This is a genomic window from Microbacterium sp. zg.Y1084 (assembly GCF_024623595.1).
In the GTDB taxonomy this organism is placed as follows: Bacteria; Actinomycetota; Actinomycetes; order Actinomycetales; family Microbacteriaceae; genus Microbacterium; species Microbacterium wangruii.
In genome coordinates, this window is record NZ_JANJGV010000003.1 from 115343 (window position 1) to 229119 (window position 113777).

General features: G+C 71.6%; 105 protein-coding genes and 1 tRNA gene (2 of these 106 running past the window's edge). 60 read left to right on the forward strand and 46 right to left on the reverse strand.

The window, feature by feature from the left end; translation table 11 throughout:
* On the forward strand, positions 1-533 hold the 3' portion of the coding sequence (gene hutI / locus NQ165_RS05030; protein ID WP_257526280.1) for an imidazolonepropionase. 628 nt of this gene lie to the left of the window's left edge; the window shows 533 of its 1161 coding nt (coding positions 629-1161); its start codon lies beyond the left edge, outside the window; the stop codon is at positions 531-533.
* On the opposite strand, the gene NQ165_RS05035 is transcribed toward hutI, so the two are convergent.
* The gene (locus tag NQ165_RS05035) at positions 530-874 is read right to left on the reverse strand and encodes a hypothetical protein (RefSeq protein WP_257526279.1); all 345 of its coding nucleotides are present in this window, start codon (positions 872-874) and stop codon (positions 530-532) included. The two genes, hutI and NQ165_RS05035, sit on opposite strands and share 4 nt — an antisense overlap.
* A 166-nt stretch (positions 875-1040) precedes the next feature.
* On the opposite strand from NQ165_RS05035, the gene NQ165_RS05040 reads away from it, so the two are divergent.
* Both NQ165_RS05040 and NQ165_RS05045 read left to right on the forward strand, forming a co-directional pair.
* Positions 1041-1268 (forward strand): hypothetical protein, encoded by a 228-nt coding sequence (locus NQ165_RS05040; RefSeq protein ID WP_257526278.1) that lies wholly within the window; start codon positions 1041-1043, stop codon positions 1266-1268.
* 15 nt (positions 1269-1283) lie between these two features.
* Positions 1284-1820: a MarR family winged helix-turn-helix transcriptional regulator gene (locus tag NQ165_RS05045; RefSeq protein ID WP_257526277.1), complete on the forward strand. Its 537-nt coding sequence runs from the start codon at positions 1284-1286 to the stop codon at positions 1818-1820.
* A 7-nt stretch (positions 1821-1827) separates the two neighbouring features.
* Here NQ165_RS05045 and surE read toward each other — a convergent pair whose 3' ends face one another.
* From surE to NQ165_RS05065, 4 genes are all read right to left on the reverse strand, one after another.
* On the reverse strand, positions 1828-2568 hold the full coding sequence (surE, locus tag NQ165_RS05050) for a 5'/3'-nucleotidase SurE (RefSeq protein ID WP_257526276.1): 741 nt from the start codon (positions 2566-2568) through the stop codon (positions 1828-1830).
* Positions 2565-3572 (reverse strand): PfkB family carbohydrate kinase, encoded by a 1008-nt coding sequence (locus NQ165_RS05055; protein ID WP_257531914.1) that lies wholly within the window; start codon positions 3570-3572, stop codon positions 2565-2567. The genes surE and NQ165_RS05055 overlap by 4 nt, the downstream gene beginning before the upstream one ends.
* 56 nt (positions 3573-3628) lie before the next feature.
* Complete coding sequence (locus tag NQ165_RS05060) at positions 3629-4750, reverse strand: acyl-CoA desaturase (RefSeq protein ID WP_257526274.1); 1122 nt, start codon at positions 4748-4750, stop codon at positions 3629-3631.
* A gap of 166 nt (positions 4751-4916) precedes the next feature.
* The gene (locus tag NQ165_RS05065; RefSeq protein ID WP_191718937.1) at positions 4917-5120 is read right to left on the reverse strand and encodes a cold-shock protein; all 204 of its coding nucleotides are present in this window, start codon (positions 5118-5120) and stop codon (positions 4917-4919) included.
* Positions 5121-5252: 132 nt separating this feature from the next.
* Here NQ165_RS05065 and NQ165_RS05070 point away from each other — a divergent pair, with 132 nt between their 5' ends.
* Positions 5253-5444 carry a hypothetical protein gene (locus NQ165_RS05070; protein WP_257526273.1) on the forward strand — a complete coding sequence of 64 codons (192 nt, stop codon included), beginning with the start codon at positions 5253-5255 and terminating at the stop codon, positions 5442-5444.
* 209 nt (positions 5445-5653) lie between these two features.
* Here NQ165_RS05070 and NQ165_RS05075 read toward each other — a convergent pair whose 3' ends face one another.
* Positions 5654-5854: a multidrug transporter gene (locus NQ165_RS05075; protein ID WP_257526272.1), complete on the reverse strand. Its 201-nt coding sequence runs from the start codon at positions 5852-5854 to the stop codon at positions 5654-5656.
* A gap of 149 nt (positions 5855-6003) precedes the next feature.
* On the opposite strand from NQ165_RS05075, the gene NQ165_RS05080 reads away from it, so the two are divergent.
* Positions 6004-6450 carry a MarR family winged helix-turn-helix transcriptional regulator gene (locus tag NQ165_RS05080; protein ID WP_257526271.1) on the forward strand — a complete coding sequence of 149 codons (447 nt, stop codon included), beginning with the start codon at positions 6004-6006 and terminating at the stop codon, positions 6448-6450.
* On the opposite strand, the gene NQ165_RS05085 is transcribed toward NQ165_RS05080, so the two are convergent.
* Together NQ165_RS05085 and NQ165_RS05090 are read right to left on the reverse strand one after the other, a co-directional pair.
* Positions 6451-6768 carry an ATP-dependent DNA ligase gene (locus NQ165_RS05085; RefSeq protein ID WP_257531916.1) on the reverse strand — a complete coding sequence of 106 codons (318 nt, stop codon included), beginning with the start codon at positions 6766-6768 and terminating at the stop codon, positions 6451-6453. It abuts the gene before it with no gap.
* A gap of 53 nt (positions 6769-6821) precedes the next feature.
* The gene (locus NQ165_RS05090) at positions 6822-7124 is read right to left on the reverse strand and encodes a hypothetical protein (RefSeq protein WP_257526269.1); all 303 of its coding nucleotides are present in this window, start codon (positions 7122-7124) and stop codon (positions 6822-6824) included.
* A 486-nt stretch (positions 7125-7610) separates the two neighbouring features.
* Here NQ165_RS05090 and NQ165_RS05095 point away from each other — a divergent pair, with 486 nt between their 5' ends.
* The 7 genes from NQ165_RS05095 to NQ165_RS05125 are packed head-to-tail and all read left to right on the forward strand — an operon-like array spanning position 7611 to position 15101.
* On the forward strand, positions 7611-9266 hold the full coding sequence (locus NQ165_RS05095) for a TIGR04028 family ABC transporter substrate-binding protein (protein WP_257526268.1): 1656 nt from the start codon (positions 7611-7613) through the stop codon (positions 9264-9266).
* A complete protein-coding gene (locus NQ165_RS05100) occupies positions 9266-10213 on the forward strand; it encodes an ABC transporter permease (protein WP_257526267.1) in 948 nt (315 codons plus the stop codon). The genes NQ165_RS05095 and NQ165_RS05100 overlap by 1 nt, the downstream gene beginning before the upstream one ends.
* Positions 10210-11124, forward strand: coding sequence for an ABC transporter permease (locus NQ165_RS05105; protein WP_257531918.1), 915 nt, complete (start codon positions 10210-10212; stop codon positions 11122-11124). The genes NQ165_RS05100 and NQ165_RS05105 overlap by 4 nt, the downstream gene beginning before the upstream one ends.
* Complete coding sequence (locus NQ165_RS05110) at positions 11124-12815, forward strand: ABC transporter ATP-binding protein (RefSeq protein ID WP_257531921.1); 1692 nt, start codon at positions 11124-11126, stop codon at positions 12813-12815. The genes NQ165_RS05105 and NQ165_RS05110 overlap by 1 nt, the downstream gene beginning before the upstream one ends.
* A complete protein-coding gene (locus tag NQ165_RS05115) occupies positions 12812-13843 on the forward strand; it encodes a putative FMN-dependent luciferase-like monooxygenase (RefSeq protein WP_257526264.1) in 1032 nt (343 codons plus the stop codon). The genes NQ165_RS05110 and NQ165_RS05115 overlap by 4 nt, the downstream gene beginning before the upstream one ends.
* Positions 13840-14442: a CMD domain protein gene (locus NQ165_RS05120; RefSeq protein ID WP_257526263.1), complete on the forward strand. Its 603-nt coding sequence runs from the start codon at positions 13840-13842 to the stop codon at positions 14440-14442. The genes NQ165_RS05115 and NQ165_RS05120 overlap by 4 nt, the downstream gene beginning before the upstream one ends.
* On the forward strand, positions 14439-15101 hold the full coding sequence (locus NQ165_RS05125; RefSeq protein ID WP_257531923.1) for an alkylhydroperoxidase domain protein: 663 nt from the start codon (positions 14439-14441) through the stop codon (positions 15099-15101). Before NQ165_RS05120 ends, NQ165_RS05125 begins: the two co-directional genes overlap by 4 nt.
* A gap of 507 nt (positions 15102-15608) precedes the next feature.
* Here NQ165_RS05125 and NQ165_RS05130 read toward each other — a convergent pair.
* From NQ165_RS05130 to NQ165_RS05140, 3 genes are read right to left on the reverse strand one after another with little or no spacing between them, the layout of a single operon-like run.
* On the reverse strand, positions 15609-17810 hold the full coding sequence (locus NQ165_RS05130) for an LLM class flavin-dependent oxidoreductase (RefSeq protein ID WP_257531925.1): 2202 nt from the start codon (positions 17808-17810) through the stop codon (positions 15609-15611).
* 54 nt (positions 17811-17864) lie between these two features.
* Positions 17865-19541, reverse strand: a complete 1677-nt coding sequence (locus NQ165_RS05135) for a beta-xylosidase (RefSeq protein WP_257526260.1) — start codon at positions 19539-19541, stop codon at positions 17865-17867.
* The gene (locus tag NQ165_RS05140) at positions 19538-20287 is read right to left on the reverse strand and encodes a ThuA domain-containing protein (RefSeq protein ID WP_257526259.1); all 750 of its coding nucleotides are present in this window, start codon (positions 20285-20287) and stop codon (positions 19538-19540) included. The genes NQ165_RS05135 and NQ165_RS05140 overlap by 4 nt, the downstream gene beginning before the upstream one ends.
* Positions 20288-20386: 99 nt before the next feature.
* On the opposite strand from NQ165_RS05140, the gene NQ165_RS05145 reads away from it, so the two are divergent.
* From NQ165_RS05145 to NQ165_RS05160, 4 genes are all read left to right on the forward strand, one after another.
* Positions 20387-21424, forward strand: a complete 1038-nt coding sequence (locus NQ165_RS05145; RefSeq protein WP_257531927.1) for a LacI family DNA-binding transcriptional regulator — start codon at positions 20387-20389, stop codon at positions 21422-21424.
* A gap of 133 nt (positions 21425-21557) precedes the next feature.
* Positions 21558-23918: a glycoside hydrolase family 95 protein gene (locus NQ165_RS05150; RefSeq protein ID WP_257531930.1), complete on the forward strand. Its 2361-nt coding sequence runs from the start codon at positions 21558-21560 to the stop codon at positions 23916-23918.
* Complete coding sequence (locus NQ165_RS05155) at positions 23879-25762, forward strand: glycoside hydrolase family 127 protein (protein WP_257531932.1); 1884 nt, start codon at positions 23879-23881, stop codon at positions 25760-25762. Before NQ165_RS05150 ends, NQ165_RS05155 begins: the two co-directional genes overlap by 40 nt.
* A gap of 18 nt (positions 25763-25780) precedes the next feature.
* On the forward strand, positions 25781-27967 hold the full coding sequence (locus NQ165_RS05160; RefSeq protein ID WP_257531934.1) for an alpha-galactosidase: 2187 nt from the start codon (positions 25781-25783) through the stop codon (positions 27965-27967).
* Position 27968: 1 nt separating this feature from the next.
* Here NQ165_RS05160 and NQ165_RS05165 read toward each other — a convergent pair whose 3' ends face one another.
* The 5 genes from NQ165_RS05165 to NQ165_RS05185 form a co-directional block, all read right to left on the reverse strand.
* Positions 27969-28985, reverse strand: a complete 1017-nt coding sequence (locus tag NQ165_RS05165) for a Gfo/Idh/MocA family protein (protein ID WP_257526252.1) — start codon at positions 28983-28985, stop codon at positions 27969-27971.
* Entirely contained in the window at positions 28982-29755 is a 774-nt protein-coding gene (locus NQ165_RS05170; protein ID WP_257526250.1) for a ThuA domain-containing protein, read from the reverse strand. The genes NQ165_RS05165 and NQ165_RS05170 overlap by 4 nt, the downstream gene beginning before the upstream one ends.
* Positions 29752-30660 (reverse strand): carbohydrate ABC transporter permease, encoded by a 909-nt coding sequence (locus tag NQ165_RS05175; protein ID WP_257531936.1) that lies wholly within the window; start codon positions 30658-30660, stop codon positions 29752-29754. The genes NQ165_RS05170 and NQ165_RS05175 overlap by 4 nt, the downstream gene beginning before the upstream one ends.
* On the reverse strand, positions 30660-31625 hold the full coding sequence (locus NQ165_RS05180) for a carbohydrate ABC transporter permease (RefSeq protein ID WP_257526248.1): 966 nt from the start codon (positions 31623-31625) through the stop codon (positions 30660-30662). Before NQ165_RS05180 ends, NQ165_RS05175 begins: the two co-directional genes overlap by 1 nt.
* A 66-nt stretch (positions 31626-31691) precedes the next feature.
* Positions 31692-32969, reverse strand: coding sequence for an extracellular solute-binding protein (locus NQ165_RS05185; RefSeq protein ID WP_257526246.1), 1278 nt, complete (start codon positions 32967-32969; stop codon positions 31692-31694).
* A 254-nt stretch (positions 32970-33223) separates the two neighbouring features.
* Here NQ165_RS05185 and NQ165_RS05190 point away from each other — a divergent pair, with 254 nt between their 5' ends.
* From NQ165_RS05190 to msuE, 4 genes are all read left to right on the forward strand, one after another.
* Complete coding sequence (locus NQ165_RS05190) at positions 33224-34228, forward strand: LacI family DNA-binding transcriptional regulator (protein WP_257526245.1); 1005 nt, start codon at positions 33224-33226, stop codon at positions 34226-34228.
* Positions 34229-34359: 131 nt separating this feature from the next.
* Positions 34360-35205 carry a sulfurtransferase gene (locus NQ165_RS05195; RefSeq protein ID WP_257531938.1) on the forward strand — a complete coding sequence of 282 codons (846 nt, stop codon included), beginning with the start codon at positions 34360-34362 and terminating at the stop codon, positions 35203-35205.
* Positions 35202-36203, forward strand: coding sequence for a ketopantoate reductase family protein (locus NQ165_RS05200; RefSeq protein ID WP_257526242.1), 1002 nt, complete (start codon positions 35202-35204; stop codon positions 36201-36203). Before NQ165_RS05195 ends, NQ165_RS05200 begins: the two co-directional genes overlap by 4 nt.
* Positions 36200-36799, forward strand: coding sequence for an FMN reductase (msuE, locus tag NQ165_RS05205; protein ID WP_257526241.1), 600 nt, complete (start codon positions 36200-36202; stop codon positions 36797-36799). Before NQ165_RS05200 ends, msuE begins: the two co-directional genes overlap by 4 nt.
* A 27-nt stretch (positions 36800-36826) precedes the next feature.
* Here msuE and NQ165_RS05210 read toward each other — a convergent pair whose 3' ends face one another.
* Positions 36827-37360 carry a ribonuclease H gene (locus NQ165_RS05210; protein ID WP_257526240.1) on the reverse strand — a complete coding sequence of 178 codons (534 nt, stop codon included), beginning with the start codon at positions 37358-37360 and terminating at the stop codon, positions 36827-36829.
* A 12-nt stretch (positions 37361-37372) separates the two neighbouring features.
* Entirely contained in the window at positions 37373-38017 is a 645-nt protein-coding gene (locus tag NQ165_RS05215; protein ID WP_257531940.1) for a DUF1992 domain-containing protein, read from the reverse strand.
* 111 nt (positions 38018-38128) lie between these two features.
* On the opposite strand from NQ165_RS05215, the gene NQ165_RS05220 reads away from it, so the two are divergent.
* From NQ165_RS05220 to NQ165_RS05295, 16 genes are all read left to right on the forward strand, one after another.
* Complete coding sequence (locus NQ165_RS05220) at positions 38129-38740, forward strand: PadR family transcriptional regulator (protein ID WP_257531942.1); 612 nt, start codon at positions 38129-38131, stop codon at positions 38738-38740.
* Positions 38737-39468: an ABC transporter ATP-binding protein gene (locus NQ165_RS05225; RefSeq protein WP_257526237.1), complete on the forward strand. Its 732-nt coding sequence runs from the start codon at positions 38737-38739 to the stop codon at positions 39466-39468. Before NQ165_RS05220 ends, NQ165_RS05225 begins: the two co-directional genes overlap by 4 nt.
* On the forward strand, positions 39465-42329 hold the full coding sequence (locus tag NQ165_RS05230) for an FtsX-like permease family protein (protein WP_257531944.1): 2865 nt from the start codon (positions 39465-39467) through the stop codon (positions 42327-42329). The genes NQ165_RS05225 and NQ165_RS05230 overlap by 4 nt, the downstream gene beginning before the upstream one ends.
* A gap of 197 nt (positions 42330-42526) precedes the next feature.
* Positions 42527-45463 (forward strand): immunoglobulin-like domain-containing protein, encoded by a 2937-nt coding sequence (locus NQ165_RS05235; RefSeq protein WP_257531946.1) that lies wholly within the window; start codon positions 42527-42529, stop codon positions 45461-45463.
* 112 nt (positions 45464-45575) lie between these two features.
* Entirely contained in the window at positions 45576-48059 is a 2484-nt protein-coding gene (locus NQ165_RS05240; RefSeq protein ID WP_257531948.1) for a glycoside hydrolase 43 family protein, read from the forward strand.
* Between the two features lie 96 nt (positions 48060-48155).
* Complete coding sequence (locus NQ165_RS05245) at positions 48156-50522, forward strand: family 43 glycosylhydrolase (RefSeq protein WP_257531951.1); 2367 nt, start codon at positions 48156-48158, stop codon at positions 50520-50522.
* Positions 50523-50716: 194 nt separating this feature from the next.
* Positions 50717-51358: a hypothetical protein gene (locus tag NQ165_RS05250; protein ID WP_257531954.1), complete on the forward strand. Its 642-nt coding sequence runs from the start codon at positions 50717-50719 to the stop codon at positions 51356-51358.
* Between the two features lie 115 nt (positions 51359-51473).
* Entirely contained in the window at positions 51474-52562 is a 1089-nt protein-coding gene (locus NQ165_RS05255) for a DUF916 domain-containing protein (RefSeq protein WP_257526230.1), read from the forward strand.
* A 137-nt stretch (positions 52563-52699) separates the two neighbouring features.
* Entirely contained in the window at positions 52700-53716 is a 1017-nt protein-coding gene (locus NQ165_RS05260) for a LacI family DNA-binding transcriptional regulator (protein WP_257526229.1), read from the forward strand.
* Between the two features lie 173 nt (positions 53717-53889).
* Positions 53890-54894 carry an ABC transporter substrate-binding protein gene (locus NQ165_RS05265; RefSeq protein ID WP_257526228.1) on the forward strand — a complete coding sequence of 335 codons (1005 nt, stop codon included), beginning with the start codon at positions 53890-53892 and terminating at the stop codon, positions 54892-54894.
* Between the two features lie 119 nt (positions 54895-55013).
* Positions 55014-56630 (forward strand): sugar ABC transporter ATP-binding protein, encoded by a 1617-nt coding sequence (locus tag NQ165_RS05270; protein ID WP_257531956.1) that lies wholly within the window; start codon positions 55014-55016, stop codon positions 56628-56630.
* Entirely contained in the window at positions 56627-57709 is a 1083-nt protein-coding gene (locus NQ165_RS05275; protein ID WP_257531958.1) for an ABC transporter permease, read from the forward strand. The genes NQ165_RS05270 and NQ165_RS05275 overlap by 4 nt, the downstream gene beginning before the upstream one ends.
* The gene (locus tag NQ165_RS05280) at positions 57706-58758 is read left to right on the forward strand and encodes an ABC transporter permease (RefSeq protein WP_257526225.1); all 1053 of its coding nucleotides are present in this window, start codon (positions 57706-57708) and stop codon (positions 58756-58758) included. Before NQ165_RS05275 ends, NQ165_RS05280 begins: the two co-directional genes overlap by 4 nt.
* A gap of 94 nt (positions 58759-58852) precedes the next feature.
* On the forward strand, positions 58853-60436 hold the full coding sequence (locus NQ165_RS05285; RefSeq protein ID WP_257531961.1) for a xylulokinase: 1584 nt from the start codon (positions 58853-58855) through the stop codon (positions 60434-60436).
* Positions 60437-60456: 20 nt separating this feature from the next.
* The gene (gene araA / locus NQ165_RS05290; RefSeq protein ID WP_257531963.1) at positions 60457-61959 is read left to right on the forward strand and encodes an L-arabinose isomerase; all 1503 of its coding nucleotides are present in this window, start codon (positions 60457-60459) and stop codon (positions 61957-61959) included.
* A gap of 2 nt (positions 61960-61961) precedes the next feature.
* The gene (locus NQ165_RS05295) at positions 61962-62900 is read left to right on the forward strand and encodes an aldose 1-epimerase family protein (RefSeq protein WP_257531965.1); all 939 of its coding nucleotides are present in this window, start codon (positions 61962-61964) and stop codon (positions 62898-62900) included.
* A gap of 81 nt (positions 62901-62981) precedes the next feature.
* On the opposite strand, the gene NQ165_RS05300 is transcribed toward NQ165_RS05295, so the two are convergent.
* The 3 genes from NQ165_RS05300 to NQ165_RS05310 form a co-directional block, all read right to left on the reverse strand.
* Positions 62982-63182 (reverse strand): hypothetical protein, encoded by a 201-nt coding sequence (locus NQ165_RS05300; RefSeq protein WP_257531967.1) that lies wholly within the window; start codon positions 63180-63182, stop codon positions 62982-62984.
* A 133-nt stretch (positions 63183-63315) separates the two neighbouring features.
* Positions 63316-65076, reverse strand: a complete 1761-nt coding sequence (locus NQ165_RS05305) for a carbohydrate-binding domain-containing protein (RefSeq protein ID WP_257526220.1) — start codon at positions 65074-65076, stop codon at positions 63316-63318.
* 71 nt (positions 65077-65147) lie between these two features.
* Entirely contained in the window at positions 65148-66041 is an 894-nt protein-coding gene (locus tag NQ165_RS05310; protein WP_257526219.1) for an SDR family oxidoreductase, read from the reverse strand.
* Between the two features lie 81 nt (positions 66042-66122).
* On the opposite strand from NQ165_RS05310, the gene NQ165_RS05315 reads away from it, so the two are divergent.
* The 7 genes from NQ165_RS05315 (at position 66123) to NQ165_RS05345 (ending at position 73327) form a co-directional block, all read left to right on the forward strand.
* Positions 66123-66719 (forward strand): asparagine synthase, encoded by a 597-nt coding sequence (locus NQ165_RS05315; RefSeq protein ID WP_257526218.1) that lies wholly within the window; start codon positions 66123-66125, stop codon positions 66717-66719.
* Between the two features lie 84 nt (positions 66720-66803).
* Positions 66804-66876: transfer RNA gene (locus NQ165_RS05320), tRNA-Arg, on the forward strand.
* A 213-nt stretch (positions 66877-67089) separates the two neighbouring features.
* Positions 67090-67530 carry an Hsp20/alpha crystallin family protein gene (locus NQ165_RS05325; RefSeq protein WP_257526217.1) on the forward strand — a complete coding sequence of 147 codons (441 nt, stop codon included), beginning with the start codon at positions 67090-67092 and terminating at the stop codon, positions 67528-67530.
* A gap of 65 nt (positions 67531-67595) precedes the next feature.
* Entirely contained in the window at positions 67596-69101 is a 1506-nt protein-coding gene (locus NQ165_RS05330) for an L-serine ammonia-lyase, iron-sulfur-dependent, subunit alpha (protein WP_257526216.1), read from the forward strand.
* A gap of 64 nt (positions 69102-69165) precedes the next feature.
* Complete coding sequence (locus NQ165_RS05335) at positions 69166-70482, forward strand: MFS transporter (RefSeq protein ID WP_257526215.1); 1317 nt, start codon at positions 69166-69168, stop codon at positions 70480-70482.
* On the forward strand, positions 70479-72326 hold the full coding sequence (locus tag NQ165_RS05340) for a glycoside hydrolase family 2 protein (protein ID WP_257526214.1): 1848 nt from the start codon (positions 70479-70481) through the stop codon (positions 72324-72326). Before NQ165_RS05335 ends, NQ165_RS05340 begins: the two co-directional genes overlap by 4 nt.
* Positions 72323-73327, forward strand: coding sequence for a DUF2804 domain-containing protein (locus NQ165_RS05345; RefSeq protein ID WP_257526213.1), 1005 nt, complete (start codon positions 72323-72325; stop codon positions 73325-73327). The genes NQ165_RS05340 and NQ165_RS05345 overlap by 4 nt, the downstream gene beginning before the upstream one ends.
* A 12-nt stretch (positions 73328-73339) precedes the next feature.
* Here NQ165_RS05345 and NQ165_RS05350 read toward each other — a convergent pair whose 3' ends face one another.
* Positions 73340-73768: a MarR family winged helix-turn-helix transcriptional regulator gene (locus tag NQ165_RS05350; protein WP_257526212.1), complete on the reverse strand. Its 429-nt coding sequence runs from the start codon at positions 73766-73768 to the stop codon at positions 73340-73342.
* An 82-nt stretch (positions 73769-73850) separates the two neighbouring features.
* On the opposite strand from NQ165_RS05350, the gene NQ165_RS05355 reads away from it, so the two are divergent.
* Positions 73851-75644, forward strand: coding sequence for a DUF2207 domain-containing protein (locus tag NQ165_RS05355; protein ID WP_257531970.1), 1794 nt, complete (start codon positions 73851-73853; stop codon positions 75642-75644).
* Positions 75645-75676: 32 nt separating this feature from the next.
* Here NQ165_RS05355 and NQ165_RS05360 read toward each other — a convergent pair whose 3' ends face one another.
* Both NQ165_RS05360 and NQ165_RS05365 read right to left on the reverse strand, forming a co-directional pair.
* Positions 75677-76480: an ABC transporter permease gene (locus NQ165_RS05360; RefSeq protein WP_257526210.1), complete on the reverse strand. Its 804-nt coding sequence runs from the start codon at positions 76478-76480 to the stop codon at positions 75677-75679.
* A complete protein-coding gene (locus tag NQ165_RS05365) occupies positions 76477-77520 on the reverse strand; it encodes an ATP-binding cassette domain-containing protein (RefSeq protein WP_257526209.1) in 1044 nt (347 codons plus the stop codon). The genes NQ165_RS05360 and NQ165_RS05365 overlap by 4 nt, the downstream gene beginning before the upstream one ends.
* A 62-nt stretch (positions 77521-77582) precedes the next feature.
* Here NQ165_RS05365 and NQ165_RS05370 point away from each other — a divergent pair, with 62 nt between their 5' ends.
* Positions 77583-78566: a YafY family protein gene (locus tag NQ165_RS05370; protein WP_257526208.1), complete on the forward strand. Its 984-nt coding sequence runs from the start codon at positions 77583-77585 to the stop codon at positions 78564-78566.
* Positions 78567-78616: 50 nt separating this feature from the next.
* On the opposite strand, the gene NQ165_RS05375 is transcribed toward NQ165_RS05370, so the two are convergent.
* Complete coding sequence (locus tag NQ165_RS05375; protein ID WP_257531972.1) at positions 78617-79939, reverse strand: HNH endonuclease signature motif containing protein; 1323 nt, start codon at positions 79937-79939, stop codon at positions 78617-78619.
* A 387-nt stretch (positions 79940-80326) separates the two neighbouring features.
* Between NQ165_RS05375 and NQ165_RS05380 the strand changes: the two genes are divergently transcribed.
* The 5 genes from NQ165_RS05380 to NQ165_RS05400 all read left to right on the forward strand — a co-directional run bounded on the left by NQ165_RS05380 (position 80327) and on the right by NQ165_RS05400 (position 83617).
* Complete coding sequence (locus NQ165_RS05380) at positions 80327-80536, forward strand: hypothetical protein (RefSeq protein WP_257526206.1); 210 nt, start codon at positions 80327-80329, stop codon at positions 80534-80536.
* A 223-nt stretch (positions 80537-80759) separates the two neighbouring features.
* Complete coding sequence (locus NQ165_RS05385; RefSeq protein WP_285181718.1) at positions 80760-81224, forward strand: MarR family winged helix-turn-helix transcriptional regulator; 465 nt, start codon at positions 80760-80762, stop codon at positions 81222-81224.
* A 46-nt stretch (positions 81225-81270) separates the two neighbouring features.
* Positions 81271-81693 carry an organic hydroperoxide resistance protein gene (locus NQ165_RS05390; RefSeq protein WP_257526205.1) on the forward strand — a complete coding sequence of 141 codons (423 nt, stop codon included), beginning with the start codon at positions 81271-81273 and terminating at the stop codon, positions 81691-81693.
* A gap of 180 nt (positions 81694-81873) precedes the next feature.
* Positions 81874-82155 carry a GlsB/YeaQ/YmgE family stress response membrane protein gene (locus tag NQ165_RS05395; protein WP_257526204.1) on the forward strand — a complete coding sequence of 94 codons (282 nt, stop codon included), beginning with the start codon at positions 81874-81876 and terminating at the stop codon, positions 82153-82155.
* Between the two features lie 223 nt (positions 82156-82378).
* A complete protein-coding gene (locus NQ165_RS05400) occupies positions 82379-83617 on the forward strand; it encodes a sugar MFS transporter (RefSeq protein WP_257526203.1) in 1239 nt (412 codons plus the stop codon).
* Positions 83618-83720: 103 nt separating this feature from the next.
* On the opposite strand, the gene NQ165_RS05405 is transcribed toward NQ165_RS05400, so the two are convergent.
* The 4 genes from NQ165_RS05405 to NQ165_RS05420 all read right to left on the reverse strand — a co-directional run bounded on the left by NQ165_RS05405 (position 83721) and on the right by NQ165_RS05420 (position 87234).
* Positions 83721-84815, reverse strand: a complete 1095-nt coding sequence (locus tag NQ165_RS05405) for an ABC transporter ATP-binding protein (RefSeq protein ID WP_257531975.1) — start codon at positions 84813-84815, stop codon at positions 83721-83723.
* 66 nt (positions 84816-84881) lie between these two features.
* Positions 84882-85463, reverse strand: coding sequence for an NADPH-dependent FMN reductase (locus NQ165_RS05410; RefSeq protein ID WP_257526201.1), 582 nt, complete (start codon positions 85461-85463; stop codon positions 84882-84884).
* A complete protein-coding gene (locus NQ165_RS05415) occupies positions 85460-86158 on the reverse strand; it encodes an NADPH-dependent F420 reductase (RefSeq protein ID WP_257526200.1) in 699 nt (232 codons plus the stop codon). The genes NQ165_RS05410 and NQ165_RS05415 overlap by 4 nt, the downstream gene beginning before the upstream one ends.
* Entirely contained in the window at positions 86155-87234 is a 1080-nt protein-coding gene (locus tag NQ165_RS05420; protein WP_257526199.1) for an LLM class flavin-dependent oxidoreductase, read from the reverse strand. Before NQ165_RS05420 ends, NQ165_RS05415 begins: the two co-directional genes overlap by 4 nt.
* Before the next feature lie 110 nt (positions 87235-87344).
* Between NQ165_RS05420 and NQ165_RS05425 the strand changes: the two genes are divergently transcribed.
* Entirely contained in the window at positions 87345-87818 is a 474-nt protein-coding gene (locus NQ165_RS05425) for a MarR family winged helix-turn-helix transcriptional regulator (protein WP_257526198.1), read from the forward strand.
* A 46-nt stretch (positions 87819-87864) separates the two neighbouring features.
* Here the strand turns inward: NQ165_RS05425 and NQ165_RS05430 are convergent, their stop codons facing one another.
* Together NQ165_RS05430 and NQ165_RS05435 are read right to left on the reverse strand one after the other, a co-directional pair.
* Positions 87865-89592, reverse strand: a complete 1728-nt coding sequence (locus NQ165_RS05430) for an acyl-CoA dehydrogenase (protein ID WP_257526196.1) — start codon at positions 89590-89592, stop codon at positions 87865-87867.
* Between the two features lie 104 nt (positions 89593-89696).
* Positions 89697-90368 (reverse strand): response regulator transcription factor, encoded by a 672-nt coding sequence (locus NQ165_RS05435; RefSeq protein ID WP_257526195.1) that lies wholly within the window; start codon positions 90366-90368, stop codon positions 89697-89699.
* A 144-nt stretch (positions 90369-90512) separates the two neighbouring features.
* Between NQ165_RS05435 and NQ165_RS05440 the strand changes: the two genes are divergently transcribed.
* Together NQ165_RS05440 and glsA are read left to right on the forward strand one after the other, a co-directional pair.
* Positions 90513-90797 carry a GlsB/YeaQ/YmgE family stress response membrane protein gene (locus NQ165_RS05440; protein WP_257526194.1) on the forward strand — a complete coding sequence of 95 codons (285 nt, stop codon included), beginning with the start codon at positions 90513-90515 and terminating at the stop codon, positions 90795-90797.
* A gap of 101 nt (positions 90798-90898) precedes the next feature.
* A complete protein-coding gene (gene glsA, locus NQ165_RS05445) occupies positions 90899-91843 on the forward strand; it encodes a glutaminase A (protein ID WP_257531977.1) in 945 nt (314 codons plus the stop codon).
* A 36-nt stretch (positions 91844-91879) separates the two neighbouring features.
* On the opposite strand, the gene chrA is transcribed toward glsA, so the two are convergent.
* Positions 91880-93124 (reverse strand): chromate efflux transporter, encoded by a 1245-nt coding sequence (chrA, locus tag NQ165_RS05450; RefSeq protein WP_257531980.1) that lies wholly within the window; start codon positions 93122-93124, stop codon positions 91880-91882.
* Between the two features lie 120 nt (positions 93125-93244).
* On the opposite strand from chrA, the gene NQ165_RS05455 reads away from it, so the two are divergent.
* On the forward strand, positions 93245-94099 hold the full coding sequence (locus NQ165_RS05455) for a DUF72 domain-containing protein (RefSeq protein ID WP_257526190.1): 855 nt from the start codon (positions 93245-93247) through the stop codon (positions 94097-94099).
* 24 nt (positions 94100-94123) lie between these two features.
* Here NQ165_RS05455 and NQ165_RS05460 read toward each other — a convergent pair whose 3' ends face one another.
* From NQ165_RS05460 to NQ165_RS05475, 4 genes are all read right to left on the reverse strand, one after another.
* Positions 94124-95605 carry a lipase maturation factor family protein gene (locus NQ165_RS05460; RefSeq protein ID WP_257526189.1) on the reverse strand — a complete coding sequence of 494 codons (1482 nt, stop codon included), beginning with the start codon at positions 95603-95605 and terminating at the stop codon, positions 94124-94126.
* Between the two features lie 71 nt (positions 95606-95676).
* Positions 95677-96078 carry an arsenate reductase ArsC gene (locus NQ165_RS05465; RefSeq protein ID WP_257531981.1) on the reverse strand — a complete coding sequence of 134 codons (402 nt, stop codon included), beginning with the start codon at positions 96076-96078 and terminating at the stop codon, positions 95677-95679.
* Positions 96075-97175: an ACR3 family arsenite efflux transporter gene (gene arsB, locus NQ165_RS05470; RefSeq protein ID WP_257526187.1), complete on the reverse strand. Its 1101-nt coding sequence runs from the start codon at positions 97173-97175 to the stop codon at positions 96075-96077. Before arsB ends, NQ165_RS05465 begins: the two co-directional genes overlap by 4 nt.
* The gene (locus NQ165_RS05475) at positions 97172-97516 is read right to left on the reverse strand and encodes a helix-turn-helix transcriptional regulator (protein WP_257526186.1); all 345 of its coding nucleotides are present in this window, start codon (positions 97514-97516) and stop codon (positions 97172-97174) included. Before NQ165_RS05475 ends, arsB begins: the two co-directional genes overlap by 4 nt.
* A 193-nt stretch (positions 97517-97709) precedes the next feature.
* Here NQ165_RS05475 and NQ165_RS05480 point away from each other — a divergent pair, with 193 nt between their 5' ends.
* The gene (locus tag NQ165_RS05480) at positions 97710-98060 is read left to right on the forward strand and encodes a hypothetical protein (RefSeq protein WP_257526185.1); all 351 of its coding nucleotides are present in this window, start codon (positions 97710-97712) and stop codon (positions 98058-98060) included.
* An 84-nt stretch (positions 98061-98144) separates the two neighbouring features.
* On the opposite strand, the gene NQ165_RS05485 is transcribed toward NQ165_RS05480, so the two are convergent.
* The 4 genes from NQ165_RS05485 to NQ165_RS05500 all read right to left on the reverse strand — a co-directional run bounded on the left by NQ165_RS05485 (position 98145) and on the right by NQ165_RS05500 (position 102010).
* Positions 98145-98456 (reverse strand): hypothetical protein, encoded by a 312-nt coding sequence (locus NQ165_RS05485; RefSeq protein ID WP_257526184.1) that lies wholly within the window; start codon positions 98454-98456, stop codon positions 98145-98147.
* 30 nt (positions 98457-98486) lie between these two features.
* Complete coding sequence (locus NQ165_RS05490; RefSeq protein WP_257531983.1) at positions 98487-99869, reverse strand: FtsX-like permease family protein; 1383 nt, start codon at positions 99867-99869, stop codon at positions 98487-98489.
* Positions 99866-100606: an ABC transporter ATP-binding protein gene (locus NQ165_RS05495; protein ID WP_257526182.1), complete on the reverse strand. Its 741-nt coding sequence runs from the start codon at positions 100604-100606 to the stop codon at positions 99866-99868. Before NQ165_RS05495 ends, NQ165_RS05490 begins: the two co-directional genes overlap by 4 nt.
* 102 nt (positions 100607-100708) lie before the next feature.
* Entirely contained in the window at positions 100709-102010 is a 1302-nt protein-coding gene (locus tag NQ165_RS05500; RefSeq protein ID WP_257531985.1) for an MFS transporter, read from the reverse strand.
* An 84-nt stretch (positions 102011-102094) separates the two neighbouring features.
* Between NQ165_RS05500 and NQ165_RS05505 the strand changes: the two genes are divergently transcribed.
* Positions 102095-102676, forward strand: a complete 582-nt coding sequence (locus NQ165_RS05505) for a helix-turn-helix transcriptional regulator (protein WP_257531987.1) — start codon at positions 102095-102097, stop codon at positions 102674-102676.
* A 24-nt stretch (positions 102677-102700) separates the two neighbouring features.
* On the opposite strand, the gene NQ165_RS05510 is transcribed toward NQ165_RS05505, so the two are convergent.
* A complete protein-coding gene (locus NQ165_RS05510) occupies positions 102701-103399 on the reverse strand; it encodes a DsbA family protein (RefSeq protein WP_257531989.1) in 699 nt (232 codons plus the stop codon).
* Between the two features lie 140 nt (positions 103400-103539).
* Between NQ165_RS05510 and NQ165_RS05515 the strand changes: the two genes are divergently transcribed.
* Positions 103540-105645 (forward strand): S9 family peptidase, encoded by a 2106-nt coding sequence (locus NQ165_RS05515; protein ID WP_257531991.1) that lies wholly within the window; start codon positions 103540-103542, stop codon positions 105643-105645.
* 30 nt (positions 105646-105675) lie between these two features.
* Here NQ165_RS05515 and pgi read toward each other — a convergent pair whose 3' ends face one another.
* From pgi to NQ165_RS05535, 4 genes are all read right to left on the reverse strand, one after another.
* Positions 105676-107358 carry a glucose-6-phosphate isomerase gene (gene pgi, locus NQ165_RS05520; RefSeq protein WP_257526177.1) on the reverse strand — a complete coding sequence of 561 codons (1683 nt, stop codon included), beginning with the start codon at positions 107356-107358 and terminating at the stop codon, positions 105676-105678.
* 120 nt (positions 107359-107478) lie between these two features.
* Positions 107479-108369, reverse strand: coding sequence for a DUF4097 domain-containing protein (locus tag NQ165_RS05525; protein WP_257531994.1), 891 nt, complete (start codon positions 108367-108369; stop codon positions 107479-107481).
* Positions 108366-109043 (reverse strand): response regulator transcription factor, encoded by a 678-nt coding sequence (locus NQ165_RS05530; RefSeq protein WP_257526175.1) that lies wholly within the window; start codon positions 109041-109043, stop codon positions 108366-108368. The genes NQ165_RS05525 and NQ165_RS05530 overlap by 4 nt, the downstream gene beginning before the upstream one ends.
* Positions 109031-110305 carry a histidine kinase gene (locus NQ165_RS05535; RefSeq protein WP_257531996.1) on the reverse strand — a complete coding sequence of 425 codons (1275 nt, stop codon included), beginning with the start codon at positions 110303-110305 and terminating at the stop codon, positions 109031-109033. The genes NQ165_RS05530 and NQ165_RS05535 overlap by 13 nt, the downstream gene beginning before the upstream one ends.
* 138 nt (positions 110306-110443) lie before the next feature.
* On the opposite strand from NQ165_RS05535, the gene NQ165_RS05540 reads away from it, so the two are divergent.
* Positions 110444-111253, forward strand: a complete 810-nt coding sequence (locus NQ165_RS05540; RefSeq protein ID WP_257526173.1) for a Cof-type HAD-IIB family hydrolase — start codon at positions 110444-110446, stop codon at positions 111251-111253.
* A 62-nt stretch (positions 111254-111315) separates the two neighbouring features.
* Positions 111316-112146: an aldo/keto reductase gene (locus NQ165_RS05545; RefSeq protein WP_257526172.1), complete on the forward strand. Its 831-nt coding sequence runs from the start codon at positions 111316-111318 to the stop codon at positions 112144-112146.
* Positions 112147-112176: 30 nt separating this feature from the next.
* Here the strand turns inward: NQ165_RS05545 and NQ165_RS05550 are convergent, their stop codons facing one another.
* Positions 112177-112587, reverse strand: coding sequence for an SDR family oxidoreductase (locus NQ165_RS05550; RefSeq protein ID WP_257526171.1), 411 nt, complete (start codon positions 112585-112587; stop codon positions 112177-112179).
* Between the two features lie 340 nt (positions 112588-112927).
* On the opposite strand from NQ165_RS05550, the gene NQ165_RS05555 reads away from it, so the two are divergent.
* Positions 112928-113777 carry the 5' portion of a phospholipase gene (locus tag NQ165_RS05555; protein WP_257526170.1) on the forward strand. Its footprint extends 14 nt past the window's final position, so only the first 850 of its 864 coding nucleotides appear in the window; its start codon is at positions 112928-112930; its stop codon lies off the right edge, out of view.

Sequence of the window (113777 nt, forward strand, 5' to 3'; positions counted from 1 at the left end):
TGCGGGCGGGGCTCGGCCTGCGCGTGCACGGAAACCAACTCGGTCACGGCGGGGGCGTGGCGCTCGCGGTGGAGATGGGGGCTGCCAGCGTCGACCACTGCAACGCACTCACCGACCACGACATCGATCTGCTGGCCGGGTCCGACACCGTCGCCACGGTGCTGCCCGCATGCGACCTCTCCACCCGCCAGCCGCTCGCGCCGGCGCGCCGGCTGTGGGATGCCGGAGCCACGGTGGCCATCGCGACCAACGCCAACCCGGGCACCTCGTACACGACGTCGATGCCGTACTGCGTCGCGACCGCCGTGCTGCAGATGGGCCTCTCCATCGAGGAGGCGGTGTGGTCGGCCACCCGCGGCGGAGCCGTGGCGCTCTCGCTGGTGGACCACCCCGATGCGGTGGGGATGATCGCCGTCGGCGGCCGCGCGGATCTCCAGGCGCTCGACGCGCCCTCCGTGTCGCACCTGGCCTACCGGCCCGGCGTCCCGCTGACGGCCGCCGTCTGGCGCGCGGGGGAGCGGGTCGCCCTCTAAGCGGCGAGGGGCTGCCGCGCCGCCGGCGCGATGGTCGCGAGGGGCTCATCGGCCCACGCCAGGGAGAGCCCGGCGGAGGAGTTGGCCATGGCGGCGAGGTCGCGCAGCAGCTCGGGGTCGAGAGTCTCGGGCTCGGGGCTTTCGAAGACGAAGCGCAGCGGGATCGACGGCTGCATCCACAGGGTCGTGCGGCCTCGCTCGTCGCCGTCGGGGTGACGCCACGAGAGGGTGAAACTCTCGCTGCGCCGCAGCTTGGTGGCGGTGACCACCTTCACGTGCGCGAGGAGCCGGTCCGGGATCTCGGCCGGGGTCTTGTCCGCTCCGTAGTAGAGAAGTCCCACTTCTGTCCCTTTCGCTTGCGGTGCGCTCGTGGCGTCGCCGTGTGTCGGCTGACTACTTCTCTACCGGAGATCTTCACTCGATGTCAATCACACTGAGTATGTAATACAGATGGTGTGTAATCGGATGGACCGGATCCCGGTTTTCGCTTTACACTGAGGAGACGACATGACCGTGATGCTCGACGCAGCGCCCACTCTCGAGGAACGCCAGGCCGCCGCCTGGTTCCCCGTGGAGACGGGTTTCTGGGTCGCCAACACGGGAGGTCGCTACTTGGGGGCGGTCGAACGACTGCGCTCGGGTGAGTTCAGTGCCCGCGACGCCACCGGCGCCGAGGTGGGGTGCTTCGGCACTCTCGCCGAGGCACGGGACGCGGTCACAAGCGAAGCCTGGTAGGAAGCGGGAGAAGACATGCCCCAGACGGTCGTGCGCCACGAGAACGAGCACCTGTACGCCGACCCGCCCGAGCGCGAGGCAGGCCGTGCACTCAGTGACGCCATCCTGCGGCTGCGCCGCGCCGAGCGCGGCCAGGAGCGCCGCGCCACGGCCCGCTCCACGCTCTCCGGCCTCGACCTCACGGCGCTGCGCTATCTCGTGCAGGGTGCCCGCGACGAGCGCGATCTCAGCCCCAAGGACCTGCTGACGATGCTCTCCACCTCCAGCGCCACCATCACGAACGTCGTCGAGCGACTCGTCTGCCGCGGTCTCGTCGAGCGCGTCCAGCACCCCCGCGACCGCCGTGCGCACTATCTCGTCCCCACCCCTGCTGCCTTCCGCCTCGTCGACGAGGCCTACGCCTCGCATCACAGCGCGATCGTCGAGGTGATCGACGGGCTGACGGATCAGCAGGCCGACGCCGCCGCCCTCGTCATCGCTCGTCTGGCCGAGCGGCTCGACCTGCTGGAGCGCGAGGAGCGGATCGCGGACGCCGAGGCCGGGCTGCGCTGAAGCCCGGTCAGTCCCACCCCAGGGGGACCGCGGTGATCGAATCCAGCCCGGTCACCGTGATCCAGCCCTCGGCGAGGTGCGCGGCATCCGTTCCCGGTTCGGGGACGTTCGGCAGGTCCTCGACAGCCAGACGGATGTGATGCTCCTCCCGCTCGCTGAGCGTGGTCTGGACGATGCCGAACGGTGCCAGGCTCGCCTCGCGCACGCCGCGCGGCTCGGCGGTGTTGGGCGCATTGACGTTGAGGACGGTCCCCGGGCTGCGCGCGAGCAGATCCGGCAGCAGGCGCAGCACCGCCTGAGCCGCAGCCTCCCAGTGGAACTCGGTCGGCCGCATGCCGACGTCGAGCGATACCGCCAGAGCGCGCGCACCGTTGAGGCCGGCCGTCAGAGCGGCTCCCACCGTGCCGGAGTGCAGGATCGCCCTCCCCACGTTGGCGCCGTGATTCACCCCCGACAGCACGAGCTCCGGGGGCGGGCCGAACGCGCCGTGCGTCGCGATCATGGCGATCAGACCGGGGCCGCCGTGCACCGCGAACGCCGGGATCTCCTCGAGCCCGCCGATGTCCCGGCGCTCCACGGCGATGCGGCCATCGTGGTCCTCCGCCATGATCGACGCGCTCGCGCCGCTGGACTGCGACGCCGGAGCCGCGATCACCACATCGAGCCCGGCCGACAGCGCCGCCGCCGCGAGGGCATGAAGGCCGGGCGCGTCGATGCCGTCATCGTTGGTGACGAGCGTGCGGGTCATGTCCGCCGCTCCTCCGGTTCGGCCAGGGCGGCCAGCCCGTCGCGGCTCACCCGCCCCGTGACCGGCTGATCCGGCAGGGCGGCGTCGCCGGCGGCGTCGCGCACGACCACCGCTCTGCGCAGCGCCGCGATCGCCGCGGCATCCCCTGTTCCGAGGCCGTGGCGTGTGACGTTGAGGGCACCTGCCGCAGCCCCCAGGGTCACCGCCGTCCGCGCCGTCTCGCCCGCGGCGATGGCCGCTGCGACCCCGGCCGTGAGCGAGTCGCCGGCGCCGGCGGTGTCGACCACCTGCATCCGGGGGGAGGCCACCTCGAGGAAGCCGCGCTCATCCAGCAGCAGCAGCGGCTCGGCGGCGCGGGAGACGATGACGGTGCACGCGCCGTGCTCGTGCAGCCGCCGCATCGCGGCGCGGATGGCACCCACCGAGCGGTCGCGGATGAGCATGTCGGCGTGCAGTTCCTCGTCGCTCACCTTCAGTACCGCGACCCCACCCGCCACCGCGGCCGCAAGGCGACGGCCGGCGAGGTCCACCAGCACCGGGATGCCGCTCGCGCGCAGGTCGGCCGCCAGTCGGCGGTAGGTGTCCGGCGGCAGGGTGTCGTCGCCCGCCGGACCGCTGAGGATCACCAGCCGGGACTGCAGTCCTGCCGCGAGGGTGCCGCTGTACAGCTCGTCGAGGTCGTGGCGCCCGATCGGGTCGCCGCGGTGCTCGGCGACGATCGTGCGCCGTCCGTCGCGACGGTCGTGCACGTACGCGGACCCGTGGCCCTGACGCAGCACGGGCACGACGGTGATGCCCTCGTCCTGCAGGAGGCGGTGCACGACGCGCCCGGTCTCGCCGGTCAGCGCGCAGCACATCGTGACGCTTCGGCCCAGACGCAGCAGCATGCGGGCCTGCCAGACGCCCTGCCCGCCGGCATGCACATGGATCTCGTTGTCGGAGGGGTGGTCCTCGACGGTGATGGTCAGGGTCGGGGACGGCGCGAAGATCGTCACATCGCTCATGGCCGTGACCCTACGGCCGCCGGCCCCCCGGCGCACCCCCTCGAGTGGGGGAGGTGTCAGCCCTGGAGGCCGAGTCCGCGGCGCGCGGTCGTCGCCATGGGGCAGTCGAACGGATCGCGGGCGGCGAGTCCGACCCGGTTGAGGTACTCGATCACGATCGCGTAGGAGGTGATGAGGCTGGTCTCCGTGTAGGGCACATTCAGCTCTCGGCACGCTTCCATGACGATCGGGCGCGCCTTGGCCAGGTGCGGCCGGGGCATGTTCGGGAACAGGTGGTGCTCGATCTGGTAGTTGAGCCCACCCATCAGCCACGTCGCCCACCATCCGCCGCGGATGTTGCGGGAGGTGCGCACCTGCTTGCTGAAGAAGTCGAGCTTGGCGTCCTTGTCGATGACGGGCATGCCCTTGTGGTTCGGCGCGAACGAGGCGCCCATGTACACGCCGAAGACGGCGACCTGCACGGCGAAGAACGCGAACGCCATGCCGAGCGGCAGGAAGAGGAAGATGGGGACGAAGACCGCCGTGTGGCGCACGGCCAGCAGAACGAGTTCGTAGGCGCGGCCCTTGACCGGCTGGCGGCTGAAAAGGTGACGCAGCGCGATGGCGTACAGGTTCAGGCCCTCGAGCGTGAGGAGGGGGAAGAACAGCCAGCCCTGACGCTTGGTGATGGCGCGCCGGATTCCGCGGGCGGAGGCGGCATCCTCGTCGAGGAACGAGATGGTGTCGATCTCGATGTCGGGGTCCTTGCCGACCCGGTTCGGGTTGGCGTGGTGACGCGTGTGCTTCGTCGTCCACCAGGACACGCTCATCCCGACGATGGCGGGGCCGATGAACCGGGCCAGGCGATCGTTGGCGGGGCCGGATGCGAAGATCTGGCGGTGGGCGGCCTCGTGCGCGAGGAAGGCCACCTGCGTGAAGAGGATGCCGGAGACGGCAGCGACGATCAGCTGCAGCCAGCTGTCGCCCAGCATGAAGAATGCGACGATGCAGGCGGCGAAGCCGACGAGGATCGCGGCTCCGACGGCGGCGTAGAACCCGGGGGTGCGGGTGAGCAGCCCCTTCTCCTTCACCGCGGCGGACACATCGGTGTACGCGCGCGTGATGGGAGGGAATTCCTTGGTGCTCGCGTAGGTCTGACGGATCGGACCGAGCGTGGCTTCCATAACAGTGGCAGACATAGCCTCACCTGTTTCCTCGGGGACCTTGAGGCCCGTGGGCTGACGGCGGGTGCCACCTGCTGTCTTCGACAGTACGCGTCCGTCTATGCGGCTTGCGGAATGCGATACGGAGTGTGCAATGCACTAGGGCCGGCACGCGAGTCGCGTGCCGGCCTTCGTGGGAAACTCAGAGTGCGCGGATGTTCGCAGCCTGCATGCCCTTGGGGCCCTGCTCTGCGTCGTACTCCACCTTCTGCGTCTCGCGCAGTTCCTTGAAGCCGTTGCCGGCGATCGCGCTGTAGTGCGCGAACAGGTCGGCAGAGCCGTCATCCGGCGCGATGAAGCCGTAGCCCTTTTCGGAGTTGAACCATTTCACGGTGCCAGTGGCCATCGTGTCTTTCCTTCTACTTTTCGGGCCGCGAGTGCGACCGATGGTGCCGAGCCGACGAATGCGACGCGGACGGATGGACCGCGAGGGACTCGCGGAGATCGAGGGGGCGCCGTTTCGCGGGACGAGGACGGCGTGCTGCGCGTCCTCGAGCGTGGCGTGGACGCCGAGGTGCTGGCCCTGGGGGCCATGAGCGGTGAAGCCGACGAGTGCACGTGCGGCATGCCCGGCGTAGTCGCCGTCACGGGTGGCGACGAAGACGTCGGCATCGGCCTGACGCCAATCGAGCGGGCGCTGCACGACAGTGTCGCAGCAGAGAACAGGTGACAAAAACAAACTTTCAGATGGTGTGCCGGGCGTCTGGTGTGACGCGGACCTGGCACGCGGTGACAAGGCTGCGAATCTGCAGCCGGTCCGGCCGTGAAACGCCCTCCAACTCTGGAGAACGTCGATACAGCGGACCTTCCCCGAACTGGGGTTCCCCCACTGTAGCACGTTCTGAGCGGGACGCCGTCATCGGCAACAGCGATGCCCACTCACGGCCGATCTGCGGGCCTGCTGTCGTCGAGCACATCGCCGCCGGGGCGCACGGGGGCGTCGTCGCGCACATCGATGCGGGTGACCCCGTCGCGCTTGGTGACATCGATGCGTGCAGCCGCATCCGCTTCGACAGCCCCCGGTGCGGCCAGGAGCTGATCGCGGCGCTTCTCCTCATCGGTCATCTCGTGGTCTTCCATCCCTCCACGGTAGGGATCCGCTGCCCGCGGCGGGCGGGGTTTACAGGGCGGCCGCGCTGCGCTACCACACGCGCGGCCGCCCAGGGTGTCTGCAGGGGCGCGCTCCTACACTGGGGCAACCGACGTCGCAGATCTGCAGAGAGGAAACCATGTCCGAGCAGACGACCGCGCTGCGCGCCGCACGGAGTGTGGAGATGCTGCGGCTGGCCGAGGCACGTCTGGCCCGCCGGCGGCAGACGGACTGCGGGCCGAGCGAGACCGCCCGCGCGGCGATGCGCTACATCCTGGAGTGCGACGACGCCGGGCAGCAGGTGACACCGACGGCCATCGCCGAGCACCTCGGAGTGTCGACCGCGTCGGTGACCGGCATGCTCAACAGCTTGCGGGCCGGAGGGCTGATCGGCTTCCGGGCCAACCCCGACGACGGCCGCAGCAAGTTCGTCGTGCCCATCGACCGCACGTCGGAGGTGGCGGACGTCGATCCGCTCACCGCTCACATCCGCGATATGGCCGAGCAGCTGACGGAGAACGAAGCGCGGCACATCGCCGACTTCCTCGAGCTGGTGCGGGCGGCCGTCGACCGCGAGTGCGCCTGATCAGCCGAGCGCGTCGGCCGTCACCGTTCCTGGAGCAGGCTCGGGAAGCATCCGCAGCCCGTTGGCGCTGCTGGCCTCCTGCATGAGCACCTCGATCCACTCGCGGTTCATCGACGGCGGACGGCTGCCGTGGAACTGGAAGACGATCGGCACGGCGGGATGGATCCAGATGCTGCAGCTGACGTGGGGCTCGGCATGGTGGAACATGAACGGCTCGCCTCGGCGAAGCTTGTTCATGAACACGACGCGCAGGTGCGCAAGAGCGCGGTCTTCGATGTCGAAGGACCTGTTGCCGCTGCCGTAAACCAGTTTTCCCACGATTCGACCGTATCGGCTGTGGCGCGCGCAGCCAATCCGGCGAGGCTGCCTAATCAGTTGACGGACTGTTGCGACGGACTCAGCGGGGGATGGTGCGCGATGGGGATGGGCTTGGTGCGCCGCGACACCGCAGGCGGGGAGAACAGGTCGTGCGCCACGCGGACGACTTCCTCCAGCGTCTCATGACGGCTGGTGCCGGTGCGGGCCGCGACCCACACCGCCTCGTACGGCCCTTCGACGGTGAGCTCCACGTACGCGAGGAGAGCCTGCGCCGCGTTGTCGGCCGCCTTGTCCAGCAGCCGCCATGCGTTGTGGCCCATCGGCTCCACCCGGACGCGTCTGGTCGAGTGGTCCATCGCGTTACTCGAATCGTGCGGCGGGGCGCACACGGTCCCGCGTGAGGCGGTGGCCGGGGCGGGCGCGCCGGGGGTCCGTGCCCGGCGGTGCCTCGGCTGCGCGAGAGGAGAGGATGCCGTCCCGTCCTCGAATCTGCTGGCGGGGACTGTGGGGTCGTGCGGGGGAATCCATGGTCGAACCTCCACCCTCGAGGGTGCCCACGGCTCCTGTCGGTGGGGAGGGGATTGACAGTGCCGCCGGCCTCGGTTAGCCGGGTGCAGACCACCCGGGCGCCCGCGTCGGGCGCGTCGTGAGACACGTCACATTTCGCCATACGGCGGCCAGGTCGCCACCCCCTCCGCGCCGCGGTAGCGCAGCCGGCGACACAGGCCGACACATTCGGCATCCCGCCGCGACGGCCGGTGCTCGAGCCTGCCTACGCTGACCCCACCCGCCGGGCCGGCTCCCGGTCAGGGCTGCACAGCACTGAGAGAAAGCGGCACACCATGTCCTCGTATCTTCCGCTCCGTCCGGCCGCGGCCACCCTCGCGGCCCTGGCGCTGATCACCCTCACCGCCTGCGCCGCCCCCGCTGCCGGGCCCGGCGGCTCCTCCTCCGGTGAGCCGGTCGAGGGCGGCACGCTGGTGTACCTCGAGCACCAGGCGCACACGACGCTCTACCCGCCGTCGGCCGGGTTCTACCCGAACGGGGGCATCGTCAACAACGTGCTGGACCGCCTGGTCTGGCAGGACCCCGAGACGCGCGAGCTGAAGCCGTGGATCGCCACCGACTGGGAGGTGAACGCCGACGCCACCCAATACACCTTCAACCTGCGCGACGACGTCACCTTCTCCGACGGCACAGCGCTGGACGCGGCGGTCGTGGCGAAGAACTTCGACCTGTATGGACTGGGCGATCCCGACCGCGGGCTGACCGTCTCGGAGGCCATCAACAACTACGAGCGCAGCGAGGTCATCGACGACGACACCGTCGTGTTCCACTTCTCCGCCCCGTCGCCGGGGTTCCTGCAGGCGACGTCGACCAACAACTCCGGGCTGCTGTCTGCGGAGACCCTCGACTTCACCCTCGAGCAGTTCGCCCCGGGCAACTCGGCCGAGGTGATCGGCTCCGGCCCCTTCACCATCACCGAGGAGACCATCGGCTCGACCCTGACGCTCACCGCGCGCGACGACTACGACTGGGCGCCGCCGGACCGCGCGCACCAGGGCCGGGCCCACCTGGAGGCCGTGAAGATCACGGTGACGCCAGAGGACAGCGTGCGCGTGGGCGCCCTGCTCTCGGGCCAGGCCGACTACGTGCGCTACGTCGAGGCGCAGGACGAGGCGCAGGTCGAGGCGGCGGGCTTCACCGTGTACGCACCGCAGACCGGCGGCGTCACCAACCACCTGAGCCTGCGCCCGCGCGGCGAGATCCTCTCCGACATCCGCGTGCGCCAGGCGATCATCGCGGGGGTGGACCGCGCCGAGGTCGTGGACACGATCTACACCGAGAAGTACCCGCTGGCCACCTCCATCCTCGCCCGCACCGCGCCGGGCTACGTCGATACCGACGAGGCGTTCGGCTACGACCCGCAGCGCGCCGCCACGCTGCTCGACGAGGCGGGCTGGGCGGAGGGCTCCGACGGCATCCGCCAGAAGAACGGACGGCCGCTGACCCTCGTCGTGAACGAAGCCGCCCCGCAGCCGCGCTCGTTCGAGGCGCTGACGCTCATCAGTCAGCAGCTGAAGAAGATCGGCGTGGACCTGAAGATCCTGAAGGCGGACGCCGGTTCGGCCGCCGAGGCCGTGCGCGACGTGGACCAGGTGCAGATCTACCACTCGATGGTGGCCCGCGCCGACCTCGACGTCATCAAGAGCCAGTTCCACTCGCAGAACCGCAACGCCCTGCTCAACCTCGACTACGGCGACGGCTCGATCGGCGACCCGCAGCTGGAGGACCTGCTGCAGGCGGTGGCCTCCGAGGCGGACCCGCAGGCGCGTCTGGCGGACAGTGCCGAGGCGCAGCGCTACCTCGCCGACGAGGCCTACGTGCTGCCGCTGTTCGAGGAGCCGCAGGTCTACGGCGCCTCCGACCGCGTGCACGGCGTCACGTTCGAGTCCGTCGCCCGCCCGAGCTTCTACGAGATCTGGCTGGACGACTGATGCGCTATCTCGCCCGGCGCACCGGCCAGGCGGTCATCGTTCTGCTGGCCGCGTTCACGGGGGCGTTCCTGCTGCTGCAGGCCCTCCCCGGCGACGCGATCATGATCAGATACGAGAACCCGGAACTGGGACTGTCGCCCCAGCAGATCGCCGAGGTGCGCGAGAGATTCGGCGTGGACACCCCGCTGCCGGTGCAGTACGTGCACACCCTGCTCGGGTTCTTCGCCGGCGACTTCGGCTACTCGCTGCAGACCGGCACCCCGGTGCGGCAGCTGCTGGGCGAGGCGCTGCCGCACACCCTCACCCTGGGGGGCATCGCCCTGGTCGTGGCGGTGCTGCTCGCCGGACTGATCGCGTTCGGATCGAGCCTGCCGCGCCTGCGGTGGCTGCGCGATGTGCTGCGCTCGCTGCCGCCGCTGGTCGTCTCGATTCCCACCTTCTGGCTCGGCATCATGCTCGTGCAGGTGGTGAGCTTCCAACTCGGGTGGGTCTCGGTGATCGCCCCCGGCCCGGTCGAAGGGCTCATCCTCCCCGTGATCACGCTCGCGGTGCCGCTGTCGGCGCCGCTCGCGCAGATCCTGGTGCGCAGCATCGACGATGTGTCGGCGCAGCCGTTCGTCGCCGTCGTGCGCGCTCGGGGCGCATCGCCGGCCTGGATCCTCGGCCGCAACGTCGCCAAGAACGCGATCCTGCCCACCCTCACCATGGCCGGACTGCTGCTGGGCGACCTCATCGGCGGCGCGGTGCTGACCGAGACCGTCTTCGGCCGCCCCGGCATCGGGCGCATCACCGAGCAGGCGGTGGGGCTGCAGGACATCCCGGTGCTGCTGGCGGTCGTCGTGCTGGCGGCGGCGTCCTTCGTCGTGGTGAACCTCATCGTCGACCTGCTGTACCCGGTGCTCGACCCGCGATTGGCCGCGCGCACCCGAGAAGGAGTCCCCGCATGAGCACGCAGACCCTCGCCGCGCTCGGTGATCTCGTCGACGACGCGGCATCCACCCACGCCCGCCCCGCCACCTCGGCCCCGCCCTCGCGCCGCGCCCGCGGTCGCGCCCGGCTGCGGCGACTCCGCCCCGGCGTCATCCTGGCGTGGGGCGTGCTGGCGGTGGTGGCGGCGTGGGCGGTCGCCCCCGGGCTCTTCACCCCGCTCGACCCGATCGCGGGCGACGCCGCCGCGGCGCTGCAGGCGCCCAGCGCGCTGCATCCCTTCGGGACGGATGCCACCGGGCGCGACATGTTCGCCCGGGTCGTGCACGGCGCCGTGCAGACGCTCTCCGGAGCGCTGGTGGCCGTCGCCGTCGGGCTGGTCGGCGGCACCCTGCTCGGAGTGGTGGCCGGTTCCGTGGGCGGGTTCCTCGACGACGTGCTCATGCGGGTCGTCGACGTGCTGCTGGCCATCCCGGGACTGCTGCTGGCCCTGAGCTTCATCATCATCCTGGGCTTCGGCACGGTGCAGGCCGCGATCGCGGTGGGCATCGGCTCGATCGCCAGCTTCGCCCGACTCAGCCGATCGGAGGTGCTGCGGGTGCGCGGCACCGACTACGTCGAGGCCGCGTTCGCCAGCGGCGGCGGATTCTGGACCGTGCTGCGCCGCCACATCCTCCCGAACTCACTCACCCCTGTGCTGGCGCTCGCCGCCCTGAACTTCGGCGCGGCGATCCTGGCGATCTCGGCGCTGGGCTTCCTCGGGTACGGCGCGCCGCCGCCCACGCCGGAATGGGGGCTGATGATCGCGGAAGGACGCAACTACATCGCCACCGCGTGGTGGTTGACGACCCTCCCCGGCCTCGTCGTGGTGATCGTCGTGCTCAGCGCCAACCGGCTCAGCGCCGCGGCGGCCGAACGGGGGAGGCGGTGATGACCCGCGAGGTGCTGCAGGTGTCGGGGCTCGACGTCTCCTACGACGTGGCCGGTGACGCGGTCACCGTGCTGCGGGGCGTCGACGTCGCACTCGGCCCCGGCGAGGTGCTGGCCGTGGTCGGCGAATCCGGTTCGGGCAAGACGACGCTGGCGCAGGCGGCGACCGGCCTCCTCGCCGCCAACGGGCGCGTCACCGCGGGACGGGTCACCCTCGGCGACCTCGACGTCACGGGATGGACCGACCGGCAGTTCCGCAGCGTGCGCGGCACCCGCATCGGCTGGATCCCGCAGGACCCGCACAGTTCACTCAACCCGGTCGCGCGCATCGGCGACAGTGTCGCGGAGGTGCTGCGCGTGCACCGCTGGAAGGACGAAGCGGCCCGCCGCCGTCGTGTCGTGGAGCTGCTCGACCGCGTCGGCATCCCCGAGCCCGACCTGCGGGCGCGGCAGTACCCGCATGAGCTGTCGGGGGGGATGAAGCAGCGCGCCCTCATCGCCGCAGCCATCGCGCTGCAGCCGGCGCTGCTCATCGCCGACGAAGCCACCAGCGCGCTCGACGTGACGGTGCAGAAGACGATCCTCGACCTCATCGACGACCTGCGGCGCGAGCACGGCACCGCGGTGCTCATGGTGACGCATGATCTCGCCGTCGCCGCCGACCGCTCGCACCGCATCGCGGTGCTGCAGGGCGGGCGGCTGCAGGAGGCCGGGGACACCGCCCGGGTGCTGCAGGATCCGCAGAGCGCGTACACCCGGCGTCTGCTCGCCGACGCGCCGTCGTTCGACACCGCGGTGCGACCGGCGCGCGAGCGGGTGGACGGCGCGGTCGGCGCGGTGGGCGCAGCGGAGGCCCGGATGGAGACCGAAGCGCCGGCGATCACCGTCACCGGCCTCTCGCAGCACTTCCCCCGCGGGCGGCGGCGCGAGCCGCTGCGAGCCGTGGACGACGTGTCGTTCACGGTGGCGCGGGGCACCACCCACGCGATCGTGGGGGAATCCGGCTCGGGCAAGACCACCCTGGCGCGCATCGTGATGGGCTTCCAGCGGCCGACCGCCGGCAGCGCCGTCGTCGCCGGGCACGAGGTGGCGCGGCTGCGCCGGGCGGATGCCGCAGCGTTCCGCCGCGACGTGCAGATGGTGTACCAGAACCCCTTCGCCTCGCTCGACCCACGCCAGAGCGTCGGTGCGATCGTCGCCGAACCGCTGCGGAACTACGGCGTCGGCGACCGCGCCGAGCGCGCGCGTCGCGTCGCCGACATGCTCGAGCGCGTGGCGCTCCCGCCCGACCTGGCCGCCCGCCGCCCGCGGGAGCTCTCCGGCGGCCAGCGGCAGCGCGTGGCGATCGCCCGCGCCCTGGTGCTCGAGCCCCGGGTGGTCGTGCTCGACGAAGCCGTGTCGGCGCTGGACGTGACGGTGCAGGCGCAGATCCTGCGGCTGCTCGACGAACTGCAGCAGGACCTGGGCGTCACCTACCTGTTCATCTCGCACGACCTGGCCGTCGTCCGCCGCATCAGCGACACCGTCTCGGTGCTGCGCGCCGGCCGGATCGTGGAGAGCGGCACCACCGAGCGGATCTTCACCGATCCGCAGACCGAAGACACCGCACGGCTGCTGGCCGCCATCCCCGGCGGCATCCGGCAGCCCGCGCCGCCACCGGCGGCCGTGCCCAGAGAAGGAGTACCGGCATGACCCTGCGTCTGGCCCTGTTCACCCGTCTGCTCGACGACGCCGGCCCCGGCGAACGATTCCGTCTCGCTCTGGAGCAGATCCAGCAGGCGGAGCGGTTCGGCATCGGCCGCGCCTGGGTGGCGCAGCACCACTTCCGCGGCGCGGAAGGCGGCCTGCCGTCACCCTTCGTCTTCCTCTCCCACGTCGCCGCGCGCACCGAGGCGATCCGCCTCGCCACCGGTGTGGTGACGCTGCCGCTGGAAGACCCGGTGCGCGTCGCCGAGGATGCCGTGGTCGCCGACCTGCTCTCGCAGGGCCGCATCGACATCGGACTCGGCAGCGGCGGCACCCCGTCGTCGTTCACGCCGTTCGGCCTCGATGCGAAGGACAAGGCCGCGCTGTTCGATGACAAGCTGGCGACGCTCCAGACGGCCCTCGACGGCGGCGACCTCGCCGGTGGCGCGCGGCTGTACCCGCCGGCGGGCACGCTCGCCCGCCGCATCTGGCAGGCCACCTTCTCCGCTGCCGGCGGCACGCGCGCCGGCGTCAGCGGGCACGGATTGATGCTCTCGCGCACCCAGCCGCGTCCGGCCGATCGGCTGGATGCCGCGCTCGCCGAGGTGCAGCTGCCGATCATCGACGCCTACCTCGCGGCGCTGCCCGCCGGTCACCCTCCCCGCATCACCGCGTCGCGCACCGTGTTCGTCGCCGACGACCGTGACGAGGCCCGTCGCCACGCCGAGGTGGGGCTGCGCCGCGGCGCCGAGGGACTGCGCCGCAGCGGGCAGGTGATCCCCGACGGCGACCTCGATGAGCTCATCCGGGCGACCGACACCCACATCGGGACGCCCGACGAGGTCGCGGCGTCGCTGGCAGCCGACCCGGTGCTCGGCCAGGTCGACGAGGTCGCGTTCCAGGTGCACTCCGTCGACGCGCCGCACGAGCTGGTGCTGCGCTCGATCGAACTGTTCGCCACCGAGGTCGCGCCCGCCCTGGGCTGGACGGCCCCGGCATCCGCCCCCGCCCGTCACGAATGGAGCACCGTATGACCGCCTTCCCGATCGACGTGATCGACGAACTCGCCGGCGTCGCGCCCGGCTCCGCGCTCGACACACTGCGCCGGCGGCGCCCCGTCACCCGGGACCAGGCGCAGGAGAGCTTCGCCGCGCTGTTCGTCCCGCGCGATGACAGCGAGCTGCCGCTGGCCGACCGCCTGCTGATCGCCGCGTTCGCCACGCGCCTCACCGGCGACGACGCCACCGCCGCGTTCTACGCCGCGCACGCCGCGCAGGCCGACCCCGAACGTGCGGAGGTCGTGGCGGACGCCGCCGCGCAGGCGATCGCCCCCGGCCCGTTCGGCCGGTACCGCGAGCCGGGGCTGCAGGCCGAGAGCACCGAGGGGCTGCGGTGGCGGGCATCCGCGGAGCAGCGCGCGGCCGTCGGAGACAGGCTGACCGCCGCCCTCGAGCACGCGCACCTTCTGGTGCTGCGCCCGCGCGAAGCGGATGCCGCGGCGCTGGCCGCGCTGACGGATGCCGACTGGTCGGTCGACGCCGTCGTCACCCTGTCGCAGCTGGTGGCGTTCCTCGCCTTCCAGCAGCGGGTCGTCACCGGCCTGCAGACCATCGCCGAGGAGGCCGCAGCATGAGCATCGACACCCCCATCGACACGGCCGACGAGGCCGTCGACACCGCCGTGCCCGCCGTGACCGCCGTGACCGCCGTGACCGCCGTGCCCGCCGTGCCGGATCGCTTCACGCGCGACCAGGTCGGCTGGACCCCGCACCTCGAGCCGAAGCCCCTCGCCGACCTCGACGAGCGCGATCACGCGGGTCTGGTCGATCGCGGCCGGGCGTCGAGCGACTACTTCCGGCTGCTGGTGCGCGATCCGGAGATCCTCGGCGCCCGCACCCGCGTCGACAAGGACATCTTCTACAACACAGCCGGCGGCCTGCCGCGTGCCGAGCGGGAACTCGCCGCCACGGCGGCATCCCGCCTCAACGGCTGCGTCTTCTGCGCGTCGGTGCACTCCCGCTTCGCCGCGCACCACTCCGGTCGCCCCGACGACGTCGACCGCCTGCTCCGCGAGGGCGTCGACGCCGACCTCGGCGAGCGGTGGAACGCGATCGCCGCCGCCGCCGTCGCCCTGACCCGCACGCCGTCGGCGCTGACCGTCGACCACGTGCGCCGGCTGCGGGACGCCGGCCTCGACGACCTCGCGATCGCCGACGTCGTCCACGGCGCCGCCTTCTTCAACTGGGCGAACCGGCTGATGCTGTCGCTCGGCGACCCCGTCGCCCCTGCCTGACCCCCGCCCGCCTCGCCCCGCCGCCCCGCCGCCCCGCTGGGCGGGGCGGGCCGAGCAGCTCGAGTGTCGCTTCCGCACGGTGGCGCGGGGCGGCATCCGCCATTCGTGACACTCGAGCGGCGCTCTGCGGGCGGCGGCGCTGCGAGCGCTCCTCGGGTGTCGCGTCCGCACGATGGCGCGGGGCGGCGCCCACCATTCGTGACACTCGAGCGGCGGCGCACCGCAGGGCGGCGCGGGCGCGCGGCAGCGCGCTGCGGCGCGGGCGGATGCTCGAGTGTCGCTTCCGCGCGGTGGGGCGTGGTGGCACCCGCCATTCGTGACACTCGAGCAGCGCCCGCGGTGCGCACGGGGCGGGCGGGACGTTCCAGTGTCGCTTCCGCACGGTGGGGCGTGGTGGCACCCGCCATTCGTGACACTCGAGCAGCCCCAGCCCTCGCCCCAGCCCCAGCCCAGCCCGCCCCAGCCGCGGGCCCGGCGGCCCCGCGACCGCGCGGGCGGACGCGGCGGTCAGGCGACGGGGAAGTTGTCGCGGAAGAGGGGCTCGGGGTCGTAGCGGCGCTTCACCTCGCGCAGGCGCGCCAGGGTGGCGGGTGGGAAGGCCTGGGCGACGAGCGCCGGATCGGTGCGCGACTCGAAGCTGAGGTAGAGGCCGTCGAAGTGCGTCGCGAGGGCATCCCACAGCTGGTCGAAGACCGGGCCGCGGCCGATCGCGGTGACGGAGAACCCGGCATCCCGATGCGCGTACGCGGTCGCGTCGGGGGCGACGTCGGCCACCGCGCCGCCGACTGAGCGGATCTGGAACCACGGGGTGGCCCCCGAGGCGATCAGCGCCGCGATCGCGTCGGCGGCGTCGTCGAGAGTGCGCAGCAGCCCGGAGCGGAACCGCGGCTCGCCCTGCCCGTCGTGCGTGGCGTCCGTCGCATTCGCCATGACCGCAGCGTAGGTGGACAGCTGCACCGACTGCCCGACCAGCGGGGCCAGCTGCGCGAACGGCTGGAGCCGCTCGATGATCGTGTCGGGGTCGGGCTGGTCGACGACGCCGTACACCTGGGCGAGGGGCGGCTGCCCGCCGCGGCCGGCGGCGAGGATCGCGAACAGGGTGACGTCGCGCGGGGACGCCTGCATCGTCGCGCCGAACCCGCGCACGAAGTCCGCCATGTCGGTGGCGTCGAAGGCCAGCTGCACCCAGCCGAGCTCGCCCACCGGCATCGCCTCGAACTCGAACGCCGTGACGACCCCGATATTGGCGCCGGCGCCGCGCACCGCCCAGAACAGGTCGGGGTTCTCTTCCGCGCTGGCACGCACGACGGTGCCGTCGGCGAGCAGCACGTCGGCGGCGACCATGCGGTCGATCGTGAGGCCGTGCTCGCGAGTGAGGAACCCGATGCCGCCCGCCGTGGCGAGGCCGCCCACGCCGACGCCGCCGTAGTCGCCGCTGGAGATCACCCAGCCGTGGGGCTCGAGGGCGCGGGCGACCTCGCCCCAGCGCGCACCGGGCTCGATGCGCACCCGCCGGGTCGCCTCGTCGAGCACCTCGATCCGCGACAGCGCGCCGAGGTCGATCACGATGCCGCCGTCGTTGGTGCTGCGGCCGCTGATGCCGTGACCGGCGCTGCGGATGCCGAGGGGGAGGTGCCGATGCCGGCGGGCGAAGGCGAGGGCCTCTGCCACCTCGCCGACATCTCGCGGGCGCAGCACGAGGCCCGGGGCGCCGCCGCGCATATAGGTGGAGCGCACCGTGCGGTAGCCGAAGTCGCCCGGTTCGACCGCGGTCTCCCGCAGCGACGCGGGCAGGTCGTCGTAGGCGATGCCGTCGCGTCGCTGCGCCAGCGCGCGGGCGCTGCGGCCGGGTGCGGTGTGGCCCGTGCGGGTGCGCTCGGCGGCCACGGCCTCGCGGACGACCGGGATCGTCTCCGCCGCGAACCGCTCCAGCATCGCGGGATCGTCGCTGCTGACGATGAACGCCGACATCCCGTCGCCGAGAGCCAGTTCCACGAGCTGCTCGGCGGACTCCCCGCCGGAGATGTTCAGCAGGCGCCGCACCTCGCCGGGGTGACGCCCGGCGGCAGCGGCCGCGTCGTCGATGCGGGCGTTGCCGACGGCGAGGTCGCCGGGCTGCATGTACGACAGCGACGGCAGCCAGCCGTCGGCCTTGCGACCGGTGAGGCGCAGCATGCGCGGCTTGTAGGCGCCGAGCCAGATGGGCACCTCGTGCGCGGGGGCGGGGCCGCGCTTGGCGCCGTGCACGGGGTAGTGGTCGCCGCCGTGCACCGCACCGCGCTCGCCGACCGCCCAGAGCTCCCGGATGAGGTCGATGGCTTCGCTCAGGGCTTCGACGGACTCGCCCGCGGTCAGCCGCGGCACGCCCATCGCTTCGATCGCATCCCAGAACGCCCCCGCTCCCAGCCCCAGATTGAGCCGTCCGCCGGAGAGGAGATCGAGGGATGCCGCGGCGCGCGCCAGCACCGGCGCCGGGCGCAGCGGCAGGTTCGTGACGTTGGGGGCGAGCTGGATCGTCGAGGTGGCGGCGGCCGCGTACGACATCAGGGTCCACGTGTCGAGGAACCGCGGCTGGTACGGATGGTCTTGGAAGGTGGCCAGGTCGTACCCGAGCTGCTCGCTCAGCTGGGTCAGCTGCACCACCTGCCGCGGGTTCGCCGCGGAGGGGGTCAGGAAGGTGCCGAAGAGCAGGTCATGTCCGTAGTCCACACCCGCCGCAACACCTGAGCGCCGCGATTGCTTCCCGCGCCCGCGCGCGGGCGGCTAAGCCTGGCGCAGCGATGCCACCGCCCACGGCTGCAGGTGCAGGTCGAGGTCGAGGGCGCCGTCGGCGTCCGCCGTGAGGGTGAAGCGCCGCAGACCCTCCGCGACCTCGCGCAGCGACGCCGTCTGGGCGGGGGAGAGGTTGAGCGGCTCTCCCATGCGGTGCCACGCCTCGGCCACGTCGCCGTGGTCGAGGTCGACCACCTCCACGAGGAACGCCGTGCCCGGGACCAGACCGCGGACGCGGTGGCGGATGCGGCGGGACGGACCCCGCTCCCGCAGCTCCCGCGTCGCCGCGTAGGACGTGCGCGACCCCACGGACTGCAGCCCCATCTCGTCCGGGTAGTTGAAGAACACCCCCGACACCGCCCCGGAGCTGCTGTCGCCGGTGAGCACGCCGTGCTCGGTCGACAGCAGCCGGCGGTCGCCCAGGCGCGCGAGCGCGGCGAACGCGTGGAAGGTGGGTTTGCGGATGCCCTGCTCGTTGACGACGCCGAACCCGCCGTGGAACGGCCCGATGCCCGCACCGCCCTCCTCGAACACATCGGTGAAGGTCCAGTAGGAGATGGACTCGGCCAGGTCGGTGCACTGCAGGTAGGCGCGGGTGATGTAGGTGGCCGCGAACACCGTGTCGTGGATGCTGTCGCGGCTCGACGGTGTGGTGGACCACTCGGTGATGTGCACCTCGGCATGCGGATACGGCCCCGCCGCGACCAGCCGTCGCAGCAGTGCGAGGTCGTCGCGCGTGGCGTCGGCGTACCGGCTGATGAGCGTGGCCTTGCCGCTCACGGCGTACGCGTAGTCGGTGGGATAGACGTGCGTGGTGACGAAGTCCACCGGCAGGTCGCGCGCGGCGCACCACTCCAGGAACTCCTCGATCCACACCGGCCGCCACTCCAGCGCGTCGACGTCCGTCGCGGCCGCGGTGGCGTGCTGCACGTCGCGGTCCTCGGTCTCGCCGTCGTAGCGGGAATCGGGCACGAACACGCTCGTCGACGGGCCGCCGACCTGCAGGTCGGGGTGGATGGCCTTGATCGCGCGGGCGGTCGCGGCGTAGAGCTCGAAGTACTGCGTCTTGGTGCCCGTCCAGAAGTGGGGGACGAGGTTCGGCTCGTTCCACACCTCGAATTTCCACCGGCGCACCTCGTCGAGTCCGTAGCGCCCGATCCAGTGCTCGACGGTGGCGGCCACCAGGCGCACCCACGCAGCCATGTCGTTCGGCGGACTCGCGTGGGCGCCCCACCAGAACACCGTGGCGTGGTCGGTCGCGAGCTCGCGTGGCATGAATCCGAGCTCGACGAACGGGCGGGCGCCGGAGGCGAGGATGAAGTCGAAGACCTTGTCGACGTAGCTGAAGGTGTGGCGCTCGCGTTCGAGGGCGCTGTCGGGGCCGAAGCCGCCGCCGTCGCGCACGCGGTACACGAACATGTCGTCGTGGAAGAGCCCGTGGAAGCGCACCGACCGCATCCCGAGGGTCTGCACCGCCTCGGTGAAGTGCTCCCGCCAATCGGCACGCAGCGCCTCATTTGCCCGCCCCGCGCCGACGCACTCGTTCCACACGTGCGTCAGGGCGCGGTCCTCTGCGGCGTGACCGTCGATCTCGATCGCGGCGAGCGGGCGGTGCCGGCGAGCGGAGTCGACGTCGAGGTCGATGATCGCGCGGGCGGTCGAGGTCACCGGCTGCTCCAGAGGGTCGGGACGAGGGTGGCGTCGGTGTGCAGCTCCTGCCGCCCGGGGGCGCTGCGCGCGGCCCAGAGGAGGCCGCGCTCGATGATCGTGCGCACGCTGGCGTCGCGCAGCACCGCGAGGCTGTGGCCGGCGGTGGTGACGAAGACCCGTCCGCGGTCCCACCGCCGCGTCCACACCGCGGGTGACGGCGCCGACCAGCGCGCCGGCCCCTCGAGCAGACCGGGCTGGCCGGTCGTGGCGAGGACCTCGCCCGGATCGTCGGCGACCAGGCGCGGACGGTCGGTGCGCAGGGTGAAGTCTTCGAGCCCCGCGGTGATCGCATGGCGTCGCCCCGCGGAGGTGAGATCGACCGTGTGGCACCGCAGGGCGTCGCCGTCCGCCGTCGCCGCCACGACGGCTGGGGAGACGAACGCCCCGCCCACCAGCTCCCGATAGGCGCGTGACCCGGGACAGGTGTCCAGGATGCCGGCGTGCCATCCCGCCAGCCCGGTGCCCCGCTGCACGGCGCGGCGCAGCCCGGATACGGCGTCATCCGAGACGGGCGAATCCGTCAGGCATTGCAGCACCAGGTCGGTGGCCGACATGGCGTCGTCGTCGGTGTAGACGTCGGCGGATGCCTCGATGCGAACCGTGAAGCCGGCGGCTTCGAGGAAGGGCAGGAACATCTCGGTCGCGTCGACCGGACGGTATCCCGCCCCACCGCCTCGGACGATCAGCGCATGGCGTGCGGTCATGGTGGGCCTCCTCCGCGTCGGTGGGGAATGGGCAACAGCCCGCTCACGATGGCACCGGGGCATTGCGCCGCGCCCGCTTTTTGCGCAAAAATGCCCGGCATGACATCGACGCCCCGGGCCACGCTCGCCGATGTGGCGGCGGAGGCCGGGGTGAGCGTGTCGACCGCGTCCCGTGCGCTGCGCGGTCGCGGGGAGATGGCGCCCGAGACGCGCATGCGCGTGCGCGACGTCGCCGCGGCGCTGGGGTACGCGCGCGCCGCCGAGCCCCGGGGGAGGCCGCGCAGTGGGACCTCGCGCGTGTTCGACCTCGTGCTCGGGCACTTCCACGACCCGTACACCGACGAGGTCACCGCCGGGGCGCGCACGGCGGCGGCGCGGCTGGGCTATGACCTCGTGCTCACCGCCGAACGTGACGACCCGGCCGACGACTGGCCGGTGCGCGTGCGGTCGCGGGGCTCGGCGGGCGTCATCCTCGGCCTGATCCTGCCGACGGCGGGACAGGTGGCGACGCTGCGTGCCGCCGGCATCCCCATCGTGCTGCTGGAGCCCCCGGGCGAAGGTGCGGAGTCCTTGCCTCGCGTGCGCACCACCGATCGCGCCGGGGGAGGCGCCGCGGCCGAGCATCTGGTCGCCCGGGGAGCGCGGCGGTTCCTCGTGATCGGGGGATCGCCGTCCTACCGCTACGGACGGGCGCGCGTGGAGGGATTCGTCGCCGCGCTGGGGCGGGCGGCGCCTGGAGTGGTCTGCGTGCGGACCCGCGCCGACTGGAGCGCGTGGGATGCCCGGAGGGCATGCGCCACCGGGCTCGCCGAGCTGGGCGGCGACGGCCCCATCGGCGTCTTCGCCTGCTCGGACGAGATGGCCGCCGGCGCCTACCGTGCCATCGCCGACGCCGGGCTGAGCGTGCCGCGGGACGTCCTCGTCGTCGGGTTCGACGACGTGCGCGGCGCCCGCTGGCTGCACCCGCCGCTGACCACGGTCCGCCAGCCCATCCGCGAGATGGCCGCCGCCGCGGTGCAGACGCTGGCCGAGACGGTGGCGGGACGCCCGACGGGGCATCGCGTGGTGGAGTTCGCGACCGAACTCGTCGCGCGCGGCTCCACTGCTGTGGTGGCCCCTTCCGTGTCAGAGCTCTGACGCGGCACCGTTTTCGATCTTTTCGTCGCCGACGGCGGCGAAGTCTGTACCATTCGTGGGATCTTGCCAGGACGGGCCCATGGCCCGCCGGTGCCGCGTTGCGAAGGAGCAGTCGCCGATCATGCCGCCGTTGATGACCCGCACCACCGCCCCCAGCTGGGAGGACGGGATGATCGTCGGCAGCGGCCGAGTGGGCGCCGTGGTCTACGGCGAGGCGGGCACGCAGACGGTCTCGCTCGCCCACGAGCACTTCTTCATCCCCGCCCACCCGCGACCCGGCGCCCCCGAGCTGGCCGCGTCGCTGCAGACGCTGCGGGAGGCGGTGCTCGCGGGCAGGAGCGCCGATGCCGGGGCGGCGATGATGGCGGCCGCCGTCGCCGCCGGATCGCCGGAGGATCTCGTCTGGACCGACCCGCTCGGCATCTGCGCCACCCTGACGCTGTCGGTCGGCGGCGCGGGACCCACGTCGCGACGCACGATGGACCCCGTGCACGGCGAGGTCGCTGTGCACTGGGATGTGCCGGCTGTCACGCTGCACGCCGGCGCGCCGCGGGGCGGGCAGCAGGTGTGGCTGGTCGTGCGGGCTCGCGCGGCGACGACGGTCGACCTCGAGCTGCGCCTCGGGGCCGGCGCGCGGCCGGAGACCGGCGCCACCGGGTACGCGCGCTTCCTGCGCCCTGTGGTGACGGCCGGCGACACCGGGTCGCTCGTGGCATCCACCGGCGATCCCGACCGATCCGCGACGGTCGTCGTGCGCACGGGCACGCCCTGGACCGCGTCGGAGTCGGGTGGGGCGGTGCGCACGCGCCTCCATGTGCCCCCCGCGGGGGAGGCGCTCATCCGCATCGACGTGTGGGTCGGTGCCGCGGCCGACGGGCCGGGGGTGGATGACGGCGCCCCCGATGGCGGGGAGGCGCTCCGGGCGCGCACCGCGGCGCACGCCGCGCTGGTGCGGCGGTCCGCGTTGCGGCTCGGAGGCGTGGGCGGCGAGGAAGAGGTGCGCCGCGACGAGTCGACCGACGAGGAATCGACCGAGGACCTGTGGCGCCGCGCTCGGGCCGGTGATGCGGCCGCCCGCCGTCGGGTGGTGGCGACGGCCTACCTGGCCGGTCGCGCGCACGCGATCGCGGGGACGGGCGAGCTGCCGCCGACGCTGCAGGGGGTGTGGCAGGGCAGCTGGGCGCCGGCCTGGTCGGCCGACTACACGCTGAACGGCAACGTGCAGAACGGCGCCATGGCGGGGCTCATCCCGACCGGCACTCCCGAGCTCGCGCGGTCGCTGCTGAACCTCGTGCTGCCGCACCTGCAGGATTACCGTCGCAATGCCCGCCGCATCCTCGGGACCGAGGGCATGCTGCTGCCCGCCCGCATGTCGACCCATGGCGAGGCCAGCCACTTCTCGGCGGAGTTCCCCCACGTGTTCTGGACGGGGTGCGGCGGGTGGGTGCTGCGGACGGCGGCGGACATCGTGGCCACCACCGGCGACCGGTCCATCGTCGACGACCGGCTGTGGGAGCTCGTCGAGGGCGTGCTGGTGCTGGCAGAGCAGGCGACGGTCGGCGCGGACGGGCGGCGGCATCTCGTGCCGAGCTATTCGCCGGAGAACAGCCCTCCCGGCGGCGCGCCCCTCGTCGCCGACGCGACGATGGACATCGCCATCCTGCGCGACGCGGCCCGCGCGGCCGCCGTCCTCGCGCGGGCGCGCGGCGACCACAGCCTCGACGAGCGCTGGCAGCGGCTGGTCGAGAGCCTTCCGCCGTACCGCGTCGCCGCGGACGGCACGCTGGCGGAGTGGATCGCCGACCTCTGGCCGGAGAACCACGCCCACCGTCACACGTCGCAGCTGTACCCGCTCTGGTACGAGGCGGACGAGGCGTTCCTGGGTGACAGCCACGGGGCCGACGCGCTGCGCCGGGCCGCGGAGGCGACGATCGACGCGCGCATCGCGTGGCGGGCGGGCGACCCCACCGCGCCACCCGGGCGCATGGAGATGGCTTTCGGGCTCGTGCAGCTGGGTCTGGCTGCGGCGGCCCTCGGGCGCGCCGACGCCGCGTTGACGTGCGTGGAATGGCTGGCGCTGGAGCACTGGACGCCCGCCCTGACCACCACCCACGACGCCGGCCGCCTGTTCAACCTGGATGCCGCAGGCGGGCTGCCCGCCGTGGTGGCGGCGATGCTCGTCGCGTCGACGCAGGACGAGATCATGCTGCTGCCTGCCTTGCCGGCGGAGTGGCCGTCGGGCTCGGTGACGGGACTGCGTGCCCGCGGCGGCATCGTCGTCGACCACCTCGCCTGGGATGCCGATGCCTGCACCGTCACGCTGCGCCGTCTGCCGGAGGCAGCGTGGCTGCGGGCGGACGGACGCGCCGGCCTGCGCGTGGGGCGGGCGCCGGTGCTCGCCGGAGCCGTCGGCGACGCGCGGCACGAGGTCACCATCGGTGTGGAGCCGACGACGTGGCGCTTCGCGCGCGCGACGGCGGGGGCCGCGGCATGAGGGCGTCGGCGGCCCGGGCGCTGCCGCTCGGGAGCGTGCAGCTGACAGGCGGCGAGTTCGACCGTCGCCGCGCGGTGAACCGCGACTACCTGCTGTCGCTGACGACGGCGAACCTGCTGCAGAACCACGATCTCGAGGCGGGGTTCTGGGATCGCTCCTGGCAGCTGCAGCCCTCGTCGGACGACCCTGCAACGCGCGGGGTGGGACGTCACGCCGGCTGGGAGTTCCCCACCGGCCAGCTGCGGGGCCACTTCGTGGGGCACTGGCTCTCGGCCGCCGCCCGCGAGGCGGCGGTCACCGGCGACGCCGTGCTGTCGGCACGGGTCGGGGAGGTGCTCGACGGCCTCGAGCGCTGCCAGGCGGCCAACGGCGGGGAGTGGGTCTTCGGCATCCCGCCGCGCTACCTCGACCTGCTGGCGGCGGGCCGAGAGGTCTGGGCGCCGCAGTACACGATGCACAAGACCTTCATGGGACTGGTCGACGTCGCCCGTGACCTCGGCGACCCCCGGGCCGTGCGCATCGCGCAGCGCGCCGCGCAGTGGGTCGCCCGGTGGTCCGCGACGTTCGCCCCCGAGCAGTGGGACGACATCCTCGACGTCGAGACCGGCGGGATGCTGGAGGTGTGGGCCGACCTGCTCGACCTGACCGGCGATGGGATGTTCGCGGACCTGCTGCACCGGTACGACCACCGGCGCCTGTTCGATCCGCTCCTGGCCGGCGAGGACGTTCTGACCAACCGGCACGCCAACACCACCATCCCGGAGGTGCTGGGCGCCGCCCGCGCCTACGAGGTGACCGGTGAGGAGCGGTGGGCCGAGATCGTGCGGGCGTACTGGCGGTGCGCGGTCACCGATCGCGGCACGTTCTGCACGGGCGGTCAGACATCGGGGGAGATCTGGACCCCGCCGCACGCCTTCGCCGCCCGCCGCGGCGACAAGACGCAGGAGCACTGCACCGTCTACAACATGATCCGTCTCGCCGACGTGCTCTACCGCTGGGACGGCGACTCGGCGTACCTCGACTACATCGAGCGGAACCTGCACAACGGCATCCTCGCCCAGCAGCATCCGGGCACCGGGATGGTCACCTACTTCCTGCCGCTGCACCCCGGCGCCCGCAAGGCCTGGGGATCGCCGCTGGAGGACTTCTGGTGCTGTCACGGCACCCTGGTGCAGGCCCACACGCGGCACAGCGCCCTGGCCTTCTACGCGCAGGACGACGCGCTCGTGCTGGCGCAGTACCTCCCGGCGCGGGTCGAGGTGCCGCACGCCGGCGGCACGCTGCGAGTGCAGCTGGCCGGCAGCGAGACGGCCGCGCGCGTCGGACCCGACGCCAACGGCGGCGACGCCGGAGCCCGCCACCGTCCGGATTCGTGGGGCTTCTCGCTGACGGTCGAGTCGCCCCCCGGAGCCGTCGCGACCGTGCGGCTGCGCCGCCCCGACTGGTGCGACGGCGACCCGGTGGTCGTCGGCGAAGACGGGCGGGATGCCGACGTCGTCACCGGCCCCGGCGGGCACCTCGAGCTGACGCACCGGGGCGGGCGCGCCGTGTACGAGATCACCCTGCCGATGCGGCTGCACACCCTCGCCATCCCGGACGAGCCGGGAACCGTCGCGTTCGCGCGGGGCCCCGTGGTGCTCGCCGGCCTCGTCGACCACGACGTGCGGCTGCACGGCGATGCGCAGCGCCCCGACACGCTGCTGGCCGCCGACAACGAGCGCCAGTGGACGCAATGGCTGAGCGGCTACCGCACCGTCGGCCAGGAGCGTTCCATCCGCTTCCTGCCGCTGTCCGAGATCGTGGACCAGCCCTACACCGTGTACTTCCCGCTTCACCCCGACTGACCGAGCACGAGGATGCCGATGCCCACCTCCCCTCTGATCCATCTCTCCGCCGCCGGCGTCTCGCTGGTCGTGGCCGCGGAGCGCGACCGCCTGCCGGCGATCCTGCACTGGGGGGCTGCGATCGTCGCCGCCGACGCCGATCTGCAGGCGTTCGCGCTCGCTGAGCGCCGCCGCGGGATCGACGACGTCTCCGACGTGCCGTACCGGCCGAGCATCCTCCCGGAGCACGCCGCCGGGTGGTTCGGGCGACCGGGACTGAGCGTGCACACGGCGGGCGCCGGCTGGGCGCCGCAGCTGCGCGTGCGGAGGGTGCGCGTCGATGAGCGGGAGCCGGACAGCGAGGTCACGCAGACCGGAGCGGGGCGCATCACCGTCGACGCCGGCGACCCGGGCGCCGGGATCGACGTGCGGATCGAGCTGGAGCTGGCCCCGGCCGGGCTGGTGCGCACGCGGGTGAGGGTGCGCAACGCCGCGGCGGACGGCGAGCCGCTCGAGGTGCAGTCCGTCGCGCCGGCACTGCCGGTGCCCACGCGCGCGACCGACGTGCTCGACTTCGCCGGGCGGTGGGCGCACGAGCGCATCCCGCAGCGGCATGCCGTCGTCCGTGGCACGCACGCCCGCACCTCGCGGCGCGGTCGCACCGGGCTGGATGCCACGACCGTTCTCGCCGCCGGCGTGCCGGGGTTCTCCTCCGACGCCGGCGAAGTGTGGCTGTCGCACGTGGGGTTCAGTGGCGACCACGAGCACGCGCTGGACCGCGACGATGCGAGTCTGGCCTTCCGCGGCAGCGAGGTGCTGCTGCCCGGCGAGGTGCGGCTGCGGGGCGGTGAGGAGTACGAGACGCCGTGGATCCACGGCAGCTACGGCGTCGGCCTGGATGCCGCCGCTGCGCGGTTCCACGCGCACCTGCGGGGGATCTCGCGGTCATCGCGCCGCGACCGGCCGGTGACCCTCAACGTCTGGGAGGCGGTCTACTTCGACCACGACCCGGCGGTGCTCGCCGACCTCGCCGTGCAGGCCGCGGCACTGGGCGTCGAACGCTTCGTGCTCGACGACGGCTGGTTCCGCGGCCGCCGCGACGACCGTGCGGGCCTCGGGGACTGGGAGCCGGACCCCACGGTCTGGCCCGACGGGCTGCGTCCTCTCGCCGATGAGGTGCGACGACAGGGGATGGAGTTCGGGCTGTGGGTGGAGCCGGAGATGATCAACGAGGACTCCGACCTCGCCCGCGCCCACCCCGACTGGATGCTGCGCGCCGGCCCGGAGCTGCCCGCCCGCTACCGGTTCCAGCAGGTGCTGGACCTCACGAACCCCGACGCGTTCGCCCACATCCTCGGCACGCTCGACGGACTGATCACCGACATCGGCGTCGCCTACCTCAAGTGGGATCACAACCGGGACCTCGTCGCGGCCGGCCACCCGGCCACCGGCGCCCCCGCGGTGCACGATCAGACCCTCGCGCTGTACCGGATGCTCGACGAGCTGCGCGCCCGGCACCCGCAGCTCGAGATCGAGAGCTGCGCCTCGGGCGGGGGCCGCGTCGACCTCGGCATCCTCGCGCGCACCGACCGCGTGCACCCCTCGGACAGCCACGACCCGATCGACCGCTTCCACATCCTGCGCTGGACCGGCCTGCTCGTGCCGCCGGAGATGATGGGGTCGCACGTGGCCTCGCCGGTGTCGAGCGTGACGGGCCGCACCCACGATCTGCACTACCGCTGCGCGGTGGCCTTCCTCGGGCACTTCGGCATCGAATGGGACATCCGGGAGCTGGCAGCGGACGACCGTGCCGCGCTGCAGCGGTGGATCGCGGACTACCGCCGCTTCCGCGGGCTCATCCAGACGGGCGCCGCCGTCGGTGGTGGCGAGCTCGACCCCGCCGGTCCGGCGCTGCGGGGCGTGGTCGCCCCCGACCGGGGCGAGGGTCTCTTCACGATCGTGACGCCCGCCACCACGCCCGACACGCTCTCCCGCGTGCGGCTGCCGGGCTTGGCCGACGAGCGACGCTACCGGGTCACCTCGACCGCGCCGGAGTCGCTCGGCCCGCCGTGGCAGGTGCCCGACTGGCTGCGGCTGACCCCGGGGCTGGGTCGCGCGGGAGACGCCCCGGTGCTCTCGGGCTCGATGCTGCGCACGGTGGGACTCGAATTCCCCACGTTCCACCCCGAGCGCGCCGCGGTCGTGCACGTCGCGGCGGTGGACTGACCTAGCGCGCCGCGCCCACCTGCGCCCTGGCCGCGCCGAACACCGCGGCCAGGCTCACCGGCGTGCCCATGGTCGACGACGCGACCGCCGCCTCGACCATCGCCAGACTCCACACGTTCGCCGCGATCTCACCCGAGGGTGCGGGTCCGCCGTCGAGGGCGCCGACGAACTCCGCCAGTGCGGCATCCAGGCCTTCGGCGGCCTCGTCGAGCGGCTGCACGGTCGGCGGGGCGTCGCCGGACTGCGCGACCACGTGGTCTTCGCCGTCCCACTCGGCTGCACCCCCTGCCGCGTCGCCGCGCCAGTGGCCGTTCCACGATGTCGTCAGGCCGTCGGCGCACCAGCTGCCGGAGTAGGCGAAGCGGGCGCCGTCGTTGAAGCGGAACACCGCGTGCGCGGCGGCCGCGCCCCGGTACCAGCTCCACGACGGGGAGTACTCCTCGCACCAGACCGTCACGGGCTCGCTGCCCAGCAGGTACCGCGCCTGGTCGAAGGTGTGCACGGCCATGTCGAGGAGCAGAGGCGATGCCATCCGGTCGCGGAAGCCGCCGAAACGCGGGTTCTGACGGAACCGGGCGTCGAGCTGCTCCGCGCCGCCCAGCGTGTCGAGGGCGTCGCGCAGGGCACGGATGCCGCGGGCATGCCGGCGCGACTGGCTGGTCGCCAGCAGCGTGCCGGTGTCGTCGCTGATCGCGGCGAGATGCAGCGCGCCGGCCAGGGTGGGGGCGACGGGCTTCTCGCTGAGCACGGGCACCCCGGCGCGCAGGGCCGCGCTGCTGACCTCGACATGCGCCTCGGGCACCGTGACGTTGAGCAGCATCCCGGCATCCACCGCCCGCAGGGCCTCGGAGACCGTCGCCGTGCAGGGGATGTCCCAGCCGCGTTCCCGCACCGCCGCCTGCGCCGCGTCGGGAACGATGTCGACGACGGCCGCCACCCACAGGTCGTCCCGACGGGCCACCGCGTCCATCCATGCCCGGCCCATGCCGCCGGCACCCACGATGACGACCTGTCTCATGCGCCGCCTGCCTCCGTCGGGGCCGGCGCCGCCGCGAACTCGTCGAGCGGGCGCATCGTCAGCCGGGGCGCCTCTCGGGGACGGTCCTGAGCGGCCCAGAGCGCCGCATTGCAGAGCACCCGCCGGATGCCGGGGTGGTGGTACACGGGGTAGTCCTGGTCGCCGGGCGAGAAGTAGAACACGCGGCCGTGGCCGCGGGCGAACGTCATCCCCGAGCGGAACACCTCACCCCCGCTGAAGCCCGAGACGAAGACGAGATCGTCCGGCTGCGGCACGTCGAAGAACTCGCCGTACATCTCCTGGCGGGGGATGACGATGGGCTGCGGCACGCCGTGCGCCAGCGGATGCGTGGGGGCGACCGTCCACACCAGTTCGCGGTCGTCGGCCTGCCGCCAGCGCAGCGTGCAGGTGGTGCCCATCAGGCGCGTGAAGATCTTCGACAGATGCGCCGAGTGCAGGGCGACCAGCCCCATGCCGGCGAGCACGTGGTGGTGCACGCGCTCGACGACCTCGTCCGCGACGGCGTCGTGCCGCACGTGACCCCACCAGTACAGGACGTCGGTGGCGGCCAGGCGCTCCTCGGACAGCCCGTGCGCGTCGTCGTCGAGCGTCGCGGTGTCGACGACGACCTCGTGGCCGAGACCGTCGCGCAGCGCGGCGGCGATGGTGCCGTGGATGGTGTCCGGGTAGAGGCGCCGGGTGAGGGCGTCGTTCTTCTCGTGGTGGTTCTCGCCCCACACCAGAGCGCGGACGGTTCGTGTGCGCGTCACCCCTTGAAAGCCCCGTCCATGATGCCGGCGACCATGCGGCGTCCGACGAAGAAGAAGACGATGAGCAGGGGGAGCGTCGCCATGAACGATCCGCCCATCGTGAGGGCGAGGTCGATGGTGCGGTTCGCCTGCAGCTGCTTCAGCACGATCTGCACGGTGAACAGCTCCGGCGACTTCAGCACGATGAACGGCCACATGAAGTCGTTCCACACCGACGTGAACGTGATGAGGCCCAGCACGAAGGCGGCGGGCCGCACGACGGGGAAGCCGATGCGCCAGAAGATCTGCCAGCTGTTGGCTCCGTCGATGCGCGCGGCCTGCATCAGCTCGTCGTTGAGGGTCGTGGACATGTGCTGACGCATCCAGAAGATGCCGAACGCGCTCGCGAGCCCCGGCACGATGATCGCCTGCAGGGTGTCGACCCAGTCCAGCCAGGAGATGATCAGGTACTGCGGGATCACGCTCAGCTGCGCCGGAACGGTCATCGTCAGCAGGACGATGAGGAACAGCGCATTGCGGCCGGGGAACTGCAGCTTCGCGAACGCGAAGCCGGCGAGGGCGCACAGGATCGCGGTGATGACCGCGACCGTCAGCGACACGATGACGCTGTTGAGCAGCGACTGGAAGAACGGCACCGTCTCGAAGACCTTCGCGGCGATGTCGGCGAAGTTGAAACCCGGGTACAGCCGCGGCGGGATCGACGTGACCGCGCTCGCTCCCACCGAGGCGATGACGAACATGTAATAGAGCGGGAAGACGCTGATGAAGACCGCGCCGATGAGCAGCGCGTAGACGGGCCAGCCCACCTTGCCCGCCCGCCCGCCGTGGCGGCGCCGGTTCAGCTGGGGGCGGACCAGGGCTTCCTGCGGTGATTGCGGGACCGCCTGATCGATCACGTCGGACATCAGCGCGCCTTCCGGGTGCGGGTGGTGAGGAAGAAGTTGATGAGGGAGACCACGACGACGATGACGAAGAGTGCGACGCCGACCGCAGAGCCGTAGCCGAACTCGAACTGGCCGAAGCCCTGCTCGTAGAGGAACAGCGCGAGCGTCTGGCACTGCCGGCCACCGCCGCAGGTGAGCCCTGATTCCGGGGCGACCAGCAACGGCTCGGTGAAGATCTGCAGTCCGCCGATCGTCGACATGATCACGGTGAAGATGATGATGGGCCGCAGCGACGGGATGGTCAGGTGGATGAACTGCTGCCACCCCGACGCCCCGTCGACGGAGGCGGCTTCGTACATCTCGCGGGGCAGGGCCTGCAGGCCCGCCAGGTACAGCAGGGTGTTGTAGCCGAACCACCGCCACATCACCATCGACGAGATCACGATCCACGAGCCGACCTGCGACGACAGGAAGTTCACGGCCGGGATGCCGAAGATGTCGAGCATCCAGTTGATGAGGCCGAAGTTCTTGTCGAAGATCTGGGCGAACACCAGGGCGGTCGCGGCGACCGACGTGATGTAGGGGACCAGCAGCGCCATGCGGAAGAAGTTGGCCATCTTGAGCGTCGCGTGGTTCAGCAGGTGCGCGAGTCCCAGGGCGAGCATCAGCTGCGGGATGGTCGAGATGAGGAAGATGCCGAAGGTGTTGACGAAGGCGTTCCAGAAACGCTGGTCTGCGAAGAGCCGCTCGAAGTTGGCCAGCCCCACGAAGGTCTGCTCGCCGATCGGGTTCCAATCGAACAGGGCGACGTAGAACGTGAACAGCAGCGGGAAGAGGCCGAAGATCGCGAAGATCACGAAGAACGGCGCGATGTAGAGGTACGGCGCCACGCGCTCGGCCAGCGGCTGGCGGATCACCTGGCGGGGCGGCCGATCGCTGCGACGGGCCTTCTTCTGGACGGGGATGGCGGTCGCCGTCGCGGTCATGATTGCTCCCTCGATCGTCGGGGGTGGGGCCCGGCCGCACGCCGGGCCCCACCGATGGGTGACGGCTCAGCCGCCGAGCGCGGCCTTGGCGCTCGAGACGCCGGTCGACCAGGCCTCGCGCGGCGCGACGTTGCCGGCTTCCATGTCGACCAGGGTGTTCAGCAGCGCGGCGCCGATGGCGCTGGTGTCCGGCCCGTTGAGGAAGGAGTTGAACTGCAGCACGGACTCGCTGATGACCTCGCCGATCTGGGAGTCCCCGTAGAACGGGTCGGTGTAGCTGAGCACCTCCTCGCTCTCGAGTGCGGACTTGGCGGCAGGGAACGTGCCCGTCTCGGCGAAGTGCTCGGTCTGCGCCTCGGGGGTCAGCATGGTCTGGATGTACTGCCAGGCCGCTTCGGGGTTCTTCGCCCGGGCGGGGATGGCGATGACGCTGCCGCCCCAGTTGCCGCCGACGCCCGGGACCGCGGCGACGCGCCACAGGCCCTCGGTGTCGGGGGCGTCGGTCTTGTAGCCCGAGAGCATCCACGACGGCGCCGTCGACACGGCGAACGCCGCGTTGGCGCGACCCGGCGCCCAGCCCGACGACCAGGCGGCGATCCCCGCGCTGATGCCGGCTTCGTAGGCGCGGACGGCGACGTCGAACGCTTCCTCCACCTCGCCGTTGGTGTCGAAGGTGACCTCGCCCTCGGGCGAGTAGTACTTCTCGCTCACCTGGTTCACGGCGGCGAAGAACACCGTCGTCTCGACGTTGTCGACGAAGGGCTGCCCGGTGGCGGCGGTGTACTTCTCGCCCATCTCGATGAACGAATCCCAGTCCGACCACATGGCGGCGACCTCGTCCGGGTCGCTGGGGAGCCCCGCGGCCTCGAAGAGGTCGGCGCGGTAGGCGAAGCCCAGACCGCCGACGTCGGTGGGGATGCCGATGATGGATCCGTCCTCGGCGGTGGCCTCGCCGATCGCCCAGTCGAGGTAGTCCTCGCCCAGGTCGTCGCCGCCGAGCGTGCGCAGGTCGATGAAGTTGCTCGGGTTCTCGATGAACTTCGGCAGCTCGTCGTTCTGGATCATGACGAGGTCCGGCACGCGGCCGCCGGCCAGCGCCGCGGTCAGCGCGGTGGCGGTCTCGGCGGTGCTTCCCACCTCCGACAGCTTCACCTTGGCGTCGGGGTTCTTCTCGAGGTAGCGCTCGACCGAGTCCTTCTGGCCGATGCCGGTGAAGGACCAGAACTCGAACTCGGCGTTCGGGTCGCCCGAACTCTCGCCCGAACCTCCCGAGGTGCATCCGGACATCAGCAGTGCGAGAGTGCCGACCGCTGCGATGGGCAGGGCCAGTTTGCGACGGTTCACAACAGCTCCTCTTCTTCGGGGACATGTGTCTGCGGAGGCCGCCATGGCCTCGGGCGAGAGATCGATCTCTCGTTCGGGACACAGTAGGCCCGGCCGACGGATGCTGGCAAGACATCTGCCGAGAAATCCCTCCAACGATGTAAGAGCCGCTGCGCTGCGACGATTCGTTCCGATGAGATGAATGCCGGTGGGTCGACGTGCAATGATCGGGGACCAGAGAACGATCTCACCGCTGCGGCCGCTCAGGAGGAGCCATGTCACGCCCCACGCTCGTCGACGTCGCCCATGCGGCGGGTGTCTCCCGGGCCACGGCCGCCCGCGTCCTCGCCGGCGCGACCAACGTCGACCCGGCGATGTCGGTCGCCGTCGAGCGGGAGGCGCGGCGGCTGGGGTACGAGACCAACTTCGCCGCACGGGTGCTGCGGGGCGGCCGCTCGGGGGCGATCGGCATCGTCATCGCCCTCAACGAGCTCGACAGCGTCGGGGGGTCCTTCTTCACCGCGGTGCTGAAGGGGGCGGCCAAAGGGCTGTCCGCCGGTGAGGCGCAGCCCGTGCTGCTGCCGGCAGAGGATGAGGACCGGGATCGCATTCCCCGGTTCCTGCGCTCCGGCGCCCTCGACGGCGTCATCGTGATCCTGCAGCACGAGATCACCCACCTGGTGGCACAGCTGGCCCAGTCGCCCGTTCCCATCGCCTGGGTGGGTCGCCCTGCGGAGGACGTCGGCAGCGACGCCGTCGTCATCGACTGCGACAACTACGGCGGTGGGGTGCTCGCTGCCCAGGCGCTCGTGGATGCCGGCCGGCGCACGATCGGCATCATCGCCGGCCCGCCCGACATGGCGCAGGCGCAGGAGCGCCTGCAGGGATGCAAGGACGAGCTCGCTCGCCACGGCGTGGTCGCGGGCCCGGTCGTGCACGGTGACTTCACTGCCGACAGCGGGTCCGCCGCGATGGCTCGTCTCCTGCAGCGCGCGCCCGGGTTGGACGGGGTGTTCGCGTGCTCGGATCTCATGGCATCCGGTGGGCTGCGCGTGCTGCAGGCGGCCGGCCGCCGCGTGCCCGACGAGGTGTCGCTGGTGGGGTTCGACGATGTCGTCGTCGCCGTGACATCGGACCCGCCGCTGACGACCGTGCGTCAGCCCCTGGAGGAGATGGGGCGCGCAGCGGCCGAGGCGCTGCTGGCGCGTATCGAGGGCAGAGCCGAGGGGGGAAGCATCGTGCTGCCCACGACGCTGGTGCGCCGCGAGACGCTCATCTGACCGACACGCAGCGTCACACGGCGAAAGCCATCGACACACATCGGCGTGACGCGTGACGGGAGGCCGGGACTTTCCTAATCTGGGCGCACCGCCCCCTCGCGCTCGCCGTGGGCCGCCCCTCCGGGAGAACCATGTCCCTCATCACCCCCGAAGCGCTCGCCGCGCTCATCGCCGGCCCTCACCCCGTGCGCGTGCTCGACGTGCGGTGGCGTCTGGACCGACCCGACGGCCGGGCGGAGTACCTCGCCGGGCACGTGCCCGGCGCCGTCTACGTCGACCTCGAGCGCGAGCTGTCTGCGCACGGCGCACCGACCGAGGGGCGGCACCCGCTGCCCTCCACGGCGCAGCTGGGGGAGGCGGCGCGGCGGTGGGGGCTCGACGACGGCGACACCGTCGTCGTCTACGACGACCTGTCGTCGCTCGCCGCCGCGCGCGCCTGGTGGCTGCTCGTCGATGCGGGGGTGGCGGACGTGCGCATCCTCGACGGCGCCCTGCGCGGGTGGATCGCCGCCGGGCTGCCGCTGGAACAGGGCGCGGTGGTTCCCAGCCCCGGCTCGGTCACGCTCGGTCGCGGACTCCTCCCGCGGCTGACGATGGGAGCAGCGGCGGCGCTGGCGCAGACCGGCGTGCTGCTGGACGTGCGCGCCGAGGAGCGCTATCGCGGCGAGACGGAGCCGATCGACCCGCGCGCCGGTCACATCCCGGGCGCCCTCAGCGCCCCGACCACCGCCAACGTGGATGCCGACGGTCGCTTCCTCGATCCCGCCGCGCTGCGCGAGCGGTTCACTGCTCTGGGGGTGACCGAGGGCGAGCCCGTCGGGGTGTACTGCGGGTCGGGCATCACGGCATCCCACGCGGCCTTCGCCCTCACCCTCGCCGGCTTCGCCCCGCGGCTGTACCCGGGCTCATGGAGCCAGTGGTCGCAGCACCCCGACCGCCCGGTGGCCACCGGCGCCGAGCCCGGGGGTGGCGGGTGAGCCGCTACCTCGTCATCGGCGCCGGCGCAGTGGGAGGGCTGCTGGCCGCGCAGTGGGCCGCTGCGCAGGTGCCGGTGGTGCTGATCGCACGCGAGCCGACGCGCGCCGCCATCGCACGCGACGGGGTGAGGGTGCGCCGGCCGGGCGGCGACGACGTCGTGGCGGTGGAGGTCGCCGGCTCGCTGGCGGTCGCCCGCCCGACGGCGGCCGACACCGTCGTGCTGGCGGTCAAGGCGCCGGATGTCGAAGAAGCGGTCGCCGCGATCGCGTGGACTCCGCTGGCCGACGGCCGCGGGGTCGTCGCCGACCTTCCGATCCTCACGCTGCAGGGTGGACTGGCGGCCGAGCGCATCGCGCTGCGCCGGTTCGCGACGGTGATCGGGGTGTCGCTGGGGGCGCCCGTCGGCCTGATCGCGCCCGGCGTGATCGCCGCGGCGGCGCACCCGATCGTGGGCGCGGCGTGGTTGGGGGGCTACCCCCACTCCCTTCCCGCGGAGGAGGAGCGCCACCGCCTGGCGCTGGCCGCGGCGGGCTTCGCCGCCTCGGTCGAGCCCGACATCGCCGCCGCCAAGAGACGCAAGCTCATCGCCAGCCTCGCCGGTGCGGTCGAGGTCTTCGATGCGCCGCAGGAGCAGCTCGAGCGCGCCGCCGACGCGGTCGAGGCCGAGGCGCGCGCCGTCTTCGCCGCTGCCGGGTTGGCCGTCGCCCCGCCACGGCCGGGCGCGCGGCTGGAGGTCGGCGAGGTGCCCGGATTCGCGACGGGTCGCGGGTCGGTGTGGCAGGGGTTCGCGCGAGGGGCCGCGAGCGAGGCCGACCACCTCAGCGGCGAGGTCGCGCTCGTCGCCCGGCAGACCGGTGTCGACGCTCCGCTGAACACGGCGGTCGCGCGCGCGCTGGGAGCACTCGCCCACCGCCGGGGGCGGCCGGGTGAGCTGCCGCTGCCCGCCGAGTTCGGCTCCGCCCTCTTCGGCGGAGTATCCGCGCGGACGCGACGGTGAGCGTCGACGTCGGCGTGGGCGCTGCCGCGCCGCTGCGGGTGGTCGGCGTGTCCGGCTCGCTGCACGCCCCGAGCAAGACCACGGTGCTCGTCGAGGCCATCGTCTCCGCCCTCGCCGCCCGGGTGCCCGTGGCATCCACGATCATCGACATCGCCGACCTCGGCGGCTCGTTCGCCGGGGCGCTGACCCGGGCGGAGCTCGGTGCGCCGGCCCGGCAGGCGCTGCACGACATCGAGACGGCCGACCTGCTCGTGGTGGCGAGCCCGGTCTACCGTGCGTCGTTCACGGGCCTGTTCAAGCACCTGTTCGACTTCGTCGAGCAGTACGCACTGGTGGGCACGCCCGTGATCGTCGCGGCGACCGGCGGCGGTGATCGGCACGCGCTCATCCTCGAGCACCAGCTGCGCCCGCTGTTCGGGTTCTTCCAGGCGCTCACGCTGCCGGTGGGGGTATACGCCAGCGCCGCCGACTTCGACGGCTACGCGCTGACGTCGCCCGCGGTGCGGGCGCGCATCGACCAGGCCGTCGACGGCGGTCTGCCGCTCATCCGCAAGGCGGTCGCGCAGGAGGTGTCGCGGTACGTGTCGACCTGGTGAGGCGGATGCCGCGGCATCCGCCCGCGCTCAGCGCTTCTTCGCGGGGGCGGCGGCGACGTCGAGCTTGTCGTGGCCGCCGAGCGACGACCAGGCGCTGGCGACGCCCTTCGCGGCGTGCTCCGCCGCGCGCACGGCGCGTTCGTCGGCCCATTCGTTGAGCACGTGGCCGCGGTGGCCGCGCACGTGCTCGAGCACGACGTCGGGAAGGCCCGCCGCCCGGCGGGCGTCGCGGGCGACGATGAGCTGCTCGAGCAGGTCGCGGTTCTTGGTGGGGGAGCCCGTGGAGGTCTTCCAGCCGCGACGGCGGTGGCCGTCCATCCACGACTGGTAGGTGTCGATGGCGTACTTCGAGTCGGCCTGGATGTGCAGGTTCGCCACGTCCGGGTGGTCGGTGATCGCCTTCAGCAGCCCCATCAGCTCGCCGATGTTGTTCGTGCCCTGCGGAATGGCGCCCGCGGCCCAGTGTCCGTCCGCCGCGACCCACGCCCATCCGGTCGGTCCCGGGTTGCCCTTGCAGGCGCCGTCGGTGGCCACGATGTAGGGGGATTCGGGGGAGGTCATCACCACAGAACGCTACCCGCCCGTGGCGGGTGCACCGTCATCGCGGTGCCCGCGGCGGCGCCACCGCGGGCGTCTGGGCGGGTGCGCCGAGGCGGCAGCGGACGCGGCGGCCTGCCGGTCGCGACGACGCTCGTGCCAGGCGGCGACCTCGTCGTCGACGTCGTGGAGCGGGGTGACGACGGGCGGTCCTCCCTGCAGCTGCCGGCGCGCTTCGATCACCCGCCGGTTGAAGTCCGTCACATATTCCCGCACGTCCTCCTCGCGGGAGAGTGCGTCGGCGCGCGCAGCGAACTCCGCATGCTCCGTCCGCAGCATGAGTGAGGGCGGTCCGAGGCCGGTGAGCTTCTCGGTCTGGATCTTGCGGCGGATCCACCAGTCCGGGTCGTGCGCGACGCCCAGCCCCTCGATGGGCTTGCCGGCGCCGGGCAGGTCGTCGAACTCGCCGGCGCGGATCGCCTGCTGGATCGCCGTCTCGATGTAGGCGGCGCGATCGGTCGACATCGAGCTGCCGGGGCTGGAGCGCACGTGGTCTGCGTCGGGTTCGCGTGCAGGCTCGGTGCCGGGCTCCTGGGACTCCGCCGGGGCGTCGTCGTCCCACTCGCGCTGCAGCTTCTCGACGCGGTACCGCGCCGCGTGCAGCCGGGGATCCTCGGTCATCGCGCACCTCCCTGGCTTTCCACGGTAACGCCGCACTGGCACGGCGAGGCGATACTGCGTATGTATATACTCAGAAATCACATACGCGGTATGCATTGATGGGAGACACGGATGTCTGTGCGACAGAGCCTGCTGGCGATCCTCGACCAGGGGCCGTGCTACGGCTACCAGCTGCGGGCGGAGTTCGACCGCCGCACCGGGTCGACCTGGCCGCTGAATGTGGGCCAGATCTACAACACCCTCGACCGCCTCGAGCGCGACGGCCTCGTCGAGAAGGGCGACGTCGACGAGCAGGGGCACGTGTACTGGCAGATCACGGATGCCGGTCGGGCCGAGGTGCGCGCCTGGCTCGCCGCCCCGGTGGAACGCGGCCAGGGCACCCGAGACGAGCTGGCGATCAAGCTCGCCGTCGCCGCGACCCTCCCCGGCGTCGACGTCGGTGAGGTGATCCAGACGCAGCGCCGCGCGTCGCTCCTGCAGCTGCAGGAGCTGCAGCGCGCGAAGTACGCCGGTGCCGATCCGAACGGGCCGGAGGAATTGGCCTGGTCGCTCGTGGTCGACGCGATGATCTTCACCGCCGAGGCCGAGGTGCGCTGGCTCGACCACACCGAGCAGCGCCTGGCGTTGCATCCGCGCCACGCGATGGCGCTGGAGCTGTCGACCGAGAAGCCCAAGCGGGGTCGCCCCGCCAAGGCCGCCACCACGGCGGAGACGGCGCGATGACCGCCGCGACGGCCGGGCCGGTGCTGCGCCTGGTCGGCGTCACGCAGCAGTACGGCGTGGGGGAGACCGCGATCAGCGCGCTGGCGGGTGTCGACCTCGAGGTCGCCCGCGGCGAGCTGGTCGCCGTGATGGGCGCATCGGGCTCGGGCAAGTCGACGCTGCTGTCGATCGCCGGCGGCCTGCAGCGCCCGACGACGGGCGAGGTGATCGTCGAGGGCACCTACCTGTCCACGGCATCCGCACGCGAACTCGCGCGGCTGCGACGGCAGTCGCTCGGCTTCGTCTTCCAGGACTTCAATCTGATCCCGACCCTCACCGCCATGGAGAACGTCACGCTGCCGCTCGAGCTTGATGGCTTCCGGGCCCGGGTGGCACGCCGGGCCGGCAAGGATGCGCTGCAGTCGGTGGGCCTGGACGACAAGCTCGATGCCTACCCCGACGACCTCTCCGGTGGGCAGCAGCAGCGCGTCGCCATCGCCCGCGCCGTGGTCGGCGGACGCCGGCTGATCCTCGCCGACGAGCCCACCGGCGCCCTGGATTCGGTGACGGGCGAGGCGGTGATGCGGATGCTGCGCACACGAGTGGATGCCGGTGCCGTCGGCATCCTCGTCACGCACGAGCCCCGCCACGCGGCGTGGGCCGACCGCATCGTGTTCCTGCGCGATGGCCGGGTCGTCGACGAATCGCGCCGCACCGGCGCCGAGTCGCTGCTGAGTGACGCGCGATGACCGTCACCGCCCCGGCCCCCGATCTCGCGGGGCCGCCGTCCGACGATCCCACCGATCGTCCGCCCGCCGAGCGCCGCTCGATCTGGCCCCGCCTGCGCGCCGACCTGCGACTCGCCTCGCGCCAGGTGCGTCGCGGCTGGGCGTCGAGCCTGCTCGTGGTGACCCTTGTCGCTCTGCCGATGACGCTCGTGGCCGGCGGCATCGTGTTCGCCGTGAGCCATGTGCCCACGACCGAGGAGACGCTCACCGCGGAGCTGGGCCAGGCCGACAGCTGGGTCGCCGTCGTGTATGGTCCCGACCCATCGCTGCGGCAGTACCTCGACGACCCGTCGTGGTGGGAGATCGACCGCGACGACATGACCGGCATCCCGGCGAACGCGGAGCAGCCGATGCCGGAGAGCGCCGCGCCGCTGCTGCCGGCGGGGCTCGACCTGATGGAGATCGGCTTCGCCGCCGTCACCGCTGAGACCGCGGGCGGCACCGGCTCGCTCGCCGCCGTCATCGGCGAGGCCTGGGACCCCGCGCTCGACGGGCGCTTCGAACTGCACGACGGCCGCGCGCCGCGGGGCTCTGGCGAGGCGATGGTCTCGCCCGGTGCCCTCGAACGCCTCGGCGCGACGATCGGCGACGACCTGGTGCTCACCGAGCCCGCGGCATCTTTCACGATCACGGGAGTCATGACGCAGGCCGAGGACCCGGATGCCGCCGAGGTCGTCTTCCTGCCGGCGACCGCGTCACTCCGGGCCCTGCAGGTGGACGTGACGTCCACGCGCTGGTTCCTCCCGGAGTGGAGTCCCACCGCCGACGACATGGCAGAGCTCAACAGCGAAGGCCTCGTCGTGCTCGACCGGCAGCTGTACGCCAACCCGGGGGCCGGTGCGGCGCCGGGCTCGTCCGCCGCCTCGGTCTGGTCGATCGTGGCGATCGTGGCTGCTGCCGCAGCGTTCAGCGGCTACCTCGTGGTGCTGCTGGCGGGTGCCGCGTTCTCCGTCAGCGCCCGGCGACAGCAGCGCGCGCTCGCTGTCGCCGCGAGCGTCGGCGCCGGTCGCGGAGACGTGTTCCGTATCGTGCTGCTGCAGGGCACAGTGCTGGGTCTGGTCGGCGGCGTCATCGGCTCCGGACTCGGCATCGGGCTCGGCATCCTGTTCCTGCACCTGCTCGACGACGGTTCGGCTGCCGCGTTCTGGGGGCTGCACGTCCCGTGGCCGGCGCTCGTCGGTGTCGTCGCGTTCGCCGCGATCGTCGGCACGCTCGCCGCGCTGATGCCGGCGCGCGCCGCCACCCGCGGCGAGGTCATCGCTGCGCTGCGCGGCGCGCGGCGCCCGGTGCGCGTGCGCACCGACCGGCCGCTGTGGGGCTCGCTGCTGCTGGCGATCGGCATCGGCGTCACCGCGGCATCGGGGACCGTGCTCGCCACGGTCGAACCGATCGAAGGGGGCTCCCCGCATCCGCTGTGGGTCGCCGGCATCATCGGGATCATCGCCGGCCCGCTGCTGCTGCAGGTGGGCGTCATCTTCGCCGGTCACTGGCTGCTGACATTGCTTGCCCTCGTGTTGTCGCGGCTGGGCCTGGCCCCGCGCATTGCGGCCCGCGACGCCGCGGCCAATCCGGGCCGCATCGTTCCGGCCTTCGCCGCCATCGCCGCCGTTGCGTTCCTGTCGTCGGCTGCGCTCGGTGGGGTCGCTGTGGGCTTCGGTGCCGCGGAGCGTGGCTGGTTCTACCAGGCGCCGCTGGGCAGCGTCGCCCTCATGGCATCGCTCGGGGAGGCGGACGACCGGGGAGCGCAGCTCACGGCCGGCGAGGAGCGAGCGCGGGCGTTGCTCGCCCGCACCGACCCCGCCGCGGTGGCGCTCGTGCGTACCCAAGGCTGGCCCGGAACCTACGACGAGTCCGGGCTGCTGCGCAATCCCGACGTCACCGTGATCTCCCCGGCGCTGCAGGACTACGTCGACTGCGCGGATGCAGCGGTGGGAAACGCGAACTGCGTCCCCGCCGGCGCTGCGGCCGCCGGATACCACCACGCCCTTGCCGTGGTCGACGACGCCGACCTCGCTGCCGCGCTCGGGGTCGCCGTGCCCAGCTCCGCCCGCGCCGCCTTCCGCGACGGGGCGGCCATCGTCACCGACACCCGGTTCCTCACCGACGACGGGCTCGTGGAGGTGGCCACCGTGACCGCCGAGCAGGTAGACGGGTCTTGGGACGCGGCCACGGTACAGACGCGCGGCGACCGTTCGCTCGAGGTCGTCGATCTGCAGACGCCCGTGGCCTTGCCCTGGGGCGTGATCGTCTCGCCGCAGACAGCAGAGCGCCTCGGCGTAGGCTACGGCGGCTTCACCCTCGTCGCCGCCTACGACCAGCCGCTGTCCGTCACCGCACTGGACCGGCTGCGCGCCGAGGCCGAGGCCGCGTCGCGAATGAACCCCGACGTCTACATATGGCCCCAGCTCGAGAGCGGCCCGTCGGCCCCGGCCGGCTGGCTGTGGCTCATCCTCGGCGCGACGAGTGTCCTCGTGGTCGCCGCCAGCGCCGTCGCGCTCGGCCTGGCGCGGGTCGAGCGCCGTCCCGACGACGCGACGCTCGCCGCCGTGGGTGGCAGCAGGCGCCTGCGCCGCGGCATCGCGCTGTGGCAGGCGCTGGTGATCACCGGGCTGGGCACCGTGACGGGCGCCGTCGCCGGCATCCTGCCGGTGTGGGGCGTCGTGCTCGCCAGCGGGAACAGCTACAACCCGCCGCAGCTCACCGACCTGCCGTGGGCCTGGCTCGCACTGCTGGCCGTCGGCCTGCCGCTGGCGATCGCGATCGTGTCGTGGCTCGTGCCCCCGCGGCATCCGGATCTCACGCGCCGCACCGCCATCGCCTGATCAGTCGCGTCGCCGGGTCGACTCCCGCACGACCAGATGGGTCGGCAGCGGGGTCGACTCGGTGACGGCGTCGGGCTCCTCGACCGCCAGCAGCACCTTCTGCGCGCGGAGGGGCTTGCGGCCCTCGCTGTTAACGGTAACACTGTGCGCAAGGTCGCGACCGGCGGCCGATGAGAGATACGAAGGGGTATCTGATCATGGATCAATCGCGACCTTCCGCCGTGCCTCACCGACGGCGCCTGGCCGGTCTGCTCACCGTCGCCGCCCTGTGTCTCGGCGGCGCCGTGGCGACGCCCGCGCTCGCGGCAGCGCCCGAGGGCGACATCACCGACGGGCTCGTGCACCGCTTCGTGCTGGATGAGACGTCGGGCACCGTGCTCGCCAACACCGGGTCGGCGGGAGCGGCCGCGAACGCCACGCTCGTGAACCCCGAACGCGTGGCGCTCACCGGCTCGGGCGTGCGGTTCAACCCCGACGACTACGCCTACTCCCTCGAGGGCGGCTACGCGCAGCTGCCGGCTGATCTCACCGCCGGCATGTCCTCGGTCACCGTCGACTACGACATCTGGATCGACCCTGCCAACGTGGGCGAGCATCAGATCTGGGGCATCGGCGCGAAGGCGTCGTGCGACGACGCCGCGGGCCAGCAGGGCCAGCTCTTGTCCTCCAACACCCAGCGGCTGCGGGTGGCTGTCGGCACGGTCAACGTGCAGCAGAACCGCGTGCGCCTGGCCGAAGGAGTCTGGAAGCACGTCACCTACACGCAGGCACAGAATCCCGACGGCGCCACGTGGACGGGCACGCTCTACGTCGACGGAGTGCAGCACGCGCAGGCCGCCGACATCACCACCTCCCCGGCGGTGAACGCTGCGGGGACGAACTGCAACTACCTCGCCCGGTCGCAGAACCCGGGTCACTACGCATTCCGCGGAACCCTGTCGGACTTCCGTGTCTACGATCGGGCGCTCAGCGCCGACGAGGCCGCCACGCGGGCGCACGCCGGAAACGAGGACGGCGTCGCGGCCGATGCCGACGCGATCGATCTCGGCCTGACGTCCGCGGTCGTGACCGACCTCGAGCTCCCGCGCCTCGGCGACGTCGCGGGGTCGACGATCTCCTGGGAATCCTCCGACGACACCGTCATCGACGTCGTCACCCCGCCCGCGGTCAACAGCGCGCGCAAGGTCCCGATCCGCGGGGTGATCACCCGTCCGCCGCTCGGCGCTCCCGACGCGCAGGCGGTGCTCACGGCGACTGTGCGCAAGGGGCCCGACTCCGTCACGCAGCGGGAGATCCCCATCACGGTCAAGGCCGAGTTCGACAGCGCCCAGTCCGTCGAGCGGGACACCCTCGAGCTCGAGCTGTACGCGACCGATGACGTCCGTGGCCACATCGATCTGCCTGCCGAGGGCGACTGGGGTTCCGTCATCACCTGGGAGTCCAGCGACGCGGCGATCTCCCCCACCGGCGAGGTGACGCGGCCCGCCTACGGTCAACCGGAGCATCGGGCGACCCTGATCGCCACCGTCTCGGGGGACGGTGTCTCCCAGCAGAAGAGCTTCGACGTCGTCGTGAAGCCCCTGCCCCGAGACGAGGAGTACGAGCGGTACTTCCTCGGGTACTTCAAGGGCGAAGGTCAGGCCGACGGGGAGCAGATCATGTTCGCCACCTCGAACGGCAACACCGCCCTCGACTGGACGGGGCTGACCGGGGGGATGCCGTCGCTCGTGTCCCAGCTGGGCGATCAGGGACTGCGCGACCCGCACATCGTGCGCTCGCCCGACGGCGACACGTTCTACATGATCGCGACCGACCTAAACTGGTACGACCAGGGCGGCTATGCGATCAACGACACGCAGTACATCGAGGTGTTCGAGTCGAACGACCTCGTCAACTGGACGCCGCAGCGCCACGTGAAGGTCGCCCCGGACGATGCGGGCAATGCCTTCGCACCGGAGTCGCTGTGGGTGGACGAGATCGGCGCCTACGCGGTCTTCTGGGCCCAGTCCCTGTGGAGCGACCCCGTCAACCGCACCGGACAGGGGAACGCGCAGATGTGGTACAACACCACCCGCGACTTCCAGACCTTCTCGGAGCCGCAGGTCTGGCAGAACCCCGCTCCCCAGTCGCGTATCGACACGACCGCCATCAAGGTCGATGACACCTACTATCGGGTGACCAAGAACGAGGCGGGCAACGCCGGGTCGGACATCTTCTCGGAGAAGAACGCGGACTTCCTCGACAGCGACATCTCCGCGTGGGAGCTGGTGGCCCCCGCGCTGGGACGCACGACCTGGCAGCCGGACGCCGGCTACGAGGGTCCGGTGATCTTCGAGGCGAACCCCGGTGACACGGCGTGCCCCGGCCAGTTCTACCTGTGGGGTGACCGCTACACCAACGGCGGCGGATACCAGGCGGCGTGCGAGGCGGACATCGAGGCGCAGACCTGGAACCCCAAGACCATCACGATGACCAACGCGGGCGTGCCGCGGCCGCGGCACGGGACGGTCATCCCGCTGACGCTGCGCGAGTGGAACAACATCCGAGGCATCGCGAACGAAGACGTCGACACGACGACGGAACTGGTCGTGGCGGATGCCGTCGAGGGGGAGGCCGCGGTCGCCACCGCGACGGTCACCGCGTCGGACGGCTTCCAGACCGGAGGTCAGGTGCGGTTCTCGGTGGGCGACTGGTCCGCAGAGGCGTACCTCGAGGACGGCAGCGCGTCGGTGACGCTCCCGGCCGACCTCGCCGCCGGCGCCTCCGAGGTGACGGCGCAGTTCCTCGGCCATGAGATCCTGCGTGCGTCACAGGCGCAGGTGGACTTCGAGGTCACTCCGGCGGTGCCGGCGGCGGTGACCGTCAGCGAGCGCTGCGCGGCGGGGAAGCTGCTGCTCACCGTTCGCGTCGAGAACGCCGGGGAGCAGGAGATGTCGGCGCGTGTCGAATCCGACTTCGGCGCGAAGACCTTCGCGTCGGTGGCGGCAGGCGCGGGCGCGACGCACGCCTTCACCACGCGGCAGGCTGCGGTGCCGGCGGGCGCGGTCACGGTGACCGTCACCGCGGAGACCTCGGGCGGGCCGCGGGAGTCGGTGTACGAGACCGAATACGGGGCACTGTCCTGCGGGCGGTGATGCCCACGGGTGGGGGCTGTCCTCCGGCCCCCACCCGCTCGGCCCGTCCGACCGGACGAGCCCCCCGAACGTCTCGCGGTGATCGACCGCTCGACACGGCGAAGGAGCCGACATGTCCCACGACGCAGCCGCCGATGCGCGCGGCGCAGCCTCCCGGCGCACGGGGGTCCGCAACGGGAGGACCGCTCTCACGGCGCTGCTCACGGTGTGCGCCGTGATCGGCGTGGTCCTCGCTCCGTCGGGGGAGAAGGCCCAGGCCGCCCCCGAGTGGGAGCCGGATCCCTCCTACACCTCCACGGACGACGGCGACGGCACCTACCGCGTGCCCCTGCTCAACTCCGACGTCCCCGACGTGTCGGTCGAGCGCCTCCCCGCCGATCAGAACGCGGAGGGGCGTGACATCTACTACATGATCAGCACCACGATGCACCTGAGCCCCGGCGCACCCATCATGAAGTCGTACGACCTGGTGAACTGGGAGATCGTCAACTACGTCTTCGACCGCGCCGACATCAGCGACTCCTTCTCGCTGCGCAACGGCGAGACCTCGTACGGCCAGGGTCAGTGGGCGTCGTCGCTGCGCCACCACGACGGCAAATGGTACGTCGCGTTCAACACGAACAACCTCGGCGGGTCGTATCTCTACGTCACCGAGGACATCGACGCGGGGCGGTGGGAGCGCATTCCGCTCGGCCGCTCGTACCACGACCCGTCGCTGTTCTTCGATGTGGACGGCACGCCGTACATCTTCTACGGCTCGGGGTCGACCAGCGCGGTCAAGCTCAGCGCGGACTTCTCCGAGGTGCTCGGCGAGTATCCGCAGATCATCCGGCCCGGCGACTACCCCGGTGCCCCCGTCGGCGGGCTGTTCGAAGGGGCGCAGGTCACCTTCATCGACGGGCAGTACTACATCGTGATCATCACCTGGCCGCCCGGGCAGGGCCGGCAGGTGGTGCTGTTCCGCTCCGACGAGCTGCTGGGCCGCTACGCGACCGAGGACGGCAGCAACCCGTACGAGGCGCGCGGCGTCCTCAACTCCAACGGCTTCGCGCAGGGCAGCCTCGTCCCCATCGAGCAGGACGGCGACCTGACCTACTGGGGCATGTTCTTCCGTGACACCTTCCCCATCGGCCGCATCCCGGCGCTCATCCCGGCCACCTGGGGTGCGGACGGATGGCCGACCTTCGGCAACGCCGGCAGCGTCCCGGTGAACGGGTCGTTCGCCAAGCCCATCCGGTTGAGCGAGGCGGAGGAGCGGCTGGAGCGGCAGAAGAGCATCGTGGCATCCGACGACTTCGCCAACGACGCCCCGCACCGCGCATACATGGACGAGGAATGGGCCATCCCGCCCGAGGCGGGCTCCGCGCCCGATCGCGAGTATCCGCACCCGGACGAGGTCGCATCGAACGGGTCGCGACTGGCGATGCAGTGGCAGTGGAACCACGCCCCCGACAACCGGTACTGGTCGCTCACCGAACGCGAGGGCTGGCTCACGCTCACCAACGGCCGAGTCGTCACGGGGGAGTTCCGGCACACCAAGCTCGCCGCAGACGACGAGCTGGCCTGGCTCGAGGAGGCGCGCAACACCCTGACCCAGCGCACGTTCGGACCGAGCCAGTCGGCCGAGACGAAGCTCGACATCTCCGGGATGAAGGACGGCGACGTGGCGGGTCTCGCCGCCTTCGGCCGCAACTTCTCCTACGTGGGCGTCAAGCGTGAAAGCGGCGCGACCACGGTCGGAGTGGTCAACCGCGTCGCCCCTTTCACCGCCGACATCGACCAGCGCGCGGTGGAGGAGTTCCTGCCCGGTACCACGGTGGACCTCGGCGACGCCACGGAGATCCACCTCAAGGCGGACCTCGACTTCGCCGCCCCCGCCGGTCAGCTCTGGACGAGCTTCCTCTACAGCTTCGACGGCGTGGAGTGGAACGAGCTCGGCGGTCGCGTCGGCCCCCAGACGCTCGACGGAACGCTCACGCACTTCATGGGTCACCGGATCGGCCTGTTCACCTACGCGACGCAGCAAGCGGGCGGCCGGGTCGACGTCGACCACTTCCTGCTCAGCGACGTGCGGACCGCCCAGAACCTCCCCCTCGACACCGGCCAGCTCGACGCGGCGATCAGCCACGCGCGCACGCTCTCCGAGGCGGCCTACCCCGCGGATGCCTGGACTGCCATGCAGGCGGCGCTGGCATCGGCCGAAGCCGCTCGAGCTGGGAGCCTCGGCACCCAGAACCAGATCGACGCCCCCGCTCGCGCACTCGGTCTCGAGCTTGCGCGGCTGGGTGTGATCGAGGCCGGGCAGCCGCAACTCGCCGTCACGGTCTCGGCGTCGTGGCGGTGCCTGGCAGGAAAGGCCCTGCTGACGGTGCGCGTCGACAACCGCGAGGACGTCCCCGTGACCGTCGCGCTGTCGTCGGACTACGCGGACAAGACGCTCACCGTGGCACCCGGCGGCTCCGCCGCGCACGCCTTCTCGACGCGTGAGGCATCGCCCCCGGCGGGCTCCCTCATCGCGAACACGACCGCGATCGTCGACGGAGAGGAGGTGTCGACGCGGGCCGTCACACCCTACGCCGGCCATTCGTGCCGGTGAGCAGCCCGCCGCGCGGGCATCGGATCAACACGACAGACAAAGGAGAGGTCTTTGCGTACACGCAGTGACAGGCGATCACCGATGAGGGTGATCGCGATGACAGCGGCCGGAGTGCTGCTGGCAGCCGGACTCGCCGTCGGCAGCCCGGTGCACGCCGCCGACGAGGAGCTCATCGTCAACGGTGGCTTCGAGGACGGTCTGCAGGGGTGGTTCGCGAACAACGGCAATGCCGCCGACGGGGCCACGCTCACCCTCACCGACGATGCATCCACCGGCGCACAGGCCGTTCGGGTCACCGACAGGACGACGACGGGCTCGGGTCCCATGCAGGATCTGTCCGGCAAGCTGCAGGCCGGGGAGACCTACACCGTCACGGCGCGGGTGAAGTACGACGATCCCGCCAGCCCCGCGACGAAGCAGTTCTTCATCACGATGCACTACGGCGGCGGCAGCTACACCAACCTCGGCACCACCACCCCCGCACGGGGCGAGTGGGGCTCGATCAACGCCACCTTCACGATCCCCGCAGATCAGAACGCCTCGACGGCACGGATCTTCGTGGAGACCCCCTGGACGCAGGACCCGCAGTCGGCGCCCGATGTGCACCTCATGGACTTCACCGTCGACGACGTCTCGCTGGTCGGCAGCGCGCCGCCCCCGCCGGCATCCAAGACGATCGAGGTCGTCGGCAAGCTTCCCGGCGACCACAACCCGCTGATCGGCCACAAGTTCGGCGCCGACGGCTACGGGTTCGCCCACGACGGGCGTGTGTACATGTACATGACCAACGACACGCAGGGGTACGCCCCCGACCCCGTGACGGGGGTGTCGCGTCAGATCAACTACGGCGACATCAACCAGATCACGCTGATCTCGACCACCGACATGGTCAACTGGGTCGACCACGGTGAGATCCCCGTCGCCGGCCCCAACGGCGTGGCGCCCTATACGGGCAACTCCTGGGCTCCCGGCATGGCGAGCAACGTCGTCGACGGCGAGGAGAAGTTCTTCCTTTACTACGCCAACGGCGGCGGGTCGAGCAACGTGATCGTGGGCGACTCGCCTTTCGGCCCGTGGTCCAACGAGCGCACGAGCCCGCTGATCACCTCGGCGACGCCGGGTGCGGCCGGCGTGAGCTGGCTCTTCGACCCGGCTCCGCTGGTGGACGACGACGGGCGATCGTATCTGTACTTCGGCGGCGGCCCGGCTTCGACGGCCTTCCCGCCCGCAGAGCGGTACAACAACCCGAAGAACCTGCGCGTCATCGAGCTGGGCGACGACATGGTCTCCACCCAGGGCACCGCCGCAGTGGTGGATGCCCCGGTGGCGTTCGAGGCTGCCCAGGTGTTCAAGCGCGGGGACACCTACTACCTGTCCTACTCGTCGCACTTCGGCGGCAACGACTTCGGCGGCAACCAGACGCCGCTCCCGGGCTACCCGGGTGGCGGACAGATCGGCTACATGATGTCGGACGACCCGATGTCGTGGCCGAAGGAGACGTACGCCGGGGTCATGTTCCCGAACCAGTCCCAGTTCTTCGGCGCCGGCACCGGTGGCAACAACCACCAGTCGGTCTTCGAATACGAGGGCAAGTTCTACTTCACCTATCACGCGCCGACCCTCAACAAGCGGATCACCGGCGACACCACCCAGGGCTACCGCAGCCCTCACATCCAGGAGCTCACCTTCCGTGAGGACGGCACCGTGAACCAGGTCGTCGGCACCTATGCCGGCGCCGAGCAGGTGCGCGACTTCGATCCGTACCGCACGTTCGAGGCCGAGACGCTGGGGTGGAGCAAGGGCATCGCCACCGCGAAGATCGCGGACGGATCGAGCGAGTTCGGCGAGACGGCCCCCAACCTGGCCGTCACCGACATCGACGACGGTGACTGGACGGCGCTGTCTTCGGTGGCGTTCGGTGACGAGGGAGCCCGGTCGGTCACGGTCGGCGTCAAGCCGCTGCAGGACGGCGGCCGGATCGACGTGCGCGCCGGCGGTGCGGACGGCGAGATCCTCGGCACCATCCCGGTCGACGGGCCTCTGGGCGAGTGGACGCAGCTGACCGCGGAGCTCGACGCGGCGGTGGGAACGCATGACGTGTTCTTCACGTATGCCGGCCCCGAGGGTGACCTGTTCGAACTGGACTCCTGGTCGTTCGAACAGGCAGGGGCTGCCCCCGCGCTCGACGTGACGGCCGTCGCCTCGGTCCGCTGCGTCGCCGGCAAGGCCGCGGTGACGGTGCAGGTGGTGAACGAAGACGAGGTCCCGGTGGCCGTGCGTCTGGACTCGGACTTCGCGTCGAAGTCCTTCGCTGCGGTCGCCCCGGGCGCCTCGGTGGCCCACACGTTCACCACCCGCCAGGGTTCGGTGCCCGACGGGGAGGTGACCGCCACGGCGACGGTCGATGGGGAGGCGGTGGCCGCCGACCTCCGCGTGCCTTACTCCGCTCGCTCCTGCCAGTGAGCACGTGGCCCCCGGGGAGCGCTTCCCCGGGGGCCCGCCGACTCCGGAATCTTCCTTGTCAGCGATCTGCGTCATCGGTAACGTCGCAACGCATCCACCGCGAGGATTCCGAAGTCTCTGAGAACGACAACCGGAACGCCCGGGTGTTTTTGGGGCCGGCCGACGTGGACGTCGACCGGAGAATGGAGAAAGCAATGAAGTTTTCCACAGGAATGACCGCGCGGCTCGCGGTCGCCGCCCTCGGCGGTCTCGTGCTCGCCGGCACCGCCGGCGCCGCGTTCGCGGTCGACGCGTACGGTGATGAAGAGGTCGAGGTCAGTGTCTCGATCGCGCCCGCGACGGGATCGGGCTCACTCAGCCTGTCGGTGGCCGGCACGTCGTCCTCCCTCACCGAAGTGGCCTCGGGTGAGCCGGAGGTGCGTCGGTTCGACGGCGGGCTGCCAGAAGTCACCGTCACGGACACGCGCGAGGCGGCGGAGATCGGAGCCGATCGCTGGTGGTACGTCGTCGGTCAAGCCACCGACTTCGCCGGCGACAGCGGCCAGCCCGCCATCAGCGCCGGCAACCTCGGCTGGGCACCCGACGTCATCGACGAGGGAGACGGCCTGGTCATGGAGGGCGACCAGGTGGACACGATCGTCGATGACGGGCCGGATGCGGTGGGGCTGGTCGGCCAGGAGCTGCTGTACGCAGCCTTCGATTCGGCCACCCTGGCCGAGTCGGGGGAGACGTCGTGGTCCGCCACGGCCGCGCTCTTCCTGAAGACCGGCGCGGACGTCGCCCCGGGCGACTACTCGTCCACGGTGACGCTGTCGCTGTTCGAGGACGTGCTCTGACGAGGAGGGTCCGCCGTCGCCTCGGATGAGGCGTATCCGGATCGAAGGCGCCATCGGGGGAATCGGGGCTGTCCTGGCCACGATTCCCCCGATGATCGCGCGAAGGGGGAGGGTCATGAGCACCAGTGTGAAGACCGGCGCCGGGTTGCTGGGACGGGCGGCGCTTGTCCTCGGCGTCGTCGCGGCGCTGTGCGTGGCGGCTCCCGTCGCGCATGCCGACGACGGGACGATCACGTGGGCGGTGACCCCGGCCACCGAGTCCGGCCCCGACGGCCGCGGCATCATCGAGCAGGAACTCGATCCGGGCGCTTCTACCCAGGATCACTTCGCGGTGCGAAACCTCAGCACCGTCACCGTCACGTTCCGACTGACCGCGGCGGACGGCTACTACACCGCGAACGGTCGCTTCGACATGCTGCCCTCCTCGGAGGAGTCGGTGGATGCCGGCACCTGGATCGACCTGCCCCCGAGCGTGACGGTCGAACCGAACGCGACGGCAGTTGTGCCGTTCACCACGACCGTTCCCGATGACGCGATGCCGGGAGATCACGCCGCGGGCATCGCGGCCTCGGTGCTCTCCGCCGGCACGGATGCCGCGGGATCCGAGGTCGGCGTGGAGAGCCGCATCGGGTTCCGGCTCATGACCCGCGTCACGGGAGAGATCACGCCGGCCGTCGAGATCACCGAAGCCGGGGGCGCGTACGACCTCTCCTGGAATCCGTTCCGGCCGGGGTCCGCCACGGTCGACTTCACGGTGCGCAACACCGGGAACACGAGCGTGGCGCTGGCCGGGGCGGTGACCGCCGGCACCGGCTCGACCGCGTTCCCCGCGGCCGGCCAGCCGCAGTACCCGCTGCTCCCCGGCGCCGAGCGCTCCTTCTCGCTGCCCGTGAGCGACGTCTGGCCGCTGCTGCTGGTGCCCACGGCCATCTCGCTCACCCCCTCCGCCTACGACTTCGGCGGCGACTCCGTCCCGATCTCCGCGGTGACCGCCGACCTCGCGCTCTGGGCGATCCCCGCACCCCAGCTCGGCCTCGTCATCGGCGTCGCGCTGATCCTCACGGCTCTGTTCTGGGGGAGGCGCCGGTCCGCCCGCAATCTGGCCTCGGCCCTGGCGGCCGCGCGGGAAGAGGGCCGTGCCGCCGCGGCCGGGCAGGCGGCATCCGCTGATCGGCCCCGTTCAGACGGTCTCCCCACGCCCTGAGGGGCGAGCCGTCGATGAGATCGCCCGGTCGCACCGCCGCCGACGACGCCGAGGCGGTGGTCGCACGGGAACTCGGGTCGGCCGCGAAGTGGCGGTCGACTCCAGCACCCACCATGCTTGTGCTGCTGGAGGCATAAGTGAACGACCCGAATCGCGGCTGGCAGCGGCCGAGCATCTACGACGTGGCCAAGCAGGCAGGCGTCTCGCACATGACCGTCTCGCGCGTCCTGAACGGCCACCCCAACATCCGCGAGTCGACGCGCCTGCGCGTGCTGCAGGCCATCGATGAGATGAACTACACGCGCAGCTCGATCGCGCGGGCGCTGGCCACCCGCCGTGCGATGCGCATCGGCGTGCTCGTGGACGGACCGCTGCAGTACGGGCCGAATAGCACGCTGCGGGCGCTCGAGAGTGCCGCGCGACGCGTCGGGTACGCCATCAGCGCCTTCTCCATCTCCGAAGACGAGCAGTCCCAGATCAACGACGGCGTCGTCGAATTGGTCACGCAGGGCGTGGATGCGCTGTGCGTCATCGCCCCGCGCGCGTCGTCGCTGGACATCCTCCGGCAGCAGAGCACCGGGCTTCCCACCATCGTGGTGAAGGCCGAGCAGGACGACGTCTGGCACTCGGTGGCCGTGGATCAGCGCGGGGGCGCAACGCTGGCCGTGACCCACCTCATCGAGCGGGGTCATCGCTCGATCCTCCATCTGTCCGGACCGCTGGACTGGTATGACGCCCGCGAACGCGACGGCGGGTGGCGAGATGCGCTCGCGCTCGCCGGGTTGCCGATCCCGAAGTCGATCTCGGGTGACTGGACCTCCGATTTCGGCTACGCGATCGGGCGCGACTTCGAGCCCGACGGCGTGACCGCCGTCTTCGCGGCCAACGACCAGATGGCGCTGGGCTTCGTGCACGGCCTGTGGGAGCAGGGATTGCGCGTTCCGCACGACATCAGCGTCGTGGGGTTCGACGACCTGCCGGACGCTCGTCATTTCCTGCCGCCCCTGACGACGGTGCGACAGGATTTCGCCGCGCTCGGCGAGCTGGCGCTGCAGCAGATCATCGCCGCCATCGGCGGAGAGGCCCGCGTGCAGCACGACATGATCGAGCCGAAGCTGATCGTGCGGGGCTCGACGGGGCGTCCGCCTGCGTGAGACCGACCCGGGCGGGCGCCTCGGGGCAGCGGTAACGAGAGGGTAACGAATCGGAATCGCACGCTTGCCATTTGGGATGTTAGCGCGCACAGTTGACTCGCACATACCCGAGCGTGCTGGCAAGCACGCCTTTCACTTCGACGAATGAACGCCGAAGTTCTCAAGGAGGAGAAATGGCACAGAAGAAGCGGATGCGCGGCCTGCTGGGGTTCATCGGGGCGGGAGCCCTCGCCCTGGGGTTGGCCGGCTGCGCGAGCGGCGGCGGCGGCGGGGGAGACTCCGACGCCGGCGGTGACGGCGACCTGATCACCGTCGGCTTCGTGGCGGTCGGCCCCGAGGGTGCCTGGCGTGAAGCCAACGAGAAGAACATCCAGTCGACCTTCACCGAGGACGCCGGGTACGAGCTCAAGTACGCACCGGCGACGAACCTCGACCAGAAGTCCCAGATCGACGCGTTCACGTCGTTCGTGGATGAAGGCGTCGACGTCATTCTGCTCTCGGCAACGGAGGCATCAGGCTGGGAGGACTCGCTCAAGCGCGCTCAGGAGGCCGAGATCCCGGTCGTGCTGCTGGACCGGGGCATCGAGCCCGACGACACGAGCCTGTACGTGACCCGCATCGCCCCGGACAACATCGTCGTCGCAGAGGCGGTCGGCGACTGGGCGGTGTCGCAGTTCCCCGACGGCGGCAACTACATCGTGCTGGAAGGCCCGGCCGGCGTCGGCGTCGTCAACGAGCGCAACGAGGGCTGGGATGCCGCCGTCGACGGCTCCGCGCTCGTGAAGGTCGCGGCGCAGACCGCCAACTGGTCGGCTGAGGAGGGCAAGAGCGTCACCGAGACCCTTCTGAAGGCCAACGGCAACGACATCCAGCTGATCTTCGCCCAGAACGACGAGATGGGACTCGGTGCGGCGCAGGCCGTCGAAGAGGCCGGCCTGACGCCGGGTGTCGACGTGAAGATCGCCACCATCGACGGCACGCGCGCAGCGATGGAAGCGCTCGCCGAAGGCCAGTTGAGCTTCGTGCACGAGTACAACCCGCTGTTCGGCGAGACCGCGATGGAGGTCGTCGAGAAGGCGCTCAACGGTGACGAGGTGGAGTCGTACATCATCGTCCCCAGCACCGCCTTCGACTCGCCTGAGGCAGCCGACAGCGTCCTCGCCGACCGCCAGTACTGAGGGTCGGGCGCTCCAGCGCCCGCCTCGGAGTCATCGACCAGCGGTGCGGGGTCCGACGCGGCCCCGCACCGCGGTCGACAGCCTGGTCGTCACTGCGGCCGATCACAGGATGCGAAGCAATGAGCGAAGAACTGCCGGTCGTGCAGATGCGCGACATCTCCATCGCGTTCCCTGGCGTGAAAGCGCTGGACGGGGTGGACTTCCGCCTCTTCCCCGGTGAAGTCCACGCGCTGATGGGGGAGAACGGCGCCGGGAAGTCGACCCTCATCAAGGCGCTGACGGGCGTCTACCGGATCGACTCGGGGTCGATCATGGTCAGCGGGCAGGAACGACAGCTCCACGGCACCAGCGATGCTCAGGCGGCCGGCATCTCCACGGTCTACCAGGAGGTCAATCTCGTGACCAACCTGTCGATCGGGGAGAACGTGATGCTGGGGCACGAAGTGCGCGGGCCGTTCGGAATCAACTGGCGGGCCACGCACCGTGCGGCGACCGAGGCGCTGGAGAAGCTCGGACTGGGTGACCTCGACACGCACCGGCCGCTGTCCACCCTCTCCATCGCGGTGCAGCAGCTCGTCGCCATCAGCCGGGCCATGGCCATCAAGGCGAAGGTCCTCATCCTGGACGAACCGACGTCGAGCCTGGATGCCGCAGAGGTCGAGAGCCTGTTCCGGGTGATCCGGGCGCTGCGGGACCAGGGCGTGGCCATCCTGTTCGTCTCCCACTTCCTCGACCAGGTCTACGCGATCAGCGACCGCATGACGATCCTGCGCAACGGGCGGTACGAGGGGGAGTACGCGACCCGCGAACTCGACCGCCGCTCACTGATCTCGAAGATGATCGGCAAAGACCTCGACACGCTCAACTCCCTCGGCGGAAACCGGCGCGTCGAACTGCGCGATCATGCCGCGGAGGAGCCGGTGCTGAGCGCGCGAGGCCTCGGCAGGCGCGGGGCGATCGAGCCCACCGACCTGACCGTCCATCGCGGCGAGGTCGTCGGATTCGCCGGCCTGCTCGGCTCGGGGCGCACGGAGCTCGCACGACTGCTCTTCGGGGCCGATCGAGCCGATCAGGGCGAGATCACCGTGCATGGTCGTCGCGTCGATCTGAAGAACCCGGCGGACGGACTGGCGAACCACATCGCCTTCTCGACCGAGAACCGTCGCGACGAGGGCATCATCGCCGAACTGACCGTGCGGGAGAACATCATCCTGGCGGTGCAGGCGGAGCGGGGATGGGCCCGACCGCTGTCGCGACGCGAGAAGGACGAGATCGTCCAGAAGTACATCACCGCCCTGAACGTGCGGCCGGCCGACCCGAACCGGCTCATCAGGAATCTGTCGGGCGGCAACCAGCAGAAGGTGCTGCTGGGCCGCTGGCTGGCCACGAACCCCGAGGTGCTGATCCTCGACGAGCCCACACGCGGCATCGACGTCGGCGCGAAGGCGGAGATCCAGGAGGCGGTGGCCGAGCTCGCCGAGAGCGGCGTCTCGGTGGTGTTCATCTCCTCCGAGCTCGAAGAAGTCGTGCGTCTGAGCGAGAGGATCGTGGTGCTCAAGGACCATCAGAAGATCGGCGAGATCGCCAACGGGCCGGAGGTGACCGCCGAACGCGTCGTGGACGTCATCGCTGCACACGGCGTCGCGGCGGCCGCCGATCGTGGCCTGGTCGACGCCGAGCCGGGGCTCGACGCCGTGAATCCGGGCGATGCGTCCGAGCCGGGAGTCCGGTCATGACCGCCGCCGTCCGCTCCGCGGCGCTCCGCGACATCCTGCGCAAGCCCTTCGTCTGGGGCATCGTCGCCATCCTCGCCCTGCTGCTGCTGAACGTTCTGAAGGACCCGGGCTACCTCGCCCTGTCGATCAACCCCACCAACGGCAACCTGGTGGGCAACGTCATCGACATCCTGCGCTCCGCAGCGCCGATCCTCATGATCGCCGTCGGGATGTCCCTCGTCATCGCCACAGGCGGCATCGACCTCTCCGTCGGCTCCGTCATGGCCGTCGCGGGCGCCGTGTCGATGGAGTTCATGAAAGCGGCGGACGACTCGGGATCGGTCGGCGTCGCCCTGGCGGCGGTCGGTCTGGCGCTCCTGGTGAGCGCCGTGCTCGGAGCCGTGAACGGGGTGCTCGTGGCGTACGTGGGCCTGCAGCCGTTCATCAGCACCCTCATCCTCATGCTCGCGGGCCGAGGGCTGGCGAAGGTGATCACGTCGGGGCAGAACACATCGGCATCCAGCGCGCCCTTCCGGTGGATCGCCAACGGCTACCTCATCGGGCTGCCCGTCGTCTTCTTCCTCGCGGTCGCCCTCGTCGTCGTGGTCGCCCTCATCGTTCGGCGCAGTGCACTCGGACTCATGATCGAGGCGATCGGCATCAACCCGAGGGCGAGCCGGATGGCGGGGATCAAGCCCAGAGGGCTGCTGCTCACGGTCTACGTCTCCAGCGGCGTGCTGGCGGGAATCGCCGGCGTCATGTCCGTGGGAACGGTCATGACGGTGGACGTCAGCCGCACCGGCTATCAGCTGGAGCTCGATGCCATCCTCGCGGTCGTCATCGGCGGCACCTCGCTGGCGGGGGGCAAGTTCTCGATCGGCGGCGCCGCGGTGGGCGCGCTGCTGATCGCGACACTGGACAAGACCGTGCTGTTCCTCGGGATCTCGTCCTCGGCGACGCCGGCGTTCAAGGCGATCGTGATCGTGGTGCTCTGCCTCCTGCAGTCCGAGCGCGTGCGCGGCTGGTTCGTGCAGCGCAGACGCCCGCCCACGGCTGCCTCGCCGAGCGCGGCGCGCACCGAGCAGGAGGTGGCGGCATGACCGCCCTGGACACCCGCCCGGCCGGCACGCCGCCCGGATCCTCGGGCGTCGCCCGGTTCGCCGCAGCGGTCCGCCGTGTCGTCACCTCGAACCCCTCGGTGCTGCCGACCGTGGCCGCGATCACGATCTTCCTCGGCATGGTCGTCTTCGGAGAGCTCTCCTACGGACGCATCGTGCAGTACAGCACGCTGTCGAACCTGCTGATCAACAACGCCCACCTGATCATCATCGCCGTGGGCATGACGTTCGTGATCCTCACCGGAGGCATCGACCTGTCGGTCGGCGCCGTCATCGCGCTGTCCAGCGTGGCCGGCGTGATGCTGTCCAATGCGGGATGGAACCCCGCGATGGTCATCCTGCTGATGGTGCTCATCGGCACGCTGTCGGGCCTCGTCAGCGGCACCCTGGTGCAGTACTTCAACGTGCAGCCGTTCATCGCGACGCTCGCGATGATGTTCCTCGGCCGCGGCCTCGCGTCGCTGCTGAGCACCGTTCCCGAGCGACTCGCCGACGATTCGCCCATCCGCGCACTCGGAACCCAGATCAAGGTGATCGACGGACCCAAGGTCAACGACCTCGTCATCTCCCCCGGAGTGATCGTCGCGCTCGTCGTCGTGCTCGCCGCCTTCTTCGTGCTGCACCGCACCCGCACCGGACGCACCGTCTACGCGATCGGAGGATCCGAGAACTCTTCGACCCTCATGGGCCTGCCCGTGCCCAGGACCAAGCTGCTCGTGTACGTCATCAGCGGCTCGCTGTCGGGGGTGGCGGCCGTGGTGTACACGTCGCGCCTCGGCATCGCGCAGAACATCACCGGCATCGGCTGGGAGCTCGACGCGATCGCGGCCACCGTGATCGGCGGCACCCTGCTGACGGGCGGCTTCGGCTATGTCCTCGGTTCGGTGGTGGGCGCACTCGTCCTGGGGCTCATGAACGTGCTGATCACCCGCGACGGCAGCATCCGGCCCGAGATGACGACCATCATCACCGGCGGCATCCTGCTCGTCTTCGTGCTGCTGCAGCGGGCGGTGAGCAAGAAGCGCGAGTAGGCCCCACCCGGTTGCGCGGGCGTCGCAGCGGCGCCTTTACCGGTAACATCGCGGCGGGGGATTGTCCGTAGAAGAGGGTGGAGACCAGACGCTCATGAGCGAGCCGACCATCGCCGACGCCATCCGCGCCGGCCGAACGTCCCTGGGGATCGAGCTCGGCTCGACACGCATCAAGGCCTGCCTCGTCGGGGAGAATCCGGCCGACGTGCTCGCGGTCGGCAGTCACGACTGGGAGAACCGCTTCGAGGGGCGGCTGTGGACATACTCCCTGGACGACGTCTGGTCGGGGCTGCAGGCGGCCTACGCCGACCTCGTCGCCGACGTGAAGATGCGCTACGGCGTCGTGCCCGACACCTTCGGTGCGATCGGCGTCTCGGCGATGATGCACGGCTACCTGGCCTTCGACGCCGCCGGTGAGCTGCTGGTGCCGTTCCGCACCTGGCGCAACACGAACACCGGCCCGGCCGTGGCAGCGCTGACCGAGCTGTTCGAGGTCAACATCCCGCACCGCTGGTCGATCGCGCATCTCTACCAGGCTGTGCTCGACGACGAGCCCCACGTGCCGCGCATCGACTTCTTCACGACGCTGGCCGGCTACGTGCACTGGCGTCTCACCGGCCGCCGCGTGCTGGGCGTCGGCGATGCCTCGGGCATGTTCCCCATCGCCGCGGCGACGCGCGGATACGACCCCGAGCTGCTCGCACGCTTCGCCGGTCTCGGCACCGGCCTCGACCTGGCGGCGCTCCTTCCCGAGGTGCTCATGGCGGGCACGCGCGCCGGGGACCTCACCGCCGAGGGGGCGGCCCTGCTCGATCCCACGGGCGCCCTGCGTCCCGGCATCCCCCTCTGCCCGCCCGAGGGCGACGCCGGCACCGGGATGGTCGCCACCAACGCCGTCGCGCCGCGCACCGGCAACGTCAGCGCCGGCACGAGCATCTTCGCGATGGTCGTGCTCGAGCGGCCGCTGGCGCGCGCGCACCACGAGCTGGACCTCGTCACGACGCCCGCCGGCGACCCCGTCGCCATGGTGCACTGCAACAACGGCGCGAGCGAGCTGGCGGCGTGGGCGGCGATGTTCGCCCGCTTCGCCGAAGCGTCAGGCTCGCCGCTCGACGCGGATGCCGTGTACGAGACGCTCTTCCGCGAGGCGCTGACCGGCGACCCGGACGCCGGTGGCCTCCTGGCCTACAACCACCTCGCGGGCGAGCCGATCGCGGGGCTCGACGAGGGCCGCCCGCTGTTCGTCCGCACCCCCGACAGCACGTTCACCCTCGCCAACGCGATGCGGGCCCAGCTCTACGGCGTCTTCGGCACGCTGGCCCTCGGCATGCGGGTGCTCGACGAGGAGGGCGTGGCGCTGGATCGCATGTTCGCCCACGGGGGCATGTTCCGCACCGCCGGGGTCGCCCAGCGCTTCCTCGCCGGCGCCCTGGGCGCGCCCGTCGCCGTCGGCGACACGGCGGCCGAAGGCGGCGCGTGGGGCATCGCCGTGCTGGCGTCGTACCTCTCCCACGCCGCCGACACCGACCTCTCCGCCTACCTCGACCGCGCGGTCTTCGCCGGCGCCGACGTCACCGTCGCCGACCCCGACCCCGCCGATGTCGCGGGTTTCGCCGCCTACCTCGATCGTTACCGCGCGGGCCTCGCCATCGAGGCCGCCGCCGTCGCCGCCCTCTGACCCGACACCGAAGGAACACCATGGCCCTCTCCACCTCCCTCGACGCCTACGAGGTCTGGTTCGTCACCGGCAGCCAGAACCTGTACGGCGAAGAGACGCTCCGCCAGGTCGCCGACCAGTCGCAGGCCGTCGTCGCCGGACTCTCGGATCTCCCGGTCCGCGTGGTCTGGAAGCCCGTGCTGAAGGACTCCGACAGCATCCGCCGCCTGGCCCTCGAGGTCAACGGACGCGACGACGTCATCGGCGTCATCGCGTGGATGCACACCTTCAGCCCCGCCAAGATGTGGATCGCCGGCCTCGATGCCCTGCAGAAGCCGCTGCTGCACCTGCACACGCAGGCCAACGTCGAGCTGCCGTGGGCCGACATCGACTTCGACTTCATGAACCTCAACCAGGCCGCCCACGGCGACCGCGAGTTCGGGTACATCCAGACGCGGCTGAACGTCGCGCGCAAGACGGTCGTCGGGCACGTGTCGAACCCCGTCGTGCGCGAGCAGATCGAGCAGTGGCAGCGCGCCGCCGCCGGCTGGCAGGCCGCCCGCACCCTCAAGCTCGCCCGCTTCGGCGACAACATGCGCTACGTCGCGGTCACCGAAGGGGACAAGACCGAGGCGGAGCTGCGCTTCGGCGTTCAGGTGAACACGTGGGGCGTGAACGAACTGGCGGATGCCGTCGCCGCGGCATCCGACGAGCAGGTCGACGCCCTCGTGGCCGAGTACCTCGAGCTCTACGACGTCGCCGACGAACTGCGGCCCGGCGCCGAGCGTCACCAGTCGCTGCGCGACGGCGCGGCCATCGAGGTCGGGTTGCGGACGTTCCTCGAAGCGGGGGGCTTCGGCGCGTTCACCACGTCGTTCGAGGACCTGGGCGCGCTGAAGCAGCTCCCCGGTCTCGCCGTGCAGCGCCTCATGGCCGAGGGCTACGGCTTCGGCGCCGAGGGCGACTGGAAGACGGCCATCCTGGTGCGGGTCGCCAACGTGATGGGTGCGGGCCTGCCCGGCGGGGCGAGCCTGATGGAGGACTACACCTACGACCTCGTGGCGGGCGACGAGAAGATCCTCGGCGCGCACATGCTCGAGGTCTCGCCGTCGCTGACGAGCGCCAAGCCGCGGCTCGAGGTGCACGCGCTCGGCATCGGCGGCAAGGACGACCCGGTGCGCCTGGTCTTCACCGCCGACCCCGGTCCTGCCGTGGTCGTGGCGATGAGTGACATGCGTGACCGGTTCCGCCTGGTGGCGAACGTGGTCGAGAACGTGGAGGCGCCCGACCTGCCGAACCTCCCCGTGGGACGCGCGGTCTGGAAGCCGGCGCCCGACTTCGCCACGAGCGCGGGCTGCTGGCTGGCCGCGGGCGCCGCCCACCACACCGTGATGAGCACGGCCGTGGGCATCGAGGTGTTCCGCGACTTCGCCGAGATCGCCGGCACCGAGCTGCTGGTCATCGACGAGGACACCACGGTGCGCGGCTTCCAGAAGGAGCTGCGCTGGAACGCGGCGTACTACCGCCTGGCGCAGGGGATCTGATCATGGCGCACCTTCCCGCCAGTGGCACGCAGCACACCCTCCGCCGCGGCGCGTGCGAGGTCGTCGTCGCGAGCGTCGGCGCCTCGCTGCGCTCGTTCACGCACAGCGGCCGCGACCTCGTGGTCCCCTTCGACGCCGACGAGGTGCGCCCGGCGTACCGCGGGGCCACCCTCGCCCCCTGGCCGAACCGCGTCGTCGACGGCCGGTACGCGTTCGGCGGCACCGAGCAGCAGCTGCCCCTCACCGAGCCGGAGCGCGGGCACGCGCTGCACGGCCTGGCGGCCTGGCTCGACTTCGAGCCGGTCGACAAGGGACCCGATCACGTCACCCTCGCCGCGACCGTCGAGCCGCAGACGGGGTACCCCTGGCGCGTGCGCGTGCAGACCACCTTCGCCCTCGGCGACGACGGCCTGACGCAGACGGTGCGCGCGCAGAACCTCTCGGCCGGACCCGTCCCGTTCGGCACGGGTCCGCACCCCTACCTCGTCGCGGGGGAGGGCACGGTCGACGACTGGACCCTCGAGCTGCCGGCATCCGAGGTGCTCTCGGTCACGCCCGACCGGCTGGTGCCCACGACCCTCGGTCCCGTCGATGAGGCCTTCGACTTCCGTGCGCCGCGGGCGATCGGCGCGACCGAGATGGACCACGCCTTCACCGGACTCGCCCCCGGTGACGACGGTGTCACGACCGTGCGCGTCACGGCCGCCGACGGCCGCGGCGCGGGGATCGCGTGGGATGCCGCCTGCTCCTGGGTGCAGGTGCACACCGCCGATCGGCCCGATGGCGCGGCCGATCCCAGTCACCGCATCGGGCTGGCGGTCGAGCCGATGACCTGCGCCCCCGACGCGTTCAACGCGCCGCGCTACGGCTTCGACACCGGCCTGCTCGTCATCGAGCCGGGCGCGACAGCCGAGGCGAGCTGGCGGATCTTCGCCATCTGACCTCGGTTCCGCCGTCGGACAGGCGGAAGGCCCCCGGCATCGCTTCCGGGGGCCTTCCGCTGAGGTTGCTCAGCCTGTCGCTCAGTCGTCGCCGCGGAGCTTCTCCTTGACCTCGTTGCGCGTCTGCACGGAGTCGCGCTCCGCTTCGGCCTTCTTCACGTCGGATTCGGCCTTGCGCTCGTCGACCTTGTCCTTGATGCGGTCGGCGGTGTCTTCGAACGCTTCCTTGGCCTTGCGGCCTGCCGTCTCAGCGGCGTTCTTCGCGTCGTCCAGAAAACCCATCTCTCGCTCCTCTCCTGAGGCGGGCCGGGGTCACCCGTCGGTCCGTCGTGGCCCCGACCCTAGCCCTGCAACGACGCCCTTGCGAGAGGTTGAGCCGGCGCGACGGGAGTGATCCCGGCGGGGCACCGCGTCGTCAGGGGCGGGTTCCGCCCGGCCCCACCATCCCGTCGCCGGGGCCGCCCATGCCGCCCGCACGCTGCTGACCCGCGACAGCGGTCGACAGCGTCCGGCCATCGGAGGTCAGGGTGTAGGTCTCGCCGTTGACGAGTTCGGGCGCGGAGAAGACGACGTTCTGCACCTGCTTGGCAGAGATGACCGTGCCCAGCTGCTCGCCCTCGGCAGAGACCACGGTCAGCTCGGTGCCCTCGGGAACTCCGGTGACGGTGAACTGCACGCTGGCCTGCGCGGAGTCGGCCGAGGGGGCCTGGGCCATGCCGGCGGAGCCCAGCGCGAACAGCGTGCCCGCCTCGATGGTGATGCCGGCGTCCGCGTCGAGCGCGCCCTCGCCGCCGCTGGTCGGCCCCTGCACGATCGTCGACCCGCCCGTGATCACGATCGACCCGTTGGCGTCCAATCCGTCGCCGTCGGCGTCGACGCGCAGGTCGCCTCCCGAGATGACGAGGGTGAGCTCGGCGGTGCCGGCATCCGGCTCCGAGACATTGATGCCGTCATCGCCGGCGGTGATCTCGATCGACCCGTCGGTGATGGTGATCTGGCCGGCCTCGAGGCCTTCGACCGAGCGGGGGACGGTGACCTCGCCCCCCGACACGACCAGCTGAAGCTCGGCGTGCGCGCCGTCGTCGCCCGAGGCGAGGGTCGCGACGGTGCCCGCAAGGTGCACGTACGCGTCGGTGTCGACGGCGTCGTCGGCTGCATCGATCGTCAGTGTGCCGCCCTCGAGCACGGCGATCGTGCCGGCGACCACCCCCTTGGCGCCCGACTCGGGGTCGCCGGCCGCTCCGCCTCCGGCGGTGATGTCGACGCTCCCGCCGGTGAGCACCACATCGGTGGACGCGTCGATGCCGTCGTCGCCCGACGACACCGTGACGGTGCCGCCGGCGATGTCGACGTACCCGCGCTCGGCGTGCTCCTCGTCGTCGGACGTGAGCCCGTCGTCCCCGGCGGTGATGTCGAGCACCCCGTCGCGGACGACGAGGTGGTCGGTCCCGCGGATGCCGTCGCCCACGGCGTCGACCGTGATCTCGCCGGAGCGGATGACCAGGCCGCCGGCCGAGGCGATGCCGTCGCCGCCGTTCCCCGCGACGGCGAGGGAACCCTCGCCCGTGATCGTGAGGTCGGCCGCGCTGTGCAGGGCGGCGTGCGCGTCGGCGTCGTCCGGATAGGTGCGCGCATCGCTCAGCACGTTCGAGGATCCGCCCGCGAGCACGACGGCCGCCTGGCCGGCCGAGCGGATGTCGATGGCCGCGCCGTCGGAGTTGGCCACGTCGACGTCGTCGAGCACGAGGGTCACCGCGGCGTCTTCCGCGGCGGCCACGACGATCTGCCCGTCGAGCTCGCCGGAGAGGCGGTAGGTGCCTGCGGCGGAGATCGTCACGGTGGAGCCGTCGATCGTGACGGCGCCGGACGGCGAGGCGGTCGCCGTCGAGCCGGCGAGGTCGATGGTGACGGCATCCGCGAGGGCCACGTCCGCCGAGTCGGCGGAGTCGTCGGGCTGCTCGTTGCCGGCGCGCACATCGGCGGCGGTGGAGAAGCCGTCGAGGGTGGCGTCCACGGCGGGCGCGGACGACTCAGGCTGAGGCGTCGCGGCGCCGGCGCCGGTGCCGGCCGTCGAAGCATCGGTGGCGCACCCGGCGAGGGTCAGCGCCAGGGCGGTGGGGGCGGCCACCAGCCAGCGCCGGCGGCGGGAGGGGCGGGCGTCGTCGCGCGGTGTCATGGATGCTCCTTTCCAGCGGAGAAGTGGCGCACCCGGGCACGGTGCGACACCATCCATTGAGCTCCTCACTGCTATGGGGAACCTATGGCGCTCCCATGTCCTGGGTGCGAATCCGGGGTGCCACTCGTGGTGGGCGGAGTCGTCGTGTCGACGGCGTCGCGCAGCGGCCGGCGCATGACGCTCCAGTAGTGGGCCGGGGTGGCGCGGGTCAGCAGGTCGACGACCCGGGCCTGGCCGCCGATGAAGGTGCGGGCACGGCGCTGCACGGTGGCGGCCACAATCCGCCGGGCGGCATCCTCAGGCTCGGTCCGGTACATGGCCGCCTGCGCGGCGGCGGCGCGCCGGGCGACGGCGGGATCCAGTGCTGCGGCATACCGGCCGCGCAGCACGATCCCCGTCTTCACCCCCGCCGGGTACACCGCCCCGACCGTGACGGGGGAGCCGGCGAGCTCATGGCGCAGAGCCTCGCTGAACCCGCGCACGGCGAACTTGCTCATGGCATAGGGGACGCGCCCGGCGGGGGCGGCGAGGGCGTAGACCGAGGCGAGGTGGGTGATGTGGGCGGCGGGGGCGCGCCGCAGCGCCGGGAGCAGCGCCTGGGTGATGTTCACCGTGCCCCACAGGTTCACGTCCATGAGCCACCGCATCTCGGCCATCGTGAGCTGCTCGATCGAGCCGAGCATGGATGACCCGGCGCACGTGATGAGCGTCTGCAGCTGCGGGTGGGATGCCGCGATCGCCGCGGCCGCCGCGGTGACGGCATCGTCGTCGGTGAGGTCCACGACGTGGACGGTGTGACCCGTGCCGGGAAGCGACGCCCGCACGGCATCCATCCCCACCTCGTCGCGGTCGACCAGGGCGATGCGGGCGCCGGCCGCGGCCAGCTGCCTGGCCGTCTCCGCGCCCATCCCGGCCGCTGCCCCCGTGATGACGCTCGTGGCTCCGTGCACCCGCAGTGGTCGCATCGCCCGCCCCCTTCGCCGCCGGCTCCCGTGGGTTCGATTCTGGCGCACCCCCCGCCGTAGGATCGATCAAGGGGGGATGCCGTGACCCAGCGCAAGAAGCCGAAGCAGGACGACATCGTCGCCGAGGGGCTCTACATCGCGTCCGCCGCGACCCGGCTGACGCTGAAGAACCGCATTCTGGTGGACCTCCTCACCGGCGCCGAGGGGTTCGAGGTCGCCCGGTTCCTCCCCGATGCCCGCGAGACGCTGCTGAACCTCGCGGCCGAGGCGCAGGCCGACGCGGAGCGCGCCGAGCGGGACCGCAAGGCCGCCCGAGGCCGCCACACCGACTCCGACGGCACGCACGACTACCGCAGTCGCGACGTGCGCAACCTCCGCAAACGCCGCAAGCAGTCGGAGAAGATCGCGAAGGAACTGCGCGAGCGCGCGGAGGATCCCGAGGAGCTCACCAGGCTCGTCGACGACGCCCGCGACGCGGCGTGGGCGGAAGTGGCCAAGAACATCGACCGCAACCTGCGCATCGAGGCAGCCCGCCCCGACCTGGACCCGGATTACCAGACCATGCGTCAGGCGCGCATGCAGGCGCTGCGCATGGTGGACCTGCCCAGGCTGCGCGCCCACCGCCGCGCGGTGGACCAGGCGGCGGCGGAGCGCGCGGACGCCGCCGAGACCCGCTGACACGCCCGGCTCGCGCAGCCCGATTCGCGCACTGCGCCCGCGTCGGGTAGGCTTTACGACGGCCCGCACGACAGTTCGGACCATGCGCCCGTAGCTCAATGGATAGAGCATCTGACTACGGATCAGAAGGTTAGGGGTTCGAGTCCCTTCGGGCGCACACTGTGTTGAGACAGTAACGAAAGGCCCCGGTTCGCCGGGGCCTTTCGTGTTTCTCAGGCGCCCCGCCACGGCAGGCCGGCGCCGCTCCTGCGCACCCCTTGCAGTCTCCGCGACGAGTGCTAGTCTATTCGCGCAGTTGAGTCGAGACGACTCAACTTTTGAGACTGCACAAGGATGCCGGGCGTCCGGCACTGCTCAAGAGGAGACGAGAATGGCGAACTACGACCCGCTCCGTGACCTGGAGCGTTTCGCGAACACCCTGATGGACCCCGCCCGCCGCGGCCCGCGGCAGATGCCGATGGACCTCTACCGGGAGGGTGACCACTACGTGCTCGAGGCCGATCTGCCCGGCATCGACCCGGGGTCGGTCGACATCGACGTCGACGGTCAGCTGCTGACCATCCGCGCGGAGCGCACGATCAACGTGGGTGAGGGCGTGAAGTGGATCACCCGCGAGCGCGAAGCCGGCAGTTTCCTGCGCCAGCTGAGCCTCGGGCAGGGCCTCGACACCGAGCGCATCGCCGCGACCTACCGCAACGGTGTGCTGAGTGTGAAGATCCCCGTCAGCGAGAAGGCCAAGCCCCGCAAGGTCGAGGTGACGACCGAGGACTCGAACCCTTCGATGCAGGTGAGCGAGTCGCCGCAGGCGTGACCATCGCCTGATCGGCGGAAGCCCCGGACCGGCCAGGTCCGGGGCTTCTGTCGTAGGCTCGAGGTGTGAGCGCGTACGTTTCGGCGTTCGAGCTGTTCTCCATCGGCGTTGGACCCTCGAGCTCCCATACCGTCGGTCCCATGCGGGCCGGCCGTGACTTCGCCGACCGCCTGCGCGCGTCGGGGCGGCTCTCCCACGTCGCCCGCGTCACCTGCGCGCTCTACGGATCGCTCGGCGCGACCGGCATCGGCCACGGCACGCCCGACGCCGTCGTGGCGGGGCTGCAGGGCGCCGCCCCCGAGACGGTCGACCCCGAGGACGTCCGCCACGCCTGGACCCACTGGCCCGAGGGCGCGCCGCTGCAGCTCGCCGGCACCCACCCCGTTCCCTTCGCCAAGGCCGACGTGGTCTTCGCTCCGCGTACCCGGCTGCCCGGCCACCCCAACGCCATGACGGTGACGGCGACGGATGCCGACGGCGCCACGGTCGCCGAGGAGACGTACTACTCCGTCGGGGGCGGGTTCATCCGCCGCGACGGCGAACCCGCGCGGGTCGCCGCCCACCCCTTCCCGCTCGCCTATGAGAGCGCCGACCAGCTGCTGGCGCTGTGTGACGAGCGCGGCATCACCATCGCCGAGGCGGCCCGCCTCAACGAGCAGGCGCTACGCAGCGAGGAGGAGGTCGCCGCCGGGCTCGACGCGATCTGGGACGCGATGGCCGCCTGCGTCGAGGCAGGGCTCGCCGCCGACGGCGTGCTGCCGGGCATGCTGAAGGTCAAGCGCCGCGCCGGGGTGATCCGCGGCCAGCTCGAGGAGGCCGAGGCCGACGGCCGGCGCGAGCTGCCGGGCGAGTGGCTCGGCGCCTTCGCCCTCGCCGTGAACGAGGAGAACGCCTCCGGCGGCCGGGTCGTGACGGCTCCCACGAACGGGGCGGCCGGCATCCTCCCCGCCGTCGGCATGTACTGGTGGCGCTTCCTCGCCGACTCCGGGCTCGGGTCGGGCAATGCCGTCACCCCGTACGGCGAGCTCGTCGGCAGTGCGCTGCTCGGGTTCCATCCGGCGTCTCCGGCCCTCGGCGGAGAGGCCGACGCTCCCGACCCCGACGCCCCGGCGCTCGCCGACGCGAACCGCCGCCGCGGCATCCGCCGTTTCCTGCTGACCGCGACGGCCCTCGGGTCGCTGTTCAAGGCGAACGCGTCGATCTCCGGCGCCGAAGGCGGATGCCAGGCCGAGGTCGGCTCGGCGTGCGCCATGGCCGCCGCCGGGCTCACCGCGGTGATGGGCGGCACCAACCGGCAGATCGAGAATGCCGCCGAGATCGCGATGGAGCACCACCTCGGGCTCACGTGCGACCCGGTCGGCGGGCTCGTGCAGATCCCCTGCATCGAGCGCAACGCGATCGCGGCCTCCACGGCGGTGACCGCGTCACGTCTCGCACTGCGGGGGGACGGCACGCACTACGTGTCGCTCGACGCGGTCGTCGAGACGATGCGGCAGACCGGCATCGACATGTCGACGAAGTACAAGGAGACCAGCGAGGGCGGGCTCGCCGTCAACGTCATCGAGTGCTGACCTCGCGCCGCTCTGCCGAGTAGGATCGAGCCACCCGAATCCCGGTCCGTCAGCAAGGATGCCGATGTCCGCCACTCCTGCCACCGCTCCCACCCGCGCCCGCCTGCCGCGCGTCGCCGGACGCACGTGGTGGGTCGTCGTGCTCGTCGGCTTCGTGGGGCAGCTGGCGTGGACCGTCGAGAACATGTACCTCAACGTGTTCGTCTACGACACGATCACCACCGACCCCACCGTCATCGCGGTTCTGGTGGCCGCATCCGCCGTCGCGGCGACGCTGTCGACCATGGTCGTGGGCGCCTGGTCCGACCGGGTGCGCCGGCGTCGGCCGTTCATCGCGATCGGCTACATCCTGTGGGGACTGACCACGGCGACCTTCGGCTTCGTGCAGCCGTCGGCCGGCGCCCAGGCCGCTCAGGTCGTGGGCACCGCCGTGGTCGCCATCATCCTGCTGGACTGCGTGATGTCGGTGTTCGGCTCGGGGGCGAATGACGCCGCGTTCAACGCGTGGGTGACCGACGCCACGAAGCCCGCCGACCGTGGCCGGGTGGACTCGGTGCTCTCGGTGCTGCCGCTGATGTCGATGCTGCTGGTGTTCGGCCTGCTCGACGGGCTCACCCAGGCGGGCGAATGGAAGCTGTTCTTCGGCATCATCGGCCTCGCCACGGCGGCGGTGGGCGTGCTGGCCTGGTTCCTGGTGCGCGATGCCCCCGGCATCCGCGCGACGCCGGACGGCTACCGCCGCGCCGTCGTGCACGGCCTGCGGCTCGCGACGATGCGCGCCCATCCGCGGCTCTACACGCTGCTGGTGGCCTGGGCGATCATCGGCATCAGCTCGCAGGTGTTCTTCCCGTACCTCATCATCTACATCCAGCGGTATCTGCGGATCGACGGCTACCCGATCGTGCTGGCGAGCGTGCTGACCCTCGCCGCCGTCATCAGCGTGGTGGGCGGGCGGCTGGTGGACCGCGTCGGCAAGACCCGGGCGATCCTGCCGGCCGTGCTGTTCATGATCGTCGGGCTCGTCGGCATGTTCGTGGTGCGGGACATGCTCAGTGTGATCGTCTTCGGCACCGTCATGATGGGCGGGTTCCTGCTGTCCACCGCGTCGCTGTCGGCGAGCGTGCGCGACGCGACGCCGTCCGACCGCATCGGCATGGTGCAGGGGCTGCGCATGATCTTCGTCGTGCTCATCCCCATGGTCATCGGCCCCTTCATCGGGTCGGCGGTCATCATCGGGGCGAATGAGACCTACGTCGACCTGGGCGTGGTCAAGCAGGTCCCCACGCCGTGGATCTTCCCCGCCGCCGCCGTCGTGGCCCTCTTCGTCGTGGTGCCGCTCATGGCGCTGCGCCGCCTGCCGCAGCCGGTGGATGCCGCATGAGTGCTCCCATGCTGACCCCCTGGGGGGAAGGGCTCGACCGCGAAGCCCCGCTGCCGGAGTACCCGCGCCCGCAGTTGGTGCGGGAGGGCTGGACCAATCTCAACGGCGTCTGGGCCTATGCCATCACCCCGTTCGCGGCGTCCGACGCGGCTGCGGCATCCGACCCGCTCGCGGTCGCCGACCCGCTGGCGGCACCGGCCGCCTGGGACGGCGAGATCGTGGTTCCCTTCTCGCCCGAGACCCCGCTGTCGGGCGTCGGCCGAGCGGTCGGGGCGGGCGAGACCCTCTGGTACCGGCGCACCTTCACGCTGCCCAGGGCGGTGCACGCCGATGAGCGCGTGCTGCTGCACTTCGGCGCGGTCGACCAGTCGTGCCGCGTCGCGGTGGACGGCGTCGAGGTGGGCGGCCACACCGGCGGCTACCTGCCCTTCACGCTCGACGTGACCGGTGCCCTGGGCGACGGCGCCGCGCACGAGGTCACGGTGTCGGTGCGCGATGTGACGGATGCCGCGTGGCTCGCCCGCGGCAAGCAATCCAGTCGGCGCGGGGGCATCTGGTACACGCCGCAGTCGGGCATCTGGCAGACGGTGTGGCTCGAGATCGTGCCGCGCAGGGCGGTGGACCGGCTGGTGCTGACCCCCGACCTCGCCGGTGCCGCGGTCGAGGTCACGGTCGAGAGCAGCCACGGCGCGGGCGCCGAGGCCGACGTCGAGATCCGCGCGGCCGGCCAGGTGGTGGCCGCCGCCACCGTGCCCGTGGGCGAGGCCACGCGCATCGACCTCCCCGCCCCGGTGCGGCCCTGGTCGCCCGAGGATCCCTTTCTCTACGACGTGACCGTCGCCCTGGGCGAGGACCGCGTCGACAGCTACGTCGGGATGCGCTCGTTCGGCGTCGGTGTGGACGACCGCGGCCACGCGCGACTGCTGCTCAACGGAAAGCCGCATCTGCCGGTGGGACTCCTCGACCAGGGGTACTGGCCCGACGGCGGGTACACCGCCCCGAGCGACGCCGCGCTGCGGTACGACATCCGCCTCGCGAAGCGCCTCGGCTACACGATGCTGCGCAAGCACATCAAGGTCGAGCCGCTGCGCTGGTACCACCACTGCGACCGGCTCGGCATGCTGGTGTGGCAGGACGCCGTGAACGGCGGCGGGCGCTACCGCCCCGCCGTGATCACCGCTCCCGTCCTCGGCGCACCCGCCCTCGACGACACCCGCTACGGCCGGTTCGCCCGGTCGGATGCCACAGGCCGGGAGCGCTTCGAGGCGGAGCTGGTGGAGATGATCGAGCACCTGCGCAGCGTCGTCTCGCTGTCGCTGTGGGTGCCGTTCAACGAGGGGTGGGGCCAGTTCGACGCGGCGCGGATCGCGGGTGCCGTCGCCGCCCTCGATCCCACCCGTCCCGTTGACCACGCCAGCGGGTGGCACGACCAGGGGGCCGGCGACCTGCGCAGCAGGCACGTCTACTTCCGGCCGGTGCGCCTGCCGCGGCGACGTGATGCGCACGGTCGCGTGGAGGCGGTGACCGAGTACGGCGGCTACAGCCTGGCGGTGCCGCAGCACACCTGGGCTGCAGAGGTCTTCGGGTACCGGCGCTACCGCTCGCGGGCGACGCTGCAACGGGCCCTGGAGCGGCTGCACGACCGCGAGATCGTCCCGGCCATCGAGCGCGGCCTCGCGGCGACCGTCTACACCCAACTGTCCGATGTCGAAGACGAGGTCAACGGCATGGTGACCTACGACCGGCGCTTCGTGAAGGTGGACGAAGTCGCCGTGCGAGAGATGAATGAACGGCTGCAGCAGGCGGCATCCCGCCTGGGCGGCCCTCGAGAGGAGCATGCGTGACGCTGCGCGAACTGACAGAGAACATCTCCCTCACCGCCGGCGACGGCCGGGTGCTCAACGCCGACGCCGTCGGCTGGGCGCGGCAGCCCGTGGTTGACGCGTCGCGCGTGCACTCCCGTTCGTGGGGCCGCAACAAGCGCTGGGAGTACTGGAACGTCATCACGCCCTCGCACATCCTGGCGCTGACGGTGTCGTCCATCGACTACGCCGCGGTGCTGGGCGTCTGGATCTTCGACAGGGCGACCGAGCGCACGTGGCAGGCCGACGCGACGGTGATCCCGCCGCGCGGGGTGGAGCTCGCCTCGCGGCTGGAACACGGCTCGTCCCGGGCTCGGGCGAAGGGGCTCGAGATCGATATCGACGAGGTCGCCGAGGGGACGCGCCTGCGGGCACGGATCGCCGATGCCTCGTTCGACGTGGTGGCGCAGCTGCCACCGGGGCATGAGCGGCTCGCCGTCGTCGTCCCGTGGAGCCCGCACCTGTTCCAGTACACCGTCAAGGACGTCGCGCGGCCGGCGGTCGGCAGCGTCACCGTCGACGGCGTGCGGTCGGACGTCACCCCGGGCGAGTCATGGGCGGTGCTCGACCACGGCCGGGGCCGGTGGCCGTACGACGTGCAGTGGAACTGGGGCGCCGGATCGGGGCGGGATGCCGCCGGGCGGGTGTTCGGCATCCAGGTCGGCGCCCGGTGGACCGACGGCACCGGGTCGACCGAGAACGCGATGCTCGTCGACGGGCGGCTGCACAAGATCCACGAGGAGCTCGCCTGGGATTACGACATCGCGATGTGGCGGCGACCGTGGCGGGTCACCGGCGGTGGGCTGGATGCCACCTTCGCCCCGTTCTACGACAAGGTGAGCCGCACGAACCTCGGCGTGCTCTCCTCCCGCACCGACCAGTGCTTCGGCCATTGGTCGGGCACGTTCACCACCGAGGACGGGGAGCGGGTCGAGTTCCGCGACATCCTGGGCTTCGCCGAAGAGGTGCACAACCGCTGGTGACGAGGCCCGGCGTCAGTTCTGGCGCAGCTTGCCCGCGAGATCGCGCAGCAGGCGCAGCTCGTCGTCGTCGAGCACCGACATGCGGCGGGCGATCGACTGCCCGTGGCGACCGGCGAGGCGGCGGAACACCTCCGCCCCCTCGGTGGTGGCCTGCAGGATCGAGCCGCGACCGTCGGAAGGGTCGGCGCACTTCGTGAGCAGTCCGCGGGTGACCATGCGGTCGACCAGGCGCGACACGCTCGGCTGACTGATCAGCATGTTGGCGGTCACGTCGCGCAGGCGTGCGGTGTGGTCGGGCAAGCGGGTGACCGTCAGCAGCACGTCGTACTCGGCCTGGGTCAGCTCGGCCCCGTCGAAGTCGCCGCGGATCTCCTCGAACACCTCGTGCTGTGCCCGGAACAGCGCCTCCCAGGCATCCACGGCGAGGCGGCGGTCGGTCATGGGGACAACTGTAGACCCGGGGCGGCCACGGCCGGGCAGCGCCGGACAGCGCGGGGGGCGTGCACGCCCCTAGGCTGAGCGCATGGTGCAGGTGCTCAGAAGGATCGCTCTGACGTTCGCCCTGATGCTTCTCGGACTCGCCGCGTCCGCGGGCGCGCTCGGCCCGGTCGCGACCGATGTGGACGACTTCACGTTCGACAGCCTCGACGCCGACTACACCCTCACGCGCGCCGAGGACGGCACGAGCCGGCTGCGCGTGGTCGAGACGTTCGTTGCGGTCTTCCCCGACGCCGACCAGAACCGCGGCATCCGCCGGCTGCTGCCGACGTCGTACAACGGGCAGCCCCTGCACCCGCAGCTGGTGTCGGTCACCGATGAGAACGGCGCCGCGCGTCCGGTGGAGACCGAGGACGACGGCGACGCGTTCTCGATCACCTCGCGGTCGGACTCGTACCTGCGGGGGGAACAGACCTTCGTGATCACCTACGACCTCGAGAACGTCACCTGGACGTTCGAGGGCGGCGGGCAGGAGTTCTACTGGGACGTCAACGGCGTCGACTGGGCGCAGCCCTTCGGCGAGGTGACGGCGCGGGTGCACATCGACGCCGCGCTCGCCGCCGACCTCACGGGGCGGCAGGCCTGCTACGCCGGGGAGCAGGACACGACCGACCCCTGCCCGATCACCGCGACCGAGGAGCCCGACGGCGCGGTGACCGTGGCGGCGGAGGCAGTGGGCCTCGGGCCGCACGAGACGATGACGATCGCCGTCGGGTTCGCGCCCGACACGTTCGTGCTGTTCGACTCGTCGTACCTGGCGTCGGGATGGGGCTGGGCGCAGTCGGCGTCGGCTCTCGTGCTGGCAGGGGCCGTGGGCGGCGCGGTGTGGACGCGGCGCCGGTTCCTGCGCGACGCCCCCGGCCGGTCGACGATCATCGCGGAGTACACGCCGCCGCCGGGGGTGGATGCGCTCGAGAGCGCAGTCATGCTCGGCAAGACCTCGAAGGCGATCCCGGCGGAGGTGCTCGAGCAGGCCATCGTGGGGTCGATCCGCATTCTGGAGGGGTCGAAGCGGGTCTTCGGCGGCACACGGCTGCAGGTGGAACTGATCGACCCGTCGCGGGCCGACCGCGATGGCCGCATGCTGCTCGACGGGCTCTTCGGCAAGGGCGCGCAACCGGGGGCGATCTACGAGTTCGGCAAGCAGGACACACGGCTGTCGCGCGTGGCGTCGAAGATCCTCAAGGAGGCCGGCGAGGAGCTCGAGAGCCGCGGCGTGCGCCGCTCGGTTCCGGCGCGCGTGCGCACCTGGCCCGCGGTCGCTCTGTTCGTCGCGACCGTGCTGGTGATCGTGTTCGGTGGCCTGGCCCTGTCGGCATCCGTCAACGAGGCGGTGCCGCTGGTGCTGATGGTGGCGGCGGGCATCGCGCTGGCCGTCGGCCTCGGGATGGTGTTCCACCGGCCGCTGACGGATGCCGGCGCTGAACTGCGCGACCACCTGGCGGGGCTGAAGGTCTTCATCGATTGGGCGGAGAAGGACCGCATCCGCATGCTGCAGTCGCCGCAGGGCGCCGAGCGGCGGCCGGTGGACGTGAACGACCCGCGGCAGATGATCCACCTGTACGAGACGCTGCTGCCGTACGCGGTCGTCTTCGGCCAGGAGAAGAAGTGGGCCGACGAGCTCATGGTCTACTACGGCGACGCGGGGTACACCCCGAGCTGGTACTACGGCGCCGCCGCGTTCAACGCCGCCGCGTTCTCCTCGAGCATCGCGTCGCTGTCGAGCGCGGCGATGTCGTCGTCGTCGACCACCGGCGGATCCACGGGTGGCGGATCCGCCGGCGGTGGCGGCGGTGGCGGAGGCGGCGGCGGGGTCTGACGCTCACCGCGGCCGCGGTGGGCGTGTGGCAGTCAGCTGCTGCGGCGCATCGCGCGGATGCCGACGGCGAGCCCGACCGCCGCGAGCGCCAGGGCGGCGACCCACCCCCACATCACCGGGGTGCTGCCGATGTCACCCGCGAGCAGTGCCCGCTCGGCCTGCACGACCCCGCTGATCGGGTTCACGGCGGCGACGGCGCGCATCCATCCCGGCGCTGCCTCGAGGGGCAGCAGCATGCCCGACAGGATCAGCAGCGGGAAGATGAGCGTCTGCTGCACGCCCCAGAAGAGCCATTCGCGGTCGCGCGTCGCGAGCGCCAGCGCATACGACAGCGACCCCAGCCCGACGCCGAACACCGCGAGCAGCGCGAGCCCGACCATGAGCCCGAGCGGGTGGATCGAGAAGCCGAACGGCCAGGCGATCAGCACGATGAGAAGGGCCTGCACGAGGATCGGCACGACCTCTTTGAGGGCGCGGCCGACGAGCAGCGACGAGCGCACCAGCGGGGCGACGAGCGTGCGCTCGTGCGAGCCGGTCATCATCTCGTACTGCAGGTTCGAGCCCGTGGCGCCCGTGCCGAACAGCACGATCATCACCAGCACCCCGGGCACGAACCACTGGAGCGTCTCGGATGCCGGCGCGCCGGACGTGCCGATCAGCAGCGGCGCGAACAGCCCGAGGAAGACCAGCGGCTGCACGAGGCTGAAGATGAGGGTGAACGGGTCGCGCACCACAGGGCGCATTTCGCGCGTGAGCACGTGCCAGGTGTCGCGCGCGGCGTGAGGGCGCACGGACGTGTCGCGGCGGGCGACGTCGGGGCGGGCGGTGGCGGTCATCGGGCGACTCCTGTCGGCTGGGCAGCGGCGGGTGCCGCGTCGGTCGTGTCGATCTCGGCTGCTGCCGCGCCCTCGCCGGCGTCGCGCAGGGTGCGTCCGGTCAGCGCCAGGAACACGTCGTCGAGGGTGGGCGGCACGCCGGTGGCACGGGTGACGGCGATGCCGGCCTCGTCCAGCGCGCGGATCGCGGCCGGCAGCAGCCGGTCGCCGTCGGGCACGGTGAGGGTGAGGGATGCCGCGTCCTCGCGCCGGACATCGCTCTCGGTGAGGCGGCGGACCACGGGAAGTGCGGCATCCGCGTCTGCCGGATGATCGAAGCCGAGCGTGAGCAGGTCGCCGGCGAGTTCCGCTTTCATGCGGGCGGCGGTGTCGTCGGCGATCACGCGGCCGCGGTCCATCACCATCACCCGCTCGGCGTACCGATCGGCTTCCTCGAGGTAGTGCGTGGTGAGGAACACCGTCGTGCCGTGCGTGGCACGCAGATCGAGGATGTGCTGCCACAGGTTCGCCCGGCTCTGGGGGTCGAGGCCGGTGGAGGGTTCGTCGAGGAACAGCAGCGGCGGTGCGTGCATGAGGCCGAGCGCGATGTCGAGGCGCCGCTTCTGGCCGCCCGACAGCTGCTGGACCGCCCGTGTCGCGAACGGCGCGAGGTCGAGCGATTCGATGAGCTCGTCGGCGCGCGTGACGGAGGCGGCGCGCGAGAGCCCGTAGAAGGCGCCCTGGCTCAGCAGCTCGTCGCGCACACGCTGCGAGAAGCTGCCGCTGGTGAGCTGCCCGACGTAGCCGATGCGGGCGCGCACGCCCGCAGGGTCGCGCAGCACGTCGTGCCCGACGACGCGCGCCGTGCCGTCGGTGGGAGGCAGCAGAGTCGTGAGCATGCGCAGGCTCGTGGACTTGCCGGCGCCGTTGGGACCGAGGAAGGCGACCAGCTCGCCGGCGGCGACCTGGAAGGTGAGATCGGTGACCGCTTCGACGGTCTTCTTCTTGACGGTGAAGCGCTTGGTGAGTCCCCGCGCTTCGAGGATGGGTTCGTTCGACATGCGCCGACCGTACGCACTATCGCGGACACATCAGGTCCGCAACGTGCGGCAGACTCTCGATCATGTCCGACACCACCTCTCGTGCTCTGACACTGCTGAACCTGCTCCAGACCCATCGGCACTGGCCCGGGTCGGAACTCGCCCAGCGCCTCGGCGTGACCGAGCGGACGGTGCGCCGCGATGTCGAGCGGCTGCGGGAGCTCGGCTACCGCATCGAGTCGTCGCCGGGCGCGGCCGGCGGATACCGGCTCGAGGCGGGGAGCGCGGTGCCGCCGCTGCTGCTCAACGATGACGAGGCCGTCGCGATGGCGATCGGCCTGCGCATCGCCGCGACGCAGCGCTTGATCGGTGGTGCCGAGACGGCGCTGACAGCGCTGGCCAAGCTCGAGCAGGTGCTCCCTGCGGCGCTGCGGCGGCGGGTCATGGCGCTCGCGGACACCGTGCATCCCGTCCGCGTCGGCGGGGGAGAGGCGGCCTCGACGGCGGTGCTCGGTGAGCTCGCGCTCGCGTGCCGCGACTCCGAGCGGGTGCGCTTCAGCTACACGTCGGCGGCGGGGGAGATGACGCGCCGTCGGGTCGAGCCGCACTACCTGGCTCCCGCCGACCGGCACTGGTACCTGCTGTGCTGGGATCTGGAGCGCGACGACTGGCGCACCTTCCGTGTGGACCGGCTGTCGGATGTGGAGCACACGCGCGTGCTGTTCGAGCCGCGCCCGCTCACCCCGGAGGAGGTCGACGAGTTCATCACGGTCGCCCGATCGTGGGTGCGTCAGCCGGTGGAGACGGACGTCGTGATGGACCTGCCGCTGGACACCATGCGCGCGTCGTTCGGGCAGTGGGGTCAGGGGGCGACCGCGGAGGATGCCGACCGCACGCGGTGGCCCGTCGGCGGCGCGGACTGGCGCGAGACGATGTATGGCATGTCGTGGATCCCCGACGGCGTGCCGTTCACCACAGATCTCGCCGAACCCCACCGCGCCGAGATGCGTGAGGCCCTCGTACGGATGCTGGCTGCCCTCGACGCCCCACCGCCGCCGCGCGCCTGACCGGCGTCATCGCGGGTTGGTCGTCGGGCCGAGCGAGGAGGGGTCACGGTTCAGAACGGTGGCGGTGCGCCGCTCTGCGTCGCGGCGTGGAACTCAAGAGCGCGCTGCGGGACGTCCGAATACACGCGGCCCGTCGGACTGGTCCACATGAGAACCCCATCGGGCCTCTGGCGCACGGACCACGCGGTGTGGTGCTTGAGGGTGTGATGCCGTTTGCAGAGATGGGCGAGGTTGCACGCCTGGGTGGGTCCGCCGTGGGCGAAGTCGATCGTGTGATCGATGTCGCAGACCCACACGGCCGCACGGCACCCGGGGAAGCGGCAGTGCTCGTCGCGGCCGCGCAGCAGCAGCCGCTGGGCGCGGGACGGCCGGTACCGGTCGGCATCCTGAACATTGCCGGTCGCGGGGTCGATGAACAGCCGGTCCCACCCCGCAGCGGTGGAGGCATAGTGTCGGGCGGAACGTGCGTCGATGGGGCCATGGCTCTGGAGGGCCGCGGGGGCATCCGCTCCGGTGAGGGCCGCAACCGGTACGGTCACCTGGATGCGTGCCACGATCGCGTCGGTCTCGCAGATCGCGCCGTCGGATTCCGCGGCACTGGCGTGGCCGGTCAGCAGCAGGTCGCTGAAGGCGTCTGCGCGACGCTGGTCCATCGTGCGGGCCGGCAGCGCGCCCGAGTCATGCTCGTCGGCGTCGGCGTCGCCGTCGCCGTCGCCGACGTTCGACTGATCGACGAGAATGCGCGCGTACTGCGTGAGGCGATCCCGGATGCCGTGCGCCAGCGGCGCCGGGAGCAGCGCCACCACTTCTGCCATGCCGTCCTCGAGGTCCCGCACCCAGACGCGCCGTCCGGCGGCCGCCGTCGCGTGGCGCTCAGTGGAGGGAACGGGGTCGATGCGATGGGCGAGCATCGTGATGATCGGCTTGGCGCGCCCGGCGGTCTCCCGCTCCGCGACCGCGAGCGCCGCCTGCTCGAAGAGCGCTCGTGCGTCCGGGTCGGCGATGCGAGTTCCCACGTCACCGATCACCCGCAGATGCGCGATGTCGATGCGGCCATCCTGCAGCGACTGCACGGTGCTCGGGAACTGCCGCAGCATGGTGGTCGCCTCGTGGATGCGGTTCTGCATGCCGCGGTCCGATCGCCGCAGCGCCGCAGCGAGCTCCGCGGCGATCGATCGCAAGGGCATCTCCCGCTCGCGCTGAGCGCTGATCGGGATGCGGGCGGTCTGCTCGGCCGCGATCGCGCCGGCTCGTCCGAGCAGCGACAGCTGTCGGGCCTGCAAAGCCGCGATCTGCCGGTCGGTGTCGAGCATCTCCGCCACGACGTCGGACGCCGCGAGCGCGGCATCCGATGCGACGGGGGAGGTGTTCATGCCGCTATTCTCGCGCCAACCTCCGACATTGATCCCGGGGAAAGCCCAGGTCACACAAGGTTGTGAAAAGTCGGCATCCGCTCTCGTTGGGGAGGAGACGCATCGCCGTGGGCAAAAGTAAGGGCCGATCGGAGAGGCGTCCGACCGGCCCTTGTCCCTTTGCACCAAGAGTGTCCTGCAATCACATGCCGGTAGCTGCCACAGCAAAACAACTACCGTGCGAGCACTCTATAACGGAAAGATAACGAGGCACAAGCGTTTTCCGTTACCTTTTCGTGACCGCCTTTGGGGGCCGTTTTTCGACGGCCGGTCGCAACGTCGCCGGCTCGGATCAGGCTCGTCCGACCGGGGGCAGCGTCTCGCGCCGGGATGCGGCATGCTCGACGGATGGCAGGCGCACCGAACGGCTTCGAGTTCACGGTGAGGGGCGACCGTGTGGAGATCCGCCACCATGGACGGCTGGCGGCGACGCTGCGCAAGGCCTCTGCGATGAAGTTCCTCGACGATGTCGAGCGGGACGATCCGCAGCAGGTGATGGCGCGCATCACGGGGAACTACAAGCGCGGGAACGAACGGGCCGGCACGCACCGGCCGTGACGCCCGGTGGCGAGCGGAAGAGGGCGTGGACTGAGCCCTGAGTTCTGCGAGGTGTTCGACGACGGGCAACTCAGGCGGCAACGCGTTGCGTTGATCCGGTGAGCGCCGCGAAAAACCCCGGCTGGGTGCGAAAGTGGGCCGGCAGAGCCGATGGCGTCGCACGTCGTGCGTCGATTCTGCGAGATGCATTGCGCACAACTCAATCCCGTGCGATGCTTCCCCGATGACCGAGCCGCAGCACACGGACGAGCGCGCCATCGACGGGATGCTGTGCTTCTCGCTGTATGCCGCCAGCCGTGCGACGACGCAGGTGTACCGCCGGCTGCTGAAGCCGTCGGGGCTGACCTACCCGCAGTACCTCGTGCTGCTCGAGCTCTGGGAGCATGAGCCGCTCACCGTCAGCGACCTCGGTCGCGACCTGGCGCTGGATTCCGGCACGCTGTCGCCGCTGCTGTCCCGCCTCGAGAACCTCGGCCACGTCGCCCGCACCCGGTCGACGGCCGATGCGCGGGTGGTCACGATCGCCCTCACCGCATCCGGCCGCGCGCTGCGCGCAGAGCTCGCCCACGTGCCGGGCGAGGTCTTCCGCTGCATGGCGGTGTCGCCGGCCACCGCGCGGGCCATGCTCGCAAACCTCCGTGCCTATACCGACGCCGTGGAGGCGTCGAACATCGCGGCATCCGTCTGACCGACCCCATTTCCGCCACCGGAACACACACCCAGGAAGGTTCACCATGGAAACCATCTACACCGCCGAGGCCCTCGCCACGGGAGAAGGCCGCAACGGCCACGTGGTCACGGCCGACGGGATGCTCGACGTCGACGTGCGCGTGCCGAAGGAGATGGGCGGCGCGGGAGGCGCCCTCAACCCGGAGCTGCTGTTCGCCGCGGGCTACGCGGCGTGCTTCCACAGTGCCCTGCTGAGCGTCGCCCGCCGCGAGAAGGTCGCCCTGCACGACACGAGCGTCGGTGCGCGCGTGGGTATCGGCTCGAACGGCGAGGGTGGCTTCGGTCTGGCCGTCGAGCTCGAGGTCGTCATCCCCGACCTGCCCGCCGAGCAGGCTCAGGCGCTGGCGGATGCCGCGCATCTGGTCTGCCCCTACTCCAACGCCACGCGGGGGAACATCGACGTCGTCGTGCGGGTCGTCGAGGACTGAGCCGGCGGTTCTCTCGGTCGTGACCGGCCCTGTCGGGGCGGAAAGGTAGTCCCTGATGCGCCCGAGGGGCAAGGGGAACCACGGTATTGGTCACGAAAGCTCAGGTGCCGCTTAGCTGTACCGGTCACTACAGGCGCCGCGCACACCGGCCGGCGCCCTCCCGACGAAAGAGAGAAACCCATGCTCTGGACCATCCTCGGACTCCTGCTCGTCGGCCTCATCGCCGGCTTCATCGCTCGCGCCATCATCCCCGGCAAGCAGAGCATGAGCATCGTGATGACCATCGTCCTCGGTGTCGTGGGCTCCTTCGTGGGAGGCTTCCTCGGCTTCCTGCTCTTCGGAGCCGACCCCGAAGGCGGCTTCCTGCAGCCCGCCGGCATCATCGGCTCCATCCTCGGCGCGATCCTCGTGCTCGCGATCTACGTCTTCGCCACGCGCCGCAGCGGCGTTCGCACCCGCTGATCGGCTGAGGGCTGCGGAGAGTCGTACTCGACCGCTGAGACTGCCCGACGGGGGCTGCGCGACATGGCGCAGCCCCCGTCGTCGTTCTCGCCGCCCGGCCGGTGAGCCCGCGCCCCGCCGTCGCCGCGCAACCGTTCCGGTGCGTGTGTACTCTCGGAGCGTGCGCCGCGGTCACCCGAACCGCCGCGCTTTCTGCTCCCCGTGAAAGGCCCATCGGCACGCCGTGTACTCCCTGCTCCTCACGATCATCTACGTCGCCTTCGTCAGCCTCGGCCTGCCCGACTCGCTCATCGGCGCCGGCTGGCCGGTGATGCACCGGGACCTCGGTGTGCCGCTGTCCCTCGCCGGCATCATCACGATGGTGATCGCGGGCGGCACGATCCTGTCGAGCCTGGCCTCCGAGCGGGTCACGCGACGCTTCGGCGCCGGACTCGTCACGGCCGTCAGCGTGGGGATGACCGCCGCCGCCCTCGTCGGCTTCTCCTTCTCGGACTCGTTCTGGATGCTGTGCCTCTGGGCCATCCCCTACGGGCTCGGCGCCGGTGCGGTGGATGCAGCGCTCAACAACTACGTGGCGCTGCACTACGCGGCGCGGCACATGAACTGGCTGCACAGCTTCTGGGGCCTCGGCGCCTCGATCAGCCCGTTCATCATGAGCTTCGCGCTCACCTCGGGCATGGGCTGGTCCAGCGCCTATCTCATCGTCGGCCTCATCCAGGTGGCGCTCACCTTCGTACTGCTGGTGAGCCTGCCGCTGTGGGGCAGGGTGAACGCGGTCGTGCCGCCGGGGAGCAGCACCGAACGCGACGACGTTCACCCGGATGCCGTTGACGCGCCCGGCCACGGACGCACCCACGTCCCGCTCGCCCAGGCCCTGCGCATCCCCGGCGTCGCGCTGATCCTGACGGCGTTCTTCGCCTACTGCGCGCTGGAGTCGACCGCGCTCCTGTGGGCGTCCACGTGGCTCGTCACCGACCGCGACGTCCCCGAGGCCACCGCCGCGGCCTTCGCCTCACTGTTCCTCCTCGGCATCACCGGCGGACGCTTCCTCGCGGGATTCTTCGCCGACCGTCTGGGGGACCGGGCGCTCATCCGAGGCGGATTCGCCACGGTCGGTCTCGGCGCCGTGCTGCTCGCGCTGCCTCTCGAGACCGACGCGGTCGCCCTCGCCGGCCTCGTGCTCACCGGCCTCGGCGCCGCGCCGATCTATCCCGCCATCATCCACTCGACCCCGGTCAACTTCGGACGGCGCAACTCGCAGGCCATCATCGGCATCCAGATGGCGGCCGCCTACACCGGCTCGACCTTCGCACCGCCGCTGTTCGGCCTGCTCTCGGCGTGGTTCGGCCTGTGGCTGTTCCCGCTGTTCATCGGCATCCTCGCGATCATGGGCGTCGTCATGTCGGAGCGACTCAACCGGCTCATCGACCGACGCAGGCGCGTCGGGCGGCCCGCGGGCTGATCCCCGGTCCGTCCGCTGCGCAGGACCCGCGCCGTGCGGCGTGTGACTTCCCGTTCACCTGATCCCCGCCGTCGCACCGCGCGCACGCCCGCGACGCAGCGGCTCACTCCGCGACGCCGGCGTTCAGCCGCTCTCCGCTGTCGACGTCGAAGACGTGGATGCGCCCGGGCTTCGGGGTGGCCGAGACCGTGTCCCCGACGGCCGGGTGGACCCGGCCATCGACCCGGGCGATGATCGGGATGCGCTCGCCGTCGATGTCGGCGTGTCCGTAGAGGTATCCGTCGGCGCCGAGTTCTTCGACGAGGTCCACGGTGATGGCCAACCCTGCGTCGGAAGCGCTCCCGATGGCGATGTCCTCCGGTCGGACGCCGATGGTGACGCGAGGTCCGGCGGACGCGGCGACGTCGCGCTCGATCGGAACGGTGGCGCTGCCGAACCGCATGCCGTCCGCGGTCACGTGCGTGGAGAACAGGTTCATCGCGGGGGAGCCGATGAAGCCGGCGACGAACACGTTGACGGGGTGCTCGTACAGATCGCGCGGTGTGCCCAGCTGCTGCAGTGCACCGTCGGCCAGCACGGCGATGCGGTCGCCCATGGTCAGCGCTTCCACCTGATCGTGCGTGACATAGACGGTGGTGACGCCCAGGCGTCGCTGCAGTGAGGAGATCTGCGTACGGGTCTGCACGCGGAGCTTGGCGTCGAGGTTCGACAGCGGCTCGTCCATGAGGAAGACCTGGGGCTGGCGCACGATGGCACGACCCATCGCGACACGCTGACGCTGCCCGCCCGAGAGGGCCTTCGGCTTGCGGGTCAGGTACTCCTCGAGGTCGAGCAGCTTGGCGGCCTCGAGCACGCGGGCGGCGCGCTCTTGCGTGCCGACGCCGGCGATCTTCAGGGCGAAGCCCATGTTCTCGGCGACGGTCATGTGCGGGTACAGCGCGTAGTTCTGGAACACCATCGCGATGTCGCGGTCCTTCGGCGGGACGTCGGTGACGTCGCGGTCGCCGATCAGGATGCGGCCCGCGTTCACCTCTTCGAGGCCGGCCAGCATGCGCAGCGAGGTGGACTTGCCGGAGCCCGACGGCCCGACCAGCACCAGGAACTCGCCGTCGGCGATGTCGAGATCCAGCTTGTCGACCGCGGGGCGACGCACGCCGGAATACGCGCGCGTCGCCTGGTCGAAGGTCACTGTCGCCATTGTCTCTTTCCTTTCGCCGGCGGTACGCGCCGGTAGATCCGTGGTGAGGGAGTTGCGGGGCCGAGGTCAGGCGGCCGCGTCGGCACGTTGCGGCTGCCGCACGTCGTGGAGGGCTTCGGACCAGGCGACGAGCTGGTCGAACAGGATGCCGAGGTGGGCGGACTGCTGGGGCCCGGGGGTGAAAGTGGCGAAGTTCTCGAACTCGGTCATGAGGGAGAGGGTCAGGGTCTGGCGCACGGTGGCGACTTGGAGCTCGGCGAGCACGAGCCGCAGGTGCTCGATCGCGCGTGCTCCGCCGACCCCGCCGTATCCCACGAGCGCGGCCGCCTTGTTGTTCCACTCGCTGTACAGGTAGTCGATCGCGTTCTTGAGCACGCCGGATGTGGAGTGGTTGTACTCGGGCGTGACGAAGATGTACCCATCGAACTGGGCGATCTTCTCGGACCACCGCCGCGTGTGGTCGTTGCTGTACTGACCCGACATCGCCGACATCGGCTCATCGAGGTGGGGGAGCACGTAGTCGGCGAGGTCGACGAGCTCGAAGTCGGCGTCGTCGCGCGGGGCGGCCTGCGCGAGCACCCAGTCCGCGACCTGCTTTCCGTTGCGGCCGGGACGGGTGCTTCCGAGGATGATGGCGATCTTGGTCATTGCTGCACTGCTCCTTCTGTGTGTCGTTCGTGTTCATCGATCAGCAGACGCAGGTCCGCCGCCGGGAGATGGGCGCCGAAGGCCGGATGGCCCGGCTGCAGCACGACGCCCGCAGCGAGGGGACCGACGATGACGGGGTCGAACCCGAGGGCGTCGACGAAGTCCGCCACGCGCGCGAGGTCGGTGGCGCGGTCTCCCGCGATCGCGATCGCTTTGCGGCCCATCGCGCCGGTGGGTCGTGCCTCTTCCTCGAGGTCGTGGTAGCCCATGTGGTTCAGCGCCTTCACGACGCGCGAGTCCGCAAGGAAGCCCTGGACGATCTCGCTCGTGGAAGTGCGCGGGTCGTCCAGGTCGTCGCGGATGCCGTCGGTCTCCCACCAGTAGTTCATCGCGTCGACGACGAGCTTGCCGTCCAGTTGCGTGAGGGGGAGGCGGCGGTGCTGGCCCAGAGGCAGGGCGAGCACGACGATGTCCGCCTCGCCCGCCGCCTGTTCTGCACGCACAGCGGTCGCCCCGGGTGCGAGCACGTCGATCGTGAGAGCGATCCGCTCGCGATCCCCGGAACCGGCGACCAGGACGCGGTAGCCAGCGGCCAGGGCGAGGCGCGCGAGAACCGTGCCCACTTTGCCGGCACCGAGGATGCCGACGGTCGTCGTGCTGCGGCTGGTGATGTCCATGTGGTCGTTCTCCTTCACCGCCGGAACGCTGCACCGGTCATCGCCCGACGGCCAGGGGCCTCGGCGAGCATCTCGCGGACCATCGGGATCACCTTCGTGCCGTACAGCTCGACGGCACGGAGGCGGGCACTCGCGGCGAGGGCCCCGCCGGCGGCGTAGGTGAGATCGAACCGACCGACGTCGAGCGTCGAGATGGCATCCGCCATCTTGCGGGCGACGGTCTCGGGCGAACCGACGTACAGCGAGCCCCGCCCGACGTCGGCCTCGAACTGCGACCGCTGCACGGGCGCCCAGCCGCGCAGCGCCCCGATGCGGTCGTGCATGACCTTGTAGCCCGGGTAGAAGAGCTCCTTGGCTTCGGCATCCGTCTCGGCGATGAATCCGGGGGAGTGCATGCCCACGGGGTAGGCGGTCGTACCGAGCTGCTCCGTCGCCCGTCGATACAGGTCGACATACGGCGCGAAGCGAACGGGTGGGCCGCCGATGATGCCGAGCATGAGCCGGAATCCGTAGTGAGCCGTGCGCAGCACCGACTGAGGGGTGCCGCCGACCCCGACCCACGTGCGCAGCCGGCCGGAGTCGGTCTTCGGGAAGACGTCGGCTTCGTGCAGGGGCGCGCGCGTCGTTCCTTCCCACGTGACCGGCTTCTCGTCGAGGAGCGCATGGAAGAGGTTGATCTTCTCGTCGAACAGCACCTCGTAATCCGAGAGGTCGTAGCCGAAGAGCGGGAAGGACTCGGTGAAGGATCCGCGGCCCAGGATGACCTCGGCGCGCCCGTTCGAGAGAGCGTCGACGGTGGCGAAGCGCTGGAACACCCTCACCGGGTCATCGGAGGACAAGACGGTGACGCCGGAACCCAGTCGGATCCGTTCGGTCGCGGTGGCGATGCCCGCCAGCACGGTCTCGGGCGACGAGATCGCGTACTCGGGCCGGTGGTGCTCGCCGACGGTCATGGCATCGATGCCGATGTCGTCGGCGAGCACGGCCTCGGCCAGGGTGGCGCGGATCGCTTCCGCGTAGGAGACGACGGCACCACGGTCGTTGCGTGGCAGATCGCCGAAGGTGTCGATGCCGAACTCCAGCTCGGTCGTCATGGTCCCATCCCTCCCGTCGCCGGTCCCTCCGGATTGACGTGTCAATGCCCCAACCGTAGGATTGACGTATCAATTCCCGGGGAGGCGGAATGGGCGAGAAGCACCGGTCGATGCCCACACCGGAGCAGCTGCGCATATGGCGGGAGTACATCGAGACGGCAGAGGCGCTGCGCACGCGCCTCGCGAACCGACTGCAGACCGACTCGGGCCTGTCAGCGGGCGACTACCAGGTGCTGATCGCTCTCACGGAGGCCCCGGAACACACGCTCCGCTCGTCGGAGCTCGCGACGGTGATCGGGTGGGAGCGCAGTCGCCTGTCGCATCATCTGGGACGGATGGAGAAGCGGCAGCTCATCGGCAGGGCGCCCTGCGCCGACGACGTGCACGGGGTGGACGTGACGGCGACGACGCACGGCCGCGAGGCGTTCCGCGCGGCATCCGTCCCGCACCTTCGCGCCGTGCGGGAGCTGTTCCTCGACGCGCTCACCCCCGAGATGCTCGCCCATGTCGACGAGATCGCCACCGCTCTGAGCCGGCACCTCGCGCCGGGTGCGGTGTCAGGGGTTCCCGTGGCGAGCCGATGATCCCCCTCATCAGAGGGTGATGAGCAGCCCGCCGAGCGCGTCGCGGTCAGCCGATCTCGCCGCCGGCGACCGTTTCGGCGAGCGCGTGCACGCGGGGGAGGTGGTGGGCGCCGTAGAAGTCCGCCGACGTCAGGCGAGCGGCATCCGCTTCGGACGGGACCCCGCGCCCGAGCACCGCGACGGCGGCGAGGGCGTGCATCCAGCCGCCCGAAAGCGTGCCCAGCAGCATCAGGTAGGGCACGCTGACGGCGTACGCGTCGCGCGGCGACCCGGCGAACCCGAGCAGGTCGTCGGTCGCGCGGCGGGATGCCGCGAGAGCCCGTTCGAGCCGGTCGGCGGTGCGGGCGGCGACGGGGTGGTCGAAGCCGCGCAGGCGTGCCACGGTCTCGTCGATCCGGCCGAACAGCTCCGACACGGTCGCGCCGCCGTCGCGCAGCACCTTGCGGCCGACGAGGTCGTTGGACTGGATCGCCGTGGTGCCCTCGTAGATCGTGGTGATGCGCACGTCGCGGTAGTGCTGCGCCGCGCCGGTCTCCTCGATGAAGCCCATGCCGCCCTGCACCTGGATGGCATCGCTCGTGACGGTGATGGCATCCTCGGTCGTCCAGCCCTTGAGGATCGGCACGAAGAACTCGGCCAGCTTCACCAGGGAGCCGTCGGTGTCGGCACGATCGAGCAGGTCGCCGACATAGACGCCGAGCGCGCGCATCGCGAAGATCTTGCTCGACATCGACAGCAGCAGGCGGCGCACATCGGGGTGCTCGGCGATCGGCGTGCCGGCCGGGCGCTCCAGCACGCCGCCCTGCAGGCGGTCCGCCGCATACGCCGCGGCCTGCTGATAGGCACGGTCGGCGATGCCCGTCGCCTGGAAGCCCATGCCCGCGCGGGCGGAGTTCATCATGACGAACATGCCCGCCAGGCCCCCGCCGACCTCGCCGACGAGGTAGCCGGTGGCGTCCTCATAGGCGAGCACGCAGGTCGGGCTGCCGTGGATGCCGAGCTTGTGCTCGATCGCGACGGTGGTGATGGTGTTGCGGTCGCCGAGCGACCCGTCGTCGTTCACGAGCACCTTGGGGGCGACGAACAGCGAGAGTCCCTTCGCGCCGTCGGGGGCGCCGGGGGTGCGGGCGAGCACCAGGTGCACGATGTTCTCCGCGACGTCGTGGTCGCCCCAGGTGATGAAGATCTTCTGGCCGCGGATCGCCCAGCTGCCGTCGCCCTGCGGCGTGGCCATCGTGCGGATCGCGCCGAGGTCCGTGCCGGCATCGGGCTCGGTGAGGTTCATCGTGCCGGTCCACTCGCCCGAGACGAGCTTCGACAGGTACGTCTCGCGGATCTCATCGGATGCCGCAGCGTCGAGGGCGTGCACCTGGCCTGCCGTCAGCAGCCAGCAGAGGGCGAACGCCGCGTTCGAGGCGTTCCAGATCTCGCCGAGTCCTGCGCGCACGGCGCCGGGGAGGCCGTCGCCGCCGGCGGAGACGGGAGCCTCGGCCGTGACCCAGCCCGCCTCGACGAACGCGCGGTACGCCGCGGCGAACCCGTCGGGCAGACGCACCTGGCCGTCTTCGAGGCGCGCGCCGACGCGGTCGCCGATGGCCTCGAGCGGCGCGATGACCGAGGCGGCGAACTCGCCTGCGCCCGCGATGATGTCCGTCGCGTCTTCCGCGGTGAGCTCACCGGCTGTGGCGCGCGCGACGAGGTCCTGACCGAAGGCGTCGGTGAAGAGGAACGCATAGTCCTCGACGGGCGGCGTGTATGCGGACGCGTCAGCCATGACGTACTCCTGTGCTCGAGAAAGTGGTACTGAGGCTCAGTCTACGCGGGACCCGGTGCCACGAGGCGTGCGGCGAAGCGGGCCCACGGGCGCGGCGGCGGGCGTCACGGCCCGCCCATCCAGTGCTCGATGCGATGGGTGTCGGGGGTGAATCCATGGCGCACGCCCCACAGCACCGCCTGGGTGCGGCTGGACGCGCCGATCTTCCGGTAGACCGATCGGATGTAGGACTTCACCGTGTTCGGGCTGAGGTAGGTGAGACGGGCGACCTCGGCGTTGCTCTTGCCCTGGGTGATGAGGGCGAGGATCTCCGACTCCCGATCGGTGATGCCCTCCAGCCGGCCCGGCCACTCGAGACCCGGCGCGCTCGGGGCCCGGCGACCCTGCTCGCTGATCACGACCTCACCGGAGTGGACCGCCTCGATCGCGTCGACCAGCTGGGCCGCGGTCAAGGTCTTCGAGAGATACCCGTGCACCCCTTGCCGTCGAGCCGACGCGATGAGCTCCGGGTGGAAGTTCCACGTGTACATCACCACGCGCCGGGCACGCGGGTTCTTGATGAGCTCGGAGATCTCCTGGTGGTCGGACTCAGGCTGCGCGAAGGAGTCGTACAGCACGACGTCCACCTGGTCGCTCACGCCCTGGTTCGCGTCGATCTCCGCGATCACGACGCGGTCGCGGTGGTCGTCGAACAGATGCGCCAGCCCCTTCAGCACCACGTCGTAATCGTCGACGAGGGCGACCGTGATGGGGGACGGGTTCGAGCGCGAGGACACGTCCTGAGCTTTTCACCCCCAGGGGTGTGCCGCCACACCCTGAGGGGTGGTCGACTGAACGTGTTGTCGCGCACTGCGGCATCCCGAGCACCGCACGGTGCCCGACCCGACACGTCTCCGGGCGTTTCAACAAGAGGAGCAATCATGCTCGGTCTCATCATCAGCATCATCGTGATCGGCCTCATCGCCGGTTTCATCGCCCGCGCCGTCGTGCCGGGCAAGCAGGACATGAGCCTGCTCATGACCATCGTCCTCGGGATCGTCGGCTCGTTCGTCGGCGGCTTCCTCGGCTTCCTGCTCTTCGGGCAGGACGCGGCCGACGGCTTCTTCCAGCCGGCCGGCATCATCGGCTCCATCCTCGGTGCGATCGTCGCGCTGCTCGTGTACGTGATGGTCACGGGCCGCAGCACTACGCGCCGTCGCTCCTGACGTGACGCCCGCGCGTGCAGGTCGCCCGTGAACCGCGTGAAGCGCCCCGAGTCCCTGAGGACGCGGGGCGCTTCGGCGTTCGGCCGTGTCAGGGTGGGGGCATGAGCCGTCATCGCGACCCCCGCAGCTACGACCTCGACCGCTTGCGCGCGGAGATGCTGGATCACGAGGGCGGAGAGGTGAATGACAGCATCCCGCAGCTCGCCTCGGCCGACCCGACCTTCTGCGCCATCGCCATGGCGCTGCCGGACGGCACGGTGCGCTCCACCGCGCAGGCCGATGTGGCCTTCAGTGTGCAGTCCGCCGTCAAGCCGTTCCTCTTCGCGCTGGCGCTGCTCGACACCGACGGGCAGGCGCTGGAGCGGATCGGCATCGAGCCCACCGGCGAGGCGTTCGACGCGATCAAGCTCGAAAGCGACACCGGCCGGCCCCCGAACCCGATGGTCAACGCGGGGGCGCTGCTGACGGCGAGCATCGTCGACGGCGATGATGTGGCGGCACGCGACGCCCGCATCCTCACCGGCCTGTCGGCCTTCGCCGGGCGCCCGCTCGAGGTCGACGAGGAGGTGGCCCGCGACGAGCATCTGCTGGGCGACAGGAACCACGCCCTCGCCCATCTGATGCGCGCAGAGGGCACGCTGCGGGTGAGCGCCGACGACGCCGTCGCCGTGTACGCGCGCGCCTGCGCCGTGCTGGTGGATGCCGAGGTGCTCGCGGTGATGGGAGCGACGCTCGCCTTCGGCGGGCGCAACCCCCTCACCGGCGAGCAGGTCGTGCCGCCGGAGGTGGCCAGGGACGTCGTGTCGGTGATGGCCACCTGCGGCGTCTACGACGGCTCCGGTCGCTGGATGCGCTCGGTGGGCGTGCCCGCGAAGTCGAGCGTGTCGGGCGCGATCGTGATGTCCGCGCCGCAGCGGCTCGGCGCGGCGGTGATCAGCCCTCCGCTGGATGAGTACGGCACGAGTGTGCGGGGGCATGCGGCGAGCAAGCGGCTGAGCGACGAACTGGGGCTGCACGTCTTCGGCTCGGCCCCCGGCGTCGACTGAACGGGGTCGCGAGCGGCGGACGGAAGCCGTCCCGCGCTACACCAGCGTGATCAGCAGCCCGCCCACCGCGCCCACGAGGACGACCGCCCACGGCGGCATCCGCCAGGCGACGAGCAGCACGAAGCAGACCGCGGCCAGCGCGAACGACGGCGCATCGACGACCGCCGTGACGAACACCGGGTCGTAGAGCGCGGCGGCGAGGATGCCGACGACCGCCGCGTTCGCGCCGCGCAGGAGGGCGCGGGCAGCGGGTCGGGTGCGCACGGCGCTCCAGAACGGCAGCACCCCCACCATCACCAGCATGCCGGGGAGGAAGACGGCCACGAGGGCGACGGCCGCGCCGAGCAGCCCTGCGGCGCCCGGTGCCGACAGGGCGCCGAGATACGCCGCGAACGTGAACAGCGGACCCGGCACGGCCTGCGCGGCGCCGTACCCGGCGAGGAACTGCTCAGGGCTGACCCAGCCGGCGGCGACCACTTCGGCCTGCAGCAGGGGCAGCATCACGTGGCCGCCGCCGAAGACGAGCGCACCGGCGCGGTAGAACCCGTCGGCGATGTCCGCCAGGCGCGTGCCGGCGGCCGCAGCGACCAGCGGCAGGATCATCAGCAGCGCGGCGAACGTCCCCAGCGCGATGGCGCCCGCGCGCCGGGACACCGCCACGACCAGCGCGTCACCCCCGCCGCCGACGGCAGCGCCGCCGAGGTCGCCGGCATCCGGTTCGCGGCACAGCAGCAGCCCGGCCAGCGCGCCGAGCGCGATGGCGGCGACCTGCCCGAGCGAGCCGGCGGCGAGCAGTGCGACGACCACGGCGACGACCGCGATCGAGCCGCGCCGGGCATCGGGCGCCAGCGTGCGCGCCATGCCCCACACGGCCTGGGCGACGATGGCGACGGCGACGATCTTGAGCCCGGTCACGATGCCGTCGCCGACGGGGCTGTCCAGCGCTGCGGCGGCGTAGGCGAACCCCACCAGGAGCATCGCTGACGGCAGCGTGAACGCGAGCCAGGCGACGACGGCGCCCAGGGGGCCCGCCCGCAGCAGTCCCAGCGCGAACCCCACCTGGCTCGACGCCGGCCCGGGCAGGAACTGTGCGAGCGCGACCAGCTCGCCGTACCGGCTGTCGTCCAGCCACCGCCGGCGGGTCACGAGCTCGTCGCGGAAGTAGCCCAGGTGGGCGGTCGGCCCGCCGAACGACGTGAGCCCCAGACGCAGGAATGCCAGGAACACCTCGCCGACGCTCCCGCGTGCGGGCGCCGCGGCCGGTGCCGGCTCTCGGGTCACGTTCGCCTCCCGGACACCATTCAAGCGGATGCCGCGGGCAGGGTGCGCCCTGCCGTGCCGGGCATGCGTGCGCCCCCGGGTCCGCCTTCCTAGGATGGGCGGTCAGCGGAGGGAGCGGCGATGGCCGGGCGGGTGCGGGTGGGGATCTCAGGGTGGCGCTACCCGAGCTGGCGCGGCGACTTCTACCCGCGCGGTCTCGCTCAGGCGCGGGAGCTGCAGTACGTCGGCGAGACCATGTCGACATTGGAGCTGAACGGGTCGTTCTACTCGCTCCAGCGCCCGAGCAGCTACCGCAGATGGCGTGAGGCCGTCCCCGCCGGATTCGTGTTCGCGGTCAAGGGCTCCCGCTACATCACCCACATGCTGCGGTTGCGCGGGATCGAGGTGGCGCTGGCGAACTTCTTCGCCTCGGGCGTGCTGGCACTCGGCGCTCAGCTGGGGCCGGTGCTGTGGCAGCTGCCGGAGCGGGAGGAGTTCGACCCCGACGTGCTCGAGGCGTTCCTGGCATCGCTGCCGCGCACGACCGGCGCAGCCCTCGAGATCGCCCGCCGCCACGACGCGCGCCTGGACGGGCGGGCCTGGCTCGAGATCGAGCGCGACGCCCCGATCCGGTACGCGCTGGAGCCCCGGTCGGCCACCTTCGAGCATGCCGCCCTCGCGCCGCTGCTGCGCGCCCACGACGTCGCGCTCGTGGTGGCGGACACGGCGGGACGTTTCCCCGCGTTCGGCGAGGCGACGGCGTCGTTCGTCTACGTGCGCCTGCACGGCGCGGAGGACCTCTACACCAGCGGCTACACCGACACCCAGCTGGATGCCTGGGCCGCCCGCGTCCGCGACTGGCGCGACGGCACGACCTCCGGCGGCGACGGCAAGCCGCGCGACGTCTACGTCTACTTCGACAACGACGCCCGGGGTCACGCCCCGCACGACGCGGTCGCGCTCGCCCGCCGTCTCGGCGACGGCCCGGCGTCGTAGGCCCGTCGCCTCCCGGCATCCGCCTCAGCCCACGTCGCGCGCGCCGATCGGCCGCACGAGAACCCGGCGCCGGTCGCGCACCCACCGCACGCGGTCGCGGCGGAACTCCGCATGGGTGGCGAAGCGGTAGCGGTAGGACACCACACGCACCCAGCGGGGGCGGTCGCCCGCGAACGGGTCCACGCGCAGCAGCGCAAGCGTCGCGGCATCCGCCTCGAGCAGCCGCCCCAGCAGCGCCGCGAACCAGCCCTCGAGCGACCGCCCCAGCGGCAGGAACCACATGAGCCAGTCCAGCCGCAGGTGGTAGGGCGCCCACTGCCGGGGGATGCGGCGCACATCGCCGGGCTTTCCGCGGAACCCGTACTCCCGCCATGTCGCCGTTTCGGGGTCGGGGTCGGTCGTGCCCTCGATGATGTACTCGACGCGCTCGCGGGTGACCGTGCCGAACGCGCCGTAGGCGTTGGCCAGCTGCCAGCGGTTGAAGCTGGCGTTCATCAGCTGCCGCCGCGCGGCGAGGTTGCGCAGCGCCGGCCAGCTGATCACGACGTACAGCAGCCCCACACCGCTCGTGATCACGAGCCAGTACAGTGGCAGGCCGTCGACGACCCACGGCGGGTCGGATGCCGGCGGGGCGCCGGAGCCGGGCACCGACACCGCCGCGAAGCCCAGCACGATCGTCGCCCAGTTCAGCCAGGCGAAGTTGCCCGTGAGCACGAGCCACAGCTGGGTGACGATGACGATGCCACCGGCGACCGTGCCGACGATCGACGGGACGGGGCCGGGCACCCAGAGGCCGAGCAGGGGTGCGAACAGGAACCACGGCACCACGAGCTGCGAGAAGTGGTTGCCCACCACTTCCAGACGGTGGAACCATCGCGGCAGCAGGTGTGCCTGCCGGCTGAGCGGCCCCGGCATCGGCTGCGTCTCGTGGTGGAACATCAGTGCCGTGAGGTCGCGCCACTCCCGCCCGCCGCGGATCTTGATCATGCCGGCGCCGAACTCCAGCCGGAACAGCAGCCACCACAGCAGCACGATCACCACGGTGGGCGGCGGCTGATCGTCCGACCCGAGGAAGGCCGCCACGAAGCCCGCCTCCAGCAGCAGCATCTCCCACCCGAACCCGTAGAAGGTCTGCCCGATGCTGACCACCGACATGTAGCCGAGCCACAGCAGCAGAAAGCACACCATCGGCACCCACGGCGGCCCGAGCTGGGGGGTGCCCGCGACGAGCGCCGCGCCCACGGTCATCCCCGCCACGCAGAGGGCGCGCAGGCGCCGGTCGCTGTAGCGCACGCGGCGGAAGAGCGTCGGCCCCACCATCCGCGCCCGGCGCGGTGAGGCCGTGGCCCACGCCAGCAGCTCCGGCGCGGGCAGCAGCCCCCGCTCGCCCAGCAGGGCGCGGAACTGGTGGAACGTCGACAGGAACGCCACGATGTACAGCGCCGCGATCCCGCGCTGCAGCACCTGCCGCGCCGCCTCGAAATCCACCGCCGCGAAGCCGTCCATGACGGAACGCTAGAGCCGCGCGGCGCCGAAGCGAAGGGGGTGGCGTGATCGGCGCGCGGGCCGACCGCGACTCAGAGCAGTTCGCCCACGAGCTGCTCGATGCGCGCGCGGATGTCGTCGCGGATGGGGCGGACGGCATCGATGCCCTGACCGGCGGGGTCGTCGAGCGTCCAATCCTCGTAGCGCTTGCCGGGGAAGATGGGGCACGCGTCGCCGCATCCCATCGTGATGACCACGTCGGATGCCTGCACGGCCTCGGTCGTGAGCACCTTGGGCTGCTCTGCGGTGATGTCGATGCCGATCTCGGCCATGGCGTCGACGGCGACGGGGTTGATCCGCTCCGCCGGCAGGGAGCCGGCCGAGCGCACCTCGATGCGGCCGCCGGCGATGTCGCGCAGGAATCCGGCGGCCATCTGGGAGCGGCCGGCATTGTGCACGCAGACGAACAGGACGGAGGGCTTGGCGGGGGTCATGGTGTCTCCGGTCGGGTGGCAGGGGGATCGGTGCGGAACCACGCGCGTGCCGCCCACAGCGACACGTAGACGAGACCGACGAGCACGGGCACCTCGATGAGCGGCCCGACCACGCCGGCCAGGGCTTGCCCGGAGGTGGCGCCGAAGGTGGCGATGGCGACGGCGATGGCCAGCTCGAAGTTGTTGCCCGCTGCGGTGAACGCCAGCGTCGCCGACCGCGCGTACCCGAGGCCGAGCGCCTTGCCGGTGAAGAGCCCGACGAACCACATCACGGCGAAGTAGACCAGCAGGGGCAGCGCGATGCGCCCCACATCCCAGGGGCGCGAGGTGACCTGTTCGCCCTGCAGGGCGAACAGCAGCGCGATCGTGAAGAGCAATCCATACAGCGCCCACGGCCCCACCCTCGGCAGGAAGCGCTCCTCGTACCAGGTGCGGCCACGGCGGCGCTCGCCGATGAAGCGGGAGGCGAAGCCGGCCAGCAGCGGGATGCCGAGGAAGATTGCGACGTTCAGGGCGATCTGCCCGATCGACACGTCCACCCCCTGGCTGTCGAGCCCGAGCCAGCCGGGGAGCACGGTGAGGTAGAACCAGCCCAGCAGCGAGAAGGCGACGACCTGGAAGACGGAGTTGATCGCCACGAGCACGGCGGCCGCCTCGCGGTCGCCGCAGGCCAGGTCGTTCCAGATCACGACCATCGCGATGCATCGCGCCAGCCCCACGATGATGAGCCCGGTGCGGTACTCCGGCAGGTCGGGCAGGAACACCCACGCCAGCGCGAACATGAGGGCGGGTCCGGCGACCCAGTTCAGCGCCAGGGAGGCGACCAGCAGCTTCGTGTCGCCGGCCACCGCGCCGACGCGGTCGTAGCGCACCTTCGCGAGAACCGGGTACATCATCACCAGCAGGCCGAGGGCGATGGGCACCGAGATGCCCCCGAGCTCGAGGCTCGCGAGCAGGGTGGACACCCCGGGGACGAACCGGCCGATCAGCAGCCCGGCGGCCATCGCCAGCGCGATCCACGCGGGCAGCCAGCGGTCCAGCGGCGACAGGCGCGGCCCAGCGGCCGTCGTCGGCCGGGCGGCGGTGGAGGCCCTCATGCGGACCGCAGGGCTGCCGCGGCCGACTCCAGTGCGTCGCCGGCCACCGCGAAGTACGCCCACTTCCCGCGCTGCTCGCGGGTCACCAGTCCGGCGTCGGCGAGCAGCTTCATGTGGTGGGAGACCGTGCCCTGGGAGAGCCCGATCGGATCGGTGAGATCGCAGATGCATGCCTCTCCGTCCGCGCCGGCGGCGATGAGCGACAGCAGCTTCACCCGCGCGGGGTCACCCAGCGCCTTGAACACCTTCGCCAGGCTCCGCGCCTCGTCGTCGCTCAAGGTCGAGGTGATGCGCGGACCGCAGCACGCGGCCCCGGCATCGATCGTCGCGGGAAGACTCATGCCCCGATCCTCTCACGTATCGACGTTCATCGATAGGTGAGAGGGGCTGCGGGTGCGGGGCGGGACGGCGTGCGCGACGCGGGAGGATAACGCGCCGCCGCAGGAAGGGGAACCGGCTGAACCGGATCGCGGCGGTGCGGCACGCTCGTTGCACCGGGACACGTCCCGGACCCGACGACGAGAGGAGTTCGGCATGGCCGACCACGACGACCAGAACGCCCAGGGTGGCAGCACCAGCGCCCAGGAGACCGACACGCTCGCCGGTGGCGAGTACTCCGAGGAGCTCGGCGCGGCGACGCAGGACGCTGACGCGGAGGTCACCGAGCCCGACGACCGGTTCGCCGGTGGCGTCGACGACGGGCCCGGCACGGCCGCGCAGGCCGACGAGCGGTTCGGCGACCCCGGGCCGCAGGCGGCGGCTGCGGCAGCCGCCGATGACGTCGGCGCTCCCGCGGTGCTGCAGCCCGAGACCCAGGGGGAGGACCCCGTCGTCGCCGAGCTCGGCGAGGACGGCGAGGGCGATCTCAGCCCTGAAGACCTCTGACCTCGCCCGACGACGACGGCGCCGCACCCCCGCAGGGGCCGGCGCCGTCGTGGTGCGGGTGAGGGGATGACGTCGGGGGTCCGCTCAAGCCTCGCCGAGGATGCTGCGCATGACCTCCACCGAGATCTCGCTGCGCTCGCCGTCGACGCTCTCGTGCAACAAGAAGGGCACGCCGTTGTCCGTGAGGAACGCGACCGCCTTCTCCAACCGGGGCACGGCATGGATGTGGTCGGCGCCGAAGAGACCGCAGGTGTACAGCGGCTCGCCCGCCCCCGCAGCCAGGCGCATCTCGACCGTGGAGCGGCCGGTGATGCGGTACAGCGCCTGCAGGGCGGGCGGGGAGAGCACGCTCACGCCGTCGAGGGTGATCGAGATCGACACGGGGGAATCGGTCATGCTCTCATCGAACCACGTCGGCCGACCGACTCACGCCGCGCTGCGGCGCACCGCCCGTGCCAGCGGCTCGGTGGCGCGCATCGCAAGGCTCACCGCGGCGAAGCCAGCCACGAAGGTGAGCACCACCACGAGGATGGGAACGGGCGCGATGATCCCTGTCGCCCCCACGATCGGCAGGCTGAGTGCGGTGCCGGCGGCCGCTCCGCCCAGCGCCGCCCAGCGCAGCGGCACCATGACCACGAGACTCCGCGAGTGGCGCAGCTGCTCCTCGGGCATGCCGAGCCGGTCCAGCCCGACGATGAGCTCACGGTCTTCGAGCACCGACGCCGCCTGCGTCACGCCCACCGAGCAGGCCAGCAGCACGAACGCCGCACCGAGCGTCACCAGCACACCGACGCGGATGTCGGACAGCAGCGTGCCCTGCTCGTTCTCGCCGACCGCTTCGAGCAGGCCGATGCCCCCACCGGCCACGACGGCGATGAACGCGATCATCGCGATGCCCGAGACCCGGCGCCACGCCTGCGGCGCGTGCGCAGCGAGTTCGCGACCGGCGATGAGGTTCGCCGCCGAGGTGGCGCGGCGCGCCATGATGCGGCCGCTCAGCGCCACCAGCGGCGCCCCGATGAGGTTGACCAGCCCCATCGCACCGGCGAACATGCCGATGAGGATCATGACCCCGAGGGTGTCGGCGAGCGAGCCGAAGCTGCCCGCCACCACGATGAGGGCGATGAGGAGGACCAGCCCGACGACCAGCAGCACGGTGCGGCGCGGTGCGGCATCCGTGCGTCGGCGCACCCCGAGGGGGCCGAGACGCACCGCGCGCAGGCTGAGCGCGGCGCTGATGGTCGCGAGGGCGGTCACGCCGATGACCGCCCAGAAGACCGCGGGAAGCCCGGCCCACACCGCGCCCATGCCCACCGGTCCGCCGAAGAACGGCAGCAGACCCACGAGCGGCAGCAGCACCAGGTAGAGCACCACGCCTCCGACCGCACCGGCGAGTGCCGTCAGCGCCGCCTCGGCGACCGTCATCGCCGAGACCTCGCCGCTGGTGGCCCCGAGCAGCCGCAGGGTGGCCAGGCGGTCGTTGCGACGGCGGCTCGACAGCCGCGCCGCCGCGGCGCCGAGGGTGAACACCGGCACCGCCAGCAGCACCAGGGCGAGCATGCTCAGCATGGGATAGACCGGGTCGCCTGCCACGCGCGGGTCGGTGTGGAACATGACGGTGCCGCCCACGACGACCAGCAGCAGTGCCGTCGTCACCGCGAAGGCGACCACCGGCAGCAGCAGCGCCGCGCGTCCCTGACGGGACGGTCGTGACAGCAGCGTGGTGAGGGTGACGATGCGGCGGGCCGAGCCGGCCGTGCCACGGGGCGGGGACTGCGGAGCGCGCAGCACGGCGGTGCCGGCGCTCATCGGGCGGCCCCGTTCGCGTCGGCGCGCGCGGCGGTGCCTGCGGTCTCGCCGACGATGCGGCCGTCGCGCATGTGCAGCACGCGGTCGCAGCGTGCCGCGACGTCGGAGTCGTGCGTGACGACGACGAGGCTGCGGCTCTGGCCGGTGGTGGCCTGCAGCAGCGCCGTCATCACCTCGGTCGAGGTCGCCGAATCGAGGGCGCCGGTCGGCTCGTCGGCGAACACGACGGGTGCGCCCGTGGCCTGGGCGCGCGCGATCGCGACGCGCTGGGCCTGACCTCCCGACAGCTGGCCGATGCGTCGGTCCTCCATGCCCGCGAGCCCCAGAGCGGCCAGCCAGCCGGCGGCGTGCGCCTCTGCCTGGCGGCGGGCCACGCCCGTGACGATCAGCGGCAGCGCGGCGTTCTCGACGGCGGTGAGCTCGGGCAGCAGCAGGTGCTCCTGGAAGACGAACCCCACGTGCGAACGGCGCACCGCCGAGCGCTCCGACTCGGTCATGCCCACGAGCTCCAGCGGGGCGCCGCCGTCGACGGCGAGACGCACGGAGCCGCCGTCGGGGGCCAGCACCGCGGCGAGGCAGTGCAGCAGGGTCGTCTTGCCCGAGCCCGAGGCGCCCATCACCGCGACCGACTGCCCCCGCTCGATCGTGACATCGACGCCGGCGAGGGCGGTGAGGGGGCCGTAGCGCTTGACGAGGCCGGTGGCGGCCAGGGCGGGGGAGATCGGAGAGACGTTCATGGCTCCAGTCTTCGCGCCGGTCGTGCACGTGTCGTCGCCCCCGCGGGGGACACGGGTCCGTCGCGAGGATGATCCGCGCCCCATCGCGACCACCCGAGGTTCTCAGCTGCGCGCGAAGCGCGCGGCGTGATCGGCCCAGCCCCCCTCGGTCGGAAGCGCGCGCAGCCCGCGGCTGGCGACGGCCATCGCGGTGGCCACCCCGCACAGGGCGGCGCAGACGAGCAGGGTGCCCTCGCGCCCGACCCACGTCAGGCCGAAGCCCGCGATCAGCGGCCCGAGCGGCATCGCTCCGATCGCCAGCACGGTGCTGACGCTGTTCACCCGCCCGAGCAGCTCGCTCGGAACGGCGACCATCGTGTATCCCATCAATGCGGCGTTGAGCGCGGGAAGCAGCAGCACGGAGGCCGCGAGCACACCGACGATCGCCCACACCGTCTCCAGCTGGGACAGCGCCAGCACCCCGGCTGTCGCCACGCCGAGCCCCGCGATCGCGATCACCCCGGCCTTCACCCGGGGAATCAGTGCGGGCGCGGCGACCGCTCCGACGAGCATCGCCACGCCCGCCCCCGCCGACAGCCAGCCGATGACGGCGGGAGAGTGGCCCGCCTGCTGCATCGCGTAGAGCACGGTCGTGAGGCCGGCGTTGAACCCGAGGTTGATGATCGTGGCGATGAACAGCACCGCGCGCAGATCGTCGCGGGCCCACAGCCAGAGGAAGGCCGTGCGCATCTCGCCGGCTGCGCTGCTCTTCGTCCGCGCGGTCGGGGCGTCGGACGTCGCCGCCGGCGCCGGCGCGCTCTCGGTCGCGCCGGATCCTCCGCCCCGCAGCAGCCACGCCGAGACCGCGGCGATCAGCTGGGCGAGCGTCATCGCGGCGCCGATCAGCCAGCCGCCGACGGCCAGCAGCGCCCCGCCGAGCGGTCCGCCGGCCAGCTGCAGCGCGGCATCCCTGGCCTGGTTCGCCGCCTGCGCGCGCCCCATCGCCGCGTCGGGCACGACCTGCTTGATCGCGCTCTCGCCGGCCACGTCGAACAGACCGGCACGCGCCCCCAGCAGCAGCGTCAGCACCAGCAGTCCGGCGAAGGTGAGGGAGCCGCCGAACGCCAGCACGGTGAATCCCAGCGACAGCACCACGCCGATGGTGGAGCCGAGGATCATGAGCCCGATGCGCGGATGCCGGTCGGCGAGCACCCCGCCGTAGAGCGTCGTGACCGCGAGCACCGCGCCGCCCACCGCGCCGACGATCCCGGCCTGAGCGGGGTCGTCTGTGACGATCAGCGTCAGCAGCGGCAGGGCGAAGGCATACAGCCCGTCGGCCAGACCCCTGCTCGTGTCGCTGACGAGCCAGGTGAGGTAGCGGCGGCTACGCCAGAGCCGGTGCGGCGCAGAAGTCGTCGTGGTCATGCCGCCAGACTAGATGCACAGGAACTATTGCGCAATAACCATTGCGCAACTTCTCCTGCGGAACAGCATGGATACACTCGGACCATGGTCGACGGCGGTGAGGCTAAGCGCAGCGGGGTGATGACGTCCGCGATGCTCAAGGCGATGTCGCATCCCCTGCGGCGCCGCATCATGCGGGTCCTCGCCTCGCGCGACTTCGCCCGGGCCGCGGACATCGCCGCCGAGCTCGACGTGCCGGCGAACAGCGTGAGCTTCCACCTGCGGTCGCTCGCCGATGCCGGGCTCGTGGTCGAGGCTCCCGAGCAGGCACGCGACCGCCGAGACCGGGTGTGGACGGCCGTGGAGGGAGGCTTCGACCTCGGCAGCCCCGATCACCCCGTCGAGGATGAAGCGCTGGGCGGGACGCTTCTCGCCGCGCTGGCCCAGGAGCACACCGACATGCTGCGACGCGTGGTCGTCTGGGCGCCGGAGTACACCGCCGGTCGCAGCTCGGGAGTTCACGGCACGTTCGCCCGCACCATGATCCGGCTGAGCGAGCCGGAGTTCGTCGACCTCATGGAGCGGATCGGCGCGGTGATCGATCAGGCGCGCGAGGCACACGACGCGACCGTCGCCGAGGCACGGGTCTGGGAGCTCGACATCGTCGCGGCAGACGACGTCATCTGAGCCGGCGCCGCGAAGGGCCTGCGATCAGCCGGCGGCGGCGGCGTCCACGGCCTCGCGGAGGCGTGCGGCATCCGAGCCGTCGCCGCGCAGCTCGAACGTCTCGCCGTTGACGACGAGCAGGGGCACGTGGTCGACGGGGGTCTCCGAGCCGACGACCTCGCCGATCCAGTGGTCGTTGCTCTCCTGCACCCACTCGGCCATCGTCAGGTTCTCGACACCGGCGGTGAGGTCTGCGGCGACGCCCGCCTCGGTGGCGTAGGCCAGCAGGTCGGCGTCGGTCGGTGCGCCGTCGGCATCGACCTGGTTCTCCTGCAGCAGGGCGTACAGCGGCAGGACGGCATCGGTCTCGCCCGCGTCGGCGACCAGGCCCAGCAGGTTGGCCGCGCGCGTGGAGTAGTCGGTGGTGTCGCCGCGCTTCTCGCTCACGTAGTTCATCGGGTGCAGCGACAGCGTGATCGTGCCGTCGGCGACCCACTGCTCCAGGTCGCTTCCCGTGGTCTCCTCGAGGACGGCGCAGTATGGGCATGACAGGTCGGTCCACAGCTCCACGGCGACCGGACCGTCGCCGACGACGATGCCGTCGGCTGCCGACAGCGACGTGGTCGCCGCGGAGGGCTCGGGGCTGGTGGCGGGTGCCGCATCCGTGTCGGAGGCGGTGCAGCCGGTGAGTGCGACCAGGGTGGCCGCGAGGACGGCGAGAGGGAGGAGTCGCTGACGGGTCATCCTTCCGTACTACCGCGCGGGCGACGCCCGCGCACATCCGTCGTAGGCCGTCCACGAATCCCTCGGGCATTGTGGTCAGACCACATGTGGAATCCCTACGAACGGCCATCGAGCGGAGCGGCGGCGATAGCGTGGAGCGCATGCCCACGACACCCTTCCACTCGCTCGACGACTACATCGCCCTCGCCCGCACGGAAGGGCTGACCCTCTCACCGGACGGCACGCGGGTCGTGCTGACCGTCGCGACGCCGACGAAGGATGCCACGGGCTACGAGCGCTCGCTCTGGCAGGTGCCGGCCCACGGCGATGGTGCCCCGCGCCGGCTCACGCGCTCGGCCAAGGGCGAGGCGGGGGCGGCGTTCCTCCCCGGTGGCGACCTGCTGTTCGTCTCGGCGCGGCCCGACACCGAAGCCGCCGACGGCGAGGAGGCGGGTCAGCTGTGGCTCCTGCCCGCCGAGGGCGGGGAGGCCCGCCCGGTGACGCGGCTGCCCGGCGGCGTCTCGGGCATCGCCGCCGTCGCCGGAGCCGCGGAGCGCCTCGTGCTCGCCGCCGGACTGCTGCCGTCGGCCGACACCCTCGAGGACGAGGCGCGGCTGCGGGCCGAGCGCACGAAGCGCAAAGTGTCGGCGATCCTGCACGACACCTATCCGGTGCGCCACTGGGACCACGACCTCGGCCCCGACGAGCCGCACCTGCTCTCGCTCGACCTCGACGGCCTCGTCGACACCCTGGCTGCCGTCGTCGACGAAGAGGCCGCCGAGGCGGACGCCGCCAACGCCGCCGCGGATGCCGACCGGCCGCAGCCCTACCCGGCCTCGCTCCCGCGGCCGCGCGATCTCACCCCCCGGCCCGGGCGCACCGGAGAGAGCGCCGGTGCCGCCCTCACCCCCGACGGCGCGACCCTGATCGCCTCGCTGCTCGTGCCCACGGGCCTCGACGGCCGCTACCGCCTCGTGTCGATCGACGTCGCCACCGGCGCGCACACCCTGCTGCGCGACGAGCCGGGCGTCGACAGCACCGGCCCGGCGATCAGCCACGACGGCCGCACGCTCGCCTACGTGCGCTCGGTCAAGTCCACGCCCGCGGGCCCCACCGAACAGGAACTGTGGATCAGCGGCGTCGACGGCTCATCGCCCCGGCGCATCGCCGCCGAGTGGGATCGCTGGCCGAGCAGCATCCAGTTCGACCACGACGACCGTGCGCTGATCGTGACCGCCGACTCCGACGGGCGCGGCCCCGTCTTCCGCATCGGCCTGGACGGCGGCGCGGTGACGCAGGTCACCGGTGACGACTTCACCTACACCGACGTGCACGTCGACCGGGGCACCGGCGACCTCGTCGCCCTGCGCTCGTCGTGGGTGGCCCCCGCCCACCCCGTGCGCATCGCGCGCGACGGCACGGTCACGGTGCTCGCCACCCCCGCCGCGGCGCCCGAGGTGCCCGGCACGATCACCGAGGTCGAGACCACCGCGGCCGATGGCGCGCGCGTGCGCGGGTGGCTGCTGCTGCCCGAGGGCGCGTCGGCCGAGAAGCCGGCGTCGCTGCTGCTGTGGATCCACGGCGGCCCCCTCAACAGCTGGAACGCATGGAGCTGGCGCTGGAACCCGAACCTCGCGGTCGCCCGCGGTTACGCCGTGCTGCTGCCCGACCCTGCGCTGTCGACGGGCTACGGCCTCGACTTCATCGCGCGCGGCTGGAACAGCTGGGGTGAGGCGCCCTTCACCGACCTCATGTCGATCACGGATGCCGTCGAGGCACGCCCCGACATCGACGAGACCCGCACAGCGGCGATGGGCGGGTCGTTCGGCGGATACATGGCCAACTGGGTCGCCGGTCACACCGACCGGTTCCGGGCGATCGTGACGCACGCGAGCCTGTGGGCGCTGGACCAGTTCGCCGGCACGACCGACCACGCCGGGTACTGGCAGAGCATCTTCACCCCGGAGGCGATGCTCGAGAACTCGCCGCACCTGTCGGTCGCCGAGATCCGCACCCCGCTGCTGGTCATCCACGGCGACCGTGACTACCGCGTGCCGATCGGCGAGAGCCTGCGGCTGTGGGCCGAGCTCATGGAGCACCACGGCAACGACGACGGCACGACCGTGCACCGGTTCCTGTACTTCCCGGACGAGAACCACTGGGTGCTCAAGCCCCAGCACGCCGTGGTCTGGTACGAGACGGTGTTCGCGTTCCTCGCCGAGCACCTGCGGGGCGAGGCACCCACCCGGCCCGCCGGCCTCGGCTGACCGGCCGGCCGGCCGGGCGCGCGCCGCAGGTCAGCTGCGGCGGTGCGCCCGGTAGTACTCCAGGAGCCCGCGCGTCGAGGCATCCTGCGCCTCGAGCGCGTCCTGGTCGCCTTCCAGCGCCGGCGCGATCTGCAGGGCGAGCTGCTTGCCCAGCTCCACACCCCACTGGTCGAACGAGTTGATGCCCCAGATCACGCCCTGGGTGAAGGTGATGTGCTCGTAGAGCGCGATCAGCTGGCCGAGCACCGCGGGGGTGAGGGCGGGCGCGAAGATCGACGTCGTCGGGCGGTTGCCGGGGAACGTGCGCGCCGCCACGAGCGGGCCGGTGGTGCCCTCGGCCTCGACCTCCGCGGCGGTCTTGCCGAAGGCCAGCGCCTTGGTCTGCGCGAGGAAGTTCGCCAGGAACAGCCCGTGCACGTCGCGCCCGTCGTCCGCGAGCGGATATGCCGGGTTGGCGAACGCGATGAAGTCCGCCGGGATCAACCGGGTGCCCTGGTGGATCAGCTGGTAGAACGCGTGCTGTCCGTTCGTCCCCGGCTCGCCCCAGAAGATCTCTCCGGTGCCCGTCGTGACCGGCGTGCCGTCCCAGCGCACCGACTTGCCGTTGGATTCCATCGTCAGCTGCTGGAGGTACGCCGCGAACCGGTTCAGCTGCTGCGCGTAGGGGAGCACCGCGTGCGACTGGGCGTCGAGGAAGTTCGTGTACCAGACGTTCAGCAGCCCCATCAGCACCGGGACGTTGCGCTCGAGCGGCGTCGTGCGCACGTGCTCGTCGACCGCGTGGAACCCGGCGAGGAACTCGCGGAAGGCATCGGGGCCGAGCTCGATCGCCAGCGACAGCCCGATCGCGGAGTCCACCGAGTAGCGGCCGCCGACCCAGTCCCAGAAGCCGAACGCGTTGGCGGGGTCGATGCCGAACGCGGCGACCTTGTCCAGCGCGGTCGAGACGGCCACGAAGTGGTGCGCGACGGCATCCGTGCGGGCCTCGTCGGTGCCGTCGATCGCGCCCGCCTTCTCCAGCGCAGTCCACAGCCAGTCGCGCGCGAGCCGGGCGTTGGTGAGGGTCTCGAGCGTGGTGAACGTCTTGGATGCCACGATGAACAGCGTCGTCTCGGGGTCGAGGTCGGCGGTGTTCTGTGCGATGTCGGTGGGGTCGATGTTCGACACGAACCGGGCGGAGATGCCGGCGTCGGCATAGGGCGCCAGCGCCTGGGAGACCATGACGGGGCCGAGGTCGGACCCGCCGATGCCGATGTTGACGACCGTCTCGACCTTCTTGCCGGTGACGCCGACCCACTCGCCCGAGCGCACGCGATCGGCGAACGCCGACATGGCCGTGAGCACCTCCTGCACGTCGTGGTCGACCTGCTGCCCGTCGACGACGAGTGCGGGGGACGCGCCGGCGGGGCGACGCAGGGCGGTGTGGAGCACCGCGCGGTCCTCGGTGGTGTTGATGTGCTCGCCGGCCAGCATGGCGGCGTACCGCTCGGCGACGCCGGTCTGCTCGGCCAGCCGCACGAGCGTGGCGAGGATCTCGTCGGTGACGAGGTTCTTCGACAGGTCGACGTGCAGGTCGGCCAGCGGCAGGCTCAGCCGCTCGGCCCGCCGCGGGTCGTCGGCGAACCAGCCGCGCAGGTCGGGGGTGAATCCGTCGCGGAGGGCGACGAGGTCGTTCCAGGCGGACGTGGTCGTGGCGTCGATCGGGGCAGTCACGCCGTCAACGGTAGCCCGCCGAGACGGAGAGCGTCCACGGGAGGAGCCGTGACTACGCGCCGCACGCACGGCGAAGGGCCGGTCGGATTCCTCCGACCGGCCCCGACCCGTGCGCCGGGGTCAGCGACCCGAGCGCAGCGTGACGTCTCCGGCGGAGACGCTGACGGTGATCACACGGGATGCCGACGACGACGTCTCCAGGCGGTTGTCGACACCGCCCGCCGATACGTCGGTGTCGACGCGGTACGCCCCGCTCGGCACGCTCAGATCGAGCGAGCCGGCGCTGACATCGATCGTGACGTCGTCGGGGGCGTCACCGGTGAAGACCGCCTTCAGCCCGCCCGCGCTGACATCCAGGTCGGCGGTGACGACGTCGGCGAGGTCGAGATCGGCGCGGCCGGCGCTCACGGTGGCGGCGACCTGCGCGGCGGCGCCGCCCAGGGTGAGCTCGCCCGCACTGACGTCGAGGTCGAGCACGCCGAAGTCGCCCTCCACATCGAGCGAGCCGGCCGACAGCGACAGCGTCGCGTTCAGCGCCTCGCCCTGCAGCGACTGCGGAAGTTCGAGCACGACCCGGGTCGGCCCGTCGTAGAACCACCAGCCGAAGAACCAGCGCTGCGGGGAGCGGACCACCAGCTCGTCGCCCTCGCGCGTCAGGCTCCAGCGGCCGGCGTCGGCTTCGGCCGTGACGTCGAGCACGGCCTCGTCGGTGTCGGTGAAGCGCACCCGCACGTCGCCGGCGGCCGCTTCGACATCGAGGCTCTCGACGCCGGCGGCATCCACCACGATCCGCTCGTCCGCGACGCCGCCGGCGCGGACCAGCGAGCCGATGACGCCGAAGACCACGGTCGACAGCAGCAGCAGGCCCCCGAGCACGATCGCGATGATCGCGATCACGCGTCCCGTCGACCGCGATGACGGCGGCGGCGGAGCGGTGGGAGGGGTCGGCGCCTGGCCCGAAGGGGGCAGCGGCGGCGGGGGGCTGACCGGGGGAGTGAGTGACGTGCTCATCGTGAGGCTCCTGTCTGCGGCTCTTGGCCGCCGTGATCGAGATGGGCGAGGGCTGCGAGCACCCGCCGGTTGCCGTCCTCGTCTTGTTCGAGGCCCAGCTTCTGGAAGAGGGAGGTGATGTACTTCTCGACGCTCGCCTCGCTGACGTGCAGCGTGCGGGCGATGGCCTGGTTGGACTTGCCCTCGGCGATCAGGGCGAGCACGGTGCGCTCCCGGTCGGTCAGCCGCGCCATCCGATCGTCGCGGGTGCGCCGAGTGAGCAGCTGCGAGACGACCTCCGGGTCGAACACCGTGCCACCGGCGCCGATCTGGGCGACGGTGTCGATGAAGTCGGCGACGTCGGCCACCCGGTCCTTCAGCAGGTACCCGAGGGCCCCGCCCCGGCCGGCGATCAGCTCGGAGGCGTAGCGCTCCTCGACGTACTGGCTGAGCACCAGCACCGGGAGGGCCGGGTTCGCGGCCCGCAGCGTGAGTGCGGCGCGGATGCCCTCGTCGGTGAACGTGGGAGGCAGCCGCACGTCGAGGATGCAGAGGTCGGGATCGGTGTCGGCCACCACCTCGTCGAGGTGGTGGGCGTCGGGGAGCGCGGCGACGACGGTGTGTCCGGCGTCTTCGAGCAGGCGCACGAGGCCCTCCCGCAGCAGCGCGGAGTCTTCGCAGATCAGGATGCGCACGGGACACTCACCTCCAGGGAGGTCGGCCCGCCGGCAGGGCTGTCGAGCCGAGCCGTGCCGCGGGCGGCGAGGATGCGGTTGGTGATGCCGTCGAGTCCGCCCCCGGGGATCACGCGGGCGCCACCGGTGCCGTTGTCCTCCACGCGGGCCCAGAGGGTCCCGTCGTCGCGGCGCCGCACGATCACCCGGCATTCGCCGGCGTGGGAGTGCTTGGCGGCGTTGGTGAGGGACTCCGCGATGGCGAAGTAGACGGCGGCCTCGGCCTCGCGGGTGCACCGGCCGTCGACCCGCACGTCCAGGTGGACGGGAACATGGGACCGGGCGGCGAGGGCAGACAGTGCGGCGTCGAGGCCGCGGTCGTCCAGGACGGACGCGTGGATGCCGCGCGCCAGCTGCCGCAGCTCGGTGATGGCGGCCTTCGTGGAGGTGTGCGCCTCGGTGATGAGTTCGCGCGCAGCCTCGGGGTCGGTGTCGATCTTCTGCCGCGCCAGGCCCAGCGTCATCCCCACCGACACCAGGCGGGGCTGCACACCGTCGTGGAGGTCGCGCTCGATGCGGGTGCGCTCCACCTCGCTGGCACGCACGGCGCCGGCGCGCTGCACGTCGGAGGTGGCGGCCTGCTGGGCCAGCACGGCTTCACGGGAGGGCACCAGGATGGCGCGGGTGAGCACACCGTCGAGCAGGCCGATGCCGAACAGCAGTGCGGCGCTGAGCAGCACGGCGATGCCGCCCGCGACGGCCGCCCAGCCCGGGTCGAGCATGAGGCCGAACCAGGGGGAGGGGATCGTCTCGCCGCCGAAGAAGGGCGAGAACAGCAGTCCCACGCCGGTGGCGACCATCGAGGCGAGGAAGATCACGGCCGACCCGAGCAGAGTGGCGAGGGCCGCGCTGGCGACCCCGCGCCACTGCGGGCCGTCGGTGAACTGCTGCCACACCATGTGCAGCCACCCGCCGAATCCGGGCCGCTGACGGCGCCGCAGTCGCAGCGACGGCAGGCCGTAGCCATAGAGGCCGTCGGCCCGGGCGTACTCGAGCCAGGCGGTGGCGAACAGCAGGTAGACGAAGGCGAGGAGGAACGGGATGCCGAGGCCGATGACGAGCAGCAGGCTCACCCCGAGGCTCAGCAGCACACTGAGGGTCGAGAACAGGAAGGTCCCGGCGACGGCCATGGCCGCCAGCTGCGCGAGTGCGCCGAGGAGGCGCAGCGCGGACGGGCGCGCCGCGGTCGGGGCCGCGGCGGCAGGGGCGGGGGTTGAGGTCATGGCTCCACGCTAGGGGTGGCGGAAGACCCGGCGCCGCCCCGGCATCCGGAGTCTTTTCTTCGGGATATCCCGACGGGGCCGGCTCCCGCTCGGCGGCGGGTGGGGGAGGCGCCCAGATGCGCCTGGGAGGATGGCGGGATGGCTGCTCCCGACATCCGCCTCATCGCCGTCGACATGGATGGCACGCTGCTCGACCCCGCCGGACGCATCCCCGACGGGCTCTGGCCGCTGCTGGACAGGCTGCGCGAGCGCGGCATCGCCTTCGCCCCGGCGAGCGGCCGGCAGCTGGCGACGCTGCAGCGATCGTTCGGCGCGGCGGGGCGCGATCTCGACTACATCGCCGAGAACGGCGCGTACGTCGTGCGGGAGGGGACGGAGGTCAGCTCCGACGCCCTCGACCCCGTCTTCGTGCGGGACGTGATCCTGCGGCTGCGCGGGCACGTCGCCGCGGGTGACCTGCGCATCGGGATCGTGGTGTGCGGCAAGGAATCGGCGTACATCGAGGGCTCCGACCCGGTATTCCGGGCCGAGGTGGAGAAGTACTACGCGCGACTCACCGTCGTCGATGACCTGCGGGCCGTCGACGACCAGGTGCTCAAGCTCGCCGTCTTCGACCACGACGGCGGCGAGGCGCACACCGCGCCGCTGCTGACCGACGTCGCCGCCACGCACCAGGTGGTCGTGTCGGGCCCCCACTGGGTCGACATCATGAACGCCGGGGTGAACAAGGGCGTCGCGCTGCGGAACCTGCAGCAGGCGCTCGGCGTCGACCGCGCGCAGACGGCCGCGTTCGGCGACTACCTCAACGACATCGAGCTGCTGCAGGTCGCCGACTGGAGCTATGCCATGGCCGACGCCCACCCCGACGTCGTCGCCGTCGCGAACCACCGGGCGCCGTCCAACGCCGAGCACGGAGTCATCACCACGATCGAGGCGCTGCTGGGCTGAGACGTGAGGGCTGCCGGCGCAAGCCCCGATCCGTGACCGCCCCCGCGGCGTAGCGTGGGCGCATGATCACGATTCCCACGGTGACGCTCAACGACGGCATGGACTTCCCCGAGCTCGGACTCGGCACATACAACCTGCGCGGCGACGACGGCGTCGACGCGATGCTGGCGGCCATCGACACCGGCTACCGGCTGCTGGACTCGGCGGTGAACTACCAGAACGAGACCGAGGTGGGCGAGGCGGTGCGCCGCAGCGGCATCCGCGAAGAGCTGCTCATCACCACCAAGCTGCCCGGACGCGATCACGGATACGAGCAGACCCTCGCCAGTGCCGCGGGCTCGCTGGAGCGGCTGGGCCTGGACCGCATCGACCTGTACCTGATCCACTGGCCCAACCCGTCGGTCGACGAGTACGTCGAGTCCTGGCGGGCGATGATCGAGCTGCGTGAGCGGGGGGCGGTCCGCAGCATCGGGGTGTCGAACTTCACCGAGACGATGCTCATGCGCCTGGTCGACGAGACCGGCATCCTCCCGGCCGTGAACCAGGTGGAGATGCACCCGTACTTCCCGCAGACCGAGCTGCGCGCGTTCCATGAGGCCCGCGAGATCCGCACCGAGAGCTGGAGCCCGCTGGCCCGGCGCACGGAGCTGCTCTCCGAGCCGGTCATCACCGACATCGCCACCGCGCACGGGGTGACCCCCACGCAGGTCGTGCTGCGCTGGCACACCCAGCTCGGGTCGACGCCGATCCCCAAGTCGGCCAGCCCTGAGCGGCAGCGTGAGAACGCCGACGTGTTCGGCTTCACCCTCACCGACGACGAGGTCGCCGCCGTCAGCGGGCTCGAGCGGGGCCGGCTGTGGGACGGCGACCCCGACACGCACGAAGAGATGTAGCGAGCGGATGCCGGCGCTTCCGGCATCCCCTCACCGGGTCGCGAGCCACTGCGCGAAGGTGACCGTGCCGTGGTCGGCATCGGGGCCGGGCAGCAGTATGCCGTCGCGCTGCGCGCGGCCGAGCGGGCCGGGAAGCGGGACGGCGGGGATCCAGCCGCGGTGACCGGTCGCGCGCGCGTAGGCGCGGATCATCTCGACGAGCGACTCCTCCCGGGGCCCCGCGAGATCGCGAGCCCGCCCCACGGGTGGCGCTTCGGCGAGGTCGACCAGTCGCGTCGCGACCTCGTCGAGGGACACCGGCTGGGTGCGCATCCGCGGCGCCAGGTGAACGGGGCCGACGCGCGCCGAGGCGAACAGCTGCGCCGCGAAGTCGTGGAACTGCGTCGTGCGCAGGATCGTCCACGGCACCTCGCCGGCGGTGATGAGGGACTCCTGCGCCACCTTGCCGGCGTAGTAGCCGTGCGGAGCCCTGTCGCATTCCGGGTCAGCATGAGGGGTCCTCTCGCATCGGCTCCGGATGCGGGTGATCCAGGATTCAGCTGATCCACAGTATTCAGCCGGCGGGCCGCGGCGAGCAAGCGCTGCGTCGTGCTCCCGCCTGCGGGGCTGCGGGGACGGTGGCGGAGGAAGACGAAACGCCTGATCCGAGGGCATCTCCCCTCCCATGGATCCCTCAGCGGCGGCGGAGGGTTCGTCCAGATGCGGGGACGAGAGTGGGAGGACGCCCGACCCGAGGGCGTGCGCCGTCGTGCCGGCGCACCCGACCCGAGCACGTTCACGCATGCAGACCGATCCTCACCCTGCCCTCCTTCGCCGCACCCTGCGTGCCGAGCGCCGCCGCCGTCACCGCACTCGCCTCACGGCCACCCTGGCCGTCGCGTCGGGGGTCGTCCTCGGCGGACTGCTGACCTCCGGCGCGGCCGCCGCGGCCGCGGAGCTTCCCATCGCGGCGGACACCTCCGTCGCTCCCGCGCTGCAGGAGGTGGCCGACGAGGCCCAGGCGGCGGTGGATGCCGCGCAGACGGCGTTGACCGACGCCGACGCCCTCGTCGACGAGGTGGCGCAGTCGGGCCTCGACGTCGGCGGGGATGCCGAGGTCGACACTGCCCTGCTGAGTGCCAGCCTGCAGGAGCTCGACGACGCCGAGGGTGTGCAGCTGCTGCGGCGTACGGAGGTGGTCGAGGCCATCGACGACCACGCCGACGACGTGACAGCCGAAACCGCCCACCTGCGCAGCCGGTTCGGCGAGGCGCAGCAGAAGAAGGCCGAAGCCGACGCCGCTGCCGCGGCAGCACGGGCCGAGGCCGAAGCGGCCGCGGCACTGGCGGCGGGCAACACCGTCGAGGGGGCGAAGTCGACTGCCGCCCATCTGGCCGCGACGCAGTACGGCTGGGGCGGCGACCAGTTCCAGTGCCTCGACTCCCTGTGGCAGAAGGAGTCCGACTGGAACTACCAGGCGGTCAACCCGTCGAGCGGAGCCACCGGCATCCCGCAGTCGCTTCCCGGCGACAAGATGGCGGCGGCCGGACCGGACTGGCAGACCAACGCCACCACCCAGATCCGCTGGGGGCTGGACTACATCTCCCGTGCGTACGGCACGCCCTGCGCGGCGTGGGCCCACTCGCAGGCGA

Coding starts and splice junctions, on each gene's coding strand:
- NQ165_RS05220 (WP_257531942.1), top strand. CDS start 38,129: ATGTCTGTGCGACAGAGCCTGCTGGCGATCCTCGACCAGGGGCCGTGC.
- NQ165_RS05425 (WP_257526198.1), top strand. CDS start 87,345: ATGCCCACACCGGAGCAGCTGCGCATATGGCGGGAGTACATCGAGACG.
- NQ165_RS05300 (WP_257531967.1), bottom strand. CDS start 63,182: ATGGGTTTTCTGGACGACGCGAAGAACGCCGCTGAGACGGCAGGCCGC.
- NQ165_RS05235 (WP_257531946.1), top strand. CDS start 42,527: ATGGATCAATCGCGACCTTCCGCCGTGCCTCACCGACGGCGCCTGGCC.
- NQ165_RS05110 (WP_257531921.1), top strand. CDS start 11,124: ATGACCCGCGAGGTGCTGCAGGTGTCGGGGCTCGACGTCTCCTACGAC.
- arsB (WP_257526187.1), bottom strand. CDS start 97,175: ATGAGGGCCTCCACCGCCGCCCGGCCGACGACGGCCGCTGGGCCGCGC.
- NQ165_RS05160 (WP_257531934.1), top strand. CDS start 25,781: ATGCCCACCTCCCCTCTGATCCATCTCTCCGCCGCCGGCGTCTCGCTG.
- NQ165_RS05060 (WP_257526274.1), bottom strand. CDS start 4,750: ATGTCTGCCACTGTTATGGAAGCCACGCTCGGTCCGATCCGTCAGACC.
- NQ165_RS05350 (WP_257526212.1), bottom strand. CDS start 73,768: ATGACCGACCGCCGCCTCGCCGTGGATGCCTGGGAGGCGCTGTTCCGG.
- NQ165_RS05175 (WP_257531936.1), bottom strand. CDS start 30,660: ATGTCCGACGTGATCGATCAGGCGGTCCCGCAATCACCGCAGGAAGCC.
- NQ165_RS05360 (WP_257526210.1), bottom strand. CDS start 76,480: ATGACCGCCACCGCCCGCCCCGACGTCGCCCGCCGCGACACGTCCGTG.
- glsA (WP_257531977.1), top strand. CDS start 90,899: ATGAGCCGTCATCGCGACCCCCGCAGCTACGACCTCGACCGCTTGCGC.
- NQ165_RS05525 (WP_257531994.1), bottom strand. CDS start 108,369: ATGAGCACGTCACTCACTCCCCCGGTCAGCCCCCCGCCGCCGCTGCCC.
- NQ165_RS05195 (WP_257531938.1), top strand. CDS start 34,360: ATGTCCCTCATCACCCCCGAAGCGCTCGCCGCGCTCATCGCCGGCCCT.
- NQ165_RS05505 (WP_257531987.1), top strand. CDS start 102,095: ATGGTCGACGGCGGTGAGGCTAAGCGCAGCGGGGTGATGACGTCCGCG.
- NQ165_RS05045 (WP_257526277.1), top strand. CDS start 1,284: ATGCCCCAGACGGTCGTGCGCCACGAGAACGAGCACCTGTACGCCGAC.
- NQ165_RS05215 (WP_257531940.1), bottom strand. CDS start 38,017: ATGACCGAGGATCCCCGGCTGCACGCGGCGCGGTACCGCGTCGAGAAG.
- NQ165_RS05385 (WP_285181718.1), top strand. CDS start 80,760: ATGACCGAGCCGCAGCACACGGACGAGCGCGCCATCGACGGGATGCTG.
- NQ165_RS05490 (WP_257531983.1), bottom strand. CDS start 99,869: ATGAGCGCCGGCACCGCCGTGCTGCGCGCTCCGCAGTCCCCGCCCCGT.
- NQ165_RS05210 (WP_257526240.1), bottom strand. CDS start 37,360: ATGACCTCCCCCGAATCCCCCTACATCGTGGCCACCGACGGCGCCTGC.
- NQ165_RS05040 (WP_257526278.1), top strand. CDS start 1,041: ATGACCGTGATGCTCGACGCAGCGCCCACTCTCGAGGAACGCCAGGCC.
- NQ165_RS05285 (WP_257531961.1), top strand. CDS start 58,853: ATGAGCGAGCCGACCATCGCCGACGCCATCCGCGCCGGCCGAACGTCC.
- NQ165_RS05340 (WP_257526214.1), top strand. CDS start 70,479: ATGAGTGCTCCCATGCTGACCCCCTGGGGGGAAGGGCTCGACCGCGAA.
- NQ165_RS05065 (WP_191718937.1), bottom strand. CDS start 5,120: ATGGCCACTGGCACCGTGAAATGGTTCAACTCCGAAAAGGGCTACGGC.
- NQ165_RS05510 (WP_257531989.1), bottom strand. CDS start 103,399: ATGACCCGTCAGCGACTCCTCCCTCTCGCCGTCCTCGCGGCCACCCTG.
- NQ165_RS05390 (WP_257526205.1), top strand. CDS start 81,271: ATGGAAACCATCTACACCGCCGAGGCCCTCGCCACGGGAGAAGGCCGC.
- NQ165_RS05455 (WP_257526190.1), top strand. CDS start 93,245: ATGGCCGGGCGGGTGCGGGTGGGGATCTCAGGGTGGCGCTACCCGAGC.
- NQ165_RS05145 (WP_257531927.1), top strand. CDS start 20,387: ATGACATCGACGCCCCGGGCCACGCTCGCCGATGTGGCGGCGGAGGCC.
- NQ165_RS05420 (WP_257526199.1), bottom strand. CDS start 87,234: ATGACGACCGAGCTGGAGTTCGGCATCGACACCTTCGGCGATCTGCCA.
- NQ165_RS05150 (WP_257531930.1), top strand. CDS start 21,558: ATGACCCGCACCACCGCCCCCAGCTGGGAGGACGGGATGATCGTCGGC.
- NQ165_RS05115 (WP_257526264.1), top strand. CDS start 12,812: ATGACCCTGCGTCTGGCCCTGTTCACCCGTCTGCTCGACGACGCCGGC.
- NQ165_RS05460 (WP_257526189.1), bottom strand. CDS start 95,605: ATGGACGGCTTCGCGGCGGTGGATTTCGAGGCGGCGCGGCAGGTGCTG.
- NQ165_RS05095 (WP_257526268.1), top strand. CDS start 7,611: ATGTCCTCGTATCTTCCGCTCCGTCCGGCCGCGGCCACCCTCGCGGCC.
- NQ165_RS05250 (WP_257531954.1), top strand. CDS start 50,717: ATGAAGTTTTCCACAGGAATGACCGCGCGGCTCGCGGTCGCCGCCCTC.
- surE (WP_257526276.1), bottom strand. CDS start 2,568: ATGACCCGCACGCTCGTCACCAACGATGACGGCATCGACGCGCCCGGC.
- NQ165_RS05055 (WP_257531914.1), bottom strand. CDS start 3,572: ATGAGCGATGTGACGATCTTCGCGCCGTCCCCGACCCTGACCATCACC.
- NQ165_RS05140 (WP_257526259.1), bottom strand. CDS start 20,287: ATGACCGCACGCCATGCGCTGATCGTCCGAGGCGGTGGGGCGGGATAC.
- NQ165_RS05465 (WP_257531981.1), bottom strand. CDS start 96,078: ATGACCCCCGCCAAGCCCTCCGTCCTGTTCGTCTGCGTGCACAATGCC.
- NQ165_RS05365 (WP_257526209.1), bottom strand. CDS start 77,520: ATGTCGAACGAACCCATCCTCGAAGCGCGGGGACTCACCAAGCGCTTC.
- NQ165_RS05180 (WP_257526248.1), bottom strand. CDS start 31,625: ATGACCGCGACGGCGACCGCCATCCCCGTCCAGAAGAAGGCCCGTCGC.
- NQ165_RS05270 (WP_257531956.1), top strand. CDS start 55,014: ATGAGCGAAGAACTGCCGGTCGTGCAGATGCGCGACATCTCCATCGCG.
- NQ165_RS05515 (WP_257531991.1), top strand. CDS start 103,540: ATGCCCACGACACCCTTCCACTCGCTCGACGACTACATCGCCCTCGCC.
- NQ165_RS05475 (WP_257526186.1), bottom strand. CDS start 97,516: ATGAGTCTTCCCGCGACGATCGATGCCGGGGCCGCGTGCTGCGGTCCG.
- NQ165_RS05370 (WP_257526208.1), top strand. CDS start 77,583: ATGTCCGACACCACCTCTCGTGCTCTGACACTGCTGAACCTGCTCCAG.
- NQ165_RS05225 (WP_257526237.1), top strand. CDS start 38,737: ATGACCGCCGCGACGGCCGGGCCGGTGCTGCGCCTGGTCGGCGTCACG.
- NQ165_RS05245 (WP_257531951.1), top strand. CDS start 48,156: ATGACAGCGGCCGGAGTGCTGCTGGCAGCCGGACTCGCCGTCGGCAGC.
- NQ165_RS05375 (WP_257531972.1), bottom strand. CDS start 79,939: ATGAACACCTCCCCCGTCGCATCGGATGCCGCGCTCGCGGCGTCCGAC.
- NQ165_RS05540 (WP_257526173.1), top strand. CDS start 110,444: ATGGCTGCTCCCGACATCCGCCTCATCGCCGTCGACATGGATGGCACG.
- NQ165_RS05230 (WP_257531944.1), top strand. CDS start 39,465: ATGACCGTCACCGCCCCGGCCCCCGATCTCGCGGGGCCGCCGTCCGAC.
- NQ165_RS05255 (WP_257526230.1), top strand. CDS start 51,474: ATGAGCACCAGTGTGAAGACCGGCGCCGGGTTGCTGGGACGGGCGGCG.
- NQ165_RS05405 (WP_257531975.1), bottom strand. CDS start 84,815: ATGGCGACAGTGACCTTCGACCAGGCGACGCGCGCGTATTCCGGCGTG.
- NQ165_RS05325 (WP_257526217.1), top strand. CDS start 67,090: ATGGCGAACTACGACCCGCTCCGTGACCTGGAGCGTTTCGCGAACACC.
- NQ165_RS05500 (WP_257531985.1), bottom strand. CDS start 102,010: ATGACCACGACGACTTCTGCGCCGCACCGGCTCTGGCGTAGCCGCCGC.
- NQ165_RS05430 (WP_257526196.1), bottom strand. CDS start 89,592: ATGGCTGACGCGTCCGCATACACGCCGCCCGTCGAGGACTATGCGTTC.
- NQ165_RS05105 (WP_257531918.1), top strand. CDS start 10,210: ATGAGCACGCAGACCCTCGCCGCGCTCGGTGATCTCGTCGACGACGCG.
- NQ165_RS05410 (WP_257526201.1), bottom strand. CDS start 85,463: ATGACCAAGATCGCCATCATCCTCGGAAGCACCCGTCCCGGCCGCAAC.
- NQ165_RS05495 (WP_257526182.1), bottom strand. CDS start 100,606: ATGAACGTCTCTCCGATCTCCCCCGCCCTGGCCGCCACCGGCCTCGTC.
- NQ165_RS05305 (WP_257526220.1), bottom strand. CDS start 65,076: ATGACACCGCGCGACGACGCCCGCCCCTCCCGCCGCCGGCGCTGGCTG.
- NQ165_RS05355 (WP_257531970.1), top strand. CDS start 73,851: ATGGTGCAGGTGCTCAGAAGGATCGCTCTGACGTTCGCCCTGATGCTT.
- NQ165_RS05165 (WP_257526252.1), bottom strand. CDS start 28,985: ATGAGACAGGTCGTCATCGTGGGTGCCGGCGGCATGGGCCGGGCATGG.
- NQ165_RS05335 (WP_257526215.1), top strand. CDS start 69,166: ATGTCCGCCACTCCTGCCACCGCTCCCACCCGCGCCCGCCTGCCGCGC.
- NQ165_RS05080 (WP_257526271.1), top strand. CDS start 6,004: ATGTCCGAGCAGACGACCGCGCTGCGCGCCGCACGGAGTGTGGAGATG.
- NQ165_RS05280 (WP_257526225.1), top strand. CDS start 57,706: ATGACCGCCCTGGACACCCGCCCGGCCGGCACGCCGCCCGGATCCTCG.
- NQ165_RS05120 (WP_257526263.1), top strand. CDS start 13,840: ATGACCGCCTTCCCGATCGACGTGATCGACGAACTCGCCGGCGTCGCG.
- NQ165_RS05090 (WP_257526269.1), bottom strand. CDS start 7,124: ATGGACCACTCGACCAGACGCGTCCGGGTGGAGCCGATGGGCCACAAC.
- NQ165_RS05310 (WP_257526219.1), bottom strand. CDS start 66,041: ATGCGACCACTGCGGGTGCACGGAGCCACGAGCGTCATCACGGGGGCA.
- NQ165_RS05480 (WP_257526185.1), top strand. CDS start 97,710: ATGGCCGACCACGACGACCAGAACGCCCAGGGTGGCAGCACCAGCGCC.
- NQ165_RS05265 (WP_257526228.1), top strand. CDS start 53,890: ATGGCACAGAAGAAGCGGATGCGCGGCCTGCTGGGGTTCATCGGGGCG.
- NQ165_RS05075 (WP_257526272.1), bottom strand. CDS start 5,854: ATGGAAGACCACGAGATGACCGATGAGGAGAAGCGCCGCGATCAGCTC.
- NQ165_RS05485 (WP_257526184.1), bottom strand. CDS start 98,456: ATGACCGATTCCCCCGTGTCGATCTCGATCACCCTCGACGGCGTGAGC.
- NQ165_RS05295 (WP_257531965.1), top strand. CDS start 61,962: ATGGCGCACCTTCCCGCCAGTGGCACGCAGCACACCCTCCGCCGCGGC.
- NQ165_RS05125 (WP_257531923.1), top strand. CDS start 14,439: ATGAGCATCGACACCCCCATCGACACGGCCGACGAGGCCGTCGACACC.
- NQ165_RS05275 (WP_257531958.1), top strand. CDS start 56,627: ATGACCGCCGCCGTCCGCTCCGCGGCGCTCCGCGACATCCTGCGCAAG.
- NQ165_RS05395 (WP_257526204.1), top strand. CDS start 81,874: ATGCTCTGGACCATCCTCGGACTCCTGCTCGTCGGCCTCATCGCCGGC.
- NQ165_RS05545 (WP_257526172.1), top strand. CDS start 111,316: ATGATCACGATTCCCACGGTGACGCTCAACGACGGCATGGACTTCCCC.
- NQ165_RS05440 (WP_257526194.1), top strand. CDS start 90,513: ATGCTCGGTCTCATCATCAGCATCATCGTGATCGGCCTCATCGCCGGT.
- araA (WP_257531963.1), top strand. CDS start 60,457: ATGGCCCTCTCCACCTCCCTCGACGCCTACGAGGTCTGGTTCGTCACC.
- NQ165_RS05190 (WP_257526245.1), top strand. CDS start 33,224: ATGTCACGCCCCACGCTCGTCGACGTCGCCCATGCGGCGGGTGTCTCC.
- NQ165_RS05100 (WP_257526267.1), top strand. CDS start 9,266: ATGCGCTATCTCGCCCGGCGCACCGGCCAGGCGGTCATCGTTCTGCTG.
- NQ165_RS05240 (WP_257531948.1), top strand. CDS start 45,576: ATGTCCCACGACGCAGCCGCCGATGCGCGCGGCGCAGCCTCCCGGCGC.
- NQ165_RS05380 (WP_257526206.1), top strand. CDS start 80,327: ATGGCAGGCGCACCGAACGGCTTCGAGTTCACGGTGAGGGGCGACCGT.
- NQ165_RS05535 (WP_257531996.1), bottom strand. CDS start 110,305: ATGACCTCAACCCCCGCCCCTGCCGCCGCGGCCCCGACCGCGGCGCGC.